Source organism: Sphingomonas faeni (genome assembly GCF_003053745.1).
GTDB lineage: Bacteria > Pseudomonadota > Alphaproteobacteria > Sphingomonadales > Sphingomonadaceae > Sphingomonas > Sphingomonas faeni.
This window is the reverse complement of the sequence record NZ_QAYE01000010.1, coordinates 1-113440: the sequence shown is the minus strand read 5'-3', so window position 1 is coordinate 113440 and position 113440 is coordinate 1. Positions and strand designations below refer to the sequence as shown.

The 113440-nt window shown below is 65.4% G+C and carries 107 protein-coding genes, 1 tRNA gene, 1 riboswitch and 1 other annotated feature (1 of these 110 cut by a window edge); of the genes, 61 read left to right on the top strand and 47 right to left on the bottom strand.

Annotated features, from left to right (window positions below; genetic code table 11):
• The 3 genes from C8J25_RS20950 to C8J25_RS17560 form a co-directional block, all read left to right on the top strand.
• On the top strand, positions 1-748 hold the 3' portion of the coding sequence (locus C8J25_RS20950) for a hypothetical protein (protein ID WP_208622628.1). It extends 38 nt beyond the left edge of the window; the window shows 748 of its 786 coding nt (coding positions 39-786); its start codon lies off the left edge, out of view; the stop codon is at positions 746-748.
• A 673-nt stretch (positions 749-1421) separates the two neighbouring features.
• The gene (gene dksA / locus C8J25_RS17565) at positions 1422-1892 is read left to right on the top strand and encodes an RNA polymerase-binding protein DksA (RefSeq protein ID WP_107955656.1); all 471 of its coding nucleotides are present in this window, start codon (positions 1422-1424) and stop codon (positions 1890-1892) included.
• A 59-nt stretch (positions 1893-1951) separates the two neighbouring features.
• Entirely contained in the window at positions 1952-2341 is a 390-nt protein-coding gene (locus C8J25_RS17560) for a PilZ domain-containing protein (RefSeq protein WP_107955655.1), read from the top strand.
• Between the two features lie 50 nt (positions 2342-2391).
• On the opposite strand, the gene C8J25_RS17555 is transcribed toward C8J25_RS17560, so the two are convergent.
• Positions 2392-2547 (bottom strand): YdcH family protein, encoded by a 156-nt coding sequence (locus C8J25_RS17555; protein ID WP_082441033.1) that lies wholly within the window; start codon positions 2545-2547, stop codon positions 2392-2394.
• Positions 2548-2799: 252 nt separating this feature from the next.
• Between C8J25_RS17555 and C8J25_RS17550 the strand changes: the two genes are divergently transcribed.
• Both C8J25_RS17550 and C8J25_RS17545 read left to right on the top strand, forming a co-directional pair.
• Positions 2800-2997: a DUF465 domain-containing protein gene (locus C8J25_RS17550; RefSeq protein ID WP_056058507.1), complete on the top strand. Its 198-nt coding sequence runs from the start codon at positions 2800-2802 to the stop codon at positions 2995-2997.
• A gap of 115 nt (positions 2998-3112) precedes the next feature.
• Positions 3113-3574 carry a DUF1465 family protein gene (locus C8J25_RS17545; protein WP_244187186.1) on the top strand — a complete coding sequence of 154 codons (462 nt, stop codon included), beginning with the start codon at positions 3113-3115 and terminating at the stop codon, positions 3572-3574.
• A 111-nt stretch (positions 3575-3685) separates the two neighbouring features.
• Here C8J25_RS17545 and C8J25_RS17540 read toward each other — a convergent pair.
• A tRNA-Pro gene (locus C8J25_RS17540) sits at positions 3686-3762 on the bottom strand.
• A gap of 108 nt (positions 3763-3870) precedes the next feature.
• Here C8J25_RS17540 and lepA point away from each other — a divergent pair.
• From lepA to C8J25_RS17500, 8 genes are all read left to right on the top strand, one after another.
• The gene (lepA, locus tag C8J25_RS17535; protein ID WP_107955654.1) at positions 3871-5691 is read left to right on the top strand and encodes a translation elongation factor 4; all 1821 of its coding nucleotides are present in this window, start codon (positions 3871-3873) and stop codon (positions 5689-5691) included.
• A 143-nt stretch (positions 5692-5834) separates the two neighbouring features.
• Positions 5835-6023 carry a type II toxin-antitoxin system RelB family antitoxin gene (gene relB, locus C8J25_RS21345; RefSeq protein WP_107955653.1) on the top strand — a complete coding sequence of 63 codons (189 nt, stop codon included), beginning with the start codon at positions 5835-5837 and terminating at the stop codon, positions 6021-6023.
• Positions 5945-6292, top strand: coding sequence for a type II toxin-antitoxin system RelE/ParE family toxin (locus C8J25_RS17525; protein WP_341871544.1), 348 nt, complete (start codon positions 5945-5947; stop codon positions 6290-6292). Before relB ends, C8J25_RS17525 begins: the two co-directional genes overlap by 79 nt.
• A gap of 212 nt (positions 6293-6504) precedes the next feature.
• Positions 6505-8796: a TonB-dependent receptor gene (locus C8J25_RS17520; RefSeq protein WP_107955687.1), complete on the top strand. Its 2292-nt coding sequence runs from the start codon at positions 6505-6507 to the stop codon at positions 8794-8796.
• 248 nt (positions 8797-9044) lie between these two features.
• Positions 9045-12413, top strand: a complete 3369-nt coding sequence (locus C8J25_RS17515; RefSeq protein ID WP_107955651.1) for a polysaccharide deacetylase family protein — start codon at positions 9045-9047, stop codon at positions 12411-12413.
• 79 nt (positions 12414-12492) lie between these two features.
• Positions 12493-13251 carry a molybdate ABC transporter substrate-binding protein gene (gene modA, locus C8J25_RS17510; RefSeq protein ID WP_107955650.1) on the top strand — a complete coding sequence of 253 codons (759 nt, stop codon included), beginning with the start codon at positions 12493-12495 and terminating at the stop codon, positions 13249-13251.
• On the top strand, positions 13251-13940 hold the full coding sequence (gene modB, locus C8J25_RS17505) for a molybdate ABC transporter permease subunit (protein WP_107955649.1): 690 nt from the start codon (positions 13251-13253) through the stop codon (positions 13938-13940). The genes modA and modB overlap by 1 nt, the downstream gene beginning before the upstream one ends.
• On the top strand, positions 13930-14529 hold the full coding sequence (locus C8J25_RS17500; RefSeq protein ID WP_107955648.1) for an ATP-binding cassette domain-containing protein: 600 nt from the start codon (positions 13930-13932) through the stop codon (positions 14527-14529). The genes modB and C8J25_RS17500 overlap by 11 nt, the downstream gene beginning before the upstream one ends.
• A gap of 18 nt (positions 14530-14547) precedes the next feature.
• On the opposite strand, the gene C8J25_RS17495 is transcribed toward C8J25_RS17500, so the two are convergent.
• Both C8J25_RS17495 and htpG read right to left on the bottom strand, forming a co-directional pair.
• Positions 14548-16779: a glycoside hydrolase family 3 N-terminal domain-containing protein gene (locus tag C8J25_RS17495; RefSeq protein WP_107955647.1), complete on the bottom strand. Its 2232-nt coding sequence runs from the start codon at positions 16777-16779 to the stop codon at positions 14548-14550.
• A 78-nt stretch (positions 16780-16857) separates the two neighbouring features.
• The gene (htpG, locus tag C8J25_RS17490; protein ID WP_107955646.1) at positions 16858-18762 is read right to left on the bottom strand and encodes a molecular chaperone HtpG; all 1905 of its coding nucleotides are present in this window, start codon (positions 18760-18762) and stop codon (positions 16858-16860) included.
• A 310-nt stretch (positions 18763-19072) separates the two neighbouring features.
• Here htpG and C8J25_RS17485 point away from each other — a divergent pair, with 310 nt between their 5' ends.
• The 7 genes from C8J25_RS17485 to C8J25_RS17455 all read left to right on the top strand — a co-directional run bounded on the left by C8J25_RS17485 (position 19073) and on the right by C8J25_RS17455 (position 27128).
• A complete protein-coding gene (locus tag C8J25_RS17485) occupies positions 19073-21502 on the top strand; it encodes a TonB-dependent receptor plug domain-containing protein (RefSeq protein WP_107955645.1) in 2430 nt (809 codons plus the stop codon).
• Between the two features lie 68 nt (positions 21503-21570).
• Positions 21571-22098 carry a RidA family protein gene (locus C8J25_RS17480; protein ID WP_244187185.1) on the top strand — a complete coding sequence of 176 codons (528 nt, stop codon included), beginning with the start codon at positions 21571-21573 and terminating at the stop codon, positions 22096-22098.
• 170 nt (positions 22099-22268) lie between these two features.
• Positions 22269-22748 carry a DUF4126 domain-containing protein gene (locus C8J25_RS17475; protein WP_107955644.1) on the top strand — a complete coding sequence of 160 codons (480 nt, stop codon included), beginning with the start codon at positions 22269-22271 and terminating at the stop codon, positions 22746-22748.
• Positions 22745-24127 carry an FAD-containing oxidoreductase gene (locus tag C8J25_RS17470; protein ID WP_208622631.1) on the top strand — a complete coding sequence of 461 codons (1383 nt, stop codon included), beginning with the start codon at positions 22745-22747 and terminating at the stop codon, positions 24125-24127. The genes C8J25_RS17475 and C8J25_RS17470 overlap by 4 nt, the downstream gene beginning before the upstream one ends.
• The gene (locus tag C8J25_RS17465) at positions 24124-25782 is read left to right on the top strand and encodes an FAD-dependent oxidoreductase (protein ID WP_107955642.1); all 1659 of its coding nucleotides are present in this window, start codon (positions 24124-24126) and stop codon (positions 25780-25782) included. Before C8J25_RS17470 ends, C8J25_RS17465 begins: the two co-directional genes overlap by 4 nt.
• Positions 25779-26084 carry a UBP-type zinc finger domain-containing protein gene (locus C8J25_RS17460; RefSeq protein WP_107955641.1) on the top strand — a complete coding sequence of 102 codons (306 nt, stop codon included), beginning with the start codon at positions 25779-25781 and terminating at the stop codon, positions 26082-26084. The genes C8J25_RS17465 and C8J25_RS17460 overlap by 4 nt, the downstream gene beginning before the upstream one ends.
• A 366-nt stretch (positions 26085-26450) precedes the next feature.
• Positions 26451-27128 carry a peptidylprolyl isomerase gene (locus C8J25_RS17455; protein WP_107955640.1) on the top strand — a complete coding sequence of 226 codons (678 nt, stop codon included), beginning with the start codon at positions 26451-26453 and terminating at the stop codon, positions 27126-27128.
• A gap of 356 nt (positions 27129-27484) precedes the next feature.
• Here C8J25_RS17455 and C8J25_RS17450 read toward each other — a convergent pair whose 3' ends face one another.
• A complete protein-coding gene (locus C8J25_RS17450; protein WP_107955639.1) occupies positions 27485-29101 on the bottom strand; it encodes an NAD(P)/FAD-dependent oxidoreductase in 1617 nt (538 codons plus the stop codon).
• 60 nt (positions 29102-29161) lie between these two features.
• Here C8J25_RS17450 and cobO point away from each other — a divergent pair, with 60 nt between their 5' ends.
• The 5 genes from cobO (at position 29162) to cobS (ending at position 33032) form a co-directional block, all read left to right on the top strand.
• Positions 29162-29761 carry a cob(I)yrinic acid a,c-diamide adenosyltransferase gene (gene cobO / locus C8J25_RS17445; protein WP_425275480.1) on the top strand — a complete coding sequence of 200 codons (600 nt, stop codon included), beginning with the start codon at positions 29162-29164 and terminating at the stop codon, positions 29759-29761.
• Positions 29762-29952: 191 nt separating this feature from the next.
• Positions 29953-30146: riboswitch (cobalamin riboswitch) on the top strand.
• 171 nt (positions 30147-30317) lie between these two features.
• Positions 30318-30725 (top strand): DUF1636 domain-containing protein, encoded by a 408-nt coding sequence (locus C8J25_RS17440; protein ID WP_107955637.1) that lies wholly within the window; start codon positions 30318-30320, stop codon positions 30723-30725.
• On the top strand, positions 30722-31735 hold the full coding sequence (gene cobT, locus C8J25_RS17435) for a nicotinate-nucleotide--dimethylbenzimidazole phosphoribosyltransferase (protein WP_107955636.1): 1014 nt from the start codon (positions 30722-30724) through the stop codon (positions 31733-31735). The genes C8J25_RS17440 and cobT overlap by 4 nt, the downstream gene beginning before the upstream one ends.
• Before the next feature lie 11 nt (positions 31736-31746).
• Positions 31747-32304, top strand: coding sequence for a histidine phosphatase family protein (locus C8J25_RS17430; RefSeq protein ID WP_107955685.1), 558 nt, complete (start codon positions 31747-31749; stop codon positions 32302-32304).
• Complete coding sequence (cobS, locus tag C8J25_RS17425) at positions 32301-33032, top strand: adenosylcobinamide-GDP ribazoletransferase (RefSeq protein ID WP_107955635.1); 732 nt, start codon at positions 32301-32303, stop codon at positions 33030-33032. Before C8J25_RS17430 ends, cobS begins: the two co-directional genes overlap by 4 nt.
• Here cobS and C8J25_RS17420 read toward each other — a convergent pair.
• From C8J25_RS17420 to C8J25_RS17410, 3 genes are read right to left on the bottom strand one after another with little or no spacing between them, the layout of a single operon-like run.
• Positions 33012-34466 carry a cobyric acid synthase gene (locus C8J25_RS17420; RefSeq protein WP_107955634.1) on the bottom strand — a complete coding sequence of 485 codons (1455 nt, stop codon included), beginning with the start codon at positions 34464-34466 and terminating at the stop codon, positions 33012-33014. The two genes, cobS and C8J25_RS17420, sit on opposite strands and share 21 nt — an antisense overlap.
• The gene (cbiB, locus tag C8J25_RS17415; RefSeq protein ID WP_107955684.1) at positions 34454-35392 is read right to left on the bottom strand and encodes an adenosylcobinamide-phosphate synthase CbiB; all 939 of its coding nucleotides are present in this window, start codon (positions 35390-35392) and stop codon (positions 34454-34456) included. The genes C8J25_RS17420 and cbiB overlap by 13 nt, the downstream gene beginning before the upstream one ends.
• Positions 35385-36359 carry an aminotransferase class I/II-fold pyridoxal phosphate-dependent enzyme gene (locus tag C8J25_RS17410; RefSeq protein ID WP_107955633.1) on the bottom strand — a complete coding sequence of 325 codons (975 nt, stop codon included), beginning with the start codon at positions 36357-36359 and terminating at the stop codon, positions 35385-35387. The genes cbiB and C8J25_RS17410 overlap by 8 nt, the downstream gene beginning before the upstream one ends.
• Positions 36360-36453: 94 nt before the next feature.
• Between C8J25_RS17410 and cobU the strand changes: the two genes are divergently transcribed.
• Together cobU and C8J25_RS17400 are read left to right on the top strand one after the other, a co-directional pair.
• Entirely contained in the window at positions 36454-37011 is a 558-nt protein-coding gene (gene cobU, locus C8J25_RS17405) for a bifunctional adenosylcobinamide kinase/adenosylcobinamide-phosphate guanylyltransferase (RefSeq protein WP_107955632.1), read from the top strand.
• A gap of 324 nt (positions 37012-37335) precedes the next feature.
• Positions 37336-38073 carry a Crp/Fnr family transcriptional regulator gene (locus C8J25_RS17400; RefSeq protein ID WP_244187184.1) on the top strand — a complete coding sequence of 246 codons (738 nt, stop codon included), beginning with the start codon at positions 37336-37338 and terminating at the stop codon, positions 38071-38073.
• Between the two features lie 5 nt (positions 38074-38078).
• Here the strand turns inward: C8J25_RS17400 and C8J25_RS17395 are convergent, their stop codons facing one another.
• The 5 genes from C8J25_RS17395 to C8J25_RS17375 form a co-directional block, all read right to left on the bottom strand.
• Positions 38079-38297: a hypothetical protein gene (locus C8J25_RS17395; protein ID WP_107955631.1), complete on the bottom strand. Its 219-nt coding sequence runs from the start codon at positions 38295-38297 to the stop codon at positions 38079-38081.
• A gap of 107 nt (positions 38298-38404) precedes the next feature.
• On the bottom strand, positions 38405-39427 hold the full coding sequence (locus C8J25_RS17390; RefSeq protein WP_107955630.1) for an arginine N-succinyltransferase: 1023 nt from the start codon (positions 39425-39427) through the stop codon (positions 38405-38407).
• A complete protein-coding gene (locus C8J25_RS17385; protein ID WP_107955629.1) occupies positions 39424-40629 on the bottom strand; it encodes a hydrolase in 1206 nt (401 codons plus the stop codon). The genes C8J25_RS17390 and C8J25_RS17385 overlap by 4 nt, the downstream gene beginning before the upstream one ends.
• A gap of 40 nt (positions 40630-40669) precedes the next feature.
• Positions 40670-41572 carry a DUF481 domain-containing protein gene (locus C8J25_RS17380; RefSeq protein WP_056481996.1) on the bottom strand — a complete coding sequence of 301 codons (903 nt, stop codon included), beginning with the start codon at positions 41570-41572 and terminating at the stop codon, positions 40670-40672.
• 39 nt (positions 41573-41611) lie between these two features.
• A complete protein-coding gene (locus tag C8J25_RS17375; RefSeq protein ID WP_107955628.1) occupies positions 41612-42106 on the bottom strand; it encodes an RNA pyrophosphohydrolase in 495 nt (164 codons plus the stop codon).
• Between the two features lie 74 nt (positions 42107-42180).
• On the opposite strand from C8J25_RS17375, the gene C8J25_RS17370 reads away from it, so the two are divergent.
• From C8J25_RS17370 to C8J25_RS17360, 3 genes are all read left to right on the top strand, one after another.
• A complete protein-coding gene (locus C8J25_RS17370) occupies positions 42181-43083 on the top strand; it encodes a histone deacetylase family protein (protein WP_107955627.1) in 903 nt (300 codons plus the stop codon).
• 33 nt (positions 43084-43116) lie between these two features.
• The gene (locus C8J25_RS17365) at positions 43117-44478 is read left to right on the top strand and encodes a cryptochrome/photolyase family protein (protein ID WP_107955626.1); all 1362 of its coding nucleotides are present in this window, start codon (positions 43117-43119) and stop codon (positions 44476-44478) included.
• Between the two features lie 208 nt (positions 44479-44686).
• Positions 44687-45931 (top strand): SAM-dependent methyltransferase, encoded by a 1245-nt coding sequence (locus C8J25_RS17360; RefSeq protein WP_107955625.1) that lies wholly within the window; start codon positions 44687-44689, stop codon positions 45929-45931.
• 81 nt (positions 45932-46012) lie between these two features.
• On the opposite strand, the gene C8J25_RS17355 is transcribed toward C8J25_RS17360, so the two are convergent.
• Together C8J25_RS17355 and purF are read right to left on the bottom strand one after the other, a co-directional pair.
• Entirely contained in the window at positions 46013-46723 is a 711-nt protein-coding gene (locus C8J25_RS17355; protein WP_107955624.1) for an SDR family NAD(P)-dependent oxidoreductase, read from the bottom strand.
• Between the two features lie 16 nt (positions 46724-46739).
• Complete coding sequence (purF, locus tag C8J25_RS17350) at positions 46740-48197, bottom strand: amidophosphoribosyltransferase (protein WP_056058607.1); 1458 nt, start codon at positions 48195-48197, stop codon at positions 46740-46742.
• Positions 48198-48329: 132 nt separating this feature from the next.
• Here purF and hisI point away from each other — a divergent pair, with 132 nt between their 5' ends.
• Genes hisI through C8J25_RS17330 form a run of 4 tightly spaced genes read left to right on the top strand, consistent with a single transcriptional unit; the run spans position 48330 to position 51465 of the window.
• Positions 48330-48692, top strand: a complete 363-nt coding sequence (gene hisI / locus C8J25_RS17345) for a phosphoribosyl-AMP cyclohydrolase (RefSeq protein WP_060525717.1) — start codon at positions 48330-48332, stop codon at positions 48690-48692.
• Positions 48689-49174, top strand: coding sequence for a hypothetical protein (locus tag C8J25_RS17340; protein ID WP_107955623.1), 486 nt, complete (start codon positions 48689-48691; stop codon positions 49172-49174). Before hisI ends, C8J25_RS17340 begins: the two co-directional genes overlap by 4 nt.
• A 32-nt stretch (positions 49175-49206) precedes the next feature.
• Complete coding sequence (locus tag C8J25_RS17335) at positions 49207-49659, top strand: MerR family transcriptional regulator (protein WP_056049049.1); 453 nt, start codon at positions 49207-49209, stop codon at positions 49657-49659.
• A 3-nt stretch (positions 49660-49662) separates the two neighbouring features.
• The gene (locus tag C8J25_RS17330) at positions 49663-51465 is read left to right on the top strand and encodes an acyl-CoA dehydrogenase C-terminal domain-containing protein (protein ID WP_107955622.1); all 1803 of its coding nucleotides are present in this window, start codon (positions 49663-49665) and stop codon (positions 51463-51465) included.
• A gap of 139 nt (positions 51466-51604) precedes the next feature.
• Here the strand turns inward: C8J25_RS17330 and C8J25_RS17325 are convergent, their stop codons facing one another.
• The 3 genes from C8J25_RS17325 to C8J25_RS17315 are packed head-to-tail and all read right to left on the bottom strand — an operon-like array spanning position 51605 to position 55184.
• Positions 51605-52918, bottom strand: a complete 1314-nt coding sequence (locus C8J25_RS17325; protein ID WP_244187183.1) for a cell wall hydrolase — start codon at positions 52916-52918, stop codon at positions 51605-51607.
• A complete protein-coding gene (cysK, locus tag C8J25_RS17320; RefSeq protein WP_107955621.1) occupies positions 52915-53835 on the bottom strand; it encodes a cysteine synthase A in 921 nt (306 codons plus the stop codon). Before cysK ends, C8J25_RS17325 begins: the two co-directional genes overlap by 4 nt.
• Positions 53832-55184, bottom strand: coding sequence for an MFS transporter (locus C8J25_RS17315; RefSeq protein ID WP_107955620.1), 1353 nt, complete (start codon positions 55182-55184; stop codon positions 53832-53834). The genes cysK and C8J25_RS17315 overlap by 4 nt, the downstream gene beginning before the upstream one ends.
• A 473-nt stretch (positions 55185-55657) precedes the next feature.
• Here C8J25_RS17315 and pdhA point away from each other — a divergent pair, with 473 nt between their 5' ends.
• A complete protein-coding gene (pdhA, locus tag C8J25_RS17310; RefSeq protein WP_056048766.1) occupies positions 55658-56710 on the top strand; it encodes a pyruvate dehydrogenase (acetyl-transferring) E1 component subunit alpha in 1053 nt (350 codons plus the stop codon).
• Positions 56710-58140 carry a pyruvate dehydrogenase complex E1 component subunit beta gene (locus C8J25_RS17305; RefSeq protein WP_107955619.1) on the top strand — a complete coding sequence of 477 codons (1431 nt, stop codon included), beginning with the start codon at positions 56710-56712 and terminating at the stop codon, positions 58138-58140. The genes pdhA and C8J25_RS17305 overlap by 1 nt, the downstream gene beginning before the upstream one ends.
• 38 nt (positions 58141-58178) lie before the next feature.
• Here C8J25_RS17305 and C8J25_RS17300 read toward each other — a convergent pair whose 3' ends face one another.
• From C8J25_RS17300 to C8J25_RS17290, 3 genes are read right to left on the bottom strand one after another with little or no spacing between them, the layout of a single operon-like run.
• Positions 58179-58970, bottom strand: coding sequence for a TadE/TadG family type IV pilus assembly protein (locus tag C8J25_RS17300; protein WP_107955618.1), 792 nt, complete (start codon positions 58968-58970; stop codon positions 58179-58181).
• Complete coding sequence (locus tag C8J25_RS17295; RefSeq protein WP_244187182.1) at positions 58961-59560, bottom strand: TadE/TadG family type IV pilus assembly protein; 600 nt, start codon at positions 59558-59560, stop codon at positions 58961-58963. Before C8J25_RS17295 ends, C8J25_RS17300 begins: the two co-directional genes overlap by 10 nt.
• Positions 59557-61491, bottom strand: coding sequence for a TadE/TadG family type IV pilus assembly protein (locus C8J25_RS17290; RefSeq protein WP_107955617.1), 1935 nt, complete (start codon positions 61489-61491; stop codon positions 59557-59559). The genes C8J25_RS17295 and C8J25_RS17290 overlap by 4 nt, the downstream gene beginning before the upstream one ends.
• A 151-nt stretch (positions 61492-61642) precedes the next feature.
• Between C8J25_RS17290 and C8J25_RS17285 the strand changes: the two genes are divergently transcribed.
• Together C8J25_RS17285 and C8J25_RS17280 are read left to right on the top strand one after the other, a co-directional pair.
• Positions 61643-62299 (top strand): squalene/phytoene synthase family protein, encoded by a 657-nt coding sequence (locus C8J25_RS17285; RefSeq protein WP_107955616.1) that lies wholly within the window; start codon positions 61643-61645, stop codon positions 62297-62299.
• Positions 62300-62364: 65 nt separating this feature from the next.
• Entirely contained in the window at positions 62365-62835 is a 471-nt protein-coding gene (locus C8J25_RS17280; RefSeq protein ID WP_107955679.1) for an EF-hand domain-containing protein, read from the top strand.
• Here C8J25_RS17280 and trmFO read toward each other — a convergent pair.
• Entirely contained in the window at positions 62771-64138 is a 1368-nt protein-coding gene (gene trmFO / locus C8J25_RS17275; protein WP_107955678.1) for a methylenetetrahydrofolate--tRNA-(uracil(54)-C(5))-methyltransferase (FADH(2)-oxidizing) TrmFO, read from the bottom strand. The genes C8J25_RS17280 and trmFO overlap by 65 nt on opposite strands.
• A gap of 58 nt (positions 64139-64196) precedes the next feature.
• On the opposite strand from trmFO, the gene C8J25_RS17270 reads away from it, so the two are divergent.
• Positions 64197-64640: a DUF488 domain-containing protein gene (locus C8J25_RS17270; protein ID WP_107955615.1), complete on the top strand. Its 444-nt coding sequence runs from the start codon at positions 64197-64199 to the stop codon at positions 64638-64640.
• Positions 64641-64758: 118 nt separating this feature from the next.
• Positions 64759-64814, top strand: a sequence feature (sul1 is cis-regulatory element that is thought to sense ions involved in sulfur or methionine metabolism; They are found in Alphaproteobacteria).
• Between the two features lie 71 nt (positions 64815-64885).
• Positions 64886-66358 (top strand): SulP family inorganic anion transporter, encoded by a 1473-nt coding sequence (locus C8J25_RS17265; protein WP_107955614.1) that lies wholly within the window; start codon positions 64886-64888, stop codon positions 66356-66358.
• A 72-nt stretch (positions 66359-66430) separates the two neighbouring features.
• Here C8J25_RS17265 and C8J25_RS17260 read toward each other — a convergent pair whose 3' ends face one another.
• The 9 genes from C8J25_RS17260 to C8J25_RS17220 form a co-directional block, all read right to left on the bottom strand.
• On the bottom strand, positions 66431-66775 hold the full coding sequence (locus C8J25_RS17260; protein WP_107955613.1) for a hypothetical protein: 345 nt from the start codon (positions 66773-66775) through the stop codon (positions 66431-66433).
• A gap of 11 nt (positions 66776-66786) precedes the next feature.
• Positions 66787-68250 (bottom strand): L,D-transpeptidase family protein, encoded by a 1464-nt coding sequence (locus tag C8J25_RS17255; RefSeq protein ID WP_107955612.1) that lies wholly within the window; start codon positions 68248-68250, stop codon positions 66787-66789.
• Positions 68251-68378: 128 nt separating this feature from the next.
• Positions 68379-69194, bottom strand: a complete 816-nt coding sequence (locus tag C8J25_RS17250; RefSeq protein ID WP_107955611.1) for a TrmH family RNA methyltransferase — start codon at positions 69192-69194, stop codon at positions 68379-68381.
• Between the two features lie 126 nt (positions 69195-69320).
• A complete protein-coding gene (locus tag C8J25_RS17245) occupies positions 69321-69596 on the bottom strand; it encodes an HPr family phosphocarrier protein (RefSeq protein WP_107955610.1) in 276 nt (91 codons plus the stop codon).
• On the bottom strand, positions 69593-70000 hold the full coding sequence (locus C8J25_RS17240) for a PTS sugar transporter subunit IIA (RefSeq protein WP_056058662.1): 408 nt from the start codon (positions 69998-70000) through the stop codon (positions 69593-69595). The genes C8J25_RS17245 and C8J25_RS17240 overlap by 4 nt, the downstream gene beginning before the upstream one ends.
• 15 nt (positions 70001-70015) lie before the next feature.
• The gene (gene rapZ, locus C8J25_RS17235; RefSeq protein WP_056481931.1) at positions 70016-70930 is read right to left on the bottom strand and encodes an RNase adapter RapZ; all 915 of its coding nucleotides are present in this window, start codon (positions 70928-70930) and stop codon (positions 70016-70018) included.
• Complete coding sequence (locus C8J25_RS17230; RefSeq protein WP_107955609.1) at positions 70927-71358, bottom strand: HPr kinase/phosphorylase; 432 nt, start codon at positions 71356-71358, stop codon at positions 70927-70929. Before C8J25_RS17230 ends, rapZ begins: the two co-directional genes overlap by 4 nt.
• 9 nt (positions 71359-71367) lie before the next feature.
• A complete protein-coding gene (locus C8J25_RS17225) occupies positions 71368-72951 on the bottom strand; it encodes a sensor histidine kinase (protein ID WP_107955608.1) in 1584 nt (527 codons plus the stop codon).
• Positions 72920-73627: a response regulator transcription factor gene (locus C8J25_RS17220; RefSeq protein ID WP_056058673.1), complete on the bottom strand. Its 708-nt coding sequence runs from the start codon at positions 73625-73627 to the stop codon at positions 72920-72922. The genes C8J25_RS17225 and C8J25_RS17220 overlap by 32 nt, the downstream gene beginning before the upstream one ends.
• A gap of 179 nt (positions 73628-73806) precedes the next feature.
• Between C8J25_RS17220 and C8J25_RS17215 the strand changes: the two genes are divergently transcribed.
• Positions 73807-75417 carry a phosphoenolpyruvate carboxykinase gene (locus C8J25_RS17215; RefSeq protein WP_107955607.1) on the top strand — a complete coding sequence of 537 codons (1611 nt, stop codon included), beginning with the start codon at positions 73807-73809 and terminating at the stop codon, positions 75415-75417.
• Between the two features lie 135 nt (positions 75418-75552).
• Here the strand turns inward: C8J25_RS17215 and C8J25_RS17210 are convergent, their stop codons facing one another.
• Entirely contained in the window at positions 75553-75990 is a 438-nt protein-coding gene (locus tag C8J25_RS17210; RefSeq protein WP_107955606.1) for an NfeD family protein, read from the bottom strand.
• Positions 75990-76976 (bottom strand): SPFH domain-containing protein, encoded by a 987-nt coding sequence (locus tag C8J25_RS17205; protein ID WP_107955605.1) that lies wholly within the window; start codon positions 76974-76976, stop codon positions 75990-75992. The genes C8J25_RS17210 and C8J25_RS17205 overlap by 1 nt, the downstream gene beginning before the upstream one ends.
• A gap of 120 nt (positions 76977-77096) precedes the next feature.
• Here C8J25_RS17205 and guaB point away from each other — a divergent pair, with 120 nt between their 5' ends.
• From guaB to C8J25_RS17190, 3 genes are all read left to right on the top strand, one after another.
• Positions 77097-78554 carry an IMP dehydrogenase gene (gene guaB / locus C8J25_RS17200; RefSeq protein ID WP_056048837.1) on the top strand — a complete coding sequence of 486 codons (1458 nt, stop codon included), beginning with the start codon at positions 77097-77099 and terminating at the stop codon, positions 78552-78554.
• 495 nt (positions 78555-79049) lie between these two features.
• Positions 79050-80237: an RsmB/NOP family class I SAM-dependent RNA methyltransferase gene (locus C8J25_RS17195; RefSeq protein WP_107955604.1), complete on the top strand. Its 1188-nt coding sequence runs from the start codon at positions 79050-79052 to the stop codon at positions 80235-80237.
• A 23-nt stretch (positions 80238-80260) separates the two neighbouring features.
• A complete protein-coding gene (locus tag C8J25_RS17190) occupies positions 80261-80794 on the top strand; it encodes a tetratricopeptide repeat protein (RefSeq protein ID WP_107955677.1) in 534 nt (177 codons plus the stop codon).
• 118 nt (positions 80795-80912) lie between these two features.
• Here C8J25_RS17190 and rsmA read toward each other — a convergent pair whose 3' ends face one another.
• The 4 genes from rsmA to C8J25_RS17170 all read right to left on the bottom strand — a co-directional run bounded on the left by rsmA (position 80913) and on the right by C8J25_RS17170 (position 86589).
• Positions 80913-81728, bottom strand: coding sequence for a 16S rRNA (adenine(1518)-N(6)/adenine(1519)-N(6))-dimethyltransferase RsmA (gene rsmA, locus C8J25_RS17185; RefSeq protein WP_107955676.1), 816 nt, complete (start codon positions 81726-81728; stop codon positions 80913-80915).
• Between the two features lie 11 nt (positions 81729-81739).
• Entirely contained in the window at positions 81740-82777 is a 1038-nt protein-coding gene (pdxA, locus tag C8J25_RS17180) for a 4-hydroxythreonine-4-phosphate dehydrogenase PdxA (RefSeq protein WP_107955603.1), read from the bottom strand.
• Complete coding sequence (locus C8J25_RS17175) at positions 82755-84245, bottom strand: peptidylprolyl isomerase (protein ID WP_425275479.1); 1491 nt, start codon at positions 84243-84245, stop codon at positions 82755-82757. The genes pdxA and C8J25_RS17175 overlap by 23 nt, the downstream gene beginning before the upstream one ends.
• A gap of 79 nt (positions 84246-84324) precedes the next feature.
• Positions 84325-86589 carry an LPS-assembly protein LptD gene (locus tag C8J25_RS17170; RefSeq protein ID WP_425275478.1) on the bottom strand — a complete coding sequence of 755 codons (2265 nt, stop codon included), beginning with the start codon at positions 86587-86589 and terminating at the stop codon, positions 84325-84327.
• Between the two features lie 182 nt (positions 86590-86771).
• On the opposite strand from C8J25_RS17170, the gene C8J25_RS17165 reads away from it, so the two are divergent.
• The 4 genes from C8J25_RS17165 (at position 86772) to C8J25_RS17150 (ending at position 89824) form a co-directional block, all read left to right on the top strand.
• Complete coding sequence (locus C8J25_RS17165; RefSeq protein ID WP_107955601.1) at positions 86772-88247, top strand: leucyl aminopeptidase; 1476 nt, start codon at positions 86772-86774, stop codon at positions 88245-88247.
• A 115-nt stretch (positions 88248-88362) separates the two neighbouring features.
• Entirely contained in the window at positions 88363-88809 is a 447-nt protein-coding gene (locus tag C8J25_RS17160; RefSeq protein WP_107955600.1) for a DNA polymerase III subunit chi, read from the top strand.
• A gap of 74 nt (positions 88810-88883) precedes the next feature.
• The gene (gene ndk / locus C8J25_RS17155) at positions 88884-89306 is read left to right on the top strand and encodes a nucleoside-diphosphate kinase (RefSeq protein WP_056058698.1); all 423 of its coding nucleotides are present in this window, start codon (positions 88884-88886) and stop codon (positions 89304-89306) included.
• Positions 89306-89824: a GNAT family N-acetyltransferase gene (locus tag C8J25_RS17150; protein ID WP_107955599.1), complete on the top strand. Its 519-nt coding sequence runs from the start codon at positions 89306-89308 to the stop codon at positions 89822-89824. Before ndk ends, C8J25_RS17150 begins: the two co-directional genes overlap by 1 nt.
• A gap of 163 nt (positions 89825-89987) precedes the next feature.
• On the opposite strand, the gene C8J25_RS17145 is transcribed toward C8J25_RS17150, so the two are convergent.
• From C8J25_RS17145 to purM, 4 genes are read right to left on the bottom strand one after another with little or no spacing between them, the layout of a single operon-like run.
• Positions 89988-90593 carry a hypothetical protein gene (locus tag C8J25_RS17145; RefSeq protein ID WP_107955598.1) on the bottom strand — a complete coding sequence of 202 codons (606 nt, stop codon included), beginning with the start codon at positions 90591-90593 and terminating at the stop codon, positions 89988-89990.
• On the bottom strand, positions 90590-90955 hold the full coding sequence (locus tag C8J25_RS17140; protein WP_107955597.1) for an MmcQ/YjbR family DNA-binding protein: 366 nt from the start codon (positions 90953-90955) through the stop codon (positions 90590-90592). Before C8J25_RS17140 ends, C8J25_RS17145 begins: the two co-directional genes overlap by 4 nt.
• The gene (purN, locus tag C8J25_RS17135; RefSeq protein ID WP_107955596.1) at positions 90952-91524 is read right to left on the bottom strand and encodes a phosphoribosylglycinamide formyltransferase; all 573 of its coding nucleotides are present in this window, start codon (positions 91522-91524) and stop codon (positions 90952-90954) included. The genes C8J25_RS17140 and purN overlap by 4 nt, the downstream gene beginning before the upstream one ends.
• Complete coding sequence (purM, locus tag C8J25_RS17130; protein WP_107955595.1) at positions 91517-92632, bottom strand: phosphoribosylformylglycinamidine cyclo-ligase; 1116 nt, start codon at positions 92630-92632, stop codon at positions 91517-91519. Before purM ends, purN begins: the two co-directional genes overlap by 8 nt.
• Here purM and C8J25_RS17125 point away from each other — a divergent pair.
• Genes C8J25_RS17125 through C8J25_RS17110 form a run of 4 tightly spaced genes read left to right on the top strand, consistent with a single transcriptional unit; the run spans position 92631 to position 98287 of the window.
• Positions 92631-93941 carry a heavy-metal-associated domain-containing protein gene (locus C8J25_RS17125; protein ID WP_425275477.1) on the top strand — a complete coding sequence of 437 codons (1311 nt, stop codon included), beginning with the start codon at positions 92631-92633 and terminating at the stop codon, positions 93939-93941. The two genes, purM and C8J25_RS17125, sit on opposite strands and share 2 nt — an antisense overlap.
• 11 nt (positions 93942-93952) lie before the next feature.
• Positions 93953-94597: an HdaA/DnaA family protein gene (locus C8J25_RS17120; RefSeq protein WP_056482954.1), complete on the top strand. Its 645-nt coding sequence runs from the start codon at positions 93953-93955 to the stop codon at positions 94595-94597.
• Positions 94598-94613: 16 nt separating this feature from the next.
• Positions 94614-96779 (top strand): RNA degradosome polyphosphate kinase, encoded by a 2166-nt coding sequence (locus tag C8J25_RS17115; protein ID WP_056481892.1) that lies wholly within the window; start codon positions 94614-94616, stop codon positions 96777-96779.
• Positions 96776-98287 carry a Ppx/GppA family phosphatase gene (locus C8J25_RS17110; RefSeq protein ID WP_107955594.1) on the top strand — a complete coding sequence of 504 codons (1512 nt, stop codon included), beginning with the start codon at positions 96776-96778 and terminating at the stop codon, positions 98285-98287. The genes C8J25_RS17115 and C8J25_RS17110 overlap by 4 nt, the downstream gene beginning before the upstream one ends.
• Positions 98288-98318: 31 nt before the next feature.
• Here C8J25_RS17110 and C8J25_RS17105 read toward each other — a convergent pair whose 3' ends face one another.
• Positions 98319-98615: an I78 family peptidase inhibitor gene (locus tag C8J25_RS17105; protein WP_107955593.1), complete on the bottom strand. Its 297-nt coding sequence runs from the start codon at positions 98613-98615 to the stop codon at positions 98319-98321.
• Complete coding sequence (rnd, locus tag C8J25_RS17100) at positions 98612-99787, bottom strand: ribonuclease D (protein WP_107955592.1); 1176 nt, start codon at positions 99785-99787, stop codon at positions 98612-98614. Before rnd ends, C8J25_RS17105 begins: the two co-directional genes overlap by 4 nt.
• A 91-nt stretch (positions 99788-99878) precedes the next feature.
• Here rnd and aspS point away from each other — a divergent pair, with 91 nt between their 5' ends.
• The 3 genes from aspS to C8J25_RS17085 all read left to right on the top strand — a co-directional run bounded on the left by aspS (position 99879) and on the right by C8J25_RS17085 (position 104091).
• On the top strand, positions 99879-101702 hold the full coding sequence (aspS, locus tag C8J25_RS17095; protein ID WP_208622627.1) for an aspartate--tRNA ligase: 1824 nt from the start codon (positions 99879-99881) through the stop codon (positions 101700-101702).
• 215 nt (positions 101703-101917) lie between these two features.
• A complete protein-coding gene (locus tag C8J25_RS17090) occupies positions 101918-103318 on the top strand; it encodes an APC family permease (RefSeq protein ID WP_107955591.1) in 1401 nt (466 codons plus the stop codon).
• Positions 103315-104091 (top strand): polyphosphate kinase 2 family protein, encoded by a 777-nt coding sequence (locus tag C8J25_RS17085; protein ID WP_107955590.1) that lies wholly within the window; start codon positions 103315-103317, stop codon positions 104089-104091. The genes C8J25_RS17090 and C8J25_RS17085 overlap by 4 nt, the downstream gene beginning before the upstream one ends.
• Here C8J25_RS17085 and C8J25_RS17080 read toward each other — a convergent pair.
• On the bottom strand, positions 104077-104718 hold the full coding sequence (locus C8J25_RS17080) for a carbonic anhydrase (protein ID WP_107955589.1): 642 nt from the start codon (positions 104716-104718) through the stop codon (positions 104077-104079). The two genes, C8J25_RS17085 and C8J25_RS17080, sit on opposite strands and share 15 nt — an antisense overlap.
• 174 nt (positions 104719-104892) lie before the next feature.
• Between C8J25_RS17080 and lipA the strand changes: the two genes are divergently transcribed.
• Entirely contained in the window at positions 104893-105819 is a 927-nt protein-coding gene (gene lipA, locus C8J25_RS17075) for a lipoyl synthase (protein ID WP_107955588.1), read from the top strand.
• A complete protein-coding gene (locus tag C8J25_RS17070; protein WP_107955587.1) occupies positions 105819-106292 on the top strand; it encodes a type II toxin-antitoxin system RatA family toxin in 474 nt (157 codons plus the stop codon). The genes lipA and C8J25_RS17070 overlap by 1 nt, the downstream gene beginning before the upstream one ends.
• Here the strand turns inward: C8J25_RS17070 and C8J25_RS17065 are convergent.
• The 3 genes from C8J25_RS17065 to C8J25_RS17055 are packed head-to-tail and all read right to left on the bottom strand — an operon-like array spanning position 106238 to position 108422.
• Positions 106238-106753: a CinA family protein gene (locus C8J25_RS17065; RefSeq protein ID WP_056048893.1), complete on the bottom strand. Its 516-nt coding sequence runs from the start codon at positions 106751-106753 to the stop codon at positions 106238-106240. The two genes, C8J25_RS17070 and C8J25_RS17065, sit on opposite strands and share 55 nt — an antisense overlap.
• Positions 106753-107277 (bottom strand): hypothetical protein, encoded by a 525-nt coding sequence (locus tag C8J25_RS17060; RefSeq protein ID WP_107955586.1) that lies wholly within the window; start codon positions 107275-107277, stop codon positions 106753-106755. The genes C8J25_RS17065 and C8J25_RS17060 overlap by 1 nt, the downstream gene beginning before the upstream one ends.
• Positions 107274-108422: a bifunctional 2-C-methyl-D-erythritol 4-phosphate cytidylyltransferase/2-C-methyl-D-erythritol 2,4-cyclodiphosphate synthase gene (locus C8J25_RS17055; RefSeq protein WP_107955585.1), complete on the bottom strand. Its 1149-nt coding sequence runs from the start codon at positions 108420-108422 to the stop codon at positions 107274-107276. The genes C8J25_RS17060 and C8J25_RS17055 overlap by 4 nt, the downstream gene beginning before the upstream one ends.
• 91 nt (positions 108423-108513) lie before the next feature.
• Here C8J25_RS17055 and dusB point away from each other — a divergent pair, with 91 nt between their 5' ends.
• The 4 genes from dusB to C8J25_RS17035 are packed head-to-tail and all read left to right on the top strand — an operon-like array spanning position 108514 to position 113392.
• A complete protein-coding gene (dusB, locus tag C8J25_RS17050) occupies positions 108514-109512 on the top strand; it encodes a tRNA dihydrouridine synthase DusB (RefSeq protein WP_107955584.1) in 999 nt (332 codons plus the stop codon).
• Positions 109499-110563 carry a two-component system sensor histidine kinase NtrB gene (locus C8J25_RS17045; protein WP_107955583.1) on the top strand — a complete coding sequence of 355 codons (1065 nt, stop codon included), beginning with the start codon at positions 109499-109501 and terminating at the stop codon, positions 110561-110563. The genes dusB and C8J25_RS17045 overlap by 14 nt, the downstream gene beginning before the upstream one ends.
• Entirely contained in the window at positions 110560-112017 is a 1458-nt protein-coding gene (gene ntrC, locus C8J25_RS17040; RefSeq protein WP_107955582.1) for a nitrogen regulation protein NR(I), read from the top strand. The genes C8J25_RS17045 and ntrC overlap by 4 nt, the downstream gene beginning before the upstream one ends.
• 52 nt (positions 112018-112069) lie before the next feature.
• The gene (locus C8J25_RS17035) at positions 112070-113392 is read left to right on the top strand and encodes a HAMP domain-containing protein (protein WP_244187179.1); all 1323 of its coding nucleotides are present in this window, start codon (positions 112070-112072) and stop codon (positions 113390-113392) included.
• The last annotated feature ends 48 nt before the right edge of the window (positions 113393-113440 follow it).

Sequence of the window (113440 nt, the reverse complement as noted above, 5' to 3'; positions counted from 1 at the left end):
CAGCACCATCGGCGGAGCGGGAACGGGTGCCGGCGGACCGCCGCTCGATCCCGTGCTGCCACTCGAACTCGCGCTGCTCGCGCTCGATGCGCTGCTGGCACTGCTCGCGCTCGAACCACTCGATCCGCTTGAGGACGAGCCACTGCTGCCCGACGATGCGGAACTGCCGGACGATCCGTTCGAGCTCCAGCCACCGGTCGAGTTCCAGCCGCCGCTCGATCCCCAACCCTTGCTGCTCGATCCATACCCGGACGAACTGCCGCTGCTGGCCGAGGACGCGGAGGAGGCGGACGATGCCGACGATGCGCTGCTGGTCGAGGACGACACGTCGCCGCTTGATCCACCCGATGCCGACGATACGTTGCCGCTCGAGCCACCCGATGCGGACGATACGTTGCCGCTCGAGCCACCCGACGCGGACGATACGTTGCCGCTGGATCCACCGGTCGACGAGGTGCTGGAAATGGTCGCGCCACCCGTGCTGGTCGAAGACCCGCCGCTCGATGTCGAAGACGCGCCGCTTGAGGTCGAAGACCCGCCGCTGCTGGTCGACGATCCGCCGGTCGAGGTCGATCCGCCGCTCGACGTCGAGGAGATGACGATGCTCCCGCTCGATCCGCCGCTGCCACCGAAGCCGCCGCCAAAGCCACCACCGAACCCGCCGCCAAATCCGCCGGGCGTACCGAAAAATCCGCCGCTGCCGCCGACGACGACCGGGGCAGGGCCTGCGCCGCCGCCACCGATATAGCCATCGCCAACCGGAACCGGGACAGGGGCCGCGTTCGCGACCGTCACCACCGTTGGCGCGCACGTCTGGCGAGTCGTGGTGACGACGCGCCGGACGCGCGGCCGAGTCACGGCGGCGATCTGTGGTCGCGCGACTCGTTTGACGAGGACTCGCTTAGTATTGGCGGTTCGCTGTGGGCGCTCGGCGATATGCACCGCACCGCCGCCGATCAAAGCGCCACCGCACGCGCACGCGCACAATTTCGCCAGGGCCATCCTCACCGACATATCGTCACTCTTTCGTTGCCGGCACCCTCGTGTTGCCGGATCCCCGTACGCAGTATTCGGAACTGCTATCCGACTAACTGCAAAACAAAGCGTTAAGCGCAAGTAGCTTAACCACATCCGAGATGGTTAAACGAGGATTTACTCATCACGAGGAAGGCAGGCCATCGTTAACGTGCCGTGGTGGGACAGAGTCCGCACCGCGTGCCTTGCACCAAGATGCGTAAGGTCGAACTGCGGTCGTAAAATTGATACCGCCGCGGCCGCAATAAAATGTCGGCGAGTAGGTGGAATGCGCAAGTCCTGTCGCTTGTGGTCCCCCGCCCGTGAGACTATAGGCGCTTTCACCATTTGGGGGCGGTCCCTGGAAATCAGCGAGGCTGATGCGACGGGGCCAGAGGGAGAGTGGTATGGCGACCGTAATGAATCGTGTGGACGATACCGGGAATTCCAGTCGAGATGCCGCCAACGACAGCGGTGAGGATGGCTATCGTCCAGACGCGGACGAGCCGTTCATGAGCTTGAAGCAGCAGGCGTATTTCCGCCGCAAGCTTCAGGCATGGAAGGAATCGATCCTGCGGGAGTCGCAGGAAACGCTTTCGCAGTTGCAGGTCGATTCGCTACGTGAGGCGGATCTCACCGATCGTGCATCGAGCGAAACCGACTGGTCGATCGAACTGCGCACGCGCGACCGTCAACGCAAACTCGTCTCCAAGATCGAAGCCGCAATCCGGCGGATCGACGAAGGCGAATATGGCTATTGCGAAGTTACCGGCGAGCCTATCAGCCTTGCGCGGCTTGAGGCACGACCGATCGCGACGATGACGGTCGAGGCGCAGGAGCGGCACGAGCGTAACGAGAAGGTGTCGCGCGAGGATTAATCGCGCCCACCGACGGGGAAGAGAAAGCTGTGTTCGATCATGGTAAAATAGGTCGCGGCATGAGCACCGACACCGAGTTGCCCGGCGGCAATGAGAACCGGCGACAGCGCGAGCGGGACAGCTTGCTGCTGGTCGCGCGGGTGCGGATCGGCGACGAGACGATCGCGCGCGAGGCGAGGGTTCGTAATCTATCCGAGACAGGTTTGATGGCCGAGCTTGCCAAGGTCGTCGAGGTCGGGACGCCGGTCACGGTAACGTTACGCGGGATCGGTGAGGTCGCGGGCACAGTCGCGTGGTGCACCGAGGGGCGGATGGGCATATCGCTTAACGCGCCGATCGACCCGCTGCATGTGCGCAAGCCATCGGGTGCGGCCAAACCCGTATCGTCATCCTATACGGTCAAGGCGTCAGACAGCGCGTACGCCTTGCGCAATCCGAAGACACTGTAACTCCGGCAAGTAGCTCCCCGGATCTAGCCGGGGAGCGGTATCGACGACCGTTATACGCTGACGATCTCTTCCTTCAGTCGCAGCTTCTGCTTCTTCAGGCTCGCCAAAAGGTTCGCGTCGGGTAGCGGACGGTGGGTTTCGTCGGCGATCCGCTGCTCCAGCACGGCATGCTTGGTTTCCAGGGCTGTCTGATGAGTCGTCTGCACGGTGGGTTGCCTCCTGCATTCGGGTTGGGGAACTGAGTAAACCACTCCGTCATCGAAATGTCTTCATCGGAAACGGACCAAATCGATTGGTCGAACGATTTGGCGCGACGGACCGATCGTGCGCGGTGGAGGCGCGCCTCGTCATGAAGTACGTTTTCGACCCCGGTCCGCTTTGCAGGGACGGTTTCACACTCGCGCACTGCGCTGCGTTTGCTAAGGGCAGCGCACACGACGGCAGCCATCGGGGGGCGAGTGGACGACGCGCAGACCAGAGTTCGACTTGATTCATTGCGGATCGAGCATCGCGATCTCGACGACGCGATCGCCGCCCTTGCGTTGGCGTCGACGCCCGACCAGTTGCAGATGGCGCGGCTCAAGAAGCGCAAATTACGGCTTCGAGACGAAATTGCCTCGCTCGAAGACCTGCTCATCCCAGATATTATCGCGTGATTGCAACGTCCTAAGCTGGAACGCGCACGTACTGGCGCATTTTGGGACAAGTGATGGTTAGCGCGTCGTTAACCTCTCTGGATGACGTTTGGTCAGTGTGCCATTTGTCCAATCGATGACCCACGCCGGCTATGAATCGCGGATGCAGCGCCGCCTGATCGACGCTTTGTATAGCGAAGCGATGCTGCTGGCCGACGAGGCGCGGGCCTATTTCGACGAAGCCGGCCGGGTCGAACGCGAGGCGCTCGATCCGCTGATCCGGGTCAGCTTCAGTTGCGAATCGCTCAAGGTGACGACGCGGTTGATGCACGTCATTGCGTGGCTGCTGACGCAACGCGCGGTTCAAGCTGGGGAGTTGCGCCCGCGGGATGCGCTCGATCCCTCGCGACGGCTAGGCGATGCGCCGATTACCGATGCGGCGTTGCTTGCGATGCTGCCGACGCGCGCGCGCGACATGATCGGGGCGAGCACCGATCTGCATCGGCGCGTGGCCCTGATGGATGAGGCGCAGGATATGCCGGCGGTGATCGCGAGCCCGGTTCGGTCGATGCAAAAGCGGATCGCCAACGCGTTCTAAGGCGCTGAGTTTTGTCTCGGCGGCAGGGCGGCCCGACGGGCGGTGCGCGCTTACATCATCACGGAGAGTTTGGTTCGGGGAGGGGGCAAACTCACCCCGTAAAATCGGCAATGGTCGGGGCGATAGGATTCGAACCTACGACCCCTGGACCCCGAGACCAGTGCGCTACCAGACTGCGCCACGCCCCGACAACATTGCCGGTGAGCGCCCTAGCCGCGACATCCCGAACGTTCAAGACAATTATGGAGTGTGTCCACGATCTATCGCACACGCGGTGTCGCTGCTAGGAGCGCGCCATGACTCCGCTCGACCGCATCCGCAATTTTTCCATCATCGCCCATATCGACCATGGCAAGTCGACGCTTGCCGACCGGCTGATCCAGGAAACTGGTGGCCTGACCGCGCGCGAGATGTCCGAGCAGGTGCTCGACAACATGGACATCGAGAAGGAGCGCGGGATCACGATCAAGGCGCAGACCGTGCGTCTCGCGTACAAAGCCAAGGACGGTCTCGATTACGTCCTCAACCTGATGGACACGCCGGGCCACGTCGACTTCGCCTACGAGGTCAGCCGCAGCCTGGCCGCGTGCGAAGGCGCGCTGCTGGTGGTCGATGCCGCGCAGGGCGTCGAGGCGCAGACGCTCGCCAACGTCTACCAGTCGATCGAGCACGACCACGAGATCGTGCCGGTCATCAACAAGATCGACCTGCCCGCCGCCGAACCGGAGAAGGTGCGCAAGGAGATCGAGGACGTGATCGGCATCGACGCGTCCGGCGCGGTGCTCGCGTCGGCGAAGTCCGGGATCGGCATCGTCGAGATTCTTGAGGCGATCGTCACCAAGATCCCGCCGCCCAGCGGCGACCCGGAGGCGCCGCTGAAGGCGATGCTCGTCGACAGCTGGTACGACCCGTATCTCGGCGTCGTCATCCTGGTGCGCGTGATCGACGGCGTCCTGAAAAAGGGCCAGCAGATCAAGTTCATGCAGACCGGGACGATGCATCTGGTCGACCGGGTCGGCTGTTTCCGCCCGAAGATCGAGCAACTGACCGAGCTCGGCACCGGCGAGATGGGCTTCATCACCGCGCAGATCAAAGAGGTCGCGCAAACCCGCGTCGGCGACACGATCACCGATGCGAAGCGTCCTGCGCTGGAGGCCCTCGCGGGCTTCAAGGAAGTCCAACCGGTCGTGTTCTGCGGGATGTTCCCGGTCGATGCCGCCGAGTTCGAGAAGCTGCGCGAGAGCATCTCGAAGCTGCGGTTGAACGATGCAAGCTTCTCGTTCGAGATGGAGACGTCGGCGGCATTGGGCTTCGGCTTCCGCTGCGGGTTCCTCGGGCTGCTGCATCTGGAGATCATCCAGGAGCGGCTGACGCGCGAATATGATCTGGACCTGATCACCACCGCGCCTTCCGTCGTATACGAGATCGAGCTGACCCACCCCGATCCGTCCGGCACGACGCATATCGAGCTGCACAACCCCGCCGACATGCCCGAGCCCAACAAGATCGCGACGATCAGCGAACCGTGGATCGAGGCGACGATCTACGTCCCCGACGAGTATCTCGGCAGCGTCCTGAAGCTGTGCCAGGACCGTCGCGGTATCCAGAAGAACCTCACTTATGTGGGCGGTCGCGCGCAGGCGACCTACGAACTGCCGCTGAACGAAGTGGTGTTCGATTTCTACGATCGGTTGAAGTCGATGTCGAAGGGCTATGCCAGCTTCGATTACCACCAGATCGGCTACCGCGAGGGCGACCTCGTCAAGATGGGCATCCTGGTCAACGAGGAGCCGGTCGACGCGCTCAGCATGATCGTCCACCGCGGCACCGCCGAAGTGCGCGGCCGTGGCATGGTCGAGCGCTTGAAGGAGCTGATCCCGCGCCATCTGTTCAAGATCCCGATCCAGGCGGCGATCGGCGGCAAGGTGATCGCGCGCGAGACGATCAGTGCGATGCGCAAGGACGTGACCGCCAAATGCTATGGCGGCGACGCGAGCCGCAAGAAGAAGCTTCTGGAAAAGCAGAAGAAGGGCAAGCTGAAGATGCGCGAATACGGTTCGGTCAGCATCCCGCAGGAGGCGTTCATTGCGGCGCTGCGGATGGGCGACGACGCCTGAGGCCAAGCTCTGCTTGGACGAAGATTAAGCGTCTAGCCGGACGGCGACCGGCCGAGCTTATCCTCGGTCGTGTCGTCCGACGACGTGGCTTTGCCGCGGCGCGACCACGTTGCAATCCGTCGTGGCAAGCCTAAGCTTGTCTAATGGCGCAAGTCTCACTCAAACCCCTTGAGTCCGAGTCGCCGATCTCCGCGGAAGCCTATGATCGCTGGCTGCGCGAAAAGGTCGCGCGATCTTTGGCGGACCCTCGTCCATCTATCGCCCACGAAGATGCCATTGCTGCCATGAGATTGGTTGTGTCGTCCATCGATCGGTCAGGCGGAGATCGCTGAAACTTATTTGGCGCCCCGAGGCGGTCGAGGATGCCACCACTATTCTAGAGTATATCGCCGATCGGAATCTGAGCGCTGCGTCACGCCTATCGACATTGATCGAGGCATGCGCTGATCGTCTTGCCGATCACCCGTTCATGTATCGGCCGGGCAGGGCTGACGGTACGCGCGAAGCTGTCGTGCATCCCAATTATCTTTTGATCTACCGTATTGTCTCGGACACGATCGAGGTGATCAACGTCGTACATGCGCGTCGAGATTACCCGTAATCTCCGTAACCAACTGTCATCATACCAACACATTCCCGGCCTAACCGCCCGGTCGGGGAGTGAGCGTCGCGAGGCGTCGTCGGGCCGTCCGGGGAGGGCGGTCGATGGCGCGTAGAGACATTGCGTATTGGGATGTGCGGCCGGTCGTCAGGGACGCCGCCGCACTATTGGGGAATATCATCTTGAAGATTTCGGTCGTTAAGTCGGCGTTGATGCTCGGCGTCGCGTTTGGTTCGATTGTGGGTGGATCGGCTGCGTTCGCACAGGTCGCGCCGGTCCAGGATCAGGCCCAGACTCAGGCTGGGCAGTCTGCTCCCGAGGAAGGCTTGGACGACATTGTCGTCACCGCGGAGCGCCGTTCGGAAAACCTCCAGAAGGTGCCGCTCTCGGTCGGCGTCGCGTCGGGCGATGCATTGCGCGCCTATACCGCAGGCGGGGACGATACGCTGCTCGCACTGTCGGGTCGCGTCCCCGGGCTGTACGTCGAATCGACGACCGGCCGCATCTTCCCGCGGTTCTACATCCGCGGCCTCGGCAACATCGATTTCTACCTCGGCGCATCGCAGCCGGTCACGATCATCCAGGACGACGTGATCCTCGAGCATGTCGTGCTGAAGTCGAACCCGGTGTTCGACGTCCGCCAGGTTGAAGTCCTGCGCGGTCCGCAAGGGTCGCTGTTCGGGCGCAACACCACCGCCGGCATCATCAAGTTCGACACGAACAAGCCGACCAACGATTTCGAGAGCCGCGCGTCGGCCTCGGTCGGCTCGTACAACAGCGTCAGCCTCGACGCCGGCGTGGGCGGTCCGCTGATCAAGGACGTTCTGTCGATCCGCCTCTCGACGCTGATCCAGCACCGCGAGAACTATGTCGACAACGTCTTTGCGGGCAGGAGCCTCGACAACACCGCGACGCCGCGCAAGGACGCGATGGGCGGCTTCGACGATCGCAACGTCCGGGTTCAGCTCGCCCTGACGCCGGGCGAGCACTTCACGCTCGACCTGTCGGGCCATGCGCGCTGGTATGACGGCACGTCGACGCTGTTCCACCGCGGCGCGCTCAAGAAAGGATCGAACGACGTGTCGGCCGAGCCGCGCAACGTGGTGTCGTACGACGAAGCGAACGACAACCCGCAGAGCTACAACACCTATGGCGGCTCGGCCCGCGCTGCCTATGACTTCGGTCCGGTCACGCTGACGTCGATCACCGCGTACGAAACCACGTCAGGCTTCAGCCGCGGCGATACCGATGGCGGTGCCGCGGTGAACTACACCGGGCGCCTTCAATACGGCCAGAGCCAGGGGCAGATCCGCGATCTCGATCAATGGTCGCAGGAGGTGCGATTGGCAGGAACGCCGGGTGGCAGGTTCAACTGGCAGATCGGCGGGCTCTATTTCGACAGCCGCGACATTACCGACTTCTACCAGCGTGCGTATTTTCTGAAGGCGACCGACCCGAACGGCGTCGCGCCGAACCCGAACAACTGGGTGCGGTTGCATGACGTGAATACGTCTTGGGCGGGCTTCGGCCAGGTCAGCTATGAACTTATGCCGAATCTGACCGTCACGGCAGGCGGGCGCATTACCGAAGACAAGAAGCGGACCGAACTGCTTAAGGCAGCGGTCGCCACGTATTCGGGCCGTCGCGATGTCACGTTGAAGGCAACAAAGCCGAGCTGGGACGCGAGCATCCTGTATCAGGTGAACCCCGACATCAGCCTGTATTCGCGTGTCGCGCAAGGCTTCCGCGGCCCAACCATTCAGGGCCGTTCGGCGGTGTTCAACGCGGATTTCACGACCGCGAACTCGGAGACGATCCTGTCGTGGGAGACGGGTATCAAGACCCGTTTGCTCGACAACACGCTCACCCTCAACGCGACGGTGTTCGGCTACCGCGTGAAAGATATCCAGCTCAACGGCAACGACGTGAATGGCAACGGGGTCCTGTTCAACGCTGACAAGGCCGAAGCGTACGGTATGGAAGCCGAGGCGAACTGGAAGCCGGTGCCGAACCTGACGCTGGGTGCGGGGTTGAGCCTGTTGCACAGTGCAATCCGCGACAAGCGTGTCTACGCGCAAGTCTGCATTCTGAACGGCATCGTTGTCTGCACGGTCAAGGATCCGACGGTAAAGGTCGGCGCGAACACTTTCGCGCAGATCAACGGCAACCCTTTGCCCAACGCGCCGGAGTATAACGTCGACCTCACTGCGCGCTACGACCAGCCGCTCGGCAATGGCGGTCGTGCTTTCATCGCGGGCGACTTCAACATCCAGGGCTACACGCAGTTCGTGTTGTACAAGACCAAGGAGTTCACCGCGAACGGCAACTTCGAAGGCGGCCTGAAGATCGGCTACGCCGCGCCGGACGATGCGTACGAGTTCGCCGTGTTCGCGCGCAACATCACCGGCGAGAAGAACCTCAAGGGTGTGATCGAGAACTACATGGCGGCGGTGTTCAACGAACCGCGGATCATCGGCGTATCGCTCAGCGGCAAGTTCCGCTGATTTGACTTCCCCCCTCCCGCATACGGGAGGGGGCGGGGGTGGGCTCGCGCTGTTACCGGCGGCAGCGCTCGCTCAAGCCGGGCGCCCATCCCTCGGTCCCCTCCCGCTTGCGGGAGGGGATGCAGTAGTAGCCGCACCGCTACCTAAACTATGCGTGACGCATTTTTCAGCAGCGCTCGCGCCAACGGCATTGTAGCGCAACGTTGCGGCGAGTTGCCGTTTTCCTTCGGCCGGTTGATACTCGCTCCATGTCGCTCAATCCCGTATTCTATGATGCAAGCGGCCGTCGTCGCCGGCGATTCACGTTTGGCGTCGCGGCGTTCATTGCGCTGCTGCTGTTGTCGATCGCGATGTTCGCCGTCTCGATCGGCGCGGTGCCGACCGCGCCGTTGCTGCCGATCGAGCCCGAGCATCCCGCGCTCCACAAGCTGCCCGCGCCGCGCGGCGGCATTCTTCGCGAGACCCGGCGCGACCTCAACTACTACGCCAGGCAACTGTTCGGGACGAGCGCGGCTAAGCCCGGTGTTGGCAACGGCGCCAACCCGCCGCTCGCGATCGCCTTCCACGCGCCGTGGGACGAGGCGAGCACGGCAAGCCTCGCGCGCCACGTCGAACAACTCGACTGGCTGATTCCCGGCTGGGTCTCGATCACGGGCAAGGATCACCACATCACGGTGTTCCGCGACCAGGCCGGGCGCGACATCCTCAACAAGGCGGTGCACCGCCCGATGATCCTGCCGATGGTGCAGAACGCCGTCGACGGGAACTGGGACGGTGCGGGCAGCGCGGCTTTGTTCGCCGACCCGAAGGCGCGCGCGGCCTTCCTGGATAAGCTCGTACCGTTCCTCAGCGCGAACCATGCCGGCGGTGTGTTCTACGATTTCGAGGACCTGCCCGCATCGGCGCAGCCCAACTACCGCGCCTTCCTCGCCGAGACGCGCGCGCGGTTCGCATCCCGCGGTTGGGTCGTCGCGATCGCGGCGCCGGTTGCCAACCCCGACTGGAGCCTGCCCGCCTATGCCAAGGTGACCGACAAGGTCTTCCTGATGGCCTATGACGAGCACGAGACGAGCGGCGCACCCGGCCCGATCGCGTCGCAACGCTGGTTCGCGCGCATGGTCGCCGACGCAGCGCGCGGCATTCCCCCGTCGAAACTGGTCGTGGCGATCGGCTCCTACGCGTATGATTGGCATGCTGGTGCGGACAGCGGCAACGGCGATGCGCTCGACGTCGAGGAGGCATGGCAGGCTGCAGCGGACTCGGGCACCGTCCCGACTTTCGACAAGACCAGTGGCAACAGCAGCTTCGCCTATTCGGAGGGCGGCGTGCAGCACCAGGTCTGGCTGCTCGATGCAGCATCGGCGTACAACCAGATTGCGTTCCTGCAAAAGGCGGGTCTCGGCAGCGTGGCGCTCTGGCGTCTCGGGTCGGAGGATCCCGGGCTCTGGTCGATCTGGGGTCGCGATCATCGGAAACTGCCGATCCCCGATTCGATCGATAACATGCCCGCCGGCACCAATGTCGATATCGAGGGCAGCGGAGAGATCCTCAAGATCGCCGCCGAGCCCGTTACCGGCATCCGCGACGCGGTCCCGGCGAAGGACGGCACGATCGCCGACGTCAACTTCACGCGGATGCCGTCGCCCTATGTCGTGGTGCGAACCGGCTATCGTCCGAAGCAACTGGCGCTGACGTTCGACGACGGGCCCGATCCCGAATGGACGCCGCAGATCCTCGACATCCTCAAGCGCGAGCATGCGCCCGCGACGTTCTTCGTCATCGGCGAGAATGCGCTGACGGAGCGGCCTTTGCTCCAGCGGATGGTCGACGAAGGTCATGAGATCGGCAGCCACACCTATACGCATCCGAACCTCGCCAACGTCTCGCAGCGGCAGGTGAAGTACGAGCTGAACACGACGCAGCGCCTGTTCCAGGCGTTCACGGGGCGGTCGTTGCGGCTGTTCCGCGCCCCCTATTTCGGCGATGCCGAGCCGAGCACTGCGGACGAAATCCTTCCCGCGCTCGAAGCGCAGCAGCGCGGCTATATTTCGGTCGGTCTCCACGTCGATCCCGACGACTGGAAGCGCCCCGGTGTGCAGGCGATCATCGACCGGACCATTGCCGGCGTCGAGGCGGGCAACCCGGAGCGCAGCGGTAACGTCATCCTGCTCCACGACGCCGGCGGCAACCGCGCCGAGACCGTCGCGGCGCTGCCGATCATCATCGAGCGGTTGCGCGCGATGGGCTACAGCTTCGTCCCCGTCTCAACGCTCGCCGGGCTGTCACGCAACCAGTCGATGCCGGTGATCTCGTCGAGCGACCGTGTCGCCGCGGTCGCCGATCTCGCGTTGTTCAGCACGCTCGGCGGCATCGTCGTCGCGCTCCGCTGGATCTTCGGCATCGCGATCACGATCGGCATTTTGCGCGCCCTGGCACTTTCCGCGTTGGCGCTGATCCAGGCACGTCGCGAGTTGAAGACCGTATTTCCGGCGATCGACCCGTCGCGGTTCGTGACGGTCATGATCCCGGCGTTCAACGAGGAGCGCGTGATCGTCCGCGCCGTCGAGGGCGTGCTGGCGTCGGACGACGTCGCGATCGAGGTCATCGTCATAGACGACGGATCGAGCGACGGCACCAGCCGCGTGGTCGCCGAGGCATTCGCCGGCGACGACCGCGTCCGCCTGCTGACGCTGGAGAACGGCGGCAAGGCACGCGCGCTTAACCGCGGGCTCGAACTCGCGCGCGGCGAGATCGTGATTGCGCTCGACGCCGATACGCAGTTCGAACCGATGACGATCGCCCGCCTCGCGCGCTGGTTCGACGATCCCAAGCTTGGTGCGGTCGCGGGTAACGCGAAGGTCGGCAATCGCGTGAACCTGATCACCAAATGGCAGGCGCTCGAATACATCACCGCGCAGAACCTCGAGCGGCGTGCACTCGCGCGGTTGAACGCTATGACCGTCGTGCCGGGGGCGGTCGGCGCATGGCGGCTCGAGGCGATCCGCAGCGTCGGCGGCTATCCCGATGACACGCTCGCCGAGGATCAGGACCTGACGATCGCGATCCAGCGCCACGGCTGGAAGGTGCAATACGACCAGTTCGCGATCGCCTGGACGGAGGCGCCCGAGACTATCCGCGCGCTCGCCAAACAGCGGTTCCGCTGGGCGTTCGGGACGTTGCAGTGCCTCTACAAACACCGCTCCGCGATCGGCCGGTCGCACCCGCGCGGGCTCGGCTGGGTCGGATTGCCGCAGGCGATCGTATTCCAGATCGTGCTCGCGTCGATCTCGCCGATCATCGATCTCGCGCTGCTGGTCAGCTTCGCCTCGACCTATGTCGCGGTGCAGGCGCATGGTTGGGAGCAGACGAGCCACGACGTCTATACGATGCTCGCCTATTGGCTGATCTTCACCGCGATTGATCTGCTTGCCGCGACGATCGCGTTTGCACTTGAGCGCAAGGAACGCTGGCGGCTGCTCTGGCTGCTGATCCCGCAGCGTATCGGCTACCGCCAGGTAATGTACTACGTCGTCCTGAAGGCGATCGCGCAGGCACTGCGGGGGCCACTGGTCGGCTGGGGCAAGCTGGCCCGGACCGGGCGGGTCACAGCGAACTAGCCGCGCAACATATCGCGCGGGCTGGCGTTATGGCCCGGCGCTATATATCGGTACGCGCAGAGTTCGAGAGGTAGGTGGCATGCGGTATCTGACGACAGCGCTGGTGATGGCGGCAAGTCTTGGGGCGACGGGTGCGCATGCACAACGGCGCCCTCCTTTGGTGCTCGCTGCCGCATCGTTGCAGGAGTCGCTGACCGCCGCCGCCGATGCGTGGGCGAAAAAGGGCCATGTGAAGCCGACGATCTCGTTCGCGGCGTCTTCAGCGCTCGCGCGGCAGGTCGAGTCCGGTGCGCCGGCGGATTTGTTCGTGTCGGCGGACGAGGACTGGATGAACGCACTCGCCGCGAAAAACCTGATCGTCGCCAGCACCCGCGTCACGTTCCTCGGCAACCGCCTCGTCGTTGCGGCACCGGCGGGTAGCAAGGTTCGCATCCCCGTTCGCCCGCCCGCTGCGCTCGTTCGCGTACTGACCGCCGGACCATTGGCGATGGCGGATACCGCCGTGCCCGCCGGAAAATACGGCCAGGCATCGCTGGAAAAGCTCGGCGTCTGGGCGCAGGTGTCGCCGAAGGTGGTGCGCGCGGAAAATGTCCGCGCGACGCTGGCACTGGTCGAGCGCGGCGCAGCGCCGCTCGCGATCGTCTACGCGACCGATGCCAAGGCGTCGGCCAAGGTTCGTATCGCCGGTGTCTTCCCTGAGGCAACGCACCCGGCGATCACCTATCCGATCGCGCGGCTGAAGACATCGACGAATCCGGAGGCCGAGGGCTTTCGCCGCTTCCTCGTCTCGCCTGCGGGCAAGGCGATCTTCGTCCGCTACGGGTTCTCTGCGCGCTAGTGCTCGACGCGACCGAATGGGGGATCGTCGCGCTGTCGTTGAAGGTCGGCGGCGTCGCGATGGCGGTGACCTTGCCGATCGCGTTCGCGCTTGCGTGGCTACTCGCGCGCGTCCGTTTTCCGGGGAAAGTCGTCGTCGATGCGGCGATCCATCTGCCATTGGTGGTGCCGCCGGTCGTCACCGGTTGGCTGTTGCTGCTCGCGTTCGGACCCAATGGCCCGATCGGCGCTTGGCTGCAGGAGTGGTTCGGCGTGACGGTCCTGTTCCGCTGGACCGGCGCGGCGATCGCGGCGGGCGTCATGGCGCTGCCATTGATGGTGCGTGCGATGCGGATCTCGATCGAAGCGGTCGACAGGCGGCTCGAGAATGCGGCGCGAACGCTAGGTGCGGGGCCGTGGCGCGTGTTCTGGACGCTGACCTTGCCGCTAAGCATACCGGGCGTACTTGCTGGCGCGGTACTCGGCTTTGCGCGATCGATCGGCGAATTCGGCGCGACGATCACCTTCGTCTCCAACGTGCCCGGCGAGACGCAGACCTTGCCCTTGGCGATCTATTCCGCGCTCCAGCAACCCGGCGCCGATGCACTCGTGTGGCGATTATCCTGCGTATCCGTAGGCTTGTCGTTGATCGCTCTGATTGCGTCGGAACTGTTGACGCGCCGGGCGGGGCGGGGTCTCCATGTCCTTTGAGATCGATATCGAGAAACGCCTCGGCGATACGCAGGTGTCGTTGACGCTGGAGGCAGGCGAGGGGGCGACGGTACTGTTCGGCCCGTCTGGCGCCGGCAAATCCAGCGTTCTCAACATGGTTGCCGGGCTACTCCGCCCCGACCGCGGCCGGATCGTGGTCGATGGCGAAACGCTGTTCGGCGACGGCTTGGACGTACCACCCGAGCGCAGGAGAGCGGGGTATGTCTTTCAGGAAGCGCGATTATTCCCGCATAAGCGCGTGCGCGCGAACCTGCTGTACGGCGTCCGCAGCGAAGCGGAGCGGTTCGAGGACATCATAGGTTTTCTCGGCATCGATCATCTGCTCGATCGCTGGCCGCGCACGCTCTCCGGCGGCGAAGCTCAGCGAGTGGCGATTGGCCGGGCGCTGCTCAGCCAACCGCGCTTCCTGTTGCTCGACGAGCCGCTGTCGTCGCTCGATCGTGCGCGCCGCGAAGAGATCATGCTGGCGATCGAGCATATACGCGACGTGCTCAAGCTTCCGATCCTGATGGTGACGCACGACCCTGAAGAGGCCGAGAGGATCGGAAACCGGGTCGTGCGGATGTAGTTTCGCGGACGAACAGGGTTATACGAGTTTGAAGCTCTGTTTCTCGCCATCGATCGAACTCGTCGCTACCCAGAGGTCGAACAGGCCCGGTTCGATCACCCAATCGCCGTCACCCCAAAAGCGTAGGTCTTCGCGCTTCAAGGTCAATGTCACGCGCTTCGATGCGCCGGGTGCCAGTGAGACGCGCGCGAACCCCTTGAGTTCGCGGACCGGTCGGGTGCGGCTGGCGACCCGGTCGTGGATGTACAGCTGCACCACTTCGTCGCCGGCTCGCGCACCGGTGTTCGTAACGGTGGCGGTCACCGTAAGCGCATTGGTCATCCGCGCTGGCGCGACGACGTTCGATACCGAAAAGCTGGTGTAGCTCAGGCCGTGACCGAACGGATAAAGCGCTTCGTTCTTGGTCTCACGGTAGCGCGACTTGTATTCCTGGCTGCCCGTATCCGGCGCCGGGCGACCCGTGTTCTTGTGATTATAGAAATACGGTTCCTGCCCGCTTTCGTTGGGGAAGCTGGCGGAGAGCTTGGCTGAAGGGTTGACGTCGCCGAACAGCACGTCGGCGATCGCGTTGCCGCTTTCGGAACCGAGAAACCATGTCGCGAGGATGGCTGGTGCGGCCTTCACTGCGCCGTGCAGAGCAAGAGCGCGGCCATGGCGGAGGAGGACGATCATTGGCTTGCCGGTGGCTGCGAGGGCTTCGGCGAGCGCCATCTGCGGTGCGGGAATAGTAATTTCGGTGCGCGATTGCGCCTCGCCCGACATGAGTTGCGATTCACCGACCGCGAGCAGGACGATGTCCGCGTTTTGCGCAGCGGCGACGGCTGCGGCAATTCCGCCGGGCAGGGGCGCTTCGATTTCGGACCCCGGCGCCGTCGTGACCGTCAGTCCGCGAGCGCGGAGGCCCTGCGCGATCGAGACGTTGAGCTTTTCGTCGGCCATGAACGCCCAGGTGCCGACGACGTTCTTGCGATCCTTCGCGAACGGACCAATCACGGCGATGCGGCCTGGGTTCTTCTTCAAGGGCAGCAGGTTACCGTCGTTCTTTAGCAATACGATCGAACGCGCCCCGGCTTCGCGGCTAAGCTTCAACATGGCGGGCGTCGAGACGCTGGTGCGTTCCGCTTTCTGGCTGACCGAGCGGTACGGGTTGTCGAACAAGCCGATCGCATCCTTCAGGTGAAGCACGCGGCGGACGCCTTCGTCGAGCCGCGCGAGCGGGACCTCGCCCTTCTCGACGAGGTCGGGGAGCCACAGATTGAACAGGTTGGACTGCATGGCCATGTCCATCCCCGCCATGAACGCCTTCTTCGCGGCGTCGCGGCCATCGGCGGCATAGCCGTGCGCGATCAGTTCCTCGTCCGCGGTATAGTCGCCGACGACCATCCCGCGGAACCGCCATTCGCCGCGCAGCAGGTCGGTCATCAGCCAGTGATTGCCGCTGGAAGGAACGCCGTCGATGTCGTTGAACGCGCTCATCAAAGTCGCCACGCCAGCATCGACCGCAGCTTTGAACGGCGCCAGATGGACTTCGTGCAGCGTTGCGGGCGATATCTCGGTGAAGTTGTAATCCTGGCCACCGGAAACCGCTCCGTATGCGGCGAAATGCTTGGCACAGGCAGCGACGCGCGTAGGGTCGCGAAGATCGTTGCCCTGGAAGCCGCTGACGCGTGCTTTCGCCAGTTGCGTGCCGAGATACGGGTCTTCACCAGAGCCTTCCGCGACACGACCCCAGCGTTGATCGCGCGCGACATCGACCATCGGTGCGAAGGTCCAGTGGATGCCGAGCGCCGTGGTCTCAAGCGCGGCCGCGCGTGCGGTGCGCATCGCTAGGTCGGGGTCGAACGCGCAGGCCTCTGCAATCGGCAGCGGGTAGGCAGTGCGGAGGCCGTGGATGACGTCGCCGGCGAAGATCAGGGGAATCTTCAAGCGGGTCGCGAGCGCGGCGTCCTGCGCCGCCTTGGCACCGGCATAGCCGACACCGTTGAAGAGCATGCCGATCTGCCCGGTCTTGATACGAGCAAGCTGCTCCGCCGCGCCGCCGGTCGCGAGGCCGGGATTGAAGGGGACGCCGATCGGGCGGATCTGATCCGAGAAGCAACTGAGCTGGCCCGCTTTTTCGGCGGGTGTCATCTTGGCGATCAGGCTCTCGATCCGGTCGCTTTGCGCAAACACGGTGGTCGAGCCGAGCGATAGGCCAGCGATGGCCGCGCCGCCGGTCAACATCTGGCGACGGTCTAGAATGGGCGACATATCCTGCTCCTCAGTCTTTGGAGCGGGGTAGTCGCTGGACCGCGGTTCCGCAAACCTGCGGAACCGCGGTCGGGGCGGTTAGCCCAGCGCGCGCGTGAACAGTCGCGTCAGGCGAGCCGAGAAAGCGCGGGCGTCGACCGGACGCTCGCCATCGGCGATCTGCGCTTCGTCGAACAACAGGTGCGCCGCGTCCTCGCGCAGAGCCGTCTCGTCTTCGCCGAGCGCTGCCAACTTGGCGATCAAGTCCGAGCGCGGGTTGATTTCCAGCACCGGCTTGGCGGCAGGCATTGCCTGACCGCTCGCTGCGAGGATGCGTTCGAGCTGACGATCCATGCCGCTGTCCGCCGCGACGAGGCAGACAGCGCTGTCGGTGAGGCGCTCGGACGCTCGAACCTCGGAGACGGCATCGGCGAGCGTCGTTTTCACGAACGCGATGAAGTCCGCGACTTCGGGCGTCGCATCGGCGGTCGGCTGCTCGGCACCGTCGACGAGCGGGATCAGGCCGAGATCGGCAGCACCCTGCGTGACCGACTTGAACGGCTTGCCGTCATGATCGATGCCCGCCGTCACCCAGAACCCGTCGACCGAGTCCGGCAGCAGCAGCACTTCGATCCCACGCGCGCGGAACCCTTCGAGCTGCGGGGAGGCTTCGAGCCGGTCGAGATCGGTACCGACCGCGTAATAGATCGCGGTCTGGTTGTCCTTCATCGCCGCGACATAGTCAGCAACCGAACGCCAAGCACCGCCGGACGTCGTGGTCTTGAACCGGGCAAGCTTCAGCAGCGCCTCGCGCCGCTCGAAATCCTCGTATAGCCCCTCCTTCAGGACCGCGCCGAAATTGTCCCAGATCTTCGCATACGCTTCAGGATCGCGGGTCGTGAGCTTGTCGAGTTCGGACAGTACGCGGCCGGTCACGCCCTTGCGGATTGCCGAAAGCATCGGGCTCTCCTGAATCATCTCGCGCGAGACGTTCAGCGGCAGGTCGGACGAATCCACCAGTCCGCGCATGAAGCGGAGATAGCGCGGCAAAACTTCGGCGTCGTCGGTGATGAAGACGCGTTTGACGTACAACTTCATGCGGCCATTGCGGTCCGGGTCGAACAGGTCGAACGGCTTGGCACCCGGGACATAGGCGAGCACCGAATATTCGTGCAGCCCCTCGGCGCGGTAGTGGAGCGTCAGCGCGGGTTCGTCATACTGGCCGGAGACGCTGCGGTAGAAATCGGCATAGTCCTCCGCGGAGATATCCGCCTTCGGCTTGGTCCAGAGCGCCGCACCGTCGGCGATGTCGACCGGCTCGGCATCGGGCTTTTCGCGGAGCGTGATCGGCACGGGTACGTGGCCCGACTGGTCCTTGATCAGGCGCTCGATCGTGAACCGGTCGGTGTAGGTGGTCGCGTCTTCGAGCAGGTGCAGCACGACGCGGGCGCCGCGGGCAGGGGCGTCGGCGGTCGGCACATCGGCGATCGTGTAGGTGCCGAGGCCGTCCGACGACCAGAGCGAGGCGATGTCCGCGCCGGCGCGCCGCGAGATCACGTCGACCTTCGATGCGACCATGAACGCGGAATAGAAGCCGACGCCGAACTGACCGATCAACTGCGCGCCATCCGAACCGCTCGACGCCGCAATGCGGTCCATGAACGCCTTGGTGCCCGAGCGCGCGATCGTGCCGAGCGCCTCGCCCATGTCCTCGGCGGTCATGCCGATGCCGTTGTCCTCGATCGTCAGCGTCTTGGCGTCGGGATCGAGCGTGATCGCGATCGCCAGCCGGGTCTCGTCGCCAAGCAACTCGGGAGCGCTCAACGCTTCATACCGCAGCTTTTCACACGCATCGGCGGCGTTCGAGATCAGTTCGCGCAGGAATACGGTCTTATCCGAATAGACCGAATGCACCATCATGTGGAGCAACCGCGCAACGTCCGCCTCGAAGGCATGGGTTTCGGGCGCGGAAGTTTCAGGTGCGGGGGCGGTTTCGATGGTCATAGGATGTGACAGGTCTCTTGGTGAAATGATCAGTCCGAGAATTGGCCGGAGCACGTACCGAATTCAAGGCCCGCGTGTTCGCACGGGTTGTCGCCACAAGATCGTCACCGCGGCGGTAAAGATTTCATTTGCGTTACATGTCAAAGCAATGTTCAATCCGAATCGTCCAGTCAAAAGATGCAACGTGTCGAGATATCGCGTGCAAAGGAACGATGTGTTCTTTTGTGATCGCTGTCCGACGTCCATCGGGGCTGACGGGGGATGATGATCCTGCAAGGCTGCTGACGGGTTCGACCCGCCGGCAATTCTGATGTTCGGCAAACCCAGGGGGGTGCCGTTTCGGGCGGCCGAAAGCGCTGCCCCGATCAAGGTGCTCGACGCCGAACTCATGAGTCATGTCGGCCAGCCCAATCTCAACCAGGTGCTGACCCAGCTCGTACCGTCGTTCACCGCGCAAGCGTTCGGCGGCGACACGGCCAACCTGACGCTGTCGGCGCGGTTGCGTGGGTTGAGCCCGAACCACACGCTGGTCCTGATCAACGGCAAGCGACGACACGGCACGTCGAACCTCGCCGTCCTCGGCGGACCGTACCAGGGTGCGGCGACCGCCGATCTCGACCTGATCTCGCCAGCGTCGATCAAGCGCATCGAGGTGCTGGAGGATGGCGCAGCCGCACAATATGGCTCGGACGCCATTGCCGGCGTCATCAACGTCATCCTGAAGGACGACAAGGAAGGCGGCGACGCTTCGCTGACTGCTGGCGAGAATTACGACACCGGCGGCCGCACCTATGGGGGAAGCCTGCATCTCGCGACCAAGGTTGGTGAAAACGGCTTCATCAACGTCACCGGCTTCTACCGCTATCACGACTTCACGCAGGTCGGCGGGCTCGATCGACGCGTCACCGATATCAACGGCAAGCTGCTGACGAGCGCGACGACGCCGTCGATCACGCCGCTTCAGCAAAGTCTCTATCCGGGGATGTCCGACTTCCCCTACGTGAACAAGATCAGCGGCGATGCGCAGTCCCGCCTCATCAACCTCCAGTATAACTCGGCGTATGATTTCGGCGGTATCGAGGCGTACAGCTTCGGCACCTACTCACGCCGGGTCGCCAGCGCTTACGAGAATGTCCGGGTGCCGACCCGCGTATCGCGCACCGTCGCGGGCGTAACGACCTATTTCGATCCCGAGGGCGATAGCCCGGTCAACGGCTTTTCCCCGCGGGAAAAAATACGCGAGGAGGACATGGCGTTCACCGGCGGCGTCCGCGGTGACGTCAGCGGCTTCCACTACGACCTGTCGTCGACGTTCGGACAGGACAAGAACGAGATCTATACCGTCAATTCGGCAAACGCCTCGCTCTACGCAGATACCGGCTTTACGCCGACCACCTTCTACAACGGCTTTTTCAAATCGAGCGAGCTGACCGCAAACGCCGATTTCACGCATGAGATCGAAGCGGGCATGGCGGCACCGATCAACCTCGCTTTCGGTGGGGAATATCGTAAGAACGTCTACGAGATCGGCGCGGGCGATGCCGCCTCGACCTACAAGGAAGGCGGACAATCTTATCCCGGTTTCCGCAGTTCGGATGCGGGCGTCAACGGGCGGAATTCGCAGGCGGGCTATGTTGATGTGGCGCTGATGCCGGTCGAGGGCTGGAAGGTCGATGTCGCCGGTCGGTACGAGCATTATTCCGATTTCGGCAGCAAGTTCATCTACAAGGGCACGACCCGCTACGACTTCTCCGATGCGTTCGCGCTGCGGGGTACGTTCTCGACGGGGTTCCGTGCACCGACGCTGGCGGAATCCTTCTACTCCGCGACCAACGTCTCGCCCACGTCCGCCTTCGTGCAGTTGCCGGCCAATTCGGCAGCGGCCAAGCTGCTCGGTTTCGCCAATCTAAAGCCAGAGAAATCGACCAACTATAGCCTGGGTACGGTCATCCGCCCGGTGCCGCGCCTGACGATCACGATCGACGCGTACCAGGTGAAGATCGAGGACCGCATTCTCGGCACGGGCTCGCTGTTCGGCGGGGGCGGTGCGACCTCGCCGGTCAACGTCAACTTCCCCGTCGTGACGGCGGCGATCCGCGCGAACGGCAACGTGCTCGATCCGACGGTGACGCAGACCGGCATCAACATCTTCACCAACGGCGCGGATACCCGGACCCGCGGTATCGATGTCGTCGCCAGCTATGCGAGCGATTTTGGCGAGTATGGCAATGCGACCTGGACCCTGTCCGGTAACTACAACCAGACCAAGATCATCAAGGTCATGTCGGCACCGCCTTTGGTCAACGTGCTCGGGCAGACGATCACGGTGCCTCTGTTCGATCAAGGCGCCCGCGCCAATATCGAGACCGCATCGCCGCGCGTGAAGGTCATCGGCTCGACCTTCTATTCGATCGAGAAATTCTCGATGACGCTGCGTGGTACGGTCTACGGCAAGAGCTCGGCCCGATACAGTCCGGACGGCGGCACCTTCTACAAGCAGACGATCGGCACCGCGTTCATCGGCGACGTCGAGTTGAACTTCAAGGCGACCGACGACCTCGAACTGTCGATCGGTGCGAACAACGTCTTCAACAAGAAGTCACCGACGCTCGGCTTGGTGCCGGGTACGACCAATGCGACCTTGGTTGGGGGCGGCAATCAGCTCGATGCGCCGCTGACGTTCAGCCCGTACGGCATCAATGGCGGCTATTATTATGCGCGCATGAACGTGAGCTTCTGAGAGATCGGGCGCGGCGTCACACCGCGCCGCGCCCGAACCATTCGTATCGGCAATTGGGAGAAAGACGTATGACGATCAAGACGAAGACCATCGCGCTTGCCGTGGCGACCTGCACAATGCTCGCACTGCCGGCGGTAGCTATGGCCGCGGATGGCAAGTCGGCGATCGTCCGGCACGCCAACACGCCGCCGGGACTGATCCTGCAGGGGGTCACCGTGCCGTCGGGTGCGAAGATGCTGTATCTTAGCGGGCAGCTGGCCGCTCCCATCGATCCGGCCAGCAAGACGCCACCGGCACAACTGACGACCGCCGATTTCGGCGATACCAAGACGCAGACGATCAGCGTCTTCAACAAGATCAAGACGATCTTGGCGACTCAAGGCTATGCGATGAGCGACATCATCAAGCTCACCGTGTTCGTCGCGGGCGATCCGAAGCTCGGCGGCAAGATGGATTTTGCCGGCATGAACGACGCGTTCAAGTTGTATTTCGGGACGGCGGAGAACCCCAACACCGTCGCGCGATCGACCGTCCAGGTTGCGGCCCTCGCAGGGCCGGCGTTCCTGGTCGAGATCGAGGCGACGGCGGCGAAATAAATTCGGGCGAAAATGGCCTTGTGTTCGCTTTCGATATCAGGTGCTTGGTCCGGTCGGGTGGTTGGCGGCAGGTAACCCGCGACTGGATCGAGGCCAGATCGGATGCGTAACGAATTGACGCTCGGGGCGGTGCGTGGGACGATGTCGGACACACCGGATCGGAGACCGCCATGCTCGTCCCCCCGCTCGTTCACGGACTGATCCTCGCCTTTGTCATCGGCATCGTCGCGGGGTTGCGCGCGATGCTGGCGCCTGCCGCGGTAGCCTGGGCCGCGAGCAAGGGGACGTTGCCGTTGCAGGGGACGTGGCTCGCGTTCCTCGGCTACCGGTTCACGCCGTGGATCTTCACGCTGCTCGCGGCCACCGAACTCGTCACCGATCAGCTGCCGTCGACGCCCAGCCGCAAGGTGCCGCCTCAGTTCGTCGTGCGGCTGCTCACGGGCGGGGTATCGGGTGCGGCGGTGGGGTACGGCATCGGCGTGCCGTTGCCGGGGATCGTTCTCGGGATCGTCGGTGCGGTCTTCGGAATTTATGGCGGCTCGGCCTTGCGCGCGCGACTGGCGGCAACGTTCGGGAGCGATCGACCGGCCGCGCTGATCGAGGATGCGGTCGCGATCCTCCTGGCGGCGCTGGTGGTGCTGTCGATCTGATGCGGAATTTCGACGCGATCATCATCGGTGCCGGGCAGGCCGGGCCACCGCTGGCAGGCCGCCTCACCGCCGCGGGGATGACGGTTGCGCTGATCGAGCGCAAGCTGGTTGGCGGGACGTGCGTCAACACCGGCTGCATGCCGACCAAGACGCTGGTGGCGAGCGCCTATGCCGCGCACCTCGTACGACGCGCGGCGGATTTTGGCATCGCGACCGGCGATGTCACGGTCGACATGCCTGCCGTCGCGGCCCGCGCGCGCAAGGTCGTGATGGACGCGCGATTAGGCAACGAGCGCTGGCTCGAGGGGATGGCGGGCCTCACCTTCCTGCGCGGCCACGCCCGCTTCACCGGACCGCGGACGATCGCCGTCGACGGCGAGGAGATGACCGCGCCGCGCATTTTCCTCAACGTCGGTGGGCGCGCGAGCGTGCCGGACATGCCCGGTGTCGGCGACGTGCCGCATCTCGACAATACCGACATGGTCGCGCTGGAACAGATTCCCGCGCATCTTGTCGTCGTCGGCGGGAGCTATGTCGGGCTCGAGTTCGCGCAGATGTATCGCCGGTTCGGCGCCGCGGTGACGGTTGTGGAGCGCGGCGAACGGCTGATTGCGCACGAGGATGCCGACGTGTCGGACGCCGTCCGCGGCATATTGGAAGACGAGGGGATCACCGTGCGAACCGGCGCGAACTGCATCGCATTCGCGCGCCATGCGGGCGGTGTCGCGGTGTCGGTCGATTGCCAGGCGGGCGATCCGAAGGTGATCGGGAGCCATGTGCTGCTGGCGGTCGGCCGGCGCCCCAATACCGACGACCTCGGGCTCGATCTCGCCGGGATCGAGACCAATCCGAAGGGTTATGTCACCGTCGACGACATGCTGCAGACCAACGTGCCGGGGGTCTGGGCGCTCGGTGATTGCAACGGGCGCGGCGCGTTCACCCACACGGCGTACAACGATTTCGAGATCGTTGCGGCGAACCTGCTCGATCATGACGACCGGACGCTGAGCCAGCGGCTGGTCGGCTATGCGCTCTATACCGATCCGCCGCTCGGCCGGGTCGGGATGACGCAGGCGGAGGCGGAGAAGACCGGGCGGACGATCCTGGTCTCGAAGCGGCCGATGACCCGCGTCGGGCGCGCGGTCGAAAAGGGCGAGACGAAGGGGTTCATGAAGATCGTGGCGGATGCGGAAACACAGCGGATATTGGGAGCGGCGATCCTCGGCACCGGTGGCGATGAGGCGATCCACGGGATCCTCGACATGATGAACGCCGACCAGCCGTTGGCCGCGCTGCGCTGGGCGGTTCCGATCCATCCGACCGTGTCCGAACTGATCCCGACGCTGTTGCTCGGGCTCGAACCAGTGGCGCAGACATGAGCGATCTCGGCGCGCGCGATCACCAGATGTTCCCGGTGCTCAACGCGGAACAGCTTCAGACGGCCAAGCGCTTTGCGAGCGGTCCGCCGCGCGTGTTTGCCGCGGGCGAGCAGGTCTATGCGATCGGCGAGCAAGGCGTCGCGGCATGGCTCGTGCTCGAAGGAACGATCGACGTCGTCCGTCGCGACGGGCTCAGTCACGAGGCGCCGATCACCACGCACGGCCCGGGGCAATTGACGGGCGAGGTAAACCAGCTCGCCGGACGCCCGACGATTGCGGGCGGCACCGCTGGCCCCACCGGCTGTACCGCACTGCCGTTCGATCCGGCGCATCTGCGCGCGCTGATGGTCGGCTCCGCGGACGTCGGCGAGATCGTGATGCGCGCGCTGATCCTGCGCCGCGTCGGCCTGATCGAGCAGGGCAGCGGGGGGACGGTGATCGTCGGCCTGCCGGACAGTCCCGACGTCGTCCGGCTACAGGGGTTTCTCACGCGATCGGGCTATCCGAACATCGTCCTCGATGCTGCATCCGACGACGAGGGGCGTGCACTGGTCGAGCGGACTGGTGTCGCGTCGAGCGATCTGCCGCTGGTCGTTTGTCCCAACGGTACGGTGCTGAAAAGACCGTCCGATATCGAGGTCGCGGCGTGCCTAGGCATCACGCCCGAGCTCGATCCCGATACCGTGTACGACGTCGCGATCGTCGGCGCGGGGCCGGCGGGGCTGGCGGCGGCGGTGTATGCAGCGTCGGAGGGGCTGTCGGTGATCGTGCTCGACGAGCGTGCGATCGGCGGGCAGGCGGGGGCATCGGCGCGGATCGAGAACTACCTGGGCTTCCCGACCGGCATTTCGGGGCAGGCGCTGGCCGGGCGCGCATTCAACCAAGCGTTGAAGTTCGGGGCTGAGATCGCGATCCCGCTGACCGTCGAACATCTCGATTGCGACGAGGATCGGCCCGCGGGCGACCCGCTCGCGCTCGAACTGCCGGGCGATCGGCGCGTCCAGTCGCGAACCGTGATCGTGGCGTCGGGCGCGCGGTATCGGCGGCCAGACATCCCCGACCTGGCGGAGTTCGAGGGCGCCGGCGTGTCCTATTGGGCCTCGCCGATCGAGGCGCGGTTGTGCGAGGGCGAGGAGGTCGCGCTGGTCGGCGGCGGCAACTCGGCCGGGCAGGCGGTGGTGTTCCTCGCACCGCGCGTGAAGCATCTGCACCTGATCGTGCGCCGCCCCTTGGCTGCGACGATGTCGAAATACCTGATCGACCGGATCGCCGCGCTGCCCAACGTGACGATCCGCGTCGGCACCGAGATTGTCGGTCTGGAGGGCGAGGGTGCCACCGGACTCACGGGGGCGATCTTCCGCCAACGCAGCGACGGCGCCGAGACGCGGTGCGCGATGCGACACCTGTTTCTGTTCATCGGCGCGGACCCCAATGCGGGCTGGCTGAAGGGCTGTGTCGATACCGACGAGAAGGGGTTCATCGTCACCGGCGCCGCCGCGTTGCCGTTACAGACGAGCCGCGCGGGCGTGTTCGCGATCGGCGATGTCCGCGCCGGCTCGACCAAGCGCGTCGCGGCGGCGGTTGGCGAAGGCGCGGCGGTGGTCGCGCAGATCCATAGTGTTTTGGCCGACATGGCGGAAAGGGGTGCAACATGAGCTACGGGTGCACGCACATGGATACGATCCGCGACGTGACGCCGACCGCTAAGGGGTGCGAGGAGTGCCTCCGGATCGGCAGCGAGTGGGTGCATCTGCGGCTGTGCCGGGCGTGCGGCCATGTCGGCTGCTGCGACGACTCCCCCCACCGCCACGCGACCGCCCACTTCCACGCGACGCGGCATCCGATCATCGAGGGGTACGACCCGCCGGAGGGCTGGGGCTGGTGTTTCGTGGACGAGACGATGGTAGACCTGCCGGACCAGACGCCGCAGGTGGGGCCGATTCCGCGCTATGTTTGATGGGCGGGGGGCGGTCGGCGTCGCGGTGCAATATTAATTATCCGGCGCACACGAGAGCTTAAAGACAAACCATACCAGTACACCTCCCCGGCGAAAGCCGGGGCCCAATTGGTATGGCTGAGTGGATTCGCGCAGCCTCCATTAGCCACGTTGCCCAATTGGGCCCCGGCCTTCGCCGGGGAGTTGTCTAGGAAGTAGGCGTTCGCGACGCTGATCTAAGGTGCAAGCTAGAGCTTCGCACGGTCTCGAACTAGCGCTGTTATCGTACAGTTCTCCCTCACATATTCCCACACGCTTGCTTCACCACATACGGAAGGGTAGCCGACGCCATCGGTAAAGGCGTGAGTGTTCGAAGTGCGGCGTTTGATGATGGGCTTCGTAGCCATTGCGGCCTTGGCAACTGCGGGAACGGCGCAGTCGGCGAGGCGGCAGGTTCAGCGCGCCGAACCGGGACCGAAGCCGGGCCTTGTTCGCGTGCGCCTAGTCACGTCGGAGGGGCCGATCCTGCTGGCGCTCGACGCCCGCCATGCGCCGAAGACCACCGCGAATTTCCTCGCCTATGTCGATGACGGCCGGTTCGACGGCACGGACTTCTACCGAGCGAGCCGCCAGAAGTCCGCGCCGAAGCTCGGCTTCATCCAGGCAGGCATCCGCACCGATGCACGGCGGATCCTGCCGCCGTTTCCGCTCGAGACCACGGCGATGACCGGGATCAAGCATCTCGACGCGACGATCTCGATGGCGCGGGGGATGACGCCGGCATCGGCTGGCGGGAATTTCTTCATCACGGTCGGGCCGGCGCCGGCGATGGACGCGCGCGCGGGCTATCCGGGCTATGCGGCGTTCGGGCACGTCGTCGCGGGCATGGACGTGGTGAAGCGCATTCTCGCCAAGCCGACCGGCGGCGGGATGGACGCGTTCAAGGACCAGATGATCCTGAAGCGGGTCGCTTTGATGAGTGCGCGGCGGTTGGATGGGGTGGCGAAGCCGACGGGGCTGCCGCGGGCATGGTTGATCGAGACGGGGCCGCAGCGGCGGAAGTGATTGGCCGGACGGCGACAGGGCAGTTCCTTGCCAAGGGCATCGTCCGAGCCGGCTGTTTCTCGTTCGAATTTACCGTGGCATCGAGAGTGATCACCATACGTGTACCGCACCTCCCCGGCGGAGGCCGGGGTCCAGTTGCGCATGTCAGAGTAAGAGTACGCTGAGCGCAGTTACTACTGCTTCCCAACTGGGCCCCGGCCTCCGCCGGGGTGGGGCGCTGAGATTTGGTCCTGACGATCATGCCCTAAACTTCGGCGCCGCAACCCTCTGTTCTCCCGCGAAGGCGAGAGCCCAAGGTAACGAATGCAGGTATTTGTGGCTCCTGGACCCCCGCCTTCGCGGGGGAACGAAACGGCTTAAGCAGTGAGGCTCAACGCAACCGCCTCCGCGACCTTGATCCCGTCGACCGCGGCGGAAAGGATGCCCCCGGCATAGCCAGCGCCTTCGCCCGCCGGGAACAGACCGGCTGTGTTGAGGCTGACGAAATCATCGCCCCGCGTGATCCTGACCGGCGACGAGGTTCGCGTCTCGACCCCTGTGAGCACCGCATCAGGATGGTCGTAACCCGGAATCTCGCGTCCGAACGCTGGCAACGCTTCCCGCAAAGCAGTGATCGCGAAGTCGGGCAGGCACTCCGACAGGTCGGTCATGTGCACCCCCGGCTTGTACGACGGGATAACCGAGCCCAGCGCAGTCGACGCGCGGCCCGCAATCAGGTCGCCGATGCGTTGCGCGGGTGCCTTGTAGTTCGAACCGCCGGCCACATACGCCCGCGATTCCCAGTGGCGTTGCAGTTCGATGCCGGCGAGCGGGTGGCCGGGATAGTCGCGCTCGGGGTCGATGCCGATGACGATCCCCGAGTTCGCGTTGCGTTCGTTGCGCGAATATTGGCTCATGCCGTTGGTCGCTACGCGGCCTTCCTCGGAGGTCGCGGCGACGACGGTGCCGCCCGGGCACATGCAGAAGCTGTAGACCGTCCGCCCGTTCTTGCAGTGGTGCGACAGGCTGTACGCCGCGGCGCCGAGATCGGGATGGCCGGCGCACGGCCCGAACCGGGCTTCGTCGATCCACGATTGCGGGTGTTCGATGCGGACGCCGATCGAGAACGGCTTGGCTTCGACGTATACGCCTTTCGCATGCAGCATCTCGAACGTGTCGCGCGCGCTGTGGCCGACCGCGAAAACGACGTGGTTCGCTTCGAGATAGTCGCCGGTGCTGAGGTGGAGGCCGCGGAGCCGGCGGGTGCCGGCTTCCTCGACGATGTCGAGACCGTCGACGCGGGTCGAGAAGCGGTATTCGCCGCCGAGCGCCTCGATCGTCTCGCGCATGCTCTCGACCATCGTGACGAGGCGGAAGGTGCCGATATGCGGGTGCGCCTCGGTGAGGATTTCGGGCGGCGCGCCGGCTTTGACGAACTCGGTCAGGACTTTGCGGCCCAAGTGGCGCGGGTCCTTGATCTGGCTCCAGAGCTTGCCGTCGGAGAAGGTGCCGGCGCCGCCCTCGCCGAACTGGACATTGGATTCGGGGTTGAGGACGCTTTTGCGCCACAGGCCCCAAGTGTCCTTGGTGCGCTCGCGGACGACCTTGCCGCGGTCGAGGATGATCGGGCGGAACCCCATCTGCGCGAGGATCAGGCCGGCGAACAGCCCGCAGGGGCCTGCGCCGACGACTACGGGACGCGGGCCGGTGTAGCTCGCGCCGCCCTTGGTGACGAAGCGATAGCCCGTGTCGGGGGTACGCTGGACGTGGCGATCCTTTCGGAAGCGCGTGAGGACGGTGTCCTCGTTCTTCAGCGTGACGTCGACCGAATAGACGAGCTGAATGTCCATCTTGTCACGCGCATCGTGCGCGCGCCTCGCGATGGTGTAGCGGATCAGGTCGCGCGGGGTGACGCGCAGGCGATCGCGGATCGCGGCGGGCAGCGCTTCGTCGGCGTGGTTGAGCGGGAGCTTGAGGTCGGTGATGCGGAGCATGTCGGTCGCTCTAGCGCCGCGCGGCGCGATCCGCCATCGGGAGGACGAGAGGACTTGATCATGCGGACCGACGACGAGCAGAATGCCAAGAGCGCCAAGCGCAAGGAGGTCCACGACCGGATCGTCGCGAGCAAGACGATCGAGAAGGGCCTGATCATCGTCCACACCGGCAAGGGCAAGGGCAAGTCGACCGCCGCGTTCGGCATGGCGGTGCGGATGATCGGACATGGGCGCAAGGTTGGCGTGGTACAGTTCGTCAAGGGCGCGATGACGACCGGCGAGAAGGCGGTTTTCGATGCGTTCCCGGACCTATGCGAGTTCAAGCCGATGGGGGAGGGCTTTACCTGGGACACGCAGGATCGCGCGCGCGACATCGCGGTGGCGCGCGAGGCGTGGGACGAGGTCAAGCGGATGATTGCCGACCCGTCGTACGCGATGGTGGTCGCGGATGAACTCAATATCGTGTTGCGGTATGAGTATCTGCCGGTCGACGAGGTGCTGGCCGTGTTAGCCGAGAAGCCCGAGATGACGCATGTCGTGGTGACCGGGCGGAACGCGCCGGACGCGCTGATCGAGATGGCGGACCTGGTAACCGAGATGACGCAGGTGAAGCATCCGTTCCGGTCGGGGGTGAAGGCGCAGGCGGGCGTGGAGTTCTAGGCGGCTCCGTACTCTGCGGCCCAAAACAGCCACCGTCCGTCATCCTGACGAAAGTCAGGATCCAGAGCCACGAAGGCCACCGCCCGTTACCCTGGATCCTGACTTTCGTCAGGATGACGGGAGCGCGTGGGGATGGCTGGCGGACGTCTAACCGACGTAGCCGTGTCTTGCGCCGTGTCTTCCTCCCGCCTATCGATCCCCCCGCGACAGGTTCCCCCGACGCTCGCGCGGAGGGGGATGAAAATGGGAACGGGAAACACCCGGCTGCCCCTGCAACTGTACGCGGCGAGCCATCGTGCCTCATGCCATTGGGATGGTCCCGAGAAGGCGGCGCGGACGGCGTTGACCCGCGAGCCAGGAGACCTGCCCGTCGCGGTCGTCTTTCGTCCGGCCAGGGTGCGCCGAACGGACGGGTACTACCCCGAGCGACGACATCGCTTCGCGTTGCGCGGAGGCTGGAGGCATGCACCTTCGCCCTTCGCGTCGTGCGAGACCGACTGTCCGAAGGGGTTTCTATGCCAAGTTCACATCGTTCCAAGATCGTCCGGGAACGGACATGCTGAAGCCGGTCGAAGACGGCGTCGCGGTGGTCGCGTGCAATACGTGCCGCCATTCCACCGATGCGCGCGACGATGAGCACGGCCAACGCGGCGGCGCGCGGCTCGTCAGCGCATTGAAGGCGGTGCAGGCGAGCGATCCCGCTTATGCCGACGTCGCGGTGCAGGAGATGCCGTGCCTGTTCGCGTGCCAGGATTTCTGCACGATCCACCTGCGCGCACCTGCCAAGGTCGGCTATGTGCTCGGCCGGTTCGAGCCGACCGAAGACGCCGCGCGCGCCATCCTCGATTACGCGCGGCTCTACGGCGAGAGCACGTTCGGGCAGGTGCCGTTCAAGCAATGGCCGCAGGGCGTGAAGGGCCACTTCATCACCCGTACGCCGCCCGCCGGGTTCGTCGTCGAATGACCTTTTTTCCCACGGCCGGGGCATTTCTGTCATCCTTGCGCGCGTTGCCACAGGCTGACGAAGCCGCCCGATCGGCGGCGGTGGCGCGTCAGGGGCAATTGACCAAACCGCCGGGTTCGCTCGGGCGGTTGGAAGAGATTGCCGTCTTCATGGCCGGCTGGCAGGGCCATGAACGCCCGCGGCTCGATCGCGGCCGGGTGGTGATCTTCGCGGGTAATCACGGCATCGTCGATCGCGGCGTCAGTGCGTTTCCGGCCTCCGTCACGGCGCAGATGGTGGCCAATTTCGAACATGGCGGCGCGGCAATCAACGCGCTGTCGCGCGCGGCGGGGCTCGACCTCAGAGTCGTCCCGCTCGACCTCGACCGGCCGACGATCGATTTCACCGTCGCCCCGGCGATGTCGGAGGAGGAATGCCTCGACGCGATCAATGCGGGCGCCGCCGTCGTTGCGGACGCGCCCGATCTGATCGTGCTGGGCGAAATGGGGATCGGCAACTCGACCTCCGCCGCCGCGCTGTGCCTCGCCAGCTTCGATGGATCGGCACGCGACTGGGTCGGGCCCGGTACCGGAGTCGACGACGACGGCATGGCCCGCAAGATCGCGACCGTGGAGGCCGGGCTGGCGCTGCACCGGGACGCACTGACCACCCCGTTCGAGACGCTACGCAGGCTCGGCGGTCGTGAACTTGCGGCGATCGCAGGCGCGGTCCTCGCGGCGCGTCTCGCTGGCGTGCCCGTCATGCTCGACGGCTTCATATGCTGTGCCGCGGTCGCGCCGATCGCCGCTGCGTGCCCGGATATCCTCGCGCATTGTCTTGCCGGCCACGTGTCGGCCGAGCCGGGTCATGCGCGCCTGTTGCGGGCGTTGGACCTCGACCCGCTGCTGTCGCTCGGCATGCGGCTCGGCGAGGGAAGCGGCGCGGCGACTGCGACCTTGCTCGTTCGCGCGGCGCTGGCGGCGCATGACGAGATGGCGACCTTTGCCGAGGCGGGGGTCTCGGTCGCGTGACCGGCTCGCACATGCTGTACCTGATGCGGCATGGTGCTCCCGTCCGCGAAGGCCTGTTGCTGGGGCGAACGGACGATCCGGTAGCGGAAGCCGGCGTTGCGGCATGCGTCCAGCGCGCCGCAGGGTTGGAGGTTGTCGCGATCGTCTCGTCTGACCTGAAACGTACACGCGATTGCGCGACGGCGATCGGCAGCGTGCGGGGCATCGTCGGCGAGGTCGATCGACGGTGGCGTGAGCTCGACTTCGGAGCGTGGGACGGTTTGCCTCCCGCGGATATCGATCCGGCCGCCTTGGCGCGGTTTCACGACGATCCGGATGCGGCCCCGCCGCCGGACGGTGAGCGATGGTCGTCGTTGCTGGACCGGGTCGGCAATGCCTTGGCGGTACTTCCGCCGGTGCCGACATTGGTGGTCACGCACGGTGGCGCAATCCGGGCGGCGCTCGCGGACCTGTGCGGGTTCGACCGGCGGCAGACGTGGGCGTTCGACCTGCCCTATGCCACGCTTGTGTCGTTGCGGATCTGGCCGGGGCCCGATCGGACAGTGCAAATCGTTGGACTTTCGACGTGAAGCGGCTGGTCGTCGCGTTCGGTTTCCTGACGCGCCTGCCAATGCCGCGCGTCGAGGCCGGGGCGGACGATTTCGCGACCGCGATCCGGTTCTATCCGATCGTGGGGCTGGCCATCGGTGCGTTGGTCGCCGCGGCGGGATGGGCAGGCGCGCTGGTCGACCCCTGGACCGGGGCCTGCGCCGCGTTGCTGACATGGATCGCTGTCACGGGCGCATTGCATCTCGACGGGCTGGCCGATCTCGCCGACGGACTGGGTGCGGCGCATGGCGATCGGACGCGGTTGCTCGCGGTGATGGCCGATCCGCATATCGGCAGCTTCGGCGTCGTTGCGATCGTCGCCCAGATGATCGCCAAGCTCGTTTTGCTGCACGCGGTCGGGCTGACGGCGTGGTGGTTGGTCATCCTGGTACCGTTTGCGGCGAGGACGGGGCCGCTGACCTGGGCAGTCCTGTTGCCGCCGTTGCGGGCGGGCGGACTTGGCGCCGCGGTCGCCGGCGCAGTCCGATCGCGCGATCTGGTCGGCTGGGGGCTCCTCCTGGCGCTCGCGGCTGTCGCTGCTCCCGCGCTGTTGGCGGTTCCGCTCCTGATCCTGGCCGTCGCGGCGTGGTTGCGGCGTAAATTGGGAGGCGTCACCGGGGACGCGCACGGGGCGGGGATCGAGCTTGTCGAGACCGGCGTCCTGCTCGCTTTTGCCATTGCCGGTACGTCAGCCGGCGCGCCGGGCTAGGTCGAGCATCGCATCGAGATCGACGTGACGTTTGAGCGTCGCCGCGATCGCGTCGAGCGCGGCATCGATCGAGGCCGCATGGTCAGGTCCGACCGCGTCGACGCCGAGCCGCGCCAGCCACGCCGCGCGTTGCTCGGCAAGCCCGAACAGGCCGTGGACGTAACTCCCATGGACCAGTCCGTCGGCGCTCGTCGCACCCTCCGCGCTGCCGTCGGAGCGATGACCGACGGGGCGGTTCAGGTCGCCGCCGGTCGTCGCGCCCATGTGCATCTCATACCCCTCGAAGCGCGCACTATTAGCGATCCCCTCTATCCGCTCGAGCGTCTTCGTCGCCGTGAGAACCGTGTCGACATCAAGCAGCCCCAGCCCAGCGACCGTCGTCGCCGCGCCTTCGATACCGTGCGGATCGGCGATGCTGCGACCCAGCATCTGGAAACCACCGCAGAGGCCCAGCACCGGCTTTCCCCGGCGGTGATGCGCAAGGACATCGATGTCCCAGCCTTGCGCGCGCAGAAAGGCGAGATCGGGAATCGTGGCTTTCGAGCCCGCAAGCACGATCATGTCCGCCTCGGGGATCGGCGTGCCGGGCGGGACCATCACCAGCGCGACGCCGGGTTCGAGGCGTAGCGGGTCTAGGTCGTCGAAATTAGCGATCCGCGGCGTGATCGGGCAGGCGATTGTTACGCGACGGTCGACCGACGCGGAGGGGCGTTCGAGGATCACGGCGTCTTCACTGGGCAGGCGCGCGGCGTCCGCGAGCCAGGGTACGACGCCGTAGCCGCGCCATCCGCTACGTGCCTCGATCGCGCGATAGCCGTCGTCGAACAGCGCGGGATCGCCGCGGAACTTGTTGACGAGGAAGCCGTGGATCATCGCCGCGTCGGCAGGGTCGATCACCGCGCGCGTGCCGACGATCGAGGCGATGACACCGCCGCGATCGATATCGCCGACCAGGATCACGGGGACATTGGCCGCGCGGGCGAACCCCATGTTGGCGATGTCGCTCGCGCGCAGGTTGATCTCCGCCGGGCTCCCCGCGCCTTCGACGATTACGAGGTCGCAGTTCGCCGAAAGCCGCTCGAAGCTGTCGAGCACGTCGACGAGCAACCCTTCGCGCCCTTCCCGCCACCGCGCGGCGGCGAGCGTGCCGCGGACCTGCCCCCGGACGATCAGCTGCGATGTGCGATCGCCCTGCGGCTTGAGCAGCACAGGGTTCATATCGACGCTCGGCTCGACCCGACACGCGATCGCCTGCGTCGCCTGCGCGCGGCCGATCTCGCCGCCATCGGCGGTTACGGCGGCGTTGTTCGACATGTTCTGCGGCTTGAACGGGCGGACCGACAGGCCACGGTTCGCAAACGCGCGGCACAGTCCGGCGACGAGCACGGACTTGCCGACGTCGGAGCCGGTGCCCTGCAGCATCAGAGCCGCCATGCGAGTACTCCGGCAATGACGAGGAGAAGGATGCAGGCCCGGCGATAGATGCCGAGCGCCGCGCGGAGGTCTGTGGCGGTTACGTCGCTGCGACCGTCACCGATATAAGGCTTGGCGGTGACGATACCGTCATAGGCGATAGGTCCGGCGAGGCGAAGGCCCAGCGCGCCGGCCATCGCCGCCTCGGGCCATCCTGCGTTGGGCGAGGCATGGTTGCCGGCATCGCGCCACATCGTTCGCCAACCGCCCCAGCCGGCAAGGCAGAGCAAAACGCCGCTGATCCGCGCGGGGATGAGGTTGGCGACGTCGTCGGTCCGCGCTGCCGCCCAGCCGAATGCGCGCCATCGGGCCTCGCGGTGCCCGATCAGGCTGTCCGCGGTGTTGATCGCCTTGTACGCCCAGAGGCCGGGCAGGCCGGCGACCAGCAGCCAGAACAGCGGCGCGACGACGCCGTCGCAGACGCTCTCCGCCAGGCTCTCGATCGCGGCGCGCGCGACGCCGGCTTCGTCGAGCGTCGCGACGTCCCGGCCGACGATCATCGCGACGCGGGTGCGGGCGGCTTCGAGGTCGTCGCTTTCGAGGGCACGCGCGACCGGCACGACATGGTCGTACAGGCTACGGATCGCGAGGCCGGGCGCTGCCATCGCGCCGATCGCGATCCAGGCCATGGGACCAAGAACGAGCCGCGCGAGGGAGGTTGCGGCGAGGGCGACCCCGACCGCAACTGCGACGAGAACAACGATCGTGATGACACCGGCGGCGCGGCGGATCGTGTCCGATAGCGTAGGGCGGTTCCAGCGCGTCTCCGCCCATCCGATCACTCGCGCGAAGCCGCCGACCGGATGACCGATCCGCGCATAGAGCGGCGCCGGCCAGCCGACCGCGGCGTCGATGATGATCGCCAGCCCGGCTACCGGCTCAAGCACCGCCAAGCGCCTCGTCGAGCCGTGCACAGGCTTCGTCGCTGCCCGGGACGCCCATACGAAGCCAGCGGGGCGAATGATCGAAGGTTCGAGTCAGGATGCCGACCTGTGCAAGCCGTTCGAACAGCGCGGGTGCCGCGTCGGTCTCGATCAGCCGGAACAACGCGCATTCGCCGCCGGCTTGGAGCCCATGGCGTGCCAACATCGCGTCGAGCCTCTCGGCGCGTTCGACGATCGAGACCCGCGCGGCGGCGATCCATTCGGTGTCTCGGTAGGCCGCGCTGCCATAGGCCACGGCGTGCGCCGATATTGGCCAGCTGCCGAGCCGTTGTCGTATCTCGGCGACGTGCTCCGGCGGCCCGATCATGAACCCGAGCCGCACGCCGGGCAGGCCGAAGAATTTGCCGAACGACCGAAATACGATCGCGCGGTCGTCGGGGCCGAGCAGGGGGATGAGGCTAGATCCGGGCGCGACGTCGGCGAACGCTTCGTCCACGATCAGGAAGGTACCGCTGCGGGCGATCGTCAGCAAACGTTGCGGCGTGTCCCGATGACCGTCGGGGTTGTTGGGGTTGGCCAGCAACAGCGTGCCGTCCGCGACCGTTCCGATCGCATCTCGCGCTATCGGAACGGCACCGTAGATCGCTTCGGCATGCGTGGCGTAACTCGGCACGACGAACCGGGCGGGGCTAGGCAGGTCCAGCACGGCCAGCATTCGAAGGCCGAGTTCGCTACCGGGTAGCGCAACGACCCGGTCCGCGGTCGTACCGAGCACCGCAGCCGCGGCGGCTTCCAGATCGGCGATCGCTGCGGGCGAGGGGAGGCTAAGCAGATCGACCGTCGGGACGCGATCGGTCGGCCACGCGCAGGGATTGATGCCGGTCGACAGGTCGAGCCAGGGTCGCGGCGCATCCGGATAGTGGACGGCGGCGAGGTCGATCCGTCCACCGTGGATGCGCAGGGCGTTCATACTGTCTTTCACTCGCGCCCGTGGGCTTTCGCTTGATCTTCCGAGCGTCATCGTCATTCCGGGCCCGTCGAGCAAGCGTGAAGGAAACGGTAGGATGCAATCGGTCGGGACGCCGTTTGGAAAAAGCCTGTTCGTGCTGGGCGGTGCGCGTTCGGGGAAAAGTCGCCATGCGCAAGGCATGGCCGAAGCCGCGGCGACGGACCACGCGACGCGGCTCGTCTATATCGCAACCGCGCAGGCATTCGACGGCGAGATGGAGGATCGGATCGCGCGCCATCGTGCCGATCGCGACGATCGGTGGCAGACGGTGGAGGCTCCGCTGGCGCTTGGCGAGGCGCTGAAGAGCGAAGACCGCCCGGACGTCGTGATGCTGGTCGATTGCCTGACCCTGTGGGTGTCGAACCTGCTGCTAGCCGACGAAGCCGTCGCCGCGCGCGTGGACGATCTGGTCGAGACGATCGCGCGGTTGGAAGGCCGCGTCATCCTGGTGTCGAACGAAGTCGGGTTGGGTATCGTCCCGGACAATGCGTTGGCTCGGCGTTTCCGGGATGCGGCCGGGTTGCTGCATCAGCGGATCGCGGCGGAGGTCGATTCCGTCGACATGGTCATGGCCGGGTTGGTTCAGCGCTGGAAGACGCCGAACATGGATTAGAGATCTGTGAATGACTAGCTATCACATTTTTCACGATGATCAAGTATTCGTAGTAACCGGAAGCGATCATTTGTGCGATATAAAAAACTGATTTGGTTTTTGCCATTTCGGATCTCAGCAATATGATCGACAGACCATAAAGCGAATAATTTTAATTATATTTGTAGGACCCTAAAATTAATTGGAGCAGATCGGTCCTCTCAAACATTAATTAAAACATTTCCGCTCGAGCTATGTTAAAAGGGATTATCGCCAGCCGATTTTTGGGCCCTGACGACCGAGAGATGCATGTGCTCCCGCCCCGATTTCTGCGGGATTACACTCATGGCTACGACGCCCAGCCCCCTGGCGCTGATGGTTCGGAAGTTGGAAACGCACGCGGTGCTGGACGACGGCGACCGCAAGGCGCTGCTCGCGCTGCCATATACGTTGCGCACGTTCGAGCCGTCCTCCTATCTCGTGCGCGAAGGCGATGCGCCGGATCAATGCGCGGTACTGTTGTCGGGGTTTGCATATCGCCAGAAGCTGACCGGTGCGGGCATGCGACAGATCGTCTCGCTGCACATCCCAGGCGAGCCGCTCGACTTCCAGCATCTGTTCCTCGACGTCGCGGACCACAACGTTCAAACGCTCACACGCGCGGAGATCGCGACGATCCCGCGGTCCGCACTGCGCGAACTGGCGCGGAACCGTGCTGCCATCGGCAACGCGATCTTCGTCAACACGCTGGTCGAGGGATCGATCTTCCGCGAATGGATCCTCAACATCGGTCGCCGCGACGCGCGATCGCGGCTGGCGCATTTCCTGTGCGAATTCGCCATCCGTCTCGACATGCAGGGGCTGACCAGCGCCGAGGGCTATGAATTGCCGATGAGCCAGGAGCAACTCGGCGATGCACTCGGGCTTACGGCGGTGCATGTTAACCGGACGATAAAGTCGTTAGAGGCGGACGGCCTGATCGGGCGCAACCGTCGCCGGATCAGCTTTCCGCAATGGGATGCGCTGCGCGAACTGGCCGACTTTTCGAGCCGCTACCTCCACCTCGCGCAACAGACCAGCTGACGCTCCTATCGTTGGTGCGCGTGATCGACCGAGTCGATGATCCGCCCGCCAGCCATGAAGACGGCGATCGGGCAGGCGGCGAACAGCAGCCAGCCGCCGTATCCGGGATATTGCTGAAGATAGTGCATCCCGCGTTCGACCGCGCCAACGCCGAGGCCGTAGATGACGAGGAAGGCCTCGAACTTGGTCTTGATGGTGAAGAGGCGAGCAAAGCGAGTCCACATGCGAGCGTAGCAGCAAGGTGCGTGCCAGTGGCTGATATGCGCGGCTCTGACGCCAAAAATATGGTTACCTGTAAATTAACCCGACGTTCTAAGTTGGATTGCGGCGGTCAGATGCGAGCGACGTGCATGACCCGGTCCGCTTCTCCAACGCTCAACGAGCGCGCGCAATCATCGGCCAGCACGACGCCGCCCTCGGTCTCGCGGACCTTGCCGAACGCTGCGCGGAAGTCTGCGAGGTTGCCCGTCGCGACCAGGGCGTCCTTGCCGTCGTCGCCACCGACCCCGACCCCGACCACGTTGCTATCGCGCGCATCGGCGATCGAGCGGACCAGATCGGTACGTGCGGTCATCGTCGGGCCGCCGTCGAAGATGTCGACATAGTTCTCGAACGCGAAGCCTTCGTTCTCGAGCATCCGCATCGCCGCGCGGCCCGAGGGATGCGGCAGGCCGATCGCGGCGCGCGCGGTTTCGGTCAGCATCGCGGTGTAGATCGGGTGCTTGGGCATCAGGTCGGCGATGAACTGGTGGCCGTTGATGGCATTGAACTGGTCCGCGTCCTGAAAATTCATCCCGAAGAAGCGGCCTGCGAGGCCGTCCCAGAACGGCGAGCCGCCCGCCTCGTCGATGACCCCGCGCAGTTCGGCGAGGATCCGGTCGGCAAAACGCGCGCGGTGCATCTTGATGAAGAGGTAGCGGCTGCGCGCGAGCAACAGGCCAAGGCCGCCCGCGCGTTCGCCGGGATGGAGAAACAGCCCACCGACCTCGCTTGCGCCTTCCAGATCGGTGGCGAGCGTGAGCATGTCGGCGCGGAAGGTTCGGTTCAGCTCGCGGCTATGCTGCGTGAGCTGGCCGATCCGGTAGCTGTAGAACGGGTAGCTCTGCCCCACCTGCGTGAAGATCTGGCAGGTGCCGCGGACTTCCTTCGTCTCGATGTTCTCGAGGATCAGCACGAACAGCTCGTCCTGGACCGGGCCGTCGGTGCGCGCGAAGGCGGTGTGGCTGCGTTCGAGCTTGGCGGTGAGTGCGCGGCGATCGGGCGGTAAATTGGTGAAGCCGCCGCCGGTCAGCTTGGCCATTTCGTAAAGGTGCTGAAGGTCGTCGTCGACCGCGGCCCGGATCCTGAAGCTCACAAGCGGCCCTCCGCGATACGCAATATGGTGACCGCCGACAGCGCCGCACGTTCGGCGAGGCTGTCGGGGATCATGAATTCGTCGGTCGAATGGATCGCGCCGCCGCGGACGCCCATCGTGTCGACGACCGGCACGCCGGCGGCGGCGATATTGTTGCCGTCGCACACCCCGCCGGTCGCTTTCCAGGCAATATCAAGGCCGAGGTCCGCACCTGATGCCTTGACCAGATCGAACAGCCGCGCGGCGCCGTCGTCGATCGGCTTCGGCGGGCGGTTGAAGCTGCCATGGACCTCGATGCGGACGTCGTGCTCGGCCGCGACCATCGCGACCGCGGAGTCGAAGTGCGATTGCGCGCGCGCGATGTCGTCGAGCGTCGCCGGGCGGAAGTTGATGCGGAGGATGGCGAGGTCGGGGACGACGTTGTTCGGGCCACCGCCCTCGATCCGCGCCGGATTGACTGCAAGACGGGGGCCGCGGACCTTCGACAGCCTCACCGCGATATCAGCAGCCGCGACGAGCGCATTGCGGCCGTCTTCGGGGTTGCGACCGGCGTGCGCGCTGCGACCGTGGACGATGATCGAGAAGTTGCCCGTGCCGCCGCGTGCGCCGGCGAGAGTCCCGTCGGCGAGCGCGGGTTCGTAGGTCAGCGCGGCGACCTTGCCGTGCGCGGCGCGGGCGAGCAACGCGGCAGACGAGAAAGAGCCGGTTTCCTCGTCGGAGTTGATGACGACGTCATAGCCGATCCGTGCGGCGAACGGGCTGGCCTCGACCGCCTCAAGCGCGGCAAGCATCACCGCCAGCCCGCCCTTCATGTCTGCGACGCCAGGGCCGTTCAGTCGGCCGTCGTCCAGCCATCGCAGCGCCTGGAACCCGTGATCGACTGGGTAGACCGTGTCCATGTGCCCCGTGAACAGCATGCGGACCGGTGCGTCCGGGCGGACGACAAGGTGCAGGTGCTTGCCGTGCTCGATCGCCGAAACCACGCCGTCCGTGCCGACGCTGTCGACATGCGTCGGCTCGACCAGCGTGAGCTCGCCCGGCAGGATCGCGAACGCATCGCCGAGCAGTCCGGCCATCGTCGCCAGCCCGGCAAGGTTGCGCGTGCCGCTGTTGACCGCCGCCCAAGCCTCGACCTGCGCCAGCATCGGTGCAGCGCCCGCCGTGTCGACGGCATCGCGCTCTATCGGTGAAAGTCCCCTCATCGCCTAACCCTAGCGAGGCTGGGCGCGCGTGGGAACAGCGTCAGAAGCTGTAGACCAGCGACGCGCGGCTGGTGGTGTCGGTCGAGACCGAACCGACCGGTGGCTCGCTTTCATACTGGACGCTGTACGACAAGGCTGCGGACAGCGGCCCGATCAGCTTGGCGTTGAGCGAGGTCGTGCCGCTAAGCGTGCTGTTGTAGCGCTGGACATAGGCGGAGGCGACCTGGCTGACCGACAGGCCGCTCAGGATCCGTACGCTGAAATTCGCGGTGCCACGCGCGGCGATGCTGCTCTGCTCGGTATCGTCGGTGAATTCGGTGTAGCGATACGCTGGCCCGAGTTCGAGATCGAGCTTGGTCCCTGCGGTCTTGATCACGCTGTAGCCGGCACCGACCGACGTCGAATAGCGGTTGAAATAGCCGAGGAACCGATCGCCTTCATATTGCGCGACGCCGTAGATATAGGCGCGGTCGTCGATCTTGTAGTTGGGTTCGTACGAGGCAAGATAATGCTCGCGCGTCGTGATGTTCTGGTTCGACTGATAGTCCGCCTGCGCATGGAATTTCTGGCGCCAGCGAAGACCTTCGCGGTTGAGGTCGAGCACCGCCGTGCCGCCCGCCGTGTCGGAATTGCCGGTCGTCAGATACCCGCCGACCTCGGCCTTGCCGCTCCACAGGTCGAGGAAGCTGGCTTGGCGGATGACCTGCGTGCGCTGCGCGGCGCGGTCGGCTTTCCACTTTTCGGCGATCGCCAGCACCGCGTCGCCGCTGAGCGGATCGGCGGCGCGCGCGTATTTGGCTATCGTGTTGACGTCCGCCTCGTTACCCGCCTCCAGCGCGGCGTCGAGCATTGCGCGGATCGTCTCGGGGATCATCACCGACTGCGGATCGGGCGCGTTCGCCAGCAGCAGCGGGGCGAGCAGGAGAGGGGCTAGGCGGCGCACAGCCGTTCCGTAACGGCAGCGTGACGGATTGGGAACTGCTCAGCGCTTACCTGTTGCGCCGAGATGTGGCTCGAAGGCGGCGAGTACCTGTTCGTAGAGCGCCTTCTTGAACGGGACGATCAACCGCGGCAGGTCGGCGGGATCGCTCCAGCGCCACGCGCGGAATTCCTCGTGGTCGGTGGCGATGTTCACGTCGGCGTCGGTCCCGTGGAAGCGGTACAGGAACCAGCGCTGCGTCTGGCCGCGCCATTTGCCTTTCCACACTTTGCCGAGCAGTTCGGGGGGGAGGTCGTAGACGAATTCGCCGGGCGCTTCGGCGACCAGTTCGACCTTGTCCGGCATGACGCCGGTTTCCTCGCCGAGCTCGCGCAGTGCGGCGGCTTCGGCGTCTTCGCCGGGGTCGATCCCGCCCTGCGGCATCTGCCATGCCTCCAGCGGCGAATCGTTGCGCTGACCGACGAAGATCTTCCCCTCCGCGTTCACGAGCATGATGCCGGCGCAAGGACGGTAGGGCAGGGTCGAAACGTCGGTCAAAATAATCTCCGCAACGCAGATGCTTGGGGTTCGGGCAACTTGGGGGTTGGCAGGCGCGCTCCTACCTACGGAGCATGATCCATGTCGTCCACCATCCCGACTATGTCACGCCAGCGCCGGCGCGCTCGACCTATCGCTGGAACAAGAACGGACTGATCCGCGACCTGCTGCTCGAAAAGGGCGATGCTGTCGCGTGGCACCGCGCCGATACTACGCCGACTGCTTGGCTGGAGGCGGTGCATGACGAGGACTACGTCGCCGAGGTGCTCCGCGCGGAAGTGCCGAAAGAGAAAGAACGCCGGATCGGCTTCCCGGTGACCGCGGCGGTGGCGTCGCGCGCGGCGATCGTTCCGCACGGGACGTGGCTCGCGGCGTGCCTCGCGTTGGAGCACGGGTTTGCGGCGAACACCGCGGGCGGGAGCCATCATGCGCTGGCGAATACGGGTGCGGGCTTCTGCGTGTTCAACGATCTGGCGGTGGCGGCGGCGCGGCTGATCAACGAGGGGCGGGTGGCGCGTGTTCTCGTCGTCGATTGCGATGTTCATCAGGGCGACGGGACCGCGGCGTTGCTTGCGGGGCGGCCGGAGATCGCGACCTATTCGATCCATGCTGAGAAGAATTTCCCGGTCCGGAAGGCGCGTTCGACGCTCGACGTGCCGTTGCCGGACAAGGTCGGCGACGAGGCCTATCTGGCGACTCTGGAGGCGACCTTGGTGCCTTTGCTCGACGAGTTCCGGCCGGAGTTGATCCTGTATCAGGCTGGGGTGGATCCGTTTGAGGGCGATCGGCTCGGGCGGTTGGCACTGACTTTGGAGGGCCTAGCTCGGCGGGAACGGCTCATCGCTAGTCTTGCGATTGCGCGCGGCGTGCCGCTCGCGAGCACCGTAGGCGGCGGATATGGCGAGGATGCGCTCGCGATCGCCGAGCGGCATGTGACGGCGATCATGACGCTGGGGGAAACTTTCGCAGCGGCGTGATGCTGGATCGCGGCTTGCTGCGTTGGGGATGCGATGACGACTCCAACGCTTCTCTGGCTGCGCCAGGACCTCCGCCTTCACGATCACCCCGCGCTGATCGCCGCCGCGCATGCCGGGCCGGTGATCCCCGTATACGTGCTCGACGACGACGCGCCGGGAAAGTGGAAGATGGGCGGCGCTCAGCGGTGGTGGCTGCACCACACGCTCGACTCGTTTGCCAAGTCGCTGGCGGACAAGGGATCGAAGCTGGTCCTGCGACGCGGTGATGCGGTCGAGGTGCTGACGGTATTGATGAAGGAAACCGGTGCCGAGCAGGTGCATGCGATCCGACATTACGAGCCTTGGTGGCGGAAGGCCGAAGCAGCGCTTGGCGATCGGCTGTGCCTGCATGACGGTAACCATCTGGCCCGCGTCGAGGACGTGAAGACGGGGTCGGGCGGGCAGTTCAAGGTGTATTCGTCGTTCTGGAAGACGCTGAACCAGATGATGCCGCCAAGCGACCCCGAGCCTGCGCCGCGAACGATTCCGGCGCCGTCGAAATGGCCGAAGAGCGAGACGCTCGCGGAGTGGGACCTGCTGCCGACCAAGCCGGACTGGTCGACCGGGTTCGGCGACTGGACGCCGGGCGAGGCGCAGGCGCTGAAGAATGCGAAGGCGATGGCGCCGATCGTCGAGCCGTATGACGTCGATCGCAACATGCCGTCGATCGAGGGCACCTCGCGCCTGTCGCCGCACCTGCACTTCGGCGAGATTTCGCCGCGTGCGGTGTGGCATGCCGTCGATGGTCACGGTGACGCGACGACGTTCCGCAAGGAACTCGCGTGGCGCGATTTCACCGATGGCGTCGTGCTGACGATGCCGGACTACGGCGATACGAACGGTCGATCCAAGTTCGACAAGCTCCCTTGGCGCTCGGGCAAGGAGGCCGAGGCGGACCTGAAGGCGTGGCAGGAGGGCAGGACCGGCTATCCGATCGTCGATGCCGGAATGCGACAGCTCTGGGCGACCGGGTGGATGCATAACCGCGTGCGGATGATTACCGCCAGTTTCCTGGTGAAGCATCTACTGGTCGACTGGCGCGAGGGGGAGCGCTGGTTCTGGGACTGCCTGGTCGACGCGGATTACGGGAATAATTCGGTGAACTGGCAATGGGTCGCCGGGACAGGCGTTGATTCGAACATGTTCGGGCGTATCATGGCGCCGCTGACGCAGTCGGAGAAGTTCGATGCGGGCGACTATATCCGTGAGTGGGTGCCGGAACTGGCGAAGGTGACCGGCGAAGCGATCCATGATCCGGAGGAGTCGGGGTGTCGCCCTAAGGCGTACCCGGCGAAGATCGTCGGCCACCGCGAAGCCCGCGAGCGGGCGCTCCAAGCCGGGCGGCATGCGCGGTAGGGCCACATCTGCTCCCCCCCCCTGGAAGGGAGGGGGCGGGGGTGGGTTGGCCGGTTCGAGCCGACGACCGTCGACCAAGCGGAACCCGACCCACCCCCAACCCCTCCCTTCCAGGGAGGGGAGTGCGTTGTGGCCTTGGTTACGTTCCAGCCGTTTCCGCGCCGACGGCTCTTTCCTAGCCGGCGCCCGTGTTGCATGGAGCGCCGCGATGACCGCCGTTCCCGCTTTCGACGATGTGCCCGCCGCGCAGGTTTCCTCGGTCGCGCGCCTCGTCGCGCCGGTGTTCCACCGCCTGCTCGACCGGATCGACGCAGGGCTTGAGAGCGGCGGGATCGATGCGCGACTGCCCGACGGCACCCGTCGGCTGATCGGCGGTCGGGCTCCGGGTCCTTTGCCGGTCGTCATCGTACATCGCTGGCGCGCGCTGGTCCGTCTGGCTACCGCGGGGTCGGTCGGCTGGTACGAGGGCTGGGCGGCAGGCGACTGGTCGAGCCCCGATCCGGTGCCGCTGTTCGACCTGTTCATGCGGAACCGCCGCTCGCTCGGGAGTTCGGCACGGTCGGGCGGCGTGGTGCGGCTGGCGGCGCGGGCGTGGCACCGGATGCGGCGCAACGATCCGACCGGATCGCGGAAGAACATCGCGGCGCATTATGACCTCGGCAACGACTTTTACGAGACGTGGCTTGATCCCAGCCTGACCTATTCGAGCGCGATCTTTGCCGAGCCGATGGACGATGCCGAACCGCATGAGGCGGCGCAGGCGACCAAGCTGCGCGCGATCCTGGACCGGACCGGCGCGCGGGCTGGTGATACGATCCTGGAGATCGGCTGCGGCTGGGGATCGTTCGCCGAAATGGCGGCGCGCGCGGGGATCGGCGTGCATGCGCTGACACTGTCGATTGAGCAGAAGCGGCAGGTCGACGAGCGGATCGCGGCGGCGGGGCTCGACGGGGTGCAGGTGGCGCTGACCGATTACCGCGACGTCACCGGGACCTATGATGCGGTGGCGAGTATCGAGATGGTCGAGGCGGTCGGCGAGGAATATTGGCCGGTCTATCTCGACGCGATCGCGCGCGCGTTGAAGCCGGGCGGGCGCGCGGCGTTGCAGTATATCTCGATCGACGATGCGATCTTCGATTCCTATTCGCGGAGTGTCGACTTCATCCAGCGCTACGTGTTTCCGGGCGGGATGCTGCTGTCGGAGCCGCGGTTTCGCGCGCTTGCGGAGGCGCGGGGGCTCGCGTGGGAGGACCGGCGCGGGTTCGGGCTGCATTATGCCGAGACGTTGCGGCGGTGGCGGGTCGCGTTCGATGCCGCGGTTGCGGAAGGGCGGTTGCCGGCGCGGTTCGATGCGCGGTTCGTCGCGTTGTGGCGCTACTATCTGATGTACTGCGAAGGCGGGTTTCTCGGCGGCGGGATCGACGTCGCGCAGGTTACGCTGGTGAAGCGGTAGCGTTTTCCTGCGTACGCAGGAACCCAGGGTAACGGGCGGTAGCGATTGTGATCCTGGGCTCCTGCGTTCGCAGGAGAACGGTTAGGCTACCCGCTCGAAATGCCCAGCTTCGAAGCCTTCGATCGCCAGCGCGACGATGCGGTCGGCCACGACTGTCGGCTCCTTGACCGAGTTCGGGTCCTCGCCCGGATACGCCCGCGCCCGCATCTTGGTCCGCGTCGCGCCGGGATCGACGATCGCGGTGCGGATGGCGCTGATCTCGGCCATCTCGTCCCCATACGCGCCGAGGAGCGTCTCAAATGCCGCCTTCGAAGCGCCGTAGAGGCCCCAATACGCGCGAGGCTTGCGGCCGACGCTGGAGGTCACGCCGATCACTCTGGCCGACTTGGCCTTCTTCAGCATCGTGTCGAACGCAGCGATCATGGCCGCCTGCGCGCTGACGTTGAGCGTCAGCACCTGCGCCATTTCCTTCTGATCGATCGCCGGCACCGACGACAGCGAACCGAGCATGCCCGCGTTGAGCACAAGGATGTCGAGCGCATCCCAGCGATCGCCGATCGCCGTCGCGAGACGGGCAATGGCTTCGCTCTCCGCCAAGTCGAGAGGCGCGATCGTCGCCGAACCGCCGGCCGCATGGATCGTCGCCTCGACCTCTTCGAGACCGCCGGGGGTCCGCGCAGTCAGGACGACATGCGCGCCCTTTGCCGCCAGCGCGATCGCGGTTGCGGCACCAATTCCGCGGCTGGCACCGGTGACCAAGGCCAGCCGGCCTTCGAGAGGCTTGTCCGTCATATCAGCTCCGAAACTATCAGATGACGCGTTCGGCGAGCATCGCGAACTGATCGACTTCCGAGCCTTCGTCATGGTCGGTCAGCGTCGTCGGATAATCCCCGGTGAAGCACGCATCGCAATATTTCGGGCGAACATCCGCGCGCTTCGCCTCGCCCAGCGCCTTGTAGAGGCCGTCGATCGAGATGAAGTTGAGGCTGTCGGCGTGAATGAAGCCGGTCATGCCGCCGAGATCGAGCTTGGCCGCGAGCAGCTTCTCGCGCTCGGGCGTGTCGACGCCGTAGAAACACGAATGTCGCGTCGGCGGGCTGGCGATCCGCATATGGACTTCGGCCGCACCGGCTTCGCGCATCATCTCGACGATCTTGAGCGAGGTCGTGCCGCGGACGATCGAATCGTCGACGAGGATGACCCGCTTGCCCTTGATCAGCGCGCGGTTGGCGTTGTGCTTGAGCTTCACGCCGAGGTGGCGGACCTTGTCGCCCGGCGAGATGAAGGTGCGGCCGACATAATGCGAGCGGATGATGCCGAGCTCGAACGGGATGCCCGATTGCTGCGCATAGCCGATCGCCGCTGGCGTGCCCGAATCAGGCACCGGAATGACGAGATCGGCATCGACCGGCGATTCGATTGCGAGCTGCGCGCCGATCGCTTTCCGCACCGAATAGATCGAGTGATCGTCGACGATCGAATCGGGGCGCGAGAAATACACCCATTCGAAGATGCACGGTCGCGCCGCCATCGGCGCGAACGGGCGGATCGAGCGAATCTCGGAACCCTGGACGATGACCAGTTCGCCCGGCTCGATCGCGCGGACGAAGGTGGCACCGACGACGTCGAGCGCGACGGTCTCGGAGGCGAAGATCACCGCATCGCCGAGCTTGCCCATCACCAGCGGACGGATGCCGAGCGGATCGCGGCAGGCAATCATACCCTCTGGCGTCATCACGATCAGCGAGTACGCGCCTTCGATCTGCTTCAGCGCATCGATGAAGCGATCGAGCAGCGTGCGGTAGTTCGAGGTCGCGACGAGGTGGATGATCGTCTCGGTATCGCTGGTCGACTGGAAGATCGACCCGCGGCGGACAAGCTCGCGTCGCAGCCGCATCGCGTTGGAGATGTTGCCGTTATGCGCGATCGCGAAGCCACCGGTCGACAGCTCGGCATAGAGCGGCTGGACGTTGCGCAAGGCCGTCTCGCCGGTCGTCGAATAGCGGACATGACCGCAGGCAACCGTGCCCGGCAGCGACCGGATCACGTCGTCGCGGTCGAAGTTTCCGGCGACGTGTCCCATCGCGCGGTGCGTATGGAAATGCGCGCCGTCGAAGGTCGTGATGCCGGCGGCTTCCTGGCCGCGGTGCTGCAACGCGTGCAGCCCCAGAGCTACGAGCGCGGCTGCGCCATCGGTGGCCGAAACGCCAAACACCCCGCATTCTTCGCGGAGTTTGTCGTCATCATAAGGGTTTGTCGTCAGCATGCCGGTTCTCACGTCGTGCGGAAGCTGCCCTATACGAGCGGATCGTCGGCTTGTCGCCTGTTTGTAATAACATTGCGCGGATCGTTTTGAGGGGGCGGTCGCATCGGTGCGGGTTTCGGGTATATCCGGGGCATGACACACAGCCGCGACACGGGCCTGACGCTCGATCCGAAATTCGATTCCGCCGGGCTCCTGACCGCGGTCGTCACCGATCGCGTATCGGGCGACGTGCTGATGGTCGCGCACATGAATGCGGAGGCGCTCGCGGAAACGCAGGCGACCGGCGAGGCGCATTTCTGGTCGCGCAGTCGGGAGAAGCTCTGGAAGAAGGGCGAGACGTCGGGGAACGTGCTGCGTGTCGCCGAGCTGCGGATCGATTGCGACCAAGATGCGGTCTGGGTGATCGCCGATGCGGCGGGCCCGGCGTGCCATACCGGCGAGCGCACCTGCTTCTTCCGGCGGATCGAAGGGGGCAGACTGGTGCCGGCCGAATGAAGCGGGCGTTGCTGCTCGCACTGATGCTCGGCGGGTGTGGGCGCGAGCCAGCGACCGCGGTGGTGGACAGCGCGGGCGCTCGGCTCGAGGCTGCGGCCGAGACGGCGGGAATTGTGCCCGACCCGGACGCGCCGCTGCAAGGATCGTGGGCGCGCGATACGGACCGGGTCTGCGTCGTCGGCACTGAGAAGACCGCACGGATCGGCGTGAGCGTCGACTATGGCGAGGATCAGGCGTGCGCCGCGTCGGGAACCGTTGAGCGGTCGGGCGATGCGCTGAAACTCGCGTTCGGCGGGTGCAAGTTCGACGCACGCTTCGATGGCGATCGCATCGTGTTTCCGGCCGAAGTCCCCGAAGCCTGCGAGTCGCTTTGCACCGGCCGCGCCTCGCTCGCGGCACTGACCGTCGACCGGCTCAGCGAATCGCGATCGGAGGCTGCGACGCTACGGTCGACGAAGGGAAAGTTGCTTTGCGACAATTGACGTTGACGTAAACGAGAGCTATTTCTCCGGGGATGGCGACACAAGCATCCCCTCGTTTGCAGGCGACCCCGCAATCCTACGCGGTGATCGAGCCGCGGCATGATCGCGAAAGCTTCACGATCTCCGATCTCTCCGCCGAGTTCGACGTCACCGCGCGAGCGCTGCGGTTCTACGAGGACGAGGGGCTTATCGCGCCCGAGCGTCGCGGGACTCAGCGCATCTATTCGCACCGTGATCGCGCGCGCCTAGCCTGGATCCTGCGCGGCAAGCGCGTCGGGTTCAGCCTCGGCGAGATCCGCGAGATGATCGACCTCTACGATCTCGGCGACGGTCGCCGTGCGCAGCGCCAGGTCGTGATCGAGCGCAGCCAGGCGCGGATCGCGCTGCTGACCGCGCAGAAGCGCGACATCGATCTCGCCATCGACGAACTCACCAGTTTCGTGGCCCTCCTCGAAGTGAGCCGCGCCCAGGACAACCAAGGATAAACCATGCCCCAGTATACGCCCCCCGTCCGCGACACGCGTTTCGTCCTCGAGCATGTCGTCGGCCTCGATCGCTACAATAATCTCCCCGGCTTCGATGCGGCCTCGCCCGACGTCGTCGACGCAGTGCTCGAAGAAGGCGGCAAGTTTGTCGCCGAAGTGCTGTTCCCGCTCAACCTGTCGGGCGACCAGCAGGGTTGCACGCGGCACGAGGACGGCTCGGTAACGACGCCGGACGGCTTCAAGGAAGCGTATAAGCAGTATGTCGAGAGCGGCTGGGCGACGCTCGGCAACCAGCCCGAATATGGCGGGCAGGGGATGCCGCACGTCGTGTCGACCGCGTTCCAGGAATACATGATCTCGTCGAACATGGCGTTCGCGATGTATCCCGGGCTCACGCACGGCGCGATCGCCGCGCTGATCGCCAAGGGCTCGAACGCGCAGAAGGCGATGTACGTGCCGAAGATGGTGTCGGGCGAATGGGGTGGGACGATGAACCTGACCGAGCCGCAGTGCGGCACCGATCTGGGCCTGATCCGCACCAAGGCCGAGCCTCAGGCGGATGGCTCGTACGCGATCACTGGTACGAAGATCTTCATCTCGTCGGGCGAGCATGACCTGACCGAGAACATCATCCACCTCGTGCTGGCCAAGACGCCGGGCGCACCGGACAGCTCGAAGGGCATCTCGCTGTTCGTGGTGCCGAAGTTCCTGGTGAACGAGGACGGTTCGCTGGGTGCGCGCAACGGTGTCACCTGCGGGTCGATCGAGCACAAGATGGGCATTCACGCAAATTCGACCTGCGTGATGAACTATGACTCGGCGACCGGCTGGCTGGTCGGCGAGGAGATGAAGGGTCTCGCGGCGATGTTCATCATGATGAACGCCGCGCGTCTCGGCGTCGGCCTCCAGGGGCTTGGCGTGGCGGAAGTCGCCTACCAGAACGCCGTCCAGTACGCGCAGGACCGTCGCCAGGGCCGTGCGCTGACCGGGCCGAAGGAGCCGCAGGAGAAGGCGGACACGCTGTTCGTCCATCCCGACATCCGCCGCATGCTGATGGAGGGCAAGTCGCTGACCGAGGGCCTGCGCGCGCTGATCCTGTGGACCGCGCTCCAGGCCGATCTCGAGCATCACGCCGAGACAGAGGAAGAGCGCCAGCTGGCCGGCGACATCATCAGCCTGCTGACCCCGGTCATCAAGGGCTATGGCACCGACATGGGCTATGCGATCGCGACCAACGCGCAGCAGGTGTACGGCGGCCACGGCTACATCGCCGAATGGGGCATGGAGCAGTATGTCCGGGATGCGCGGATCGCGATGATCTACGAGGGCACCAACGGTGTCCAGGCGATGGATCTGGTCGGGCGGAAACTCGCTCAGAATGGCGGGCGCGGGATCCAGGCGTTCTTCAAGCTGGCCGCAGACGACGTCGCTGCGGCGAAGGCCGATCCGGCGACGGCGGTGTTTGCCGACGCGCTGGAGAAGGCGAACGGCCAGCTTCAGGCGGCGACGATGTGGTTCATGGCGAACGGCATGAAGAACCCCGAGAACGTCGGCGCGGGCGCGGTCAGCTACATGCATCTGATGGGCATCGTCGCGGTCGGCGTCATGTGGCTGCGGATGGCGGTCGCTGCGGCGAAGCTGAAGGCAGCGGGTGAGGGCGAGACTGCGTTCCTCGACGCCAAGCTGGTGACGGCGCGCTTCTACGCCGAGCGAATCCTGCCGGATGCGGGCGCGCTGCGTCGCAAGATCGAGGGTGGTGCGGAGTCGCTGATGGCGCTCCCGCCTGAAATGTTCATGGCGGCTTGATAGGCAGGGCCTTCTGCTCCCCTCCCTGAAAGGGAGGGGCAGGGGGTGGGTTGGCTTCCGCGTATTCGAACTGTTGCGACATGAGCGGGCCGACCCACCCCCAACCCCTCCCTTTGAGGGAGGGGGGCAGGTTGCGCTCTTACTTTGGCGTGGCGGCAGGTGTTGACGGGGTTGTTTGGAGAGGCGGGGCAGCAACTACCGTCTTCCGCCGTACGCCGTTCAACTCGACAGCCACGGGTCCAGCAGGCACAACCGCAGCAGGCACCGGTACGGCCGTCAGCGTCGCCTGAACCTTCATGCACTGCGCAGGGTCGGCTCGTTTGAACTGGCGGCAGTTCCACAACGACTTTTCGTAATTGCTCGACCGGTCGCGCAGGTAGCTGAACCCCAGCGCGGCGGTCTGGGCGGGCGCCAAAGGCAGCGACGTCGCCGCCTTGCTACCGTCCGTCCACGCCATGTAGCGGCAGAACGGCTTGTCCCCGCACGCCTGTGCCGCGAGCGCAATGAGTCCGTCGGACGTCTGGCCACGGGGCAGGGCTACGAGGATAGTATCGCCATCGACTGGCGCCGCGGGAGCAGCCGTCGTTTCGGTAACTGGTCCAAACCCCATCGCGATCGAAGCCTCCGCCAGCGCCGCATCCGCCTCAGCCAACGCAGCGCCGGTTTTGTGCGCGTCCGACAGCTCGGCAAGCTGGGCGATGACCGGCTCGACGGTCTCCGGATGACGGCCGAACGCAGGCGGCGTGCCCCACCAGCCCGACCAGCGGAAGAACAGGTGCGTGTTCACCGCGGTGATCTTGTCGAGGCTGGACTGCCAGTACGGCACGACCCAGTCGGTATGGTAATGCGTGGCGTAGCCGACCTGCTTGAATACCGCCCCGGATAGCGACGCCGCAGCCACTTCGCGCGCGCGACGCCAGGCGTCGCCGGTCGGATGCCACCGCTTGAGGGCGCCGTCGCAGCTGAAGCTGAACTGGCAACCGGTCGAGCGGTCCTGCCCCTCGAACACGACGCCGCACACGGTTTTCGGGAAGGCTGGGTGATGCAGGCGGTTGAGGACGACCTGCGCGACCGCGCGTTCGCCGAGCGTGTCGTCGCCGGCCTCGTAGAGAATGCCCGCCGCCATGCAGTCGGTCGCGCGCGCCAGATCCTCCGGACCGCCGGCGAAGCGGAACGGCCGCGCCGCCGGATTCGGATCGGTCGAGAACGGCACGGTCGCGTTGAACGCACGCGCGTCCTCGGGGCTGAGATCGACGAACTTGACCGGCTCGACCTCAGGCACTTCGGCTTGCGGCACGACCCGGCCTGCGGGCAGCTTCACCCGCTTCGAGGCGTGGACGATCGTGGGCGGGTTGGCGACGACCAGCGCAGGCCCGACGATCGCCAGCGCGGAGATGCCGACGAGAGTGGCGCGCAGCACATTGGTGCCGCGCGCGGAAAGCTCTGCTGTCACTGTTCGGGCAGGAAGTCCGGGACCGACAGATAGCGCTCGCCGGTATCGTAGTTGAACCCGAGAACGCGCACGTTGTCAGGCAGATCGGGGAGCTTCTGAAGGATCGCTGCGAGCGTCGCGCCCGAGCTGATGCCGACCAGCATGCCCTCTTCGCTCGCACAGCGACGCGCCATGTCCTTTGCCACCGCGGCGTCGACCTCGATCACGCCGTCGAGCGCCTGGGTGTGCAGGTTCACCGGGATGAAGCCTGCACCGATGCCCTGGATCGGGTGCGGGCCGGGCTGGCCACCGGCGATGACCGGCGAGGCGGCGGGCTCGACCGCGTAGACCTTGAGCGAAGGCCATTCCTTCTTCAGCGCCTCGGCGACGCCGGTGATATGGCCGCCGGTGCCGACGCCGGTGATGATCACGTCGATCGGCGTATCGCGGAAGTCGGCGAGGATTTCCTGTGCGGTCGTAGCGACATGCACGGCGATGTTCGCAGGGTTTTCGAACTGCTGCGGCATCCACGAGCCGGGCGTCTGCTCGACCAGTTCCTTCGCACGCTCGATCGCGCCCTTCATGCCCTTCTCGCGTGGAGTCAGGTCGAAGGTCGCGCCATAGGCTAGCATGAGGCGGCGGCGTTCGATCGACATGCTCTCGGGCATGACGAGGACGATCTTGTATCCCTTCACCGCGGCGACGAGCGCCAGGCCGATGCCGGTGTTGCCGCTGGTCGGCTCGATGATCGTACCGCCGGGCTGGAGGTGGCCGTCCTTCTCCGCCGCCTCAATCATCGCGAGCGCGATGCGGTCCTTGATCGAGCCGCCGGGATTCGAGCGCTCGGACTTTACCCAGACTTCGGATTCGGGGAACAGCTTCGACAGGCGGACGTGCGGCGTGTTGCCGATCGTATCGAGGATCGAGTTGGCCTTCATGGCTTGGCTTCTCCGTGTTCGGGTTCGGTCTCTAGGATCTCTGGGGGATCAAAGGTTTTCGCGCGGCCTAGTTCCGGGAACAGTCGCGCCCAGCCGATCGTGATCGCAATAGCACCGACGCCGCCGAACACCACTGCACCGACCGGACCGAGCAGCGACGCCATCACGCCGCTCTCGAATTCACCGAGTTCGTTCGAGGCCGAAATAGTGAGCTGCGATACCGCGCTGACGCGGCCGCGCATCGCGTCGGGCGTGTGGAGCTGGATCAGCGACTGGCGGACATAGACCGAGATCATGTCCGCGCCGCCCGCGACGATCAGCGCGACGAGGCTGAGGGCGAAGGCGGGCTGGACGGGAATGCCGCCGATCGTACCGGGCGCGATGCCGATCAGGTTTACGATCGGCGTCGCGACGCCGAAGGTGAGGATCGCGAGGCCGAACACGACGACGGCGATCAGCATCTTCACGCCGACATTGGTGCTCATCGGGCGGACCGAGAACCACACGGCGGTAATCGCAGCACCGATCCCCATGCCCGCCGCGAGAACGCCGAGCCCCTGCGAGCCGACGTGGAGGATGTCGCGCGAGTAGACCGGGAGCAGCGACGTCGCGCCGGCGAGCAGCACCGCGAACAAATCGAGCGTGATCGTCGCGAGGACTAGGCGGTTGCGGCGGACATAGGTGAAGCCCTCGATGATGCGGGCGAGGGGACGGTGGTCGGTCTGCGCGGCGGGCTGCGGCACTGGGCCGATCAGGAACATGAAGAGGAGCGCGACGACGAACAGGATCGTCGCGACGCCGTAGGCGACCTCCGGGTGGATCGCGTAGAGGAGGCCACCGACGCTGGGGCCCGCGATCGTGCCGACCTGCCACGCGATCGAGCTGATCGCGATCGCGGTCGGGAGGACGGCGCGGGGGACGAGGTTGGGGGCGAGCGCGGAATAGGCTGGACCGGAGAAGGCTCGGGCGACGCCGAAGGCTACCGCAGCCACGAACAGCACGCCAAGCGTGAGGTGGCCGGTCCAGGTCAGCAACCACAATGTCGCGGCGGTGAGCACCAGCAGCGCGGTCGTGCCGCGGACGATCCAGCGGCGGTCGAAGCTGTCCGCGACCAGGCCGGTGATCGGGGTGAGCAGGAACAGCGGCACGAACTGCGCGAACCCGATCATCCCAAGCATGAAGGCGGCCTGACGGATGTCCATCGTCTCGCGGGCGATGTTGTAGACCTGCCAGCCGATCACGATCGACATCGCGCTGACCGCGATGGTGCCGGTAAAGCGGGACAGCCAATAGGCGCGGAAATTGGCGATCCGGAGGGGATGCTGGTGGGGGTCTGTGGTGGAGTCCATTGCGGCTGGCTCTAGGCTTAGGTGAACGGGCAGGGCAACCGGAGCTTTGCTTGGGGTGGGGATAGTGGCCTGAGCAGAGGTGACCCAACCGAAGAAAGCTTGTTCCCCGCGAAGGCGGGAGCCCAGTCTGGGCTCCCGCCTTCGCGGGAGAACAAGGAGGCAGGAACCACCGTGCGTGGGTAGACCTGCGTCTACCACCCCCCCTTCATCACTCCAGCACCACCCCGGCGAAGGCCGGGGCCCAACTGGGAGGACGTCGCCAACTGAGCGATGCGCGTCGTTACTGCAACCTTACCAATTGGGTCCCGGCCTTCGCCGGGGTGGTTTGCTCGTGCGGTAGGGCTCGCGCGACCTATCGAGCGCCCCATCCCAAGCCCCCAAACTAACATACCCCAGACGGGAATTGATGTTCCGCCCCGTCCGCGCCTATAGGCTCCCTCAACTCCCCTACGGAAAACGAGGTTTCCCACATCGTGGCCAAGACCCCCCCACCAGCACGCGCAATCGCCGAACCGCCGATTACGAACCGCGAACGACCGGCCGAACCAAAGCCGTACGAGGCGTCGAAGGACGAACTGCTCGAAATGTATCGGCAGATGCTGCTGATCCGTCGTTTCGAGGAAAAAGCGGGCCAGCTCTATGGCTTGGGCCTGATCGGCGGCTTCTGCCATCTGTATATCGGCCAGGAAGCCGTCGCTGTCGGCCTGCAGTCCGCGCTCAACGGCGAGACCGATTCGGTGATCACCGGCTACCGCGATCACGGCCATATGCTCGCCTACGGGATCGACCCGAAGGTGATCATGGCCGAGCTGACCGGGCGCAATTCGGGGATCTCGAAGGGCAAGGGCGGGTCGATGCACATGTTCTCGACCGAGCATAAATTCTATGGCGGCCACGGCATCGTCGGTGCGCAGGTGTCGCTCGGCACCGGCCTCGCGTTCAAGCATAAATACTCGAACGACGGCGGCATCTGCATGGCCTATTTCGGCGATGGCGCCGCGAACCAGGGCCAGGTGTACGAGAGCTTCAACATGGCCGAGCTGTGGAAGCTCCCGATCATCTTCGTGATCGAGAACAACCAGTACGCCATGGGCACCAGCGTCAACCGCGCCTCGGCCGAGGACCAGCTGTATCGCCGCGGCGAGAGCTTCCGCATTCCCGGCATCCAGGTCGACGGCATGGACGTGCTGGCCTGCCGCGGTGCCGCTGAGGAAGCGCTGGCGTGGGTCCGCGCGGGCAAGGGCCCTGTCATCCTCGAGATGAAGACCTACCGTTACCGTGGCCATTCGATGTCCGATCCGGCGAAGTACCGTACGCGAGACGAGGTCCAGGCGGTTCGCGACAAGTCGGATCCAATCGATCACATGAAGAAGCTGCTCGACGCGCAGGGCGTGACCGAGGCGGACCTCAAGTCCCTTGAACAGGAAATCAGGAAAATCGTGAACGAAGCCGCCGATTTCGCCGAGCAGACCCCGGAGCCGGATGCTGCCGAGCTCTACACCGACGTTCTGGTGGAGAAGTACTGATGGCAATCGAGATCAAGATGCCCGCGCTCTCCCCGACGATGGAAGAGGGCACGCTTGCCAAGTGGCTCGTCAAGGAAGGCGATAGCGTTAAGTCGGGCGACATCCTCGCGGAGATCGAGACCGACAAGGCGACGATGGAGTTCGAGGCGATCGACGAAGGCACGATCGGTTCGATCGCCGTCGCCGAGGGTACCGACAACGTGAAGGTCGGCACCGTCATCGCGACGATCCTCGAAGAGGGCGAGAGCGCAAGCGACGCCAAGCCTGCCGAAACGCGCTCCGGCGAGGCGGCCAACGCCGCGCCGAAGGAAACGCCATCGGACGACAAGGCTCCCCCGGTTCCCGAAGGCGCCTCACCCGCCAAGGCCGAGAGCGGCACGCAGCAGCTCGTCGCATCGGCCGAGAAGGTCGGCATCTCCGACCCGGCAATCCCCGAGGGCACCGAGATGGTCAAGACGACCGTCCGCGAAGCGCTGCGCGATGCGATGGCCGAGGAAATGCGCGAGGACGACCGCGTCTTCGTGATGGGCGAGGAAGTCGCGCAGTATCAGGGCGCGTACAAGGTCACGCAGGGGCTGCTCGACGAGTTCGGCGACCGTCGCGTGATCGACACGCCGATCACCGAATACGGCTTTGCCGGCATCGGTGCGGGCGCGGCGATGGGCGGCCTTCGCCCGATCGTCGAGTTCATGACCTTCAACTTCGCGTTGCAGGCGATCGACCACATCATCAACTCGGCGGCCAAGACCAACTACATGTCGGGCGGCCAGATGCGCTGCCCGATCGTGTTCCGCGGTCCCAACGGCGCGGCGTCGCGCGTGGGTGCACAGCATTCGCACAACTTCGCGGCCTGGTATGCGAGCGTCCCCGGCCTGATCGTGATCGCGCCGTATGACGCTGCGGACGCGAAGGGCCTGCTCAAGGCCGCGATCCGCACCGAGGATCCGGTCGTGTTCCTCGAGAACGAGCTGATGTACGGTCGCAGCTTCGACGTCCCCAAGCTCGACAACCACGTCCTGCCGATCGGCAAGGCGCGGATCGTCCGAGAGGGCAAGGACGTCACGATCGTCAGCTACTCGATCGGCGTCGGCATTTCGCTCGAAGCCGCCGAGAAGCTCGCCGAAGAGGGCATCGACGCGGAGGTCATCGACCTGCGCACGCTGCGCCCGCTCGACACCGAGACGGTCCTGAAGAGCCTCGCCAAGACCAACCGCATGATCATCGTCGAAGAGAATTGGGCGACCTGCTCGATCGCTTCGGAGATCGTTTCGGTGGTGATGGAGCACGGCTTCGACGACCTCGACGCACCTGTGCTGCGCGTCACCAACGAAGACGTGCCGATGCCCTATGCGGCGAACCTCGAAAAGCTGATGCTGGTCGACGTCGCGAAGGTCGTGACGGCAGTGAAGAAGGTTACTTACAAGAAGTGATCGAAGGTGCAGTCGCGGCCTCACGCGGCGACTGCACCTCAGCTCGTGTATTTGTTGCAGGTCATCAGTGTGGCCGCCGGTGACGGATTGTAGACCTGGCCGAAATCGCGCCGGTCGCGGACGATGAACGATGCGATGTAGCGGAGCTTGGCCGCCCCGTTGGGCAGCCATCCGGTGCCGACTACCGGCTTGTAGTCGTAGTTGATCTCGACGAACATCACGCCCGAATTGTTGGGTGATACGACCTTGGCACCGGTCTCGCCCATACCACCGGGGATGACGCTCCCCGGATGGGATGCCGAATTGTCCGCGCCTGACATACTGGTGTTGACCCCCGCGGTTGGATCATAGGGCGCGGTGGTGCTGTCGGCAGCGGCCGGAGAGCCGCCCGATATCGTCGTACGACCATAGGTCGAATCATAGCCGGCACCGGATTTCATGCCGAGGCACCGTTGCCAGTGTATCGTCTGCTTGCCATCCTTGTCAGCCTCCAGGCTGGACAAGGTGATACGTCCACGGTTGGTGAGATCCCATGCCGCCCCCTGGGTTCTGGCGGCGGCAAAAACGTCGTTGATATCCACTTCGCGCAGTTGCTGGGTTACCAGCGTACTCTGGACGCCGACGCGCGAGGCGTTGTCGGCAAGATTGAGCGCAACTTGGCTGACGCGTAGATTGGCGAGCGCGAGATTGGCAGTCTCGACACCCCATAGACCGAGCGTGACGACCAAAGGCGCGGTGAAGGCGAACTCGAGCAACGCAAGCCCTGATCGATCGTCGCGAAAACGACGGGCGAATGCCGTTGCGCGGTCATACACGGTGATCAGGTACATATGTTCTTCACCGTGACGACGGACTGTGAGGCATAGGGCTGGTTCTTCAGGAACGTCTTGGCGACGATCGTCTGGGTGGGTGCGGCACCAAAGAAACTGGCGACGGGAAAGAGCCGCGGATAGCTGATCTTGACCGTGTAGAGCGTGACGTCGTTGGCACCGCCCTGTCCGGATGTGCCGGGATCGGTATCATACGTTCGGTTGCCGTTGATGTCGTCGAAGCACTCCTTGGCATCGCGCACGCCGTTGCCGTTCGTATCGGTAAACGGCTCGGGCTTTGCCGAAGTGAACGTCGCATAATTCGTGCGCTTGGGCGGGCCGACGAAGCTGGCGCCGGATGAGATCGTTTTTACCATGTCGAGCACGGACTGGTCGATCGCGTCGGCGTTGTCCGCCCCGCCCTGGATCGCAGAATCGCGACCTGCTTTTTGGATCGCACCTTCCAGGATCGATTGCGCATAGACCTGATACATCAGTTCGCCCAACCCCATGATCATGGCGAGCATGACGGGGAGGACCATCGCGAATTCGATCACCGTCACGCCGCGCCGGTCGCTGCTGAAATGGCGAAATATGTCGAACTTCCTCACTTCGAGATCCGCAGCATGGCGACCTGATTGGCGATCGACTTGAACGCCGCCTGCAGCGAGTCATTGTCGCTGGCGTAATAGGCCTGTCCGGGGGAGGCGCACGCGGTCAGTTGCGTCGTCAGCGTCTGGCCGAACCCGACCACGAACACCTTGATGTTGCGCGCCTTGGCTGCAGTACATTCGGCGACGAACCGCGCATTGTGATCGTCGAGTTGATCCGAAGAGTCGCCGCCGGTGACACGCTTGTCGTAGCGTTCAATGCCATACATTCCGTAGAGGTCGTAGTTCGGCGTCATGTCGCCATCGGTCATGAATACGATGTAGCGGTTCGGCGCGGATCGACCCGGCCAAGGTGCAGTATCCGCAGCGAACATACCGGTCGGTGAGATCATCCGGGTACCCCAGATCATGCCGGTATCGTGATACGTGCCGCCTTGTGCCTTGAAGTCGCTGGCGTTGACGTAATCATCGACGTCGTCTCGAGACAATTTCGCCAGGCGTTGCACCTTCTTGCCGCAGGACACGTAACCGAACGATATGTTCTTGTTCCAGGCCGGCGTCGGGTTGGCGATCATATTGGTGTACGCGGTCATCTGCTGATCGTTCGCGTTGACATAGTAATCGCCATAGGGCGTCGCGCTGTTACCCGCATAGGTAACGCCGTTGTTCGTCGCCGACGTGCCTGTGCCGCGGTAATAAATCACATCGGGCCACATCGGCCGCCAGCGCGTGTCGTCATTCGTTGCCGGCAGATCGGGATCGAGATCGGCGGGCAGGCTGCTCTGGTTGAACGACGACGCGCCTGCGGTCGTGGTGCGCTCTTCGATACAGCCCTGCCACTTTGCGGTCGTGCCGGTAATCTTGCTCGGATCGGGAACAGCGACGCCCGTAATGTACTTGCTGACGTCGTAGTTGACCTGAGTGTAAAACCAGTTGGGCTTCACCGGTTGCGACGTCACGGTGCAGGTGCCTACGTTCGACGTCGAGGTATTCCCCGTCCAAGCCACGGTCGAGGCCGTTGCGGTGCCCGACGTCGTATAGCCACTGGATGGAGACCGTACCGCATACCCGTTACAGGCCGATTGCGTGATGTTCTTGTACGTCGTGGTGCTGCTTTGGCCGTTGTTCGCATCGCCGATGATTCTGCGGCTCTCGTAATTCCACGTCTTCACGAGATTGTCCGGGGACAGGCTCGTCAGCGCGTAGCCCGCGTTGACCGTCGATGTGTAGGTAACGAAGCCGTAGCGGATGTTCGTGGTCGGATCGACGTTGCCGGCCAGCGTATCGTAGAAATTGAGCACGGCGCTGCGCAAGCCAGACAATTTCGACTCGCTTTTTTCGGTGACGTAGTAGCCGGTATTGCCGTCGTCCTGCCGATAAGACACGACAGGCTGGCTGCAGCCCCCCGTACCGTCCGCGGTCGTACAAGCCATGGACCCGGTCGTATCGAGCACGAACATGATGTCGGCGTCGGCAACATCGTAACGTGCTTCGCATTTTACGCTCAGCGTCACATCGGGAGCGCCGAACATCTTCATGATGGTCATCGGGACCGATGAACTTGCAACGCCCGCGACCTGCTGATCGGTTGTTTTCGACGGCGTGAAGATTGCGGTCTTCGTGCCCATCCAACCGAGGCGGAAATTGTTCTTGAAGAATGCATTCGCCTGGTCGGTGGCGGTCTTGTCCAGCGACGTGAGGTTGCTGCTGGTCATGAATTTGCGCCCGGCGAGGGCGCCAGCATCGCAAGCCTGCTGAAGGCGGACCTTCACGACATACAGCCGCGCGACGTCGATTGCGGAACCGGCCAGCGCAGCCAGCGGGATCATCGCTGCCGCCATGATTGCGATGGTATTGCCGCGCACGTCGTTACGCAGCCGACCGAGAACGGTCGTCGCCTTTATCGTCTGCATGCCGTGCTTCGTGGTCATGGGTATCCCGACAGGATCATCATCGATCTCGCCGCGTCATGCGGCACGACCCCGTAAGCCGGGCTCAAAAAATATGGTTAAGTGAGTAGTAACTAGGTCATGCCAAATGATGCGGGATGATCGACGCGATCGGGGGCGCTATGGGCAAGGCATGACCTCCGCCGATCCGGGCCATGCCCTTGCTCTGAGTTACGCTCCGCCGGCCGCGCGGGTCGCACTGGAAACGCTGTTTGTGCTCGATGACCGACTTGCGACGATCGTTCGTTCCACGCGCGAGCCTCTGGTCGGGCAGATGCGGCTGACCTGGTGGCACGAAGCGTTGACGCGACTGGACTCGGCACCCGCGCCACAAGAGCCTGTGCTGCAAGCGATTGCGCTAACGGTGTTGCCAGGCGGCGTATCCGGAACGTCGCTCGCGGCGATGACCGATGGTTGGGAGACGCTACTGCAGGCGGAGGTAGATCCGGCGACGATCGAAGCCTTTGCTATCGAACGGGGCGGCCGGTTGTTCGAAGCGGCGTCGAGGATCCTTGGCGTCGAGGACCGGCGGATCGGTATCGCAGGCGAAGGATGGGCGCTCGTCGATCTCTCCCGAAGCGTGACAGATACGTCGCTGGCCAACCTCGCGCGGTCATTGGCCCATGCGCGGTTTGAAACGGCGTTCGGGGCGCGGTGGCCGCGGGCTGCCCGATCGCTGGGTGCCGTCGCGCTGCTGGCGCAGTTCGACAACGCTGCGGCAATGGGCGGTTCGCCGGGGCCGACACGGCGCGTGGCTCGGTTGGCGTGGCACAGACTGACCGGATACTGACCAATCGGATGGGGATCGTCCGCGGCTAGGCCTAGCGTGCGCGCTGGGCAATGGGGGCGGCGGCGATGTGGCGGTATCTGGCGGGTGGGGCGGCGGTGATCGCGTTGATCGCTGCGGGGTTCATGTTTTTTAGCGGGAAGGCGCGGCCGGGTCCGCTGCTACCGCCGCAGCCGATGGCACAGGTGAGCGGCGGCACGGGCGCATCCGATCCGCTACCCGATGCCGCGCCCGAGGCGACCGAAAAGACCCGCGAGCAGAAGCGGTTCGATCGCTACGACAAGGACCGCGATGCCAAGATCACGCGCGAGGAATATCTGGTCCAGCGGCGCAAGGCCTACGCGCGGCTGGACGTCGATGGCGACGGCAAGCTGTCGTTCGACGAATGGGCGGTGAAGGCGACGACCAAGTTCGCCGACGCCGACCGTGACAAATCCGGCGCGATGACCGCCCCGGAATTTGCCACGACGGCGGTCAAGCGGAAGGGGCCAGCTCGGGTGAATTGTCCGCCGGCTCAGCCTGTTGCCGAGGAGAGTTGAGCCACTCTGCGAGCGCCGCGCGACCGCGATCGGTGTACATCCGCTTGCGATCCGCCTTCTTGGTGCGGCCCGTGATCGGCGGGAACAGCCCGAAGTTCACGTTCATCGGCTGATACGTCTCGACCTCTGCGCCGCCGGTAATGTGGCCGAGCAGCGCGCCGAGCGCGGTTGCGTAGGGCGGGGGCGTCAGCGTCTTGCCGGTGAGTTCGGCCGCCGCGAACAACCCCGCGAGCATGCCGATCCCGCAGCTCTCGATATACCCTTCGCAGCCAGTGATCTGGCCAGCGAAGCGGATGTTCGGGCGCGACTTCAACCGCAGCGTCTCGTCGAGCAGTTCCGGCGAGCGGATGAACGTGTTGCGGTGCAGGCCGCCCAGTCGCGCGAACTCGGCATTCTCCAGCCCGGGGATCGTCCGGAACAGGCGGACTTGGTCGGCGTGCTTCATCTTGGTCTGGAAGCCGACGATGTTCCACAGCGTGCCCTGCGCATTGTCCTGGCGAAGCTGGACGACGGCGTGCGGCCAGCGCCCGGTCTTCGGGTTGTCGAGCCCGACCGGCTTCATCGGGCCATAGCGCAGCGTATCGACGCCGCGCTCCGCCATCACCTCGATCGGCATGCAGCCGTCGAAATACGGCGTGTCCTTCTCCCATTCCTTGAACGGGGTCTTCTCGCCGTCGATCAGGCCCTGGTGGAAGGCCAGATACTGGTCCTTGTCCATCGGGCAGTTGATGTAGTCCTTGCCCTCGCCCTTGTCCCAGCGCGACGCGAACCACGCGGTGTCCATGTCGATCGAATCGCGGTGCACGATCGGCGCGAGCGCGTCGAAGAAGGCGAGCGCCTCGCGGCCGGTCTCCGCGCCGATCCCCGCGGCAAGCGAGGCGGCGGTGAGGGGACCGGTGGCGATGATCGTCGGGCCATCCGGCAATGCGTCGATGCGTTCGCGGACAAGCGTGATGTTCGGGTGTTGGTCGATCGCCTCCGTCACGCTGGCCGAGAAATTGTCGCGGTCGACGGCGAGTGCGGAGCCGGCGGGGACGCGGTGGATGTCCGCCTGCCGCATGATCAGCGAGCCGAGCGTACGGAGTTCCTGATGGAGCAGGCCGACCGCGTTGGCTTCGGCATCGTCCGAGCGGAAGCTGTTCGAGCAGACGAGTTCGGCGAGGCCGTCGGTCTGGTGCGCGGGCGTCTCTTCGCCGCTGCCGCGCATTTCGGACAGGCGGACCTTGAGGCCGGCTTCGGCGAGTTGCCAGGCAGCTTCGGAACCGGCGAGCCCGCCGCCGATGACATGGATATCGTGGGTCATTCGGATCAGATAGCGTCGGACGCTTGCCGTGTCAGGTCCGCAATACCACTTCGCCTGCATGACAGACCCGACGAAGATCTTCACGATCGGCTATGAGGCCACGACGATGGCCGATTTCCTCGCGGCCTTGAAGGCGGCGGGGGTGGAGCGGGTGATCGACGTCCGCGCTCTCCCGCTGTCGCGGCGACCAGGGTTTTCGAAGACCTCGCTCGCCGCGTCGCTGCGCGAGGTCGAGATCGATTACGTGCACCTGAAGGCTTTGGGAACGCCAAAGCGCGGGCGCGATGCGGCCAAGAAGGGCGACGTCGCGACGCTGACCGCGGTGTATGACGAACAGCTCGAGCTTCCCGAGGCGCAGGCGGCCGCAGCGATCATGCTCGGGCTGGCGGCCGAAAAGCCGAGCGCGTTGCTGTGTTACGAACGTGACCCGTGCCATTGCCACCGTACCTTGCTGCTGCAGGCGGTAGGCGAGGGGGCCGAAGTGGTGGATCTGTTCACCTAGAAGAGGTCAAACTCGCTTCAAACGCTCCATCATCCTGACGACAGTCAGGATGACGGGCGGGGGTTCTGGGCCGAATGTTGCATTGAGCCTCACGCGCCGCTAACGAGCACCCATTCGCCCTGGACCCGGTGCAATTCCGGGTGGCTATTCCGGCCGCCGATCCGCCGGACAACGCAACGACGCCTCTGAAGTGAACCGCCTGCCAAGACAGCGCCGCGGTTCATGCGTCCAATGCGGATACATCCATGACATCCTTATCTCTTTCTCGTTACCGGGCCGAGTGGTTCAGCGGTCCGACGGCCGCGCGCCGCGACATCCTCGCCGGGATGGTCGGTACCTTCGCGCTGATCCCCGAGGTCATCGCGTTCTCGTTCGTCGCGGGCATCGATCCCGAAGTCGGCCTGTTCGCGTCGTTCGTGATCGGCATCGTGATCGCGTTTGCCGGCGGTCGACCCGCGATGATTTCGGGCGCGGCTGGCTCCGTCGCGCTCGTCGCCGCAGCGTTGGTCCATGCCCACGGTCTGCAATACCTGCTGGTCGCGACGATGCTCGCCGGGCTGCTCCAGATCGCGTTCGGGCTCGCCAAGCTCGACGTGCTGATGCGGTTCGTCTCGAAGTCGGTCCGCACCGGGTTCGTCAACGCACTCGCGATCCTGATCTTCTCCGCGCAGGTGCCGCAGATGGTCGGCGTCAGTTGGCAGGCTTACGCTATGATCGCCGGCGGTCTCGCGATCATCTATCTCATGCCGCGCATCTCGAACGCCATCCCGTCGCCGCTGATCTGCATCGTCGTGCTGACCGTGATCGCGATGTGGGTGCCGATGCCGCTGAAGACGGTCGGCGATCTCGGCAAGCTGCCCTCCGCGCTGCCGTCGTTCGGGATTCCCGACGTGCCGTTCACCTGGGACACGCTGCGGATCGTGGCACCCTATGCGCTCGCCATGGCGGCAGTCGGACTGCTGGAGTCGATGATGACCGCCAGCGTGGTCGACGACCTGACCGAAACGACGAGTTCGAAGGCGCACGAGTGCACCGGGCTCGGGCTCGCCAACATCGCAGCGGGCGCGTTCGGTGGCATCGCAGGCTGCGGGATGATCGGACAGACCGTCGGTAACGTCCGCTATGGCGGGCGAGGGCGACTGTCGACGCTGGTCGCCGGCGTGTTCCTGCTCGTCGTAATGGTGCCGCTGAGGCCGTGGGTCGCGCAGGTGCCGGTCGCGGCGCTGGTCGCGATCATGATCATGGTGTCGATCAGCACCTTCTCCTGGGGCTCGATCCGCGAACTTGCGCGGCATCCCAAGATGTCGAGCGTGGTGATGGTCGCGACCGTCGTCGTCACCGTCGCGACGCACGACCTGTCACTGGGCGTCGGTGTCGGCGTGTTACTCAGCGGCGTGTTCTTCGCGTGGAAGGTCACGCGGCTGATGGACGTCACGGTCGAGCACGAGACGGCAAGCGACACGCGCATCTACCGTGTCGCCGGTCAGATATTCTTCGCCAGCGCCGATATCTTCGCGGACCGCTTCGATCTTCGCGAGACGGCACGCGCAGTGCGGATCGACCTGACGAACGCGCATCTCTGGGATGTCACCGCCGTCGCCGCGCTAGAAGACGTGGTGGCCAAGCTGCGGCGTCACGGCACGACCGTCGAGGTCGTCGGGCTCAACACGGCGAGCGAGACGCTGGTCGATCGCCACGCGCCCCTGCTGCTCGAATAACGTCTGGCAGATACAAAACTGGCAGCGCTACCGAAGTAGTGCTGCCAGATCTTTGTTTTAGAACGGTTTTGCCTACTGCTGGGGAACGGTGTCGTTCTCGATCGGCGCTTCGTCGCGCGTCACACGCGCGGTCATACCTGTTGCATCGGCATCGTCGCGCATCTGTTCGTCGGGCGCGACTGGCGGTTCGCGTTCCGGCTCGACCGCGTTCACCGTAGGGGGAGTCTCGACCGGTGCAGTCTCGACCGGTGCCGGAGCAGGCGTCGGCGCGGCTTCGGACTCGGTCACGCCGGTATCCTCGACCATGTTGGTATCGGTCGGCGGCTGGTCGGGCTCCGAGCGCGAGCAGCCGGCCATGACCATGGCGGCGAGCAGACCGCCGGCAATGGCGGTACGAGTGCGGGTGGAAATCGTCATGTCTGGTCCTCTCAACGAGCGGCGATCGTCTGGCGTGCCGTGCGCGCCTCGATCTTGGAAGCGAGGGTGCCGTCCCAGTTATAAGGGTCGGCGCGGAAGTTCATCTGGCCGTTGCCGCTGGCAAATGCGGTCCAGTAGAGCAGATACACCGACACAGGCTTGGTCAGGCGAGCACGGACCGTGTCACCCTTGGCGACCGCGGCGTCGACCATCTCCGGCGTCCAGGACGGATCGCCCTTGAGCAGCAGGTCGGCAAGTTCGGCAGGCTTTTCAAGGCGAACGCAGCCGTGGCTCGCAAGCCGGCTGAAGCTTGCGAACTTCGCACGGCTGGGCGTATCGTGGAGATAGACCGAATAGTCGTTGGCGAAGTCGAATTTGAACCGGCCCAGCGCACTCTGATCGCCGGCCTGCTGCTGAAGCCGCGTGCCGTCGATCACCTTGATGCCGTTGCGCTTGAAATAGCCGGGGTTGGCGCGCTCCTTGGGCCAAAGCTCCTTGGTCGCGATCGACGTCGGCACGTTCCACGGCGGATTGATGACGATGCTGTGGATCGTCGAGGACAGCATCGGCGTCTCGTCGCCGGGGCGACCCGTCACCGCGCGCATCGATTGAACGGGCGTGTCGCCGTCGAACACCGTAAGCACGGCAGCGGCGATGTTCACTTGGATACGATCGCGGGGCAGGTCCTGCGGCAGCCAGCGCCAGCGCTCCATGTTCGCCATGATCTGACGCACGCGGTCGCCTGCGGAGACATTGAGCGCAGCGAGCGTCTGCGTCGAGACGATCCCGCTGGGGTTGAGCCCGTAGCGACGCTGCGCGCGGCGTACGGCCTCCACCAGTGGCGCGTCGAAACGGTCGCCGCTGGTCGCGACGTCCTTGTCCTCGGCTGCGAGACGTTTGCGTAGAGCGATGACGCGAGGACCGGTCGCGCCGATCGTGAAGTCGGGACCGGACGCAAGCGGTGCCCAGCCGCCAGCGGACGCGATCGAGCGATAGTTCTGGAGGCCCTTACGCAGGCCGTCATACCCTGCGTAGGGCGGGGGCAGCGACGCGAACCATGCCGCGATCCGGTCGAGCCGCACGGCGTCGGCAAAGGCAGGCGTCGGGTCATAGGCCGGTGGACGCAGGCCCCAATCCTTCTGGAAGTCGGCTTCGTTCAGCCGCCCGGCATGCACCGCGCGCGCATGATCGAGTGCCGCGCGGACGAGTTCGTCCTTGCTCGGCGCGGTGGTCGACGCGGTTGCGGCCGACTTCAGGCCCTGCGCGACGATGTCGCCATTGAGCAGTCTGTCGAGCAGCGCGGCCTGCGCGTCGCTCAGCGGCGGCACGGTGATGACTGGCGGCGCGAGCGTCGGCGTTGGCATGGCGGCGGGCGCGGTCGGGACGACCGGCGGCGGCGTAACCTGCGCGAACGCCGCGGTTGCCATCAACAGCGGTGTTGCCGCGAGCACCGACCGGATCACGCCAGTCTTCATTCGTCCATCATCGAAACCGCGAGCCATAATCGTCCTGTCTTGTATCCGGTCGATGCTTTCGCACGACGTAGCTCTCCCTTAGCTGAACCGGACTCGCTAAGCATCGCCAATCGGGCAAAATTAACGGTTCAGGCCAGGGGAGCGGATTTTTCCTGCCGGGCCAGCACTTCGTAGGCCATCACGGCGGTCGCGACGGCAGCGTTGAGGCTGTCTGCCTTGCCGAGCATCGGGATCTTGACGAGCACGTCGCACGCCTCGGCCATCTCGGGCGGCATGCCCTGCGCCTCGTTGCCGGTCAGCAGGAAGGTGGGGCCGGTATAGGTCGCGGACCGATAATCCGTGTCGGTATCGAGGCTCAGGCCGACGAGCTGGCCGGGGCCGGTGCGCAGCCAGGTGTGGAACGGCTCCCATTCGGTCTTGACGACTGGGATGGTGAACAACGCGCCCATGCTCGCGCGGACCGCCTCGACCGAGAAGGGGTCGACCGACTCGCCAATTAGGATCAGTCCGCCGGCACCAACAGCGTCGCCGGTCCGCAGGATCGTGCCGAGATTGCCCGGATCACGCAGGCGCTCTGCGACGAGCCAGATACCGGACGTGGCGCGATCGAGGTCTTCGAGCGTCGCGTCGAACTCGTCGAACACGCCGACTACTGCCTGCGGGTTGTCCTTGCCGGACAGCTTCGAGAGGATATCCGGCGTGGTCTGGATCGAATCACCACCGGCATCCTCGACGTCCATCGATAGCGCGTGGACAAGCGGATGGTTTGCGCTCGCCGCTGCGTAGAACAGCGTACGGGGCAGGCGACCGGTCTCACGCGCTTCGGTGAGGATGCGCAAGCCCTCGGCGAGGAACTGCTTGGCCGCACGCCGATGCCGTTTGTCGCGCAGGTCGCGGACGTACTTGATCAGCGGGTTCGAAAAGGCGGTTATCTCGCGGGGCATTCTTATCCTCCCCTCCCGTATGCGGGAGGGGCCGGGGGTGGGCTCCCGGCCTCAGCAAATGATTCGATTATGGTGAGCGCGCGCCCACCCCCAACCCCTCCCGCCTGCGGGAGGGGAGTCAGAAGGTCAATCCTCGCCGAACTTCGCTTCGACCAGTTCGGCTAGCGCCGCGACCGTTTGCTCCGCGCCGTCGCCGCTCGCGCTGATCGTGATCGCGTCCCCCATCGCCGCGCCGAGCATCATCAACCCCATGATCGAGGTGCCGGTGACATGATCAGACCCGTCCTTGGTAACGCTGACCTCGACAGGATGCGACGAAGCCAGCGTCACGAACTTGGCGCTCGCGCGCGCGTGGAGCCCACGACGATTGTTGATCTGGACCGTGCGCGAGACCTCGCTCACGCTGCCGCCTCGCCGAGAACCTCGGACGCTACCGAGATGTATTTGCGCCCGGCCTCACGCGCCGCAGCAACTGCCGCAACGACGGTCATCGATTTCCGCGCCGAGCCAAGCCGAATCAGCATCGGCAGGTTCATGCCCGCGATCACCTCGATCCGGCCGCGCTCCATCAAAGAGATGGCGAGGTTGGACGGGGTGCCCCCGAACAGGTCGGTCAGCACGATCACGCCGCGCCCGACATCGACCGCCTGGATCGCGGCGGCGATATCCGCGCGGCGCTCCTCCATGTCGTCGTCGGGACCGATCGCGATCGGCGCGACGCGCTCCTGCGGGCCGACGACGTGGATCATCGCGCGAACGAATTCCTCGGCCAATCGACCGTGCGTTACCAGAACAAGGCCGATCATGTCAGCGTTTCATACTCATAAGACGACCGGTGATCCTTCGAGCGCATCTTGTGGAGCGGCCCCCAGGTCGCGGTGTGCGATACTGGGGGAAAATCCCGCGTCGCGCAACCGTCGCGCCACCCGGTCGGCGACGTGGACCGACCGGTGTCTCCCTCCGGTACACCCGAACGCGACGGTGACATACGACTTGCCCTCTGCCCTGTAGCGCGGGAGCAACAGCATCAGCAGCTCCTCGATCCGGCTTACCGCGGCTTCATAGGCGGGGTCGTCCATGATGTAGGCGGAGACGTCGGCGTCGAGTCCGGTGCCGGGACGCAACTCCGGGTCCCAGTGCGGATTGCGCAGGAAGCGCATGTCGAACACGAGGTCGGCGTTGCGCGGCAGGCCGCGGGCGAAACCGAACGAGCGAATCGACAGCGTCGGCGCGCCGAGTTCCCCGCCCGCAAAGCTCGCGCGGATCTGTTGCGCGAGTTCGTTGGCGGCCATGTCGGTCGTATCGATCAGGCGGTTCGCCCAGTCGCGAAGTGGCGCGAGAAGCTCGCGCTCGCGGCTGATCCCGTCGTTTGCGGGACGGTCGAGCGCGAGCGGATGACGCCGACGGGTCTCGGAGTAGCGGCGTTCAAGTTCGGCGCCCGAGCAGTCGAGGAACAGCATTCCGATCTCGAGCCCGTGACGGTCGCGGAGATCACGGATGCGGCCGACGATCCGTTCGGGGTCGAAGTCGCGCGTGCGGGCGCCGATGCCGATCGCGAGCGGCTGCGAGTCGTTGGTCGATCCTTCGGGGAGCGGCGCGTCGAGTAGGCGGTCGAGCAGCAACAGCGGAAGATTGTCGACCACTTCCCAGCCGAGATCCTCCAGCGTCTTGAGGACGGTGGACTTCCCCGCCCCGGACATGCCGGTGACGAGCAGGATGTCCTTGGGACGCGTCATTCTATGGGCTCCGGATTACGCAATGCGAGTTCGACCTTGATCGGGGCGGAGGCTTCGAAGGGATCGAGCGCGATCTGGCGGACGTCGATCCCGGCAATGTTACATACGCAGCGTTCGGGCATCCGTTCGATCGCGCCATCGACACGGACGAGGAGCCCGACGGGAACGTCCTCGACGTACGGCATGGCGAGGATGCCGATCCCTCGGACTTCGATTCGTCCTGCGATCGTCGCTGGGGCGCGGGCGACCAACGATTTGCCGGTGCGGACCACGAGCGTCTGGTCGTCGCTGACGAGGGTTGCGCCGCGATCGATCAGGCGCAACGCGAGGTCGGACTTGCCCGATCCCGATGCGCCCTCGATCATCACAGCCATGCCGTCGATGGCGACCGTGGTGGCGTGGAGCCTGTCGGAGGAGGGGACGACCACGCGGCGTCCTTACTCCGGCAATTCGGCGAGCGGTAGCCTTACGACGAAGCGTGCGCCATCGAGCCGGTCCTCGCGCGATTCGACGAAGATCGCGCCCTGGTGCCCGTCGACGATGGTGCGGGCGATCGCCAGGCCCAGCCCGGAATGCTGGCCGAACGTCTCGCTGTCGGGGCGGACCGAGTGGAAGCGCTTGAATACGTCCTCGCGCGCCTCCTCGGGAACACCCGGACCCTCGTCCTCGACCCGAATGACGAGGTCCTCGCCCTCGCGGATTGCGGAGATCGCGATCAGGCCGGCGTCGGGCGAGAAGGACAGCGCGTTGTCGATCAGGTTCTCGAACACGCGTTCGAGCCGCGCGCCTTCGCCGAGTATGACCGTTCGATCGTCGGGGTTGCGATCGAACCGGAGGCGGATGCCGCGCTCCACACCACGCGCATCGCGTTGCGCGACCAGTCCGTCGATCATCGCGGCGATGTCGACCGGCTCGAACTTCGCACGGCTGAGTTGGGCATCGAGTCGCGAGGCTTCGGAGATATCCGAGAGCAGGCGGTCGAGTCGGTGCACGTCGTCGCGGACGATTGCGAGCAATTGGGCCTGAAGAGCCGGGTCTTTCACGCGCGACAATCCCTCCACCGCGGACCGAAGCGAGGCGAGGGGGTTCTTCATCTCGTGCGTGACGTCGGCGGCGAACGCCTCCGTCGCATCGATGCGCGCCCTGAGCGCGAGGCTCATGTCCGAGAGCGCGCGCGCGAGCATGCCGAGTTCGTCGCGGCGAGACGGCAGACGCGGCACGACTACTTCTCGCGCACGGCCCAGGCGGACACGAACCGCTGCTCTTGCGAGACGTCGGAGGGGCCGGACGATCGTGCGGGCCAAGAACAGCGAGAGCAGGATCGAGACTATCGATACCCCGAGCAGCACCATGCTGAGCCGGAACCGCTCGATCCGGACCGTCTTTGTGATGTCCCGCGCGTTGACCGTGGTCATCACGACCCCGCCGGCGCTGAGCGGCGCGGCGGCGGTCAGTACGGGCGTACGGTCGGGCGCGCGCCACACCGTTGTCGAGACGGCGCTGCGTCCGCGGACTGCGCTCACGTCGGGCCATTGCTGTGCACCGCTACGCTCGCGATATAGCGGCGGGCGCGGGGCCATCACGATCACGTCGATCGATGCGTCGAGAAAACGGGCGATCGTCTGGTCCCAGTCTTCCTTGTCGGGGTCCATCAGCACGAAGTTGCGCAGGCCCAGCGCGCGGCTGTCGGCGATCGTCCGCCCGCCCGCATCGAACAACCGGATCCGCGAGCCCGTATCGCGCGCAAGCCTCAGCACCAGCGGATCGCGCAACGCCGGATCGACCGCGGCGATCGCCTCGCCGATCAGCCGTGCTTCACGCGCGGTCTGCGCAACCCGGTTATCGACGACGCGGCTGCGATACGAGTCGAGGTAAAAAAACCCGCCCGCGAGCAACAGCAACGCGAAGATGTTGACCGCCAGGATACGCCGGGTGAGCGAGATCTGGCCCGACCACCGCAGCGTGAGATCGCGGCCGTCGACGCCGAGCTCATTCCTCAGAAAATCGATACCCGGCACCATATAATGTCTCGATAGCGTCGAAGGCTGGGTCGACCTGCCTGAATTTGCGGCGGAGTCGCTTGATGTGGCTGTCGATGGTCCGGTCATCGACATAGATGTCGTCCTGATACGCGGCATCCATCAGCTGGTTTCGCGTTTTCACGATGCCAGGGCGCTGCGCGAGCGTCTCGAGGATCATGAACTCGGTGACTGTCAGCGTGACCGGCTCGCCTCCCCACAGCGTGCGATGCCGCGCCGGATCCATGCTGAGCCGCCCGCGATCGAGAGGTCCTGCCGCTTCAGCCTCGGTCTCGGTGCCCGGCGACTGAGTCAGTTCGGTACGTCGCAGGATCGCGCGAATACGGGCGATCAGCAGCCGCTGCGAGAACGGCTTGGCGATGTAATCGTCGGCGCCCATCGCGAGGCCGAGCGCTTCGTCGAGTTCGTCGTCCTTGCTGGTCAGGAAGATCACCGGGATTTGGCTCTTCTCGCGCAGCCGACGGAGCAGTTCGAGCCCGTCCATCCTCGGCATCTTGATATCGAATACGGCGAGGTCCGGAGGGTTGTCGGTTAGCGCCTTCAGAGCGGTCTCGCCGTCCGAATAGACACGCGTGACGAAGCCCTCGGTCTGCAGCGCGATCGACACGGAAGTCAGGATGTTGCGGTCGTCGTCGACCAGCGCGATCGTTGCCGTCATCTGGGGATCTTTGCCTCGGTCGTTGGCGTGTCGGCGTAGGGCAAACCGCCGCCGCACTCAACTAGAGCCTTATCGGGACGGCGCTGCAGATCGGTGGATTTGACCGGTGGAAAACTGCCCCGTACAGCCGGGCGCAACGACATACATACGTATGCGATAAAACTTAGGAGAGAGAGCCCGTGTCGAGCGAGCGTATTCCGGCCGTCGGCCTATCCGCGCAGGGGATCGAAACCCGCGCCAAACTACACTGGAACCTGGTCACCGCGCAGCTCGTCGAGGCGGCGTTGGAGCGGAACGAGGGGACGCTGTCCGCGGACGGCCCGCTGGTCGTCGAGACGGGCGCGCATACCGGTCGCTCGGCGCAGGACAAGTTCATCGTCCGCGATGCCGAGACCGACGCGACGGTCTGGTGGGGCAAGAGCAACAAGGCGATGGAGCCCACGCATTTCGCCGCGCTGAAGGAGGATTTCTTCGCCGCGCTGGCCGCCAAGGACGAGCTGTTCGTGCAGGACCTGTACGGCGGTTCGCAGCCCGATCACCGCGTCAACGTCCGCGTCGTCACCGAACTCGCGTGGCATAACCTCTTCATCCGGACGATGTTGGTACGACCCGAGCAGGCGGCGTTGAAGGACTTCGTCGCCGACTATACGATCGTCGACCTGCCGAGCTTCCGCGCCGATCCCGCACGTCACGGCTGCCGCAGCGAGACGGTGATCGCGGTCAACTTCACCGACAAGCTGATCCTGATCGGCGGCACCAAATACGCAGGCGAGATGAAGAAGTCGGTGTTCGGCCTCCTCAATTACCTCCTCCCGCCGACCGGGGTGATGCCGATGCATTGCTCGGCGAACATGGGCGCGAACGGCGACACAGCGGTGTTCTTCGGCCTGTCCGGCACCGGCAAGACGACGCTGTCGGCCGACGCGAGCCGCACGCTGATCGGCGACGACGAGCATGGCTGGTCGGATACCGCCGTCTTCAATTTCGAGGGCGGGTGCTACGCCAAGATGATCCGCCTGTCCGCGGACGCCGAGCCGGAGATCTTCGCGACGACCAAGCGGTTCGGAACGGTGCTGGAGAATGTCGTGATGGACCCGGCGACGCGGCTGCTCGATCTCGACGATCATACGCTAGCCGAGAACAGCCGCGGCGCTTACCCGATCGACTTCATCCCGAATGCGTCGGCCGAGAACATGGGGCCGGTCCCGCGCAACATCGTGATGCTGACCGCGGATGCCTACGGTGTCCTCCCGCCGATCGCGAAGCTCACGCCCGACCAGGCGATGTATCACTTCCTCTCGGGCTACACCGCGCGCGTCGCCGGGACCGAGATCGGCGTGACCGAGCCGGACGCGACCTTCTCGACCTGCTTCGGCGCGCCGTTCATGCCGCGGCATCCGTCGGTGTACGGCAATCTGCTCAAGGAGCGGATCGCCAAGGGCGGCGTCGATTGCTGGCTGGTCAACACCGGCTGGACCGGCGGCAAATACGGCGTCGGCAACCGCATGCCGATCAAGGCAACGCGGGCGTTGCTGAACGCGGCGCTTGACGGGAGTTTGAACGATGCCGAGTTCCGGACTGATCCGAACTTCGGCTTCCAGGTGCCGGTAAGCGTACCGGGAGTCGACAGCGCGATCCTCGATCCGCGCACGACATGGGCGGACAAGGACGCGTACGACGCCACGGCCGCGAAGCTGGTCGACCTGTTCGTGGAGAACTTCGCGCAGTTCGCGGATCATGTCGACGAGGGTGTCCGGCAGGCAGCGCCGAAGGTGAAAGAGGCGGCCTAGCTCTTAGCTCCTCTCCCTACAGGTGAGAGGAAGGGGCCCGCACGACGAAGTCGGGTGGGAAGGTGAGGGCACGTGATACGGCGTGCCCTCACCCGCGCCGCTACGCGGCTTCCCTCTCCCCTGAAGGGAGAGGGTTTAGAGCGCCTCCACCACCACCTCACCATCGACGACCGCCGTTACCCGAACGCGCGCTCCGGCCGCAGCATCCGCACCCCGAGCCGGCCAACTCCCGTCGCCCACCAGAACCCGGCCACGCCCGCCAACCAGCGCGGTCTCCACTACCACAACCTGACCCACCAGCCGCGCCGAGCGATCATTCAACATCGGATCCCCACCCTCGACCGGGTAATCCTGGTACCAGCGCTTCCCGATCAGCACGGTAACCGCGCTCCAAACGCCAAAGGCAGCCAGTTGCGCCGCCACCGGCAAGTCCGGCAACACGAACACCGCCACGCCCGTCACCGCTGCTGCAATCGCGAGAAACACCAGGAACACGCCCGGCACCGCCAACTCGGCAATCCCCAGAACCAGCGCCGCGATCAACCAAGCGCCAGCCGCCCCGATCGCGTCCATCAGTTCTTCGGAACCTCGGTCGACTTGGACAACTCGAACGGACCCCGAGCGGCAGGCTTGGCCGGCGGCGACGCGGTAGCATCGCGCAAAGCATCCTTGGCCAGTTCCCCAATCCCCCCAAGCGTCCCCATCAACTGCGTAGCCTCGACCGGAAACAGGATCGTCTTCGCATTGGGCGAGGTCGCGAACTTGCCGATCGCCTCGACGTATTTCTGCGCGATGAAGTAGTTGATCGCCTGCGCGCCACCCTCCTCGATCGCCTGAGATACAGCACGCGTCGCCGAAGCCTCCGCCACAGCCGCCCGCTCACGCGCCTCGGCATCGCGGAACGCTGATTCCTTGCGCCCCTCGGACTCAAGGATACGCGCCTGCTTCTGCCCCTCGGCCCGAAGTATCTCGGAAGCCCGCGAGCCCTCGGCGTCGAGAATGTTGGCCCGTTTCTCGCGCTCGGCCTTCATCTGCCGCCCCATCGCATTGACGATGTCGGCCGGCGGACGGATGTCCTTGATCTCGACCCGAGTGATCTTCACCCCCCACGGCGTCGTCGCATGATCGACCACGTTGAGCAGCCGCGCATTGATCTCGTCACGCTTCGACAGCGTCTCGTCGAGGTCCATCGACCCCATCACCGTGCGCAGGTTGGTCGTCGTGAGCTGCAACAGCGCCTGGTACAAATCCGACACCTCGTATGCCGCCTTGGCCGAGTCGAGCACCTGGAAGAACACGACCCCGTCGGTCGAGATCATCGCATTGTCCTTGGTGATGATCTCCTGGCCGGGGATGTCGATCACCTGCTCCATCATGTTCACTTTCCGCCCGACGCGGTAGAAAAACGCCGGGTAGAAATTGAAGCCAGGCCGCGCGACCGTCGTGAAGCGGCCGAAATGCTCGATCGTGTATTGATAGCCTTGGTGGACGATCTTGATGCTGGTGAAGAGGTACAGCAGCACCAGCGCCAGCAGGAGCGCGGCAACGATCAGGCCCATCGAACAATCCCCCATCCGTGTATCGCACCGCTATAGCACGTGGGCGAAGGACAGGCCTAGCCGTACGCCGCGCCTTTGGTTACATGGCGCGCCACCTCACACCCAGGAACGGCAGCTCTCATGGATATCCGCCTCGGCCTCACTTTCGACGACGTCCTCCTGTATCCGGGGGAATCGGACGTGCTGCCAAGCCAGGCCGATACCCGGACTCAGCTGACGCGCGGCATCGCGCTCAACATCCCGATCCTCTCGTCCGCGATGGACACCGTTACCGAAGCCGACATGGCGATCGTGATGGCGCAGCTCGGCGGGATCGGCGTGCTCCACCGCAATTTGACCGTCGAGGAGCAGGTCATCGCGGTCCGCCAGGTCAAGCGGTTCGAGTCGGGCATGGTGGTCAACCCAATCACGATCAAGCCGACCGCCACGCTCGGCGAGGCGCAGGCGCTCATGTCGGGCCACCGCATCAGCGGCATCCCGGTCGTCGAGGCGGACGGCAAGCTCGTCGGTATCCTCACCAACCGCGACGTGCGTTTCGCGGGCGATCCGAAGCAGCCCGTCAGCGAACTGATGACGCACGAGAACCTCGCGACGGTCTCGACCGAAGTCGGCAAGGAAGAGGCACGCCGCCTGCTCCACGCCCGCCGGATCGAGAAGCTGCTGGTGGTCGACGCGCAGTATCGCTGCGTCGGGCTGATCACCGTCAAGGACATCGAGAAGGCGGTGATGTTCCCCGATGCGACCAAGGACGAGGCGGGCCGTCTTCGCGTGGCCGCCGCGACGACGGTCGGCGACAAGGGCTTCGACCGGACCGAACAGCTTGTCGATGCCGGCTGCGATCTCATCGTGATCGACACTGCGCACGGCCATAACCGCGACGTCGGCCGGGCGGTCGAGCGCGTGAAGAAGCTGTCCAACTCTGTCCAGGTGGTGGCGGGCAACGTCGCCACAGGCGAAGCGACGCGTGCGCTGATCGGCGCGGGCGCGGACGGGATCAAGGTCGGCATCGGCCCTGGCTCGATCTGCACCACCCGCGTCGTCGCCGGCGTCGGCGTGCCGCAGCTGACCGCGGTGATGGATTGCGCGGAGGCGGGTCACAAGGCCGGCGTGCCCGTGATCGCCGACGGCGGCATCCGCACCTCGGGTGACATGGCGAAGGCGCTTGCGGCGGGAGCTTCGACTGTAATGATCGGCTCGCTGCTTGCAGGCACCGACGAAGCGCCCGGCGAGACGTTCCTGTACCAGGGGCGTGCGTACAAGTCGTACCGCGGCATGGGCTCGGTCGGCGCAATGGGCCGCGGGTCTGCGGATCGCTATTTCCAGGGCGACATCAAGGACCAGCTGAAGCTCGTCCCCGAAGGCATCGAGGGCCAGGTCGCGTACAAGGGCCCGGCGAGGGATGTCGTTCACCAGTTGGTCGGCGGTATCAAGGCGGCGATGGGCTATACCGGCTCGGCGACGATCCCGGATCTCCAGGCGCGGGCGGAGTTCGTGCAGATCACGGGTGCCGGGTTGATGGAGAGCCATGTTCACGACGTGACGATCACGCGGGAAGCGCCAAACTACCCGACGCGCTAAGGGCGGGACCCCCCCCCATCCCTGAAAGGGAGGGGCCGGGGGTGGGTCGGCTTCCTCAAGCTCGTCTGCCAGTGGCTAAAACGAGCCAACCCACCCCCAACCCCTCCCTTTCAGGGAGGGAAGATCGTCGTTCCCGTCGCTACGTGGCGCCATAATCGCCGTCGTGGCCAGAGCCCGCGACTATTCGCGGGGATCTCCGCTATCCGCGCTCGCTCCTCTTATCCAACGCTCTCATTTCATTTTTCGTCATCCCGGCGAACGCCGGGACCCATGGTTGCGGTTTGGGTGGTGGCTGCACGCTATCGCCGGGTACGCCGTGTCCATGGGTCCCGGCGTCCGCCGGGATGACGGAGGGAGAGGGTGCTAACCACCCGACTCGCCCCAAGCCCCGAAATTATTCCCCTCCCGCCCGCGGGAGGGGCTAGGGGAGGGGATGATGACGAACACTCCCTACCAAGCCTCCTCCCGAACCCACGCGAAGTCGGGAGCCCAGAAGTGACTCCCCCAGCACGCACCCAGGCCGCGATCGAGCTCCTCGACCAGATCATCGCCGCCGCCCGCGAGTCCGGCGCCGCCGCCGACACGCTGATCGCGCGCTATTTCCAGACCCGCCGCTACGCCGGCTCCAAGGACCGCCGCGCCGTCCGCGACCTCGTCTACGCCGCAATCCGCAAGGCCGGTGACCGCCCCGAAAACGGCCGCACCGCGATGCTGCTCGTCGCCGATGCCGATCCGGAAGTCGCCGCCACCTTCGACGGCTCTACCCACGCCCCAGCCCCGATCGCCAAGGATGAACCCCGCGCCCGTGCCGGCGTCGCGCCACAGTGGCTGAGCAAGGCCCTCCGCGCCTCCGGCCTCGACGGCGGCGCCCTTACAGACCTAGCCGGCCGCGCCACGCTCGATCTCCGCGTCAACACGCTGATCGCCGACCGCGCGACCGTCCTGGCAGCACTTCCCGAAGCCGAAGCCACCCCGCATGCCCCCGACAGCATCCGCCTCCCCACAGGCACCAACGTCGAAGCACTCCCGCTCTTCAACGAAGGCGCGCTCGAAGTGCAGGACGAAGGTAGCCAGCTGGTCGGCCTCGCGATGCAGGCAAAGCCCGGCGAACGGATCGTCGATCTTTGCGCAGGCGCGGGCGGCAAGACGCTCGCGCTCGCGGCGACGATGAAGAATGAAGGCGTGATCCTCGCCTGCGACACCGACCGCAACCGCCTCTCGCGCCTCACCCCGCGTGCCACGCGCGCCGGTGCAACGATCGTCGAGAGCCGCCTGCTCAACCCGACGCGCGAAATCGAAGCGCTCAGCGAATGGGCCGGTCGCGCCGATGGCGTGCTTGTCGACGCCCCCTGCTCGGGCACCGGCACATGGCGGCGCAATCCCGAGGCGCGCTGGCGGCTCACCCCCGACCGCGTCTCGCGGCTGCAATCGACGCAGCAGCAGGTGCTCTCCGTGGCCGCCACGCTGGTCAAGCCCGGCGGCGCGCTCGTCTACATCGTCTGCTCGCTGCTCGACGCCGAGGGCACCGACCAAGTCACCTGGTTCCTCAACGCGCATCCCGGCTGGACGACAGAGCCCCTGTCGCTCCCCGCCGGCGCGAAGCACGGCCACGGCGTCCGCCTCGAACCCGGCCGTGACGGCACCGACGGCTTTTTTGTCGCGCGCCTCCGGGCTGCGTGCTAGCCAGCCGACCTATGGCTCAACTCATGGCCAAACCTGTATCCCGCCTGGAGACGATGATGCGTTTTTCGTCCGTTGCCCTTGCCGCCGCGCTGACCGTCGTATGCGTGTCGACTTCGCTCAGCGGCCAACGCCCCGACGCCCAGATCGACGCGCGTTCGATGCAGTTGTTGGCGCAAGGGCGTTCGCTGGTCGCAGCTGGGAATCTCGACGGGGCGACGGATATTCTGGAGACCTCGGTCGCAGTCGATCCGCGCAACCGGGGCGCGTTCCTGCTGCTCGCACGCGTTGCCGAAACGCGCGACCTGCCGGGCAAGGCGATCCGCCTGTACCGCGAGGCCTTGCTGCTGGAGCCGAACGACGTCGCCGCATTGAAGGGGCAGGGCGAGGCTCTGGTTGCCAAGGGCGCCGTGGTCCGCGCGAAGGACAACCTCGTGAAGATCCGCACGCTCTGCAAAGGTGTCTGCCCCGAAGCGACGCAACTCGCGGCGGTAATTGCTAAGGGGCCGCCGATTGCGACCGCGCAGGTCGAGAAGACCCCGGTAGCGGCCAACGACTAAAGCGCTCCCCTCCCTGAAAGGGAGGGGTTGGGGGTGGGTAGGCCGGCTCGTGTCGCCGACGTCACCTCATACGGAAACCGACCCACCCCCGACCCCTCCCTTCCAGGGAGGGGGGAGATCAGCCGACCGCCTTCGCCAACGCCACAAAGTCGGCAACGGAAAGCGTCTCGGCCCGACGCGTAGCCTCAACCCCAATCCGCTCCAGCGCGTCGAGCGCCCCCGGCACACCCTTGAGGCTCTGCCGCAACATCTTCCGCCGCTGGCCAAAAGCCGCGCCCGTCAGTCGCTCCAGAACCGCAAAGTTTACCCCCTCCGGCGCCTCCACAGGCGTCAGATGCACCACCGCAGACATAACCTTAGGCGGCGGCGTGAACGCCGACCGGTGCACCGGCATCGCGATCCGCGCGCTCGAGCGCCACTGCGCCAGCACCGCCAGCCGCCCGTAATGATCGTCATTCGTCTTCGCGACGATCCGCTCGGCGACTTCCTTCTGGAACATCAGCGTGCACGACTGCCACCACGGCAGCCAAGACGTAGACAGCCACCCGACCAGCAACGCCGTGCCGATGTTGTACGGCAGGTTCGACACGATATGCGGCTTGCCCTCGAACAGCGCAGGCGCGTCGACCTCCATCGCGTCGCCCTCGATGACCCGCAGCCGACCCGGATACGCCTCACCAAGCTCTGCCAGCGCCGGAATACACCGCCGGTCCCGCTCGATCGCCGTCACCCGCGCACCCGCAGCGAGCAACGCGCGGGTCAGGCCACCAGGACCGGGCCCGACTTCGAGCACTTCGGCATCCTGAAGATCGCCCGGCACCGCTGCGATGCGCTTGAGCAATTGACCATCGAACAGGAAGTTCTGCCCAAGCGCCTTGCTCGCATTGAGCCCATATCGCGCGATCACCTCGCGCAGCGGAGGGAGCTCCGTCAATGCAGCCTCGCTCACGACTGGGCAGCGGTCTGAGCGCGCCGGTCCGCCGCTTCACCCGCCATCGCGATCGCCGCGATCATCGCGCCAGGCTCGGCAAGGTTCTTGCCCGCGATCGCGAACGCGGTGCCGTGATCGGGCGAGGTCCGCACGATCGGCAAGCCCAGCGTCATGTTCACGCCCTCATCGAAATGGATCGTCTTGAGCGGCACGAGCGCCTGATCGTGATAGCAGCACATGACGACATCGTACGTCGCACGCGCCCGCGGATGGAACATCGTGTCCGCGGCAAAGGGCCCGGTCGCATCGATGCCTTCCTCGCGAAGGAGCGCGATCGCCGGGGCGATGATCTCGATCTCTTCCCGCCCCAGCGCGCCCTGCTCGCCGGCATGCGGATTGAGGCCGGCAAAGGCGAGCCGGGGGTTCTCGATCCCAAAGTTGCGCCACAACCCCCGAGCCGTCGCACGCGCTTTCGCGACGATCAGGTCGACCGTCAGCAGCGCGGATACGTCCTTCAAAGGCACGTGCGTGGTGATCGGCACCACCTTCAGCGACGGTCCCGCCAGCATCATCACCGCATTGTCCCCCGCGACGCCGTAGCGCTCGGCGACGAACTCGGTCTGCCCTGGATGGCTGAAGCCGATCGCGTACAACTGCGACTTCGATACGGGACCGGTCACCAGCGCACGCGCCGCGCCGGTGCGAACGAGACCGACCGCCAGCTCAAGCGAATGCAGCGCACAGCGCGCGCCGTCCGCATCGGGCTCACCCGGTACGATCGCTCCCGCATCGCCCACCGTCAGCACCGGCAACGCCTCGCCGAACACCGCCGCCGCCGCGCTCAGATCGGCAATCCGCGCGATCGGACCGGCCCATACCCGCTCGATCGCCCGCGCATCGCCGACCGCGACGAACGGCGGCAAGTGATGAGCTTCACGCGCATCCCAGGCCTTGGCGATGATCTCGGGCCCGATCCCAGCAGGATCGCCCATCGACACCGCCAGCGGCGAGATGCGGGTCACGATCCGATCACCGATATTCGACCACGGCATCGCGCCGCAGATCGCGCAGCTTCTGCTGGGCGCGCAGGTTGACGCGCTGCTGTTCGAGCTGCCCCTGGATCTGCTCGGAGTTCGGCACCGAACCGCCAGCCGCCTCGTCGCGACCGCAGAGCACCAGCGCGCGAACGCCCTGTTCGGCGGACCCGAAAGGCGGGCTCGACTCGCCGACCTGAAGCTTCAGCATCACTTCCTGAAGCTGCGGCGGCAAATCGCGGATCCGCACCGTGTCGTTGTCGACCACATCCGCACCGATCCCGGCCGCAACCTTCTCGACGGTACCACAGCCACGCAACTCCTGCGTCGCCTTGGCAAACGCCTGTGCGCGCGCAGATGCCTGTGCCTGGTTGGTGTTCGGCGGAAAGCGCAACGTCAGCTGCTTCAGGCTGAGCTTCGCGTCACGCGGATCGGCGGTCAGCACCTGCCGCTTGTCGGTCAGGTACAGGATCGAATAGCCACCCGAGACCTCGATAGGTCCAGCCACCTGGCCGACCTGCATCGTCGTAGCCGCCTCAGCCAACTGCCCCGGCAAAGTCGCCGCACGGATCCACCCAAGATCGCCACCGACCGCACGCGTCGACGCTTCCGAGAACTGCCGCGCGTAATATTCGAACGGCTGCGCGCCCTTTTGAATCTCCTGCAGGATCTGCTTGGCGTTCGCATAGACCTGCTGGCTGTTCGCCGGCGTCGCCGCGAGATAGATTTCCTTGAGGTTGAACTCGTCGGTGCCCTTGGCCGCCTGGAGACGATCGATGATCGACTTCACTTCCTCGTCGCCGACGTTGACGAACGGCTCGACGCGGCGACGCAGATAGCGCTGCCAGGCGAGTTCGCCCTCGATCTGGCGCTTGAGCGACCGCTCGGACGATCCGGATTCGCGCAGATAGGCGCGCATCGCGACCGGCGTACGATTGAAGCGCTTCGACACGCCATCATAGCTCTGAGTCAGCTCGGCGGGGGTGATCGTGATGTCGGCGGTCTTGGCTTCCTGGATCTGAAGCGTCTCGTCGATCAACTGGCGCAGGACCTGTAGCTTCAGCCGCTCGCGATCTTCGGGCGACAGCTTCGCCTCGTTCGCCATTGCCACCAGGGCGACGCGCTGGTCGACGTCGGTACCGGTAATGACGGTATCGTTGACGATCGCGGTCGGCTTGCGGACGTTGGGGTCGACCTTGCCGAAGATCTGGAGGTTGGTCGGGATGTCGAGACCGGTATTGTCCGGCACGCTCTGGTCCTGGACCGTCTGTCTCGGAGCCGAGGGCGCCGGCTGGGCCTGGGCAGGCTGACCCTGCTTCGGCTGGGTCGGCGCAGGCCGCGCGCCGCGTTTGCCCTGCGCGGCCTTGGGAGGCACCGCCTGAGCGATCGCGCCCGCCGCCAGCGCAGCCAGAACCACAGAACCGATCACACGGCCGCCACGCGCCGCCAGTCGAACATCATGCTTCAAGTGTCGGTATCCCATCATCGCACGCCGTAATCCGCACCGTCATTGCCATGGCGGCGCATATCCGGCGACGTTTGCCTCAAAGTAGCTGAACGCGGGCTTAGCGGCCGAGGTTGGTGAAGGCCAGCGTCAACAGGAAGCTGTTGCCCTTACGCGCGTCGCCGGTGTCGTTGTACGTCCGCCGCCAGGTTCCGCCGAGACGCAGGCAGTCGTCCTCATACTGGACGCCCAGCCGGTGGCGGATCGGCGTGAAGCCGTCGCTGCGGGAGAGAGGATCCTCTGACGCATTGGTGAGATCAACCACGCCCGAGCCGAACGCGGACCAGAATCGCGCGAACTGTACCCGGCCCGCAACGCGGACCTCCTCGCGGTCGCGCAGATCCTCGATCGAGGCATTGATGTTGCGGTTGAGCTTGAGATACCCGACCAGCACATAGGTCGCGCGCGAGCCGATCGTCGCGTCCAGCTCATTGCGGCGGATCGCGAAGCCGTCCTTGTCGAGCCGGTAGCGGTGGACGATCGAGACGAAGTCGCGGAATCGAAGCTCGCTGCGCCCGACGATGTCGGAGAACCGGTCGCTGAGCCCGGTACCGTCGGGCAGGATGGTCGGCCGCTTGTCGACGCGATAGCTCTGGCCGACGTTGGTCGTGAACGCGATCCCCGGTAGGTCGAGCGCCCATTCGCCACCATAGGTGACGCGCGACGAATCCTCGAACCGATCATAGCCGGCGAAGCGATTGAGCGAGAACAGGTTGGTGTCGTCGAGGTCGACCGCGCGCGAATCCTCGTTCGGTAACGAAATATTGGCGACCTTGGGCGCCGCAACGAACTGAACCTGAGGCGTAAAGCGTTGCGTGCCGCCCAGGAACGTACCGATGAATGGCCATTTCACATCGACCGCAGCCGCACCGATGGCGCGCTGGCGAAAGCCGCCGAACCCCTGATAGGTGGAAATCTCCGAACTGATCTCGTTGCTATTGTAAAGATCACCGCGCGCGAACGCTGTGAACGTGACCTCCTGGCCCCAATTCGTAAAGCGGCGCAAATCCCATTGCAGGCTCGCGAATGCGCGCTGCGTGTCCTGGCCATCGGTGCGAGTCAGCGCCAGCGTGTTCAGCTGGAGTTGGAATCGGCCGCCGACGATGCCATCGTCGAACCGCTTGCGATAGTCGATTTCGGGCAGCGCGATCGGCTGCCGTCCCTGGCTGTCGGCGACGCGCAACGTCTGCGCGTACCAGCCGCTCAGCGAGAAATAGCTGCTGTCGTCGATCCGCTCCAGGGTTGCCGTGGTGCGCAACCGGTCGTCGCGCGAAATGTCGTAGCGGCGCAGGAACGTCCGGTCGGTCGTCAGGCGCAGCGACCCGCTCGCGGTCCAGTTCGGCGTCAACTGATAGCGCGCCATGCCGTCGATATAGCCGCGGAACGCCATGCTCGTGTCGGCCGTGTTGGCGGTCGCCAGATCGTCACTGCGCCGGCTTTCGGTCGCATAGGCGCGCACCTTGAACGCGCCCATGGAATTGAGGGCGGAATAATCGACCTGCGCCATCGGCAGCACGCTGCTGTAGATGTGCGGCGTGATGACCAGCCCCTGGTTTGGGGCGAGCTTCCAGTAATAGGGGACGCTGACTTCGACGCCGTTGACGCGGCTATACCCGCCATTCGGCGAGAGCAGGCCACTGTCGCTGCCGCCACCGACCGGGTTCGAGAACTCGGGAAGCGGCAGGCTCGGCAGGCCGAACAGGTGAAGCCGTGCGCCCTTGTAGAAGATGCGCTTCCGCTCGGGGCGATAGGTGACGCGGACCGCGGTGATCTTCCACGTCGGTTCCTTGGGGCAACCGGCGGTGTTGGTGACGCTGCACGGCGTGTAGGCGGCGGTCTTCAAATTGACCGTGCCGTCGGCGTCGCGCGTACCCTGCTGTGCGGCAAGGCGTCCGCCCTGTTCGAGCACGACGAGCATGTTGTCGACCACGCCGTCCTTCAGCGAATCGGTCAGGTTGATCTCGTCGCCGTACGCTATGTCGCCTTCGGGATTGGTGACCGCGATGTTGCCGGTCGCGACGACCTTGCCGGTCTTGCGGTCCCACACGACCTTGTCGGCGCGCAGGCGGCTGCCCTGGCGGAACATCCGGACTTCACCGGTGGCGGTGACGATATCGGTGTTGGTGTTGTATTCCAGCGCGGTCGAGCTGAACTGTACCTGGTCGTCGGCCGGCGTCGTTGTCGACGCGTTGGCGACCGGCGGGTCCTGCACCGGTGGCGCGACCGGACGGTTCTGGAAGTCCTGAGCCTGGGCAGGCGCGGCCGCGATCCCGGTCGCCAAAGCGAGCGAAAGGGCGCAACCCGTCAAAAGGTCGATACGCAACACGATCCGAACCAACCCCTTTGGCACTGGGCAGCCGTTTGCCGCCATATCGCCCGCCTATCGCATCACCGGCGCTTCGCTGCAATCGCCGTGAGATGACAGGCCGCCACCTTGCTTTGCCAAGCCCGCGGCATCAACTTAGGGCCAAGCCCATCCTACCGTTCAAAGCTTCCCGAGGTTTCTTCATGCAGATCGTCTTCGCCCCGACCGTTCCCGCCAACGCCCCGATCCTTGCCGTGCCGGTCGCGAAGGACGGCTTGGCGAAGATCGATTGGAGCGCGATCGGCGGCGATGGCGAGGCGGTGGCGACCAGCGCAGCGGCTGCGGCACGCTTTGCATGTGAAGCAGGCTCGGTCGTCGAGCTGTTCGTGCCCGTCGACGGCGCGGTTCGCCAGGTTCTTCTCGTCGGCGTCGGTGCTGGCGAAACCGCCGATTGGGAGAAGGCCGGCGGTGCGATCACCGCGCGCTTGCTGACCTCGGGCGCGACGTCGGTCGTCGCCGACCTCTCGGCCGGTGCCACGCCGACTGCCAAGGCCGCTGCGCACTTCTCCGCTGCCGCAGCTCAGCGCGCATGGCGCTACGACACGTACCGCACGAAGCTCGCCGAGAAGTCGAAGCCGACGCTGACCGAGATCACCATCGCCGGTGCGCCGGACGGCACCGATGCGGCTTGGGCCGAAGCGTCCGCCGTCACCGGCGGTCTCGACCTGACGCGCTGGCTGGTCACCTCGCCGCCGAACGTCGTCTATCCCGAGAGCTTCGTCGAGAAGGTGACGAAGGACGTCGAGGGTCTCGGGCTCGAGATCACCGTGCTCGACGAGGCGCAGATGACCGAGCTTGGCATGGGCTCGCTGCTCGGTGTCAGCCAGGGCTCGCGCCGTGAAGCACGCATTCTCGCGCTCAAGTGGAACGGGGCAGGGGCCGACGCTCCGACGCTGGCGTTCGTCGGCAAGGGCGTGACGTTCGATTCGGGCGGCATCTCGATCAAGCCCGGCGCGGGCATGGAAGACATGAAGTGGGACATGGGCGGCGCTGGCGCCGTTGCCGGCGCGATGAAGGCGCTGGCGAGCCGCAAGGCCAAGGCGAACGTCGTTGGCGTGATGGGCTTGGTCGAGAACATGCCCGACGGCGCCGCGCTGCGTCCGAGCGACGTCATCACCTCGATGTCGGGCCAGACCATCGAAGTGCTCAACACCGACGCCGAGGGTCGCCTCGTGCTCTGCGATTGCGTGACCTGGGTGCAGCAGGCGCACAAGCCAACCACGATCGTCGATCTCGCCACGCTCACCGGCGCGATGATCGTCGCGCTCGGTACCGAGAATGGCGGCATCTTCGCCAATGACGATACGCTGGCGGATCAGCTGATCGCGGCGGGCAAGACCACCGGCGACACGCTCTGGCGCTTCCCGCTGTCGCCCGCCTACGACAAGCTGATCGACTCGCCGATCGCCGACATGAAGAACGTCGGCCCCCGCGGCGCCGGCTCGATCACCGCGGCGCAGTTCATCAAGCGCTTCGTAGACGAGGGCGTGAAGTGGGCACATCTCGACATCGCCGGCATGGTCTGGTCCGACAAGCCGGGCACCAACCACGACAAGGGCGCAACCGGATACGGCGTGCGGTTGCTCGACCAGTTCGTGGCGGACAATTTCGAGGGGTAAGCTCCAAGGAGCAAACTGTTCCCCCGCGGACGCGGGGGCCCAGCTAAGTACCGACACCGATCGTGACTCCTGGACCCCCGCTTTCGCGGGGGAACAGCGAGGGGGAGTGGAAAGCATGCAGGTCGATTTCTACCACCTAACCAGCCCCCTCGACCGCGTCCTCCCGCGCATCGCCGAGCGCGTCGTCCAGACCGGTGGCCGCTTCCTGATAGTCGCCGAACCCGAAGAACAACGCGTCGCGCTCGACCGCCTCCTCTGGTCCTACGCCCCCGAGAGCTTCCTCCCCCATGCCCAGGCCGGCAGCAACGATGACACCGTTCAACCCATTCTAATCGCCGAAGATATCCAGGAGACCGCCCCCGCCAATGCCGCCCGCAACGTCGCGGTGGTAGACGGACGTTGGCGTGACCTTATCCTAACCTTTGACCGAGCCTTCCACATCTTCGACGACGAAGCGATCCGCGAAGCCCGTCTCGCCTGGAAAGGACTCGCCGACCGCGACGACGTCGAACGCCGCTACTGGAAACAGAACGACTCCGGTCGCTGGGAACAGGCGGCATAACCGTTGCTTTACCAGCGTCCCCCGCCTAAGCGCCGCGCGTCCGATTACCGCCAACACAGGAGCCCGTGACCATCATGGCCGCGAACCGTACCTTTTCGATCATCAAGCCCGACGCAACCCGCCGCAACCTGACCGGTGCGGTCACCAAGATGCTCGAGGAAGCCGGCCTGCGCGTCGTCGCTTCGAAGCGCATCCAGATGACCCGCGAGCAGGCCGAAGGCTTCTACGCGGTCCACAAGGAGCGTCCGTTCTTCGGCGAGCTCGTCTCGTTCATGATCTCGGGCCCGGTAGTCGTTCAGGTTCTCGAAGGCGAGAACGCGATGCAGCGCAACCGCGACATCATGGGCGCCACCAACCCTGCCAACGCCGATGCCGGCACGATCCGCAAGGAACTCGCCGAGTCGATCGAAGCCAACTCGGTCCACGGGTCGGATTCGGACGAGAACGCCGAGATCGAGATCGCCTATTTCTTCAAGCCCGAAGAAATCGTCGGCTGATGACCTGGCGGCTGCGACGGGCTGAGTCGGGCGATGCGCCTGCGCTATCGCTCGTCGCATCCGCCACGTTCCTCGATACCTATGCGACCGTGCTGACGGGGGCGGATATCGTCGCCCACTGCACGATGAAGAACAGCATCGCCACGTTCGAGACGTGGCTGTCCGATCCCGCGACGATCGTCACGCTCGCCGAGTACGAGCCCGGCCACGCCCCGATCGGCTACACGGTCTTGACCGCACCGGACTTCCCAATCGAACCCGGCCCCGCGGACATAGAACTCCGCCGCATCTATCTCCTGAAGCAGGTCCAAGGCACAGGCCTAGGCGCCGCCCTGATGACTCGCGCCCTAGAAGACGCCGCCGCAGCAGGCCGCACCCGAGTTCTCCTAGGCGTATGGGACCAAAACACCCGCGCCCGAGCCTTCTACGAACGCCAGGGCTACAAGGTAATTGGCACCCGCCAGTTCATGGTCGGCACCACCCTCCACGACGACCCGGTCTACTCGCGAGCGGTGTGAGTTTCCCCGGCGAAAGCGCCGCACTTCACAGCAGCGCTACCGCCCCGGCGAAGGCCGGGGCCCAATTGGAAAGGTCGCAGTAACAGAACGCTGCCCTCCGTTAGCAACGTTCCCCAATTGGACCCCGGCCTCCGCCGGGGTGGTGCCGTTTAGAGGTAGGCAATCACGCCGCCGGCTTCTCTTTCGCCCAGATCGCATCAAGCTTCGCCTGATCGCCACCACGCTGGCGAACCCGCAAACCCTCAAGCTTCAGCGCACGACCGCGCAGCATCCGCCCCTCGGTCTTCCAGATCACATCATAAATCCCGCTCGCAGACCGCGTCGTATCCCCATCGAAATACTGCACACTGACCAGGACCGGCAGCCGCCCCGCACGATCATCCGAGCCACCATCGGTAAGCTTCAACAACGGCGCCGAAAACCACGACCCATCGATGACCGGTTCCGCCGGTGGCCGCTGCGGCGAGACGCCAAGCGCGCGGGGGAAGCCGATCGTCACGTCCTGAAGGTCATGCCGCGCGTCCTTCAACAACAACGTATCGCCGCCATCCTGCACGATCGCCGACAGATCGATCTTGCTCCGTTCGCGCGCCGCACTCGACTGCGCCGCGATCTTGTCGGCCTCGTTCGCACGGTGATCCGACCAGTTGGTCCACAGCGTCAGCGCCGCGATCAGCACGCCCGCAACCGCCACGACCTCGGCCAGCGTCACCCAACGCCGCCGCGTCGCCGCAGCCTCGCGCCGTTCGGTCGGAGTCTCGGTGCTCATCGCCCGCCGGCTTCCAGCAAGCGGGCAGGCGCCGCCATTTCCCAACTCCGCGCGATCCGGTCCTCGACCAGCGCCCAGTCCGGATCGCCGGCGACATTCATCCCGACCCAACCAGTCGCGCCAAGATACGCTGGCCGCGAATACACCGCCGGGTTAGCCTCGATCAGCGTCGCCTGCTCATCGGTACCGCTGGTCTTCATACACACCATCGTCGCACCATCGCTGTGATGATCCGCCCGGAACTGCGCAAACTGCTTGTCGGCCACGAAGAAGGTCGGCTGGCCGTGTGAAACCTTCTCCTCGGTCTCGGGCAACGCCAGCGCCGCCGCGCGAACGCGGTCGAGGGGGGACAGATCGGTCATCGCGTCACGAACTCCGCCAAGGTCTTCGGGTACAAAGCATGTTCCGCCGCCAACACGCGCGTCGCAAGCGCGTCCGCATCGTCGCCGGAAAGGATCGGCACCTCGGCTTGGCCCAGCACCACGCCGCCATCGAGCTCCTCGGTCACGACATGCACCGAGCACCCGCCGGCCGCATCGCCCGCCGCGATCGCCCGCGCGTGCGTGTCCAGGCCCTTGTATTTGGGCAGCAACGACGGATGGATGTTGACGATCCGATCCCGCCACGCCGCGACGAACCCGTCCGACAGCAACCGCATATACCCGGCGAGCGCAACGACCTCGACACCAGCCTCGCGCAACGCCGCATCGATCGCCGCCTCATAGGCCGGCTTCCCCAGACCCTTCGGCGAGAGTGCGAACGTCGCCACACCTTCCGACCGAGCCCAGTCGAGCCCGGCCGCATCCGGCTTGTCAGATGCCACCAAGGCGATCTCGTACGGACATTCCGCCGCACGCGAAGCGCCGACCAGCGCCATCATGTTCGATCCGCGCCCCGAGATCAGCACGCCGACGCGCGTCTTGTCAGCCATGCGTCGCGGTCCAGTCCTCGCGCGCGCTCCACGTACCCGCCGACCCGCGCACCGTGCAGCCATGCGAGCCCGTCTCGATCCGCCCGATCGTGAACACCGTCTCGTCCGCAGCCTGAAGCGCCGCAGTCACCGCCTCGGCCTCGTCGGCGCCGACGATCACGACCATGCCGATCCCGCAGTTGAACGTCCGCGCCATCTCCTCCGGCTCGATAGCCCCCTGAGCCTGTAGGAACGCCATCAACCGCGACTGCTCCCACGCATCCGCATCGACCACCGCATGCACGCCCTCGGGCAGCACGCGCGGGATGTTCTCCAGCAGGCCACCACCGGTGATATGCGCCAGCCCCTTGATCCGCCGCTCGCGCAGCAACGGCAGCAGGCTCGCGACATAGATGCGAGTCGGCGCCATCAGATGATCGATCAGCAACTTGTCTTGGTCGAACAGCGCAGGACGATCGAGCTTCCACCCGCGATCGGTCGCGAGCCGGCGAACCAACGAGAACCCGTTCGAATGCACCCCCGACGATGCCAGCCCGAGCATCACGTCGCCCGCGGCGATCTCGCGCCCGGTCAGCACGTTGGTCCGCTCGACCGCCCCGACGCAGAAGCCCGCCAGGTCGTAATCGCCGTCCGCATACATGCCCGGCATCTCGGCGGTCTCGCCCCCGATCAGTGCGCAACCCGCGGTCTTGCAGCCTTCCGCGATCGACGCCACGACGCGCTCGGCGACCGCCGCATCGAGCTTCCCGCTCGCATAATAATCGAGGAAAAACAGCGGCTCGGCGCCCTGCACGATCAGATCGTTGACGCACATCGCGACGAGATCGACGCCGACACCCTCATGCCGGTCCCACTCGATCGCCAGCTTCAGCTTGGTGCCGACACCGTCGTTAGCCGCGACCAGCAACGGATCGACGAACCCCGCCGCCTTGAGGTCGAACATCCCGCCGAACCCGCCAAGATCGGCATCCGCCCCCGGCCTACGCGTCGAGCGCGCGAGCGGGGCGATCGCCCGCACCAGCGCGTTGCCCGCGGCGATCGAAACGCCCGCCTGAGCGTAGGTGTAGGGGCCCGAAGCGGGAGCGGCGGAGTCTGGCGTATCGGTCATGATCGGTGCTGCTAGCCACATCGCGCTTGGATTTCCACGCCTGCTTCGCCAAAAGGCCCGCGTGACGCGTATCAAAGCCCTCCCTGCCGCCCTCGCTGGCGCTGCCCTGCTATTGAGCGGCGGCACAGTGCTCGCGCAGATCGAAGGCGGCAGCCGAGGCGCAGCCCCGGTCGACAGCGGCAGCGCGTACGAGGTGAGCGGCGTCACGGTCGACGTCGCGGGCAAGACCGCGGATGCTGCGCGCTACAGCGGCTGGCGGCTCGCCCAGCGCAAGGCCTGGGTCCAATTGTCGAACCGGCTCGGTGGCGGAGGCGGTCTCGTCTCCGATGGCACGCTCGATTCGCTCGTCTCCGGGATCGTCGTCGAGAACGAACAGATCGGCCCGCAGCGCTACATCGCCAAGCTCGGCGTCCTGTTCGATCGCGGCCGCGCCGGATCGATTCTCGGCATCTCGACCTACGCCGATCGCTCGCAGCCGATGCTAACGATCCCGATCCAATATTCGGGCGGCGTCGGGCAGGCGTTCGAGCAGAGCACGCCGTGGCAGCAGGCCTGGGCGCGCTATCGCACCGGCAACAGCAGCATCGACTATGTCCGCCCATCAGGCTCCGGCCCCGATGCGCTCCTGCTCAACGTCGGCCAGACGCAGCGCCCCGGCCGCGGCTGGTGGCGGACGATCCTCGACCAATATGGCGCGAGCGACGTTCTCACCCCGGTCGTGAAACTTTATCGCCAATGGCCCGGCGGCCCGGTGATAGGCGTGTTCGAAGCGCGCCATGGCCCCGACAACGACCTGATCGGCAGCTTCACGCTGCGAGTCGGTACGCCCGACGGCATCGCGCAATTGCTCGACACCGGCGTGAAGCGGATCGACGACCTGTACCAGCAGGCCCGCCGCAACGGTTCGCTCCGCGTCGACTACAGCCTCTCGCCCCCACCGCCGCCCGAAGCTGCAACGATAGACGACCTGCCGACCGACGAGACCGCCGACGCCAATACCGCAGCGCTGACCGGCGGCGAGGGCATCTCGGTCATCGTCCAGTTCGACACGCCCGCAGCGACCGCTGTCTCATCTACGGAAGCAGCACTCCGCGCGATCCCCGGCGTCCGCTCGGCGGCCACCACCAGTCTCGCGCTCGGCGGTGTCTCGCTGATGCGCGTCGCCTATGACGGCGATCCGGCTGCGCTGAAGACCGCGCTAGAAGCCCGCGGCTACCAGGTATTCGGCTCCGGCCAGACGATCCGCATCCGCCGGGTCGCCCAACTTCTTCCGCCGGACTTACCCGCGGACAATGCGACGACAGGGTGAGCGCGACCAAGATGACTCAAATTGCGCTGCCACTCGGGTGGCCGGCGGACCCTCGCGACGACGCCTTCCTGGTTACCCCCTCCAATTCGCGCGCGGTCCACACGCTGGAGCACACCGCGACCTGGCCCGTCATGACCGCCATCCTCACCGGCCCGCGCAAATCGGGTCGCAGCCTGCTCGCGCGGATCTTCGCGGCGAAGAGCGGCGGCACCATCATCGACGATGCCGAGCGCGTGCCCGAAGCGCAGCTGTTCCACGCCTGGAACCGCGCACAGGAGGAGCACAAGCCGCTTCTGATTGTCGCCGACGCCGCGCCGCCCGAATGGAAGGTGAAGCTCCCCGACCTGCGCTCGCGCCTCGCCGCCAGCCCGATCGCGGCGATCGGCGCGCCCGACGACGAACTCATGCGGCTGTTGCTGGCGCATCTGTTCGAGCGCCGCAGCCTCGATGCGCGCCCCGATCTGATCGACTGGCTCGCGACCAGAATCGAGCGCAGTCATATTACCGTAACGCGAACCGTCGATGCGCTGGATCAGGAGGCGATGGAACGTCGCAAGCGCTTGTCCATTCCTCTTGCACGAACCACACTCACCGAGGCCGGGCTGATCCTCCGGCCGCAACTCGCTCTCGACCTCCCGCTCTTCACGCCACCATAAGCCCCCAAGAGGCCCGATGAACCGTCCAGCCCATATCGTCCGCCAATCGGAAGACGACGACGATCCCATCGGCGCAGAGCCGAACGACCGGTTTTTCAACCGCGAGCTCTCTTGGCTGGCGTTCAACCGGCGTGTGCTGGAGGAGGCGTGCAACCCCGCCCATCCGCTGTTGGAGCGGCTCCGCTTCCTGTCGATCTCGGGGTCGAACCTTGACGAGTTCTTCATGGTCCGCGTCGCTGGCCTGAAGGGGCAGCAGACGCAGGACGTCGACCGACGATCTGCAGACGGCTTAACTGCGGGCCAGCAGCTGACCGCGATCGTCCGCGAGGCCGACGAACTGATGGCGAGCCAGCAGGCGGTGTGGGGCGACCTGCGCGTGCTGCTCGACGAAGCCGGGCTGTTCGTGCTGCGGCGCGAGGCGGTCGAGGGTGAGGCCGACGAGTGGCTTGAAACGCATTTCCGCGATCAGATCTTCCCGATCCTGACCCCGCAGGCGCTCGACCCCGCGCACCCGTTCCCGTTCATCCCGAACCGCGGCCTATCGGTGATCTTCGACCTCGTCCGCCGTTCGGATAACGAGCCCGTCCGCGAACTGGTCATGCTCCCGCACACCATGACGCGTTTCGTTCGCCTGCCTGGCGAGCCCGCGCGCTACATCTCGATCGAATCGATCCTGAAGCGGTTCGCGCCCGTCCTGTTCCCCGGCTACGAAGTGCTAGCCGCCGCCAGCTTCCGCGTCCTGCGCGACAGCGACATGGAGATCGAGGAAGAGGCGGAGGATCTCGTCCGCTACTTCGCCAACGCGATCAAGCGCCGCCGCCGTGGCCGCGTCATCCGCCTGGAACTCGAAACCGGCATCCCCGACGTGCTTGCGGCGGTCCTCAAGGATGAGCTCGGCGGTGCGGACGCGATCATTACCGAGAGCGGCAATCTGCTCGGCATCGTCGACCTCGACGGGCTGGTCGACGAGGATCGCCCCGACCTGAAGTTCCCGCCCTTCACGCCGCGCTTTCCGGAACGAATCCGCGAGTTCGGCGGCGATTGCTTCGCGGCGATCAAGGCCAAGGACATCGTCGTCCATCACCCGTACGAGACGTTCGAAGTGGTGCTCGCCTTCCTCAAGCAGGCGGCGAACGACCCCGACGTCGTCGCGATCAAGCAGACGCTCTACCGCGCCGGCAAGCAGCCCGCGGTCATCAATGCGCTCATCACCGCCGCCGAGGCGGGCAAGTCCGTCACTGCGGTCGTCGAGCTGAAGGCACGGTTCGACGAAGAGCAGAACATGGTCTGGGCCTCCGCGCTGGAGCGCGCGGGCGTGCAGGTCGTCTACGGCTTCATCGACTGGAAGACGCACGCCAAGGTCTCGCTGGTCGTCCGCCGCGAAGGCCAGGCGTTCCGCACCTACTGCCATTTCGGCACGGGCAATTACCACCCGGTCACCGCCAAGATCTACACCGACCTCAGCTTCTTCACCGCCGACGCTGCGGTCGGGCGCGATGCGGCGCAGATGTTTAACTACATCACCGGCTATGTCGAACCGACCGACATGGCGCGCGTCAGCCTGAGCCCGCGTGACCTTCGCCAGAACCTCATGAACCTGATCGACGTCGAGATCGCCAACGCCCGCGCCGGCAAGCCCGCCGGCGTCTGGGCGAAGATGAACTCGCTGGTCGACCCTGCGGTGATCGAGAAGCTCTACGAAGCGAGCGGGGCAGGGGTCGAGATCGACCTCATCATCCGTGGCATCTGCTGCCTGCGACCCGGCGTTCCCGGCCTGTCGGAGACGATCCGCGTAAAATCGGTGATTGGGCGCTTCCTCGAGCACAGCCGGATCTGGGCGTTCGGCAACGGCAAGGCGCTGCCCAACGACGGTGCCAAGCTGTTCATCTCGTCGGCCGACTGGATGCCGCGCAACTTCGATCGCCGCGTCGAATATATGCTGCCGATCCTAAACCCGACCGTCCACGACCAGATCCTCGATCAGGTCATGGTCGCGAACCTGATCGACAACGAGCAGAGCTGGGAGCTAGGCCCCGACGGCGAATATAGCCGCGTCGATCCCGGCGACCGCCCGTTCAACCTGCATCGGTATTTCATGACGAATCCTTCGCTCTCGGGCCGCGGCGCTTCGCTTGCGACCAGCAATGCCGTGCCGACGCTGTCGCTCCGCCGTAAACGATGAGCGTCACCAATATCCTGTTCGGCAATTCCCCGCCCAAGGCCGAGACCGACGATCACCCGCGTACCGGGATCATCGACATCGGCTCGAACTCGATCCGTCTGGTGGTCTACCAGGGGCCGCCACGGCTCCCCGCGATCCGGTTCAACGAGAAGGTGTTGGCGGGGCTCGGGCGTGGGCTCGCCGCTACCGGCGCGATCGAGAAGTCGGCCTTGAAGACCGCACGCGTCGCGCTGGCGCGGTTCGCGGCGGTGGCGAAGGAAATGGAATGCTCGACGCTCCGCACGGTCGCGACGGCGGCGGTCCGCGATGCGAAGAACGGCGGCGAACTCATTGCTGCGGCTGAACAACTCGGGCTGACCGTCGAGACGTTGTCGGGCGAACAGGAAGCCAGCGCGGCAGGCTATGGTGTCTTATCAGCGATACCTGAAGCGGATGGCATCGTCGGCGATCTCGGCGGCGGCAGTCTCGAACTCGTCCGCGTTCGCTGCGGCAAGATCGAGGAACGCGTCTCGTTCCCGCTCGGCGTCCTGCGGATCGGCCCGATCCGGGCCAAGCGCGGCAAGGTGCTCGCCCGCTACGTGGCGCGGCTGGTACGCGAGGCCGGCTGGACCGCGAAGGGGCAGGGGCTTCCGCTCTATCTCGTTGGCGGTTCGTGGCGCGCACTGGCACGGCTGGACATGGAACTGTCGGACTATCCGCTGCCGATCATCCACCAATATTCAATGACCGCGGCGACGATCACGCGGCTCAGCCGGACTATCCCACAGCTTTCCAAGCCGCGCTTGAAGGCGATCCCGGGGCTGTCCTCGGGTCGTACGGCAACACTGGCCGATGCCGCTGCGTTGCTCGGTGTGCTGATGCGCCAGCTCGGCAGTCGGACGACGGTCGTGTCTGCCTATGGCCTGCGCGAAGGCCTGCTTTACGAAGATCTGAAGCCCGCAGACCGAACGCTCGATCCGTTGATTGTCGCAGCGCGCGAAGAGGGGCGCTTGCTCGGCCGCTTCCCCGAGCATGGTGACCTCCTCGATCGCTGGATCGCACCGCTGTTCACCACCGAGCCGCCCGCAATGGCGCGTATTCGCCACACCGCATGCCTGCTCGCCGACGTCGGCTGGCGCGCGAACCCCGAGTTCCGCGCCGAACGTGGCGTAGAGGTCGCGCTGCACGGCAATTGGGTCGCGATTGACGCGCCCGGCCGGGGGATGCTGGCGCAAGCTCTTTACACGAGCCTTGGTGGTGATCTCTCCGCCGGTGAAACAGTTGGTCGCCTCGCGTCTCCGGCAGCGGTGAAAAGCGCGACTGCTTGGGGCCTCGCTATGCGACTAGGCCAGCGAATGAGTGGTGGCTTGGCAGGACCTTTGAAGCGATCAGCGCTCGCGGATGACGGGGTATCACTTACGCTGACGTTGCGCCCTGATGATCGTGGGCTCTACGGCGAGGCGGTGGAACGTCGCCATAACGCGCTTGCCGCCGCCCTGGGACGCAAGGCCGTACTAACTCTCGCTTGAATCCTCCCCTTTTAGGGGAGGTTCAATGAATTCAGGCGCAGGTGAAGCGTTCGATCCGGCCCTTGGCGTCCACATAGACATTCAGACGATCGGCGCGGAAATCCATCGTCACGGCCGTGTTCGGCGCGATCCACCGAAGCGTGCGTGCGCCCGATCGCGTCTGCATCACGTCGGCCCGAGCATCGCTCGCGCGCTTGCCGACCAGATCGCCGAGCGAGTCGGCATTGCAGGCGGCCGTGACCGGCTGAGCGGCAGGCGTCTCGCCGCGCATCTCGACCGGCGTACACCCCGCCGACGCGAGCAACGCCGCAACCAGAACGATCCTCATGCGGCATCCTCCGTGCGGGTCATCTTCAGCTTTCCGCCGATAACCGCAAACGCCAGCCGCCCCTCGACCAAATCGAGCGCGTCGCGGCCAAACTGATCGAACCGCCAGCCTTCGAGCATCGGCAGCCCGGTCCGCACACCGGCTGCCAGGGCCTCGAGTTCATCGGTACGCGCAAGAAGTTTCGACGCGACATCAATATCTCGCGAGCGGATCTTGAGCAGCAGCTTGAGGAGGTCCGCCACCAGCGAACCCTCCTTGCCGAGCCCCGGCTTGCGATCGTCGCGCGGCGGCAGTTCGTCGTCGCCAAGCGGCTGTGCGCCCTCGATCGCCGACATCAAACGGCCACCGATATCGTTCCCGGCCCAAGTCGCCGACAACCCACGCACCCGTGCCAAGTCCGCCTGCTTCTTCGGCGGGTGGCCGGCCATGTCACCCAGAGTCTCGTCCTTGACGATCCGTCCGCGCGGCAAATCCTTTGCCTGCGCCTCCAACTCACGCCAGCGCGCGAGAGCCTTCAACCGGCCGAGCACATCAGGCTTGCGTCCCGATATCCGCACGCGCTTCCATGCAAGATCCGGATCGTTCGCATAATTGGCGGTATCGCCGAGCCGCTCCATCTCCTGATCGAGCCACACGCCGCGCCCGGTCTTACGCAACCGCTCCAGCATCTTCGGGAAAATCTTCGAGAGGTGCGTGACGTCGCCGATCGCATATTCGATCTGCCGCGCGTCGAGCGGCCGACGCGCCCAATCGGTAAACCGTGCCCCCTTGTCGACCGCGATCCCGAGCCAGCTGTCGACCAGGTTCGAATAGCCGATCTGCTCGCCTTGGCCGAGCGCCATCGCCGCGACCTGCGTGTCGAACAGCGGGAAGGGCGTCTTGCCGGTGAGGTTGTAGACGATCTCGATGTCCTGCCCGCCGGCATGGACGACCTTCAGCACGTCGTGATTCTCGACGAGGAGGTCGAGTAGCGGCTTGAGGTCGATCCCCGGTGCCATCGGGTCGATCGCGGCGGCTTCCTTGTCGTCGGCGATCTGGATCAGGCAGAGTTCCGGGTAATAGGTGCTCTCGCGCATGAATTCGGTGTCGACGCACACATAGTCGGCGTCGGCCATGCGCGCGCACAAATTGGCGAGCGTGGCACTGTCGGAGATAAGCGGGTGGATATGCATGGCTCGTCCATAGCGAGCCTCGTTCGGGTTGACAAAGCCCGGAAGGGAAGGGAAGCGCGGACCACCTGTTTATCGTCCGAGAAGACCCATCATGCACGCCTATCGCACCCACAACTGCGCCGCCCTCCGCCCCGAACAGGTCGGCGAAGAGGTCCGCGTCTCCGGTTGGGTCCACAAGAAGCGCGATCACGGCGACCTCGTTTTCATCGATCTGCGCGATCACTACGGCATCACGCAGATCGTCACCGACGTGTCGGGGCCCGTCTTCAAGGTGATCGAGGGACTGAAGAGCGAAAGCGTCGTCACGATCACCGGCAAGGTGACCGCACGTGCGCCGGAAGCCGTCAACTCGAACCTGCCGACCGGCGGGATCGAGATCCGCGCGACCGCCGCGACCGTCCAGTCGATGGCCGGCGAGCTGCCGATGCCGGTCGCGGGCGAGGCCGAGTATCCCGAGGATATCCGCCTGCGCTATCGGTACCTCGATCTGCGTCGCGAGCGGCTGCACGCGAACATCATGCTCCGCAGCCAGGTGATCACGTCGCTCCGCAACCGGATGAATTCGCAAGGGTTCATCGAATTCCAGACGCCGATCCTGACCGCATCGTCGCCCGAGGGCGCGCGCGATTATCTGGTGCCGAGCCGCGTCCATCCGGGTAAGTTCTACGCGCTCCCGCAGGCGCCGCAGATGTTCAAGCAGCTGTTGATGGTCGCGGGTTTCGACCGCTATTTCCAGATCGCGCCGTGCTTCCGCGACGAGGACGCACGCGCCGATCGTTCGCCCGGCGAGTTCTACCAGCTCGATTTCGAGATGAGCTTCGTCACACAGGACGACGTGTTCGCGGCGATCGAGCCCGTCCTGCACGGTGTATTCGAGGAGTTCGCCGACTGGCAGGGCAAGGGCCGCCAGGTTTCGGCGCTCCCGTTCAAGCGCATTCCTTACCGCGAATCGATGCTGAAGTACGGCAGCGACAAGCCCGACCTGCGTAACCCGATCCTGATCCACGACGTCGGCCATCATTTCGTCGATTCGGGCTTCGGCCTGTTCGCCGGCATCGTCGCCGGCGGTGACGTGGTCCGCGCGATTCCTGCGCCGAACACCGCCGACAAGAGCCGCAAGTTCTTCACCGACATGAACGACTGGGCACGCGCCGAGGGTCATGCCGGGCTCGGCTACATCACGCAGAAGAACGGTGAACTCGGCGGCCCGATCGCCAAGAACCACGGCGAGGAAGCCACCCGGAAACTGATCGCCGAGATGGGCCTCGGCCCGAACGACGGCATCTTCTTCGCCGCCGGCAAGGAACTGCCCGCCTCGAAGCTGGCGGGCGCCGCCCGTGCGCGGATCGGCGCCGACCTTGGCCTGATCGACGAGAACCGGTTCGAGTTCTGCTGGATCGTCGACTTCCCGATGTTCGAATATGACGAGGACGCGAAGAAGGTCGATTTCAGCCACAACCCATTCTCGATGCCGCAGGGCGAGATGGACGCGCTGGAAAACAAGGATCCGCTCGATATCCTCGCATATCAGTACGATATCGTCTGCAACGGCGTCGAACTGTCGTCGGGCGCGATCCGGAACCACCGGCCCGAGATCATGTACAAGGCGTTCGAGATCGCCGGCTACACGCAGGCCGACGTCGACACGAACTTCGCGGGCATGATCAACGCGTTCAAGGTCGGCGCACCGCCGCATGGCGGCTCGGCACCGGGGATCGACCGGATGGTGATGCTGCTCGCGGGCGAGCCGAACATCCGCGAGGTCGTACTGTTCCCGATGAACCAGAAGGCCGAGGACCTGATGATGGGCGCGCCGAGCCCGGTCAGCGCCAAGCAGCTGAAGGAACTCAATATCCGCCTGACGGTCGATGGCCCGAAGGACGCGACGAAAATGGTCGCGCCGAGCGCTGGGTAACTTCCCTCTGTCCCTCGCCCCAAGGGGGGAGGGACAGAGGAGCCGCTTGGCGACGGGAGGGTGAGGGGAGGTTGGTTTGCGCCAACTTCCCCTCACCCTCCCACCCGCAAGGGCGGGCGGGCCCCTCCCTCTCCCCGAAGGGGCGAGGGAAAGACGTCCCACGCTTCCTCAACCCCCTCAACCATGCAAATACCTCTGCACGATAAGGGGTTGGCATGCGCGACGATCAGATGACACCGGCGCCAAGCCTCGTCCGCAGCCTCGGCGTCACGGGCGTCCTGTTCCTCACCCTCTCCGTAGCGACCCCGGCATCGTCGGTGTTCGTCATCGTCCCCGGCATGCTTCAGGTCGCCGGCACCGGCGCGGTGTGGGCAACGCTGATCGCCGGACTCGTCTGCGTCGCTACTGCGTTCGTCTACGCCGAGCTATCCTCCGCCTGGCCGGTCGCAGGTGGCGAGTATGTCGCGGTCGCGCATACGCTCGGGCCGATGGCGGGGTTCGTCATGCTCGGCGTTAACGTCTTCAACAACCTGCTCTTCCCGCCGGTCGCAGGTCTCGGCGTCAGCGCAGTGCTCGGCACTTTGGTCCCCGGCCTGCCGCAAATCCCCGTCGCGATCGCCGTGGTCGCAGGGTCGACGCTCGTCGCGATCCTCCAGATCAAGGTGAACGCCTGGCTCACCGGCCTCTTCCTGCTGGTCGAGATGCTGGCGATCGTCGCGGTCGTCTGGCTCGGGTTCGCCGATACCGTCCGCCCGATCGGCGACCTGTTGTTCCACCCGGTCATGCCGCAAGGAGCCGCGCTCGTCCCCGCGTCCGCCGCCTCGATCGGCCTCGCCACCTCGATCGCGATCTTCGCGCTCAACGGCTACGGCGCCGCGGTCTATTTCGGCGAGGAGATGCTCGACGCCCCCCGGCTGATCGCGCGCGCGATCATGGCCTCGCTCGCGCTGACGCTTTTGTTCGAAGGCATCCCGATCGTCGCGGTCCTGGTCGGCGCGCCCGATCTTCACGCCACGCTCACCGCCAGCGATCCGTTCGGGCTTCTCGTCGCGCTACGCAGCGGCTCGGCAATGGCGGACTGGATCTCGATCGGCGTAGTCGTGGCGATCGTCAACGCGGTGATCGCCTGCATCCTCGCCTGCGCGCGCTTCTTCTACGGCACCGCGCGCGACGGGAGCTGGGGGCGCCCGCTCGATCGGTGGATGACGCAGGTCCACCCGAAGTTCGGCTCCCCCTGGGTGGGCACGTTGCTGGTCGGCGGGTTCGGGATCGTCGCGTGCTTTCTGCCGCTCCAGTTGCTGCTCGTGCTCAGCGGCACCGGCCTCGTCGCGATCTATGCGGGCATCTGCGTCGCGGCGATGGTCGGCCGGCGTACCGGCAAGACCGCGCACGCCCCCTACCAGATGCCACTCTACCCGCTTGCCCCTGTCGTAACACTGCTCGCGCTCGGCTATGTCTCCTGGACGAGCTGGCTCGATCTCGAGGAGGGCCGCCCCGGTCTGATCATGACGGCTGCACAGATCCTGCTGTCGATCGCCTATTATTGGTTCGTCCTGCGTCGTCGCGGCGCCTGGAACGTTCAGATCCCGACCCTTGCGACGGAGCGTGATGCATGACGATACACCTGGCCGACTACGAAGCTGGCGACGAATACGACGGCAAGTACAAGCACGACCTCGCCGCGCTGCAAAAGCGGCTCGAGCATATTCAGGTCGCGCACATCGTCGGCGGTACGCGCGCGATCGTGATGTTCGAGGGCTGGGACGCGGCGGGGAAGGGCGGCATCATCCAGCGTCTCTCCGCCGAATGGGACCCGCGCAACTACAAGGTCTGGCCGATCTCGGCGCCGACTGCGGACGAGAAGGCACATGATTTTCTTTGGCGCTTCTGGAACCGGTTGCCGGCCAACGGCAACATCGCGGTGTTCGATCGCAGCTGGTACGGCCGTGTCCTCGTCGAGCGTGTCGAGGGGTTCGCCAGCGAGACCGAATGGCGCCACGGTTACGACGAGATCAACGCGTTCGAGGCACAGCAGGTCGAGAGCGGCACGACCCTCATCAAGCTGTTCATCCATACCACGCAGAAGGAGCAGGACCGGCGATTGAAGGCGCGTCTCGACGATCCGTGGAAGCACTGGAAGACCGGGCTCGACGATTTCCACAATCGATCGCGACGTGAAGACTATCTGGAGGCGATGGCCGAGATGTTCGCGCGCACTGATACCGCGACCGCGGCGTGGACCGTCATCGACGGCAACGACAAGAAGGCGGCCCGAATCGCCGCGCTGACGCTGATCGCGGACCGCCTCGAAGCGGGGGTTTCGATGGTGCCGCCACCGCTCGACCCGAAGGTCAAGAAGGTGGCGGAGAAGGCGTTAGGCCTTCGCTGACTTGGCCTCTGCTGCATCGGCCTGGATGAACTGGTCATCCTCGTTGAGCAGCAGCATCTGGCCCTTGTCGATGCCGAAATAGGCACCGCGCAGGGCCAGCGTACCGGCGGCTTCTGCCTCGGTCACGAACGGGAAGGTGCGGAGGTTGGCGATCGAGGTCCGTACGGATTCGAGTTCCATCTCGCGGCCGGCCTCGGCGCCTTCACCGTACTTTGCGATGACCTTCTCGCGGGCACCGTCGAGCAGGCTGACCCAGTCGGACACGAACCCGCCTGCGCCATGATCGGCATCGGCAAACGCCTGCGTCAGCGCAGCCTTGCAGCCACCGCACTTCTCGTGGCCCATCACGACGATCTCTTCGACCTTCAGCTGCGTAACCGCGAACTCGATCGCCGCGGAGACGCCGTGATAACCACCACCGGTTTCGAACGGCGGGACGAGGTTGGCGACGTTGCGCACGACGAAAACTTCGCCCGGCAGCGTATCGAAAATCTGCGCGGGTTCGACGCGGCTGTCGGAGCAGGCGATGATCATCACCTTGGGGCTCTGGCCGTCCTGCAGTTCCTTCCAGCGCTCGCGCTGCTCCTCCCAGGGGCCGTCCTTGAAGCGGTGATAGCCTTCGATCATTTCCGGAAAGTGAGTTGGCACGGTTAGCCTTCCATATCAGTTTGCGATGCAACATGACAAACTTGTCATGTTGGAACTGGTTCCATGATTTTATCCGGTTCGTCCGATGGTTCCAACCCGCCAACATAGCCCGCCGCCATTGTCTCAGCGGCAGGGCGGGGCTATCTGGCGTGCATGAACGACATGACCCCGATGGCTTCGCCGGTCCGTGCGCGCAAGCCCGACTGGATCCGCGTCAAGGCGCCGACCTCTGCTGGCTTCGCAAAGACCCGTGAGTTGATGCGCTCGAAAAGCCTCACCACCGTGTGCGAAGAGGCGGCGTGTCCGAACATTGGCGAATGCTGGTCGAAGAAGCATGCGACGGTCATGATCCTCGGCGATACCTGCACGCGCGCCTGCGCGTTTTGTAACGTGAAGACCGGTATGCCGCGCGCGGTCGATCGGATGGAGCCGCAGAACGTCGCCGATGCGGCCGCGCAGATGGGGCTCAACCACATCGTCATCACCTCCGTCGATCGCGACGATCTTCCGGACGGTGGCGCGTCGCAGTTCGTAAAGGTGATCCAGGCGATCCGCGCGTCGAACCCGACGACGACGATCGAGATCCTCACACCCGACTTCCGCAACAAGGCGCAGGCGGCGATCGAGTCGATCGTCGAGGCGCGTCCCGACGTTTACAACCATAATCTCGAAACCGTGCCGCGGCTCTATCCGACGATCCGCCCGGGTGCGCGTTACTATGCGTCCCTGCGGCTGCTGGAGAGCGTCAAGAAGCACGATCCGTCGATCTTCACCAAATCCGGCGTGATGCTCGGGCTCGGCGAGGAGCGTCTGGAGATCCATCAGGTGATGGACGACATGCGCTGCGCCGACATCGATTTCCTGACGATGGGCCAGTATCTCCAGCCCACGCCGCGCCATGCCAAGGTCGCCGAGTTCGTGCCGCCGAAGGCGTTCGATGCCTATGCCTCGATTGCCCGCGCGAAGGGCTTCCTGTTGGTAGCATCGTCGCCGCTGACTCGGTCGAGCTACCACGCGGGTGACGACTTCGAGCGGTTGCGTGCGAACCGCGACGCAAAGCTGGGCGTCGCGCGCATCTGATGCCGAAGCATTCGGAAACGCGCCATTTGCCCTACACGCCTGAGCAGATGTTCGACCTGGTGGCCGATGTCGGTCGCTATGCCGAATTCCTGCCCTGGGTCAGCGCGATGCGCGTGCGCTCGAACAGCGAGACCGAGACACTCGCCGACATGATCGTCGGTTTCAAGGGGCTGCGTGAGACGTTCACGTCGCGCGTGCAGAAGGTCCGGCCGAGCGAACTCAACGTCGATTACGTCGATGGCCCGCTCAAGTATCTGCGCAACGAATGGCATTTCCGACCCGAGCCGCAGGGCTGCGCGGTCGACTTCACCGTCGACTTCGCGTTCAAGAACCGGATGTTCGAGATGATCGCCGGGCAGGTGTTCGGCGTGGCGCTGCGGAAGATGATCGGCGCGTTCGAAACGCGTGCCGCGGAGCTTTACGGCGCCGAAGCGTCCGGCAGCAAGAGTTCGAGCGCGCACAACGCGGCCTGAAGCCGGATCCCGCCGCGGCCGAGATCGCCGAAGTCCTTGCGATCGGCGTGAACGTCGGACGGGTCACGGCCCTTTTCGGCGCGGCCAAACACCACCGTGCCGACCGGCTTCTTGAGCGAACCACCACCGGGGCCCGCAACGCCGGTGATCGCAACCGCGATATCAGCGCCCGACTGCTTGAGCGCGGCCTGCGCCATGCTCCAGGCGACCGCGATCGAGACCGCGCCGAACGTTTCGAGCACGTCCGAACTGATCTTCAGCACGCCGAGCTTGGCGGCGTTCGAGTAGGTGACGAAGCCGACCTCGAACACGTCGGAGGACCCGGGGATCTCGGTCAGTGCAGCCGCGACCAGCCCGCCGGTGCAACTCTCGGCGACCGCGACCCGGCGGCCGATCGCGCGGTTCTGCTCGACCACTTTGCGTGCGGCGTCGACCAGTTCGGCGGGAAGGATCGTATCCATCAGCGTGTCTCCACCGGGCAGAGCAGCATCGCCACCGCGGCGATATCTCCGCTGCGCGACTTCTGGGATTTGAGGTACCGCAACGTCTCGACGACGATGCCCGCGGTGTTGCGCGGTGGCAAGGGCTGGAGCAGCGTCACCATCCGGTCGATCGTCCCGCAATCACGCGTCGCGATCCGCCCGACGATCTGCGGCACCAGCAACGTCGTCAGCAGCGGTCGCGCAAACTCCGAATCGAGCAGCGCGTCCACGGCAGGATCGCTGAGCTTGACGATCGCCGCACGCGCTGCTGGCCAAGCCCGGTCGGACTCGATCTGATAGCGATCGATCAGCGCACTCGACTGCGACCGGATGAGACTTCTGGCGGGAAGCTGTGCCGCGCAGACGCGCCCGGTTTCCCGGAGGATATCGGGCATCGCGACGAGCGTAAGCGATTCGGCCTCGGGCCCGGTGATGCAGCGCTGCTGCGCCACTGCCGGGCTGGCGAGGAGGGCGATCCCCGCAAGCGCTGCTGCGATCTTCAAAGCGGCGATCCGGGCAAGCGAATGGTTGCAACGGCCTGCGCGGCGATACCCTCGCCGCGGCCGGTGAAGCCAAGTCGTTCGGTCGTTGTCGCCTTGACGCTGACCCGGTCGAGCGTGAGCCCAAGCAGGTCGGCGATCCGCGCGGTCATCGCCGTACGATGCGGCCCGATCTTCGGCACCTCGCACATGATCGTCAGGTCGACGAAATCGATCCGGCCGCGCTTGTCGGCGATAAGCTTGGCGGCATGCTGGAGGAACTGCGCGGAGTCGGCACCCTTCCACTGCGGATCGCTCGGCGGGAAATGCGTGCCGATATCGCCCGCCGCGATCGTACCGAGCAGCGCGTCGGTCAGCGCGTGAAGCGCGACGTCGGCGTCGCTATGCCCCGACAGGCCCTTGTCGTGCGGGATCAGGACGCCGCCGAGCCACAGCTCCTCGCCGGTTTCGAGACGGTGGACGTCGAACCCCATCGCGGTGCGGGTTTCGTAAGCGACACGCGCTTCGGCGGCCGCGAAATCTTCTGGGTGCGTGACTTTCTCGAGCATCATCGAGCCCTGCACCAACGCGACGCCGACGCCAAGCCGTCGCACCATCTGCGCGTCGTCGGTCGCCTCTTCGTCCGCCGGCCAGACCGCGTGAGCGGCACGCAGTGCCTCCACGGCGAACGCCTGAGGAGTCTGCACCCGGTTGAGGTCTGCGCGCGGCACGATGTCGCCGAGCAAAACGTTGCCGCGCGCCAGCGTATCGGTCACCGGCAGGACCGGAATGGCCGCGTCCCTGGTCTTCAAGGCAGCAACGAGCGAATCGATGACAGCGTGCGACAGGAAGGGGCGGGCGGCGTCATGGATCAGCACATGCGTCGCATCGCCGACCGCCGCGAGACCGTTAGTAACCGACTCGCGTCGCGTCGTCCCACCAACGGCGATCGGCGCGGTCCCCAACGCGGCGACCGCCAAACCCTGCTGGCCCTCGGCGACGACGACGATCGTCTTGGCGATCGCCGGGTGCGTCGCGAAAGCTTCATAGGAATAGCCGATCATCGGTCGGCCGGCGATCAGCGCGAACTGCTTGGGAATCGATCCCCCCGCGCGCACGCCGGTTCCGGCAGCGACGATGATCGCGACGATACGCTGTGCCTGTGTCATCCTCGCGACCTAGCGGTTCGCCCCGACGCTCGCCAGTCTTGCGAAAAACTGCCGGACGGGGTAGGGGGATGCCTCTTTTTCAGGCACATTCATGCGTAACCTTGCCCCTATCCAGATCGGTCCCGTCCGGATCGAAAGCCCCGTCGTGCTCGCGCCGATGACCGGCGTCACCGACATGCCGTTCCGCACGCTGGTGCGACGCTATGGCTCGGGCCTCAACGTCACCGAGATGGTCGCTAGCCAGGCCGCGATCCGCGAGACGCGCCAGTCGCTGCAGAAGGCGGCATGGGACCGGCTCGAGGAGCCGGTGTCGATGCAGCTGATCGGCTGCACGCCGTACGAGATGGGCGAGGCCGCCAAGCTCAGCCAGGATCGCGGCGCCGCGATCATCGACATCAACATGGGCTGCCCGGTGCGCAAGGTCGTCAACGGCGACGCGGGCTCGGCGCTGATGCGCGATACAAAGCTCGCCAGCGCGATCATCGAGGCTACCGTCAAGGCCGTCGACGTGCCCGTGACGCTGAAGATGCGGATGGGCTGGTGCCACGACAGCCTCAATGCACCCGATCTCGCGCGCATCGCCGAGGACCTCGGCATCAAGCTGATCACCGTCCACGGCCGCACGCGCAACCAGATGTACAAGGGCAATGCCGACTGGGGCTTCGTCCGGAAGGTCAAGGAAGCAGTGAGCGTACCGGTGATCGTCAACGGCGACATCTGCACCATCGAGGACGCCGAGGCGGCGATGGACCAGTCGGGCGCGGATGGCCTGATGATCGGTCGCGGCAGCTACGGACGCCCCTGGGTGCTCGGCCAGGTGATGGAGTGGTTCGCCACCGGCCGTCGCATCGAGGACCCGTCGATCACCGAGCAATATGACGCGATCGCAGGCCATTACGAGGCGATGCTCGAGCATTACGGGATCGAGACCGGCGTCAACATGGCCCGGAAGCATATCGGCTGGTACACCAAGGGGCTGCCCGGTTCGGCCGAGTTCCGCAACAAGGTGAACCAGGTGCCCGATCCCAAGCAGGTCAAGGCGATGCTCGCCGAGTTCTACGCTCCCTGGCGCGACCTTGAAGCGGCCTGATACGCCATCGCGCAACCGGCCGGGGTTCGCGGAACTCTTCGCCGCGCTGCCGGTGGCTGTGGTGGTCGTCGATCCCGACCACAGGGTTGCGCATGCCAATGCGCTCGCCGAGCAACTACTGAACCTCTCGGAACGGTTGATGATCGGACAACCACTCGATGCGATCATCCCGCCGCCCGACGATCCGCGAAATCGGGACGGACACGGGCTAGCCGTTTACGACACCGAAATCTCGACCGCGCGGGGGGTCAAAATCCGTGCAGATTTCGCCGAGACGCAGATCGCCGACTACCCGGGCTGGCGGGCGATCACCTTGCATGCATCCGCAACCTCGCGGCGGCTTGGACACTCTGCGGATCGTGCGGCTGGAGCGAGGGCTGCGGTCGGTGCCGCGGCTATGCTCGCGCACGAAATCAAGAATCCGTTATCCGGTATTCGTGGTGCGGCACAGTTGCTCGGTGCGGGCGAGCTGACTACGCTGATTGTCACTGAGGTGGATCGTATCGCGGCGTTGATCGACCGCATGCAGGATTTCAGCGATACGCGCCCTTTGCCGCTCGCCAGCGAGAACATCTATCCGCTGCTCGGTCACGCCCGCCGGCTTGCGCTCGCCGGGTTCGCGCGCGGCATCGCGATCGAAGAACGCTTCGATCCGTCGCTCCCACCCGCGCAGATCAACCGCGATGCGCTGCTGCAGATCGTCATAAACCTGCTGAAGAATGCCCGCGAAGCTGTTAGCAACGAACGAGAACCGCGGATCGTCATGACCACGGCGTACCGTCACGGCATCACCGTTAGTGCGGCACCCGGCAAGCCGCGCCTGCCGCTGCCGATTGAGATTTGTGTCTTCGACAACGGCCCGGGCGCCCCAGCCGACATCGCCGATCACCTGTTCGACCCGTTCGTGTCCGGCCGTCGCGAAGGGCAGGGGCTTGGTCTCGCGCTGGTCGACAAGCTCACGCGCGACATGGGCGGCATCGTCCAGTACGCCCGCGAAGGAAACCCCGAGATGACCGTCCTTCGCCTGCTGCTGCCGAGAGCCGCATCATGAGCACCGTCCTAGTCGTCGATGACGATGCGGCGATCCGCACCGTCGTCGCGCAGGCCCTCCGTCGCGCAGGCCACGACGTCACCGTCGCCGACAGCTTGGCGCAACTCGAACGCGCGCTTGCCGTGTCTCTGCCCGACGTCCTCATCACCGACGTCATCCTCCCCGACGGCGACGGCATCGACCATGTCCGCAGCGTCGCCGCGCGCTTTCCGCTGCTCCCGATCATCGTCCTCTCGGCGCAGAACACGCTGACCACGGCGGTCCGCGCGGCCGAGGTTGGCGCGTACGAGTATCTACCCAAGCCGTTCGACCTCGACGTGCTGACCCGCGCGGTTACCGGAGCACTGGCGCGAGGCGGGATGGTCAGCGAGGATGCGCTCCACGACGCGGACCGCGCACTCCCGCTGATCGGTCGGTCGGCGGCGATGCAGGACGTCTACCGGATCATCGCGCGCGTGGTATCGAACGATCTTACCGTGCTGATCTCGGGCGAATCGGGCACCGGCAAGGAACTCGTCGCGCGCGCGATCCATGATCTCGGGCCGCGTAGCGCAGCCCCGTTCGTCGCGATTAACATGGCCGCGATTCCGCGCGAACTGATCGAGGCCGAGCTGTTCGGACATGAACGCGGCGCCTTCACCGGCGCTGCGACGCGCAATGCCGGTCGGTTCGAACAGGCGTCGGGCGGCACGCTGTTCCTTGACGAGATCGGCGACATGCCGATGGAGGCGCAGACCCGCCTCCTCCGCGTGCTCCAGTCGGGTGAGTTCACCAGCGTCGGTGGCGCACGGACGATCCGCGTCGACGTTCGCATCGTCGCCGCGACCAACCGCGATCTGGCGTCACAGGTCGCAACGGGGCAGTTCCGCGAAGACCTGTTCTACCGGCTCAATGTCGTCCCGATCACGTTGCCGCCCCTGCGCGAACGACGTCAGGACATCGCGCTGCTCGCGCGGCATTTTCTGGATCACGCCGCTGCACAGGGCCTTCCGCGGCGTCAGCTTGCCAGTGACGCCCTGGTCGCGCTTGGCGGGCATGACTGGCCGGGCAACGTTCGCGAACTCGAAAATCTCATGCGGCGGCTGGCAGTCTTGTCGCGCGACGAAGTCATCGAGGCGGACGCGATCCGTACCATGATCGGCCGCCACGCCTCGCTCACCGACCCGGTCGACCTCGATATCGGACAAGCCGTCCGTGCGATGATCGAGCGCATCGCTCATGACGATCCAGCCGCACTCGATGACGGCACGCTCTACGACCGCGTGATCGGCGAAGTCGAACGCCCGCTGATCGAGGCGATGCTGGCGCGTCATGGTCAGAACCAGCTTCGGGCCGCGCGCGCGATGGGGATCAACCGCAATACGCTTCGCAAACGCCTCGATACGCTCGGCATCGATATCGGCGGTGCGATCAGCGGCGACGCGCCTCGCGTAGACGAACCGGAACGGCGGTAATTCTGTCATTATGTGGTTTCACGGCAACGGTTGACGTTGTATCGGGGCAACGATGATCGCTTCCGCGACGCTACCGATGGACGATGACGGGCCTGCACACCGGTTTGCCGTGACGCCTGCCGTAGAGGCGGTCGTTCTCGGCGTGGCGATCGCGATCGCCGTCACGAGCTACTTTATCATTACCGGCAGCGACGCACCGCAGCGCCTGATCCCGCCACCGCTGGTAGCGCTGCTGCTGGTCGCGAACCTCGTGCCCGGCATCGCGCTCCTCATGTTGCTAGGGCGACGTGTGGCCATGCGCCGTGCAGCGCGTTCGCCAATCGGCGGTGGCGGTCGCCTCCACGTTCGCCTCGTTGCTCTGTTCTCGATCGTCGCCGCTGTGCCGATGCTGCTTGTGACGATCTTCGCGTCGCTGCTGTTCCAATATGGCGTACAATTCTGGTATTCCGATCAGGCGCGCGGTATGCTCGAAAACGCAACCGGACTTGCTCAATCATCCTACGGACGCCAGCTCAACCGATGGCAGGAAGCCACCGTGACGATGGCCAGCGACATGTCTGCATATCTTCGCGAACGCTCGCTTCAAAGTCCGGATTTTTCGGGCTGGTTCCTTCAGCAAGTCTATTATCGCAGCCTCTCCGAGGCCGCTTTGTTCAAGCTGTCCCCTCAACGGGGAATTCAGACGCTGGCGATCGTCAACCCGTACGAGATCGACTTCACGCGCCGCGTCACGCCCGCGGCGATCGCGGAGTTACGGTCGGGTAAAAGTGCGGTCCTTTCGGTCACCGGCGATCGTATCCAGACGATCACGATGCTGCCTGGATCTGACGAGCTGTTCCTCTATGCGGGCCGCGTCGAGGATACGAAATCCCTCTCCGAACAGACCACGCGCGCCAACGACGTGCTGAAGAGTTATCGATCGCTCCTGGCCAGGGCGCGCAGTCTCCAGTTGCAGTTCAATGCGGCACTGTTGTTGATCTCGTTGCTGATCGTAGGGATTGCAGTGTGGATCGCGCTGGCGGTTGCGGATCGCCTCGTCCGGCCGGTGGGTGAGCTCGTCGACGCCGCGCGCAGGGTAGCAGCCGGCGACCTGACCGCGCGCGTTCCCGATCCGCGAAGCCGTGACGAGGTCGGCACGCTTGCCAACGCGTTCAACCAGATGACCGGGCAGCTGGAGGCGCAGAACACCGAACTCGTCACGGCCAACGGCCAGCTCGAAAGCCGTCGCGCACTGATCGAGGCGGTGATGGCGGGGGTCTCCGCTGGCGTCGTCGCAACCGGACGCGAGCGGACGATCACGATTGCGAACGATTCGGCGACGACGTTGCTAGGGCTCAAACCCAATCAGGCTATTGATTTGAAGAGGGCTTCCTGATTCACAGAGCGTGTGACGATGGAGGCGGTAGATGGCGTTGTTCTGGTT

Excerpts from the sequence above, each read along its gene's own strand:
- dksA (WP_107955656.1), top strand. The coding sequence starts at position 1,422 with ATGGCGACCGTAATGAATCGTGTGGACGATACCGGGAATTCCAGTCGA.
- C8J25_RS17560 (WP_107955655.1), top strand. The coding sequence starts at position 1,952 with ATGAGCACCGACACCGAGTTGCCCGGCGGCAATGAGAACCGGCGACAG.
- C8J25_RS17545 (WP_244187186.1), top strand. The coding sequence starts at position 3,113 with ATGACCCACGCCGGCTATGAATCGCGGATGCAGCGCCGCCTGATCGAC.
- lepA (WP_107955654.1), top strand. The coding sequence starts at position 3,871 with ATGACTCCGCTCGACCGCATCCGCAATTTTTCCATCATCGCCCATATC.
- relB (WP_107955653.1), top strand. The coding sequence starts at position 5,835 with ATGGCGCAAGTCTCACTCAAACCCCTTGAGTCCGAGTCGCCGATCTCC.
- C8J25_RS17520 (WP_107955687.1), top strand. The coding sequence starts at position 6,505 with ATGCTCGGCGTCGCGTTTGGTTCGATTGTGGGTGGATCGGCTGCGTTC.
- C8J25_RS17515 (WP_107955651.1), top strand. The coding sequence starts at position 9,045 with ATGTCGCTCAATCCCGTATTCTATGATGCAAGCGGCCGTCGTCGCCGG.
- modA (WP_107955650.1), top strand. The coding sequence starts at position 12,493 with ATGCGGTATCTGACGACAGCGCTGGTGATGGCGGCAAGTCTTGGGGCG.
- C8J25_RS17500 (WP_107955648.1), top strand. The coding sequence starts at position 13,930 with ATGTCCTTTGAGATCGATATCGAGAAACGCCTCGGCGATACGCAGGTG.
- C8J25_RS17495 (WP_107955647.1), bottom strand. The coding sequence starts at position 16,779 with ATGTCGCCCATTCTAGACCGTCGCCAGATGTTGACCGGCGGCGCGGCC.
- htpG (WP_107955646.1), bottom strand. The coding sequence starts at position 18,762 with ATGACCATCGAAACCGCCCCCGCACCTGAAACTTCCGCGCCCGAAACC.
- C8J25_RS17485 (WP_107955645.1), top strand. The coding sequence starts at position 19,073 with ATGTTCGGCAAACCCAGGGGGGTGCCGTTTCGGGCGGCCGAAAGCGCT.
- C8J25_RS17480 (WP_244187185.1), top strand. The coding sequence starts at position 21,571 with ATGACGATCAAGACGAAGACCATCGCGCTTGCCGTGGCGACCTGCACA.
- C8J25_RS17475 (WP_107955644.1), top strand. The coding sequence starts at position 22,269 with ATGCTCGTCCCCCCGCTCGTTCACGGACTGATCCTCGCCTTTGTCATC.
- C8J25_RS17465 (WP_107955642.1), top strand. The coding sequence starts at position 24,124 with ATGAGCGATCTCGGCGCGCGCGATCACCAGATGTTCCCGGTGCTCAAC.
- C8J25_RS17460 (WP_107955641.1), top strand. The coding sequence starts at position 25,779 with ATGAGCTACGGGTGCACGCACATGGATACGATCCGCGACGTGACGCCG.
- C8J25_RS17455 (WP_107955640.1), top strand. The coding sequence starts at position 26,451 with ATGATGGGCTTCGTAGCCATTGCGGCCTTGGCAACTGCGGGAACGGCG.
- C8J25_RS17450 (WP_107955639.1), bottom strand. The coding sequence starts at position 29,101 with ATGCTCCGCATCACCGACCTCAAGCTCCCGCTCAACCACGCCGACGAA.
- cobO (WP_425275480.1), top strand. The coding sequence starts at position 29,162 with ATGCGGACCGACGACGAGCAGAATGCCAAGAGCGCCAAGCGCAAGGAG.
- C8J25_RS17440 (WP_107955637.1), top strand. The coding sequence starts at position 30,318 with ATGCTGAAGCCGGTCGAAGACGGCGTCGCGGTGGTCGCGTGCAATACG.
- cobT (WP_107955636.1), top strand. The coding sequence starts at position 30,722 with ATGACCTTTTTTCCCACGGCCGGGGCATTTCTGTCATCCTTGCGCGCG.
- C8J25_RS17430 (WP_107955685.1), top strand. The coding sequence starts at position 31,747 with ATGCTGTACCTGATGCGGCATGGTGCTCCCGTCCGCGAAGGCCTGTTG.
- C8J25_RS17420 (WP_107955634.1), bottom strand. The coding sequence starts at position 34,466 with ATGGCGGCTCTGATGCTGCAGGGCACCGGCTCCGACGTCGGCAAGTCC.
- C8J25_RS17410 (WP_107955633.1), bottom strand. The coding sequence starts at position 36,359 with ATGAACGCCCTGCGCATCCACGGTGGACGGATCGACCTCGCCGCCGTC.
- cobU (WP_107955632.1), top strand. The coding sequence starts at position 36,454 with ATGCAATCGGTCGGGACGCCGTTTGGAAAAAGCCTGTTCGTGCTGGGC.
- C8J25_RS17400 (WP_244187184.1), top strand. The coding sequence starts at position 37,336 with ATGGCTACGACGCCCAGCCCCCTGGCGCTGATGGTTCGGAAGTTGGAA.
- C8J25_RS17395 (WP_107955631.1), bottom strand. The coding sequence starts at position 38,297 with ATGTGGACTCGCTTTGCTCGCCTCTTCACCATCAAGACCAAGTTCGAG.
- C8J25_RS17385 (WP_107955629.1), bottom strand. The coding sequence starts at position 40,629 with ATGAGGGGACTTTCACCGATAGAGCGCGATGCCGTCGACACGGCGGGC.
- C8J25_RS17370 (WP_107955627.1), top strand. The coding sequence starts at position 42,181 with ATGATCCATGTCGTCCACCATCCCGACTATGTCACGCCAGCGCCGGCG.
- C8J25_RS17365 (WP_107955626.1), top strand. The coding sequence starts at position 43,117 with ATGACGACTCCAACGCTTCTCTGGCTGCGCCAGGACCTCCGCCTTCAC.
- C8J25_RS17360 (WP_107955625.1), top strand. The coding sequence starts at position 44,687 with ATGACCGCCGTTCCCGCTTTCGACGATGTGCCCGCCGCGCAGGTTTCC.
- C8J25_RS17355 (WP_107955624.1), bottom strand. The coding sequence starts at position 46,723 with ATGACGGACAAGCCTCTCGAAGGCCGGCTGGCCTTGGTCACCGGTGCC.
- purF (WP_056058607.1), bottom strand. The coding sequence starts at position 48,197 with ATGCTGACGACAAACCCTTATGATGACGACAAACTCCGCGAAGAATGC.
- hisI (WP_060525717.1), top strand. The coding sequence starts at position 48,330 with ATGACACACAGCCGCGACACGGGCCTGACGCTCGATCCGAAATTCGAT.
- C8J25_RS17340 (WP_107955623.1), top strand. The coding sequence starts at position 48,689 with ATGAAGCGGGCGTTGCTGCTCGCACTGATGCTCGGCGGGTGTGGGCGC.
- C8J25_RS17335 (WP_056049049.1), top strand. The coding sequence starts at position 49,207 with ATGGCGACACAAGCATCCCCTCGTTTGCAGGCGACCCCGCAATCCTAC.
- C8J25_RS17330 (WP_107955622.1), top strand. The coding sequence starts at position 49,663 with ATGCCCCAGTATACGCCCCCCGTCCGCGACACGCGTTTCGTCCTCGAG.
- cysK (WP_107955621.1), bottom strand. The coding sequence starts at position 53,835 with ATGAAGGCCAACTCGATCCTCGATACGATCGGCAACACGCCGCACGTC.
- C8J25_RS17315 (WP_107955620.1), bottom strand. The coding sequence starts at position 55,184 with ATGGACTCCACCACAGACCCCCACCAGCATCCCCTCCGGATCGCCAAT.
- C8J25_RS17305 (WP_107955619.1), top strand. The coding sequence starts at position 56,710 with ATGGCAATCGAGATCAAGATGCCCGCGCTCTCCCCGACGATGGAAGAG.
- C8J25_RS17300 (WP_107955618.1), bottom strand. The coding sequence starts at position 58,970 with ATGTACCTGATCACCGTGTATGACCGCGCAACGGCATTCGCCCGTCGT.
- C8J25_RS17290 (WP_107955617.1), bottom strand. The coding sequence starts at position 61,491 with ATGACCACGAAGCACGGCATGCAGACGATAAAGGCGACGACCGTTCTC.
- C8J25_RS17285 (WP_107955616.1), top strand. The coding sequence starts at position 61,643 with ATGACCTCCGCCGATCCGGGCCATGCCCTTGCTCTGAGTTACGCTCCG.
- C8J25_RS17280 (WP_107955679.1), top strand. The coding sequence starts at position 62,365 with ATGTGGCGGTATCTGGCGGGTGGGGCGGCGGTGATCGCGTTGATCGCT.
- trmFO (WP_107955678.1), bottom strand. The coding sequence starts at position 64,138 with ATGACCCACGATATCCATGTCATCGGCGGCGGGCTCGCCGGTTCCGAA.
- C8J25_RS17270 (WP_107955615.1), top strand. The coding sequence starts at position 64,197 with ATGACAGACCCGACGAAGATCTTCACGATCGGCTATGAGGCCACGACG.
- C8J25_RS17265 (WP_107955614.1), top strand. The coding sequence starts at position 64,886 with ATGACATCCTTATCTCTTTCTCGTTACCGGGCCGAGTGGTTCAGCGGT.
- C8J25_RS17260 (WP_107955613.1), bottom strand. The coding sequence starts at position 66,775 with ATGACGATTTCCACCCGCACTCGTACCGCCATTGCCGGCGGTCTGCTC.
- C8J25_RS17255 (WP_107955612.1), bottom strand. The coding sequence starts at position 68,250 with ATGAAGACTGGCGTGATCCGGTCGGTGCTCGCGGCAACACCGCTGTTG.
- C8J25_RS17250 (WP_107955611.1), bottom strand. The coding sequence starts at position 69,194 with ATGCCCCGCGAGATAACCGCCTTTTCGAACCCGCTGATCAAGTACGTC.
- C8J25_RS17240 (WP_056058662.1), bottom strand. The coding sequence starts at position 70,000 with ATGATCGGCCTTGTTCTGGTAACGCACGGTCGATTGGCCGAGGAATTC.
- rapZ (WP_056481931.1), bottom strand. The coding sequence starts at position 70,930 with ATGACGCGTCCCAAGGACATCCTGCTCGTCACCGGCATGTCCGGGGCG.
- C8J25_RS17225 (WP_107955608.1), bottom strand. The coding sequence starts at position 72,951 with ATGGTGCCGGGTATCGATTTTCTGAGGAATGAGCTCGGCGTCGACGGC.
- C8J25_RS17220 (WP_056058673.1), bottom strand. The coding sequence starts at position 73,627 with ATGACGGCAACGATCGCGCTGGTCGACGACGACCGCAACATCCTGACT.
- C8J25_RS17210 (WP_107955606.1), bottom strand. The coding sequence starts at position 75,990 with ATGGACGCGATCGGGGCGGCTGGCGCTTGGTTGATCGCGGCGCTGGTT.
- C8J25_RS17205 (WP_107955605.1), bottom strand. The coding sequence starts at position 76,976 with ATGGGCCTGATCGTTGCCGCGCTCCTGCTGGCGCTGGTGCTGCTGTAC.
- guaB (WP_056048837.1), top strand. The coding sequence starts at position 77,097 with ATGGATATCCGCCTCGGCCTCACTTTCGACGACGTCCTCCTGTATCCG.
- C8J25_RS17190 (WP_107955677.1), top strand. The coding sequence starts at position 80,261 with ATGGCCAAACCTGTATCCCGCCTGGAGACGATGATGCGTTTTTCGTCC.
- pdxA (WP_107955603.1), bottom strand. The coding sequence starts at position 82,777 with ATGCCGTGGTCGAATATCGGTGATCGGATCGTGACCCGCATCTCGCCG.
- C8J25_RS17175 (WP_425275479.1), bottom strand. The coding sequence starts at position 84,245 with ATGATGGGATACCGACACTTGAAGCATGATGTTCGACTGGCGGCGCGT.
- C8J25_RS17165 (WP_107955601.1), top strand. The coding sequence starts at position 86,772 with ATGCAGATCGTCTTCGCCCCGACCGTTCCCGCCAACGCCCCGATCCTT.
- C8J25_RS17160 (WP_107955600.1), top strand. The coding sequence starts at position 88,363 with ATGCAGGTCGATTTCTACCACCTAACCAGCCCCCTCGACCGCGTCCTC.
- ndk (WP_056058698.1), top strand. The coding sequence starts at position 88,884 with ATGGCCGCGAACCGTACCTTTTCGATCATCAAGCCCGACGCAACCCGC.
- C8J25_RS17150 (WP_107955599.1), top strand. The coding sequence starts at position 89,306 with ATGACCTGGCGGCTGCGACGGGCTGAGTCGGGCGATGCGCCTGCGCTA.
- C8J25_RS17145 (WP_107955598.1), bottom strand. The coding sequence starts at position 90,593 with ATGAGCACCGAGACTCCGACCGAACGGCGCGAGGCTGCGGCGACGCGG.
- C8J25_RS17140 (WP_107955597.1), bottom strand. The coding sequence starts at position 90,955 with ATGACCGATCTGTCCCCCCTCGACCGCGTTCGCGCGGCGGCGCTGGCG.
- purN (WP_107955596.1), bottom strand. The coding sequence starts at position 91,524 with ATGGCTGACAAGACGCGCGTCGGCGTGCTGATCTCGGGGCGCGGATCG.
- C8J25_RS17125 (WP_425275477.1), top strand. The coding sequence starts at position 92,631 with ATGATCGGTGCTGCTAGCCACATCGCGCTTGGATTTCCACGCCTGCTT.
- purM (WP_107955595.1), bottom strand. The coding sequence starts at position 92,632 with ATGACCGATACGCCAGACTCCGCCGCTCCCGCTTCGGGCCCCTACACC.
- C8J25_RS17120 (WP_056482954.1), top strand. The coding sequence starts at position 93,953 with ATGACTCAAATTGCGCTGCCACTCGGGTGGCCGGCGGACCCTCGCGAC.
- C8J25_RS17115 (WP_056481892.1), top strand. The coding sequence starts at position 94,614 with ATGAACCGTCCAGCCCATATCGTCCGCCAATCGGAAGACGACGACGAT.
- C8J25_RS17110 (WP_107955594.1), top strand. The coding sequence starts at position 96,776 with ATGAGCGTCACCAATATCCTGTTCGGCAATTCCCCGCCCAAGGCCGAG.
- C8J25_RS17105 (WP_107955593.1), bottom strand. The coding sequence starts at position 98,615 with ATGAGGATCGTTCTGGTTGCGGCGTTGCTCGCGTCGGCGGGGTGTACG.
- rnd (WP_107955592.1), bottom strand. The coding sequence starts at position 99,787 with ATGCATATCCACCCGCTTATCTCCGACAGTGCCACGCTCGCCAATTTG.
- aspS (WP_208622627.1), top strand. The coding sequence starts at position 99,879 with ATGCACGCCTATCGCACCCACAACTGCGCCGCCCTCCGCCCCGAACAG.
- C8J25_RS17090 (WP_107955591.1), top strand. The coding sequence starts at position 101,918 with ATGCGCGACGATCAGATGACACCGGCGCCAAGCCTCGTCCGCAGCCTC.
- C8J25_RS17085 (WP_107955590.1), top strand. The coding sequence starts at position 103,315 with ATGACGATACACCTGGCCGACTACGAAGCTGGCGACGAATACGACGGC.
- C8J25_RS17080 (WP_107955589.1), bottom strand. The coding sequence starts at position 104,718 with ATGATCGAAGGCTATCACCGCTTCAAGGACGGCCCCTGGGAGGAGCAG.
- lipA (WP_107955588.1), top strand. The coding sequence starts at position 104,893 with ATGAACGACATGACCCCGATGGCTTCGCCGGTCCGTGCGCGCAAGCCC.
- C8J25_RS17070 (WP_107955587.1), top strand. The coding sequence starts at position 105,819 with ATGCCGAAGCATTCGGAAACGCGCCATTTGCCCTACACGCCTGAGCAG.
- C8J25_RS17065 (WP_056048893.1), bottom strand. The coding sequence starts at position 106,753 with ATGGATACGATCCTTCCCGCCGAACTGGTCGACGCCGCACGCAAAGTG.
- C8J25_RS17055 (WP_107955585.1), bottom strand. The coding sequence starts at position 108,422 with ATGACACAGGCACAGCGTATCGTCGCGATCATCGTCGCTGCCGGAACC.
- dusB (WP_107955584.1), top strand. The coding sequence starts at position 108,514 with ATGCGTAACCTTGCCCCTATCCAGATCGGTCCCGTCCGGATCGAAAGC.
- ntrC (WP_107955582.1), top strand. The coding sequence starts at position 110,560 with ATGAGCACCGTCCTAGTCGTCGATGACGATGCGGCGATCCGCACCGTC.
- C8J25_RS17035 (WP_244187179.1), top strand. The coding sequence starts at position 112,070 with ATGATCGCTTCCGCGACGCTACCGATGGACGATGACGGGCCTGCACAC.